Origin of the sequence: Halobacillus yeomjeoni (genome assembly GCF_020171525.1) — a bacterium.
Lineage (GTDB): Bacteria > Bacillota > Bacilli > Bacillales > Halobacillaceae > Halobacillus > Halobacillus yeomjeoni.
In genome coordinates this window covers 57,672-144,080 of sequence record NZ_JAIVAI010000007.1, presented here as the reverse complement: position 1 = coordinate 144,080, position 86,409 = coordinate 57,672, and the positions used below count along the sequence as shown (strand labels likewise).

At 42.0% G+C, this 86,409-nt stretch carries 75 protein-coding genes and 2 riboswitches (1 of these 77 cut by a window edge); of the genes, 24 read left to right on the top strand and 51 right to left on the bottom strand.

Annotated elements, in window-relative coordinates; translation table 11 throughout:
- Positions 1-361: 361 nt before the first annotated feature.
- The 5 genes from ribH to LCL89_RS15290 all read right to left on the bottom strand — a co-directional run bounded on the left by ribH (position 362) and on the right by LCL89_RS15290 (position 4,801).
- The gene (gene ribH, locus LCL89_RS15310; RefSeq protein ID WP_197317148.1) at positions 362-829 is read right to left on the bottom strand and encodes a 6,7-dimethyl-8-ribityllumazine synthase; all 468 of its coding nucleotides are present in this window, start codon (positions 827-829) and stop codon (positions 362-364) included.
- A gap of 18 nt (positions 830-847) precedes the next feature.
- Complete coding sequence (locus LCL89_RS15305) at positions 848-2,041, bottom strand: bifunctional 3,4-dihydroxy-2-butanone-4-phosphate synthase/GTP cyclohydrolase II (protein ID WP_197317147.1); 1,194 nt, start codon at positions 2,039-2,041, stop codon at positions 848-850.
- Positions 2,042-2,058: 17 nt separating this feature from the next.
- Positions 2,059-2,709, bottom strand: coding sequence for a riboflavin synthase (gene ribE, locus LCL89_RS15300; RefSeq protein WP_224810813.1), 651 nt, complete (start codon positions 2,707-2,709; stop codon positions 2,059-2,061).
- Positions 2,710-2,711: 2 nt separating this feature from the next.
- Positions 2,712-3,806, bottom strand: a complete 1,095-nt coding sequence (gene ribD, locus LCL89_RS15295) for a bifunctional diaminohydroxyphosphoribosylaminopyrimidine deaminase/5-amino-6-(5-phosphoribosylamino)uracil reductase RibD (RefSeq protein WP_224810812.1) — start codon at positions 3,804-3,806, stop codon at positions 2,712-2,714.
- Positions 3,807-3,937: 131 nt separating this feature from the next.
- A riboswitch (FMN riboswitch) is annotated at positions 3,938-4,089 on the bottom strand.
- 97 nt (positions 4,090-4,186) lie between these two features.
- Positions 4,187-4,801, bottom strand: a complete 615-nt coding sequence (locus tag LCL89_RS15290; protein ID WP_224810811.1) for a glucosaminidase domain-containing protein — start codon at positions 4,799-4,801, stop codon at positions 4,187-4,189.
- Between the two features lie 352 nt (positions 4,802-5,153).
- On the opposite strand from LCL89_RS15290, the gene LCL89_RS15285 reads away from it, so the two are divergent.
- Complete coding sequence (locus tag LCL89_RS15285) at positions 5,154-6,815, top strand: glycoside hydrolase family 13 protein (protein WP_224810810.1); 1,662 nt, start codon at positions 5,154-5,156, stop codon at positions 6,813-6,815.
- Between the two features lie 181 nt (positions 6,816-6,996).
- Here the strand turns inward: LCL89_RS15285 and LCL89_RS15280 are convergent, their stop codons facing one another.
- On the bottom strand, positions 6,997-7,446 hold the full coding sequence (locus tag LCL89_RS15280; protein ID WP_197317141.1) for an OsmC family protein: 450 nt from the start codon (positions 7,444-7,446) through the stop codon (positions 6,997-6,999).
- 125 nt (positions 7,447-7,571) lie between these two features.
- Here LCL89_RS15280 and LCL89_RS15275 point away from each other — a divergent pair, with 125 nt between their 5' ends.
- Complete coding sequence (locus LCL89_RS15275) at positions 7,572-8,492, top strand: hypothetical protein (protein ID WP_224810809.1); 921 nt, start codon at positions 7,572-7,574, stop codon at positions 8,490-8,492.
- 6 nt (positions 8,493-8,498) lie between these two features.
- On the opposite strand, the gene LCL89_RS15270 is transcribed toward LCL89_RS15275, so the two are convergent.
- The 5 genes from LCL89_RS15270 to pepT all read right to left on the bottom strand — a co-directional run bounded on the left by LCL89_RS15270 (position 8,499) and on the right by pepT (position 12,417).
- The gene (locus LCL89_RS15270) at positions 8,499-8,957 is read right to left on the bottom strand and encodes a GNAT family N-acetyltransferase (RefSeq protein WP_224810808.1); all 459 of its coding nucleotides are present in this window, start codon (positions 8,955-8,957) and stop codon (positions 8,499-8,501) included.
- Positions 8,958-8,961: 4 nt separating this feature from the next.
- The gene (locus LCL89_RS15265; RefSeq protein WP_224810807.1) at positions 8,962-9,576 is read right to left on the bottom strand and encodes a hypothetical protein; all 615 of its coding nucleotides are present in this window, start codon (positions 9,574-9,576) and stop codon (positions 8,962-8,964) included.
- Positions 9,573-9,767: an SE1561 family protein gene (locus LCL89_RS15260; protein ID WP_197317137.1), complete on the bottom strand. Its 195-nt coding sequence runs from the start codon at positions 9,765-9,767 to the stop codon at positions 9,573-9,575. Before LCL89_RS15260 ends, LCL89_RS15265 begins: the two co-directional genes overlap by 4 nt.
- Before the next feature lie 114 nt (positions 9,768-9,881).
- Positions 9,882-10,658: a TerC family protein gene (locus tag LCL89_RS15255; protein ID WP_224810806.1), complete on the bottom strand. Its 777-nt coding sequence runs from the start codon at positions 10,656-10,658 to the stop codon at positions 9,882-9,884.
- 532 nt (positions 10,659-11,190) lie between these two features.
- Positions 11,191-12,417 carry a peptidase T gene (gene pepT, locus LCL89_RS15250; protein WP_224810805.1) on the bottom strand — a complete coding sequence of 409 codons (1,227 nt, stop codon included), beginning with the start codon at positions 12,415-12,417 and terminating at the stop codon, positions 11,191-11,193.
- Between the two features lie 276 nt (positions 12,418-12,693).
- On the opposite strand from pepT, the gene LCL89_RS15245 reads away from it, so the two are divergent.
- A complete protein-coding gene (locus LCL89_RS15245) occupies positions 12,694-13,773 on the top strand; it encodes an AI-2E family transporter (protein ID WP_197317134.1) in 1,080 nt (359 codons plus the stop codon).
- 80 nt (positions 13,774-13,853) lie between these two features.
- Positions 13,854-15,044 carry an MFS transporter gene (locus tag LCL89_RS15240; protein ID WP_197317133.1) on the top strand — a complete coding sequence of 397 codons (1,191 nt, stop codon included), beginning with the start codon at positions 13,854-13,856 and terminating at the stop codon, positions 15,042-15,044.
- 35 nt (positions 15,045-15,079) lie between these two features.
- On the opposite strand, the gene LCL89_RS15235 is transcribed toward LCL89_RS15240, so the two are convergent.
- The 4 genes from LCL89_RS15235 to LCL89_RS15220 all read right to left on the bottom strand — a co-directional run bounded on the left by LCL89_RS15235 (position 15,080) and on the right by LCL89_RS15220 (position 19,123).
- Positions 15,080-16,171, bottom strand: a complete 1,092-nt coding sequence (locus LCL89_RS15235) for a DctP family TRAP transporter solute-binding subunit (RefSeq protein ID WP_412768011.1) — start codon at positions 16,169-16,171, stop codon at positions 15,080-15,082.
- On the bottom strand, positions 16,172-17,437 hold the full coding sequence (locus tag LCL89_RS15230; protein ID WP_197317132.1) for a TRAP transporter large permease: 1,266 nt from the start codon (positions 17,435-17,437) through the stop codon (positions 16,172-16,174).
- 30 nt (positions 17,438-17,467) lie between these two features.
- A complete protein-coding gene (locus LCL89_RS15225) occupies positions 17,468-18,025 on the bottom strand; it encodes a TRAP transporter small permease (protein WP_224810804.1) in 558 nt (185 codons plus the stop codon).
- Between the two features lie 249 nt (positions 18,026-18,274).
- Entirely contained in the window at positions 18,275-19,123 is an 849-nt protein-coding gene (locus tag LCL89_RS15220; RefSeq protein WP_224810803.1) for a GNAT family N-acetyltransferase, read from the bottom strand.
- A 125-nt stretch (positions 19,124-19,248) separates the two neighbouring features.
- Between LCL89_RS15220 and LCL89_RS15215 the strand changes: the two genes are divergently transcribed.
- On the top strand, positions 19,249-19,431 hold the full coding sequence (locus LCL89_RS15215) for an SE1832 family protein (RefSeq protein ID WP_224810802.1): 183 nt from the start codon (positions 19,249-19,251) through the stop codon (positions 19,429-19,431).
- Between the two features lie 35 nt (positions 19,432-19,466).
- Here the strand turns inward: LCL89_RS15215 and LCL89_RS15210 are convergent, their stop codons facing one another.
- Positions 19,467-21,323 carry a cation:proton antiporter gene (locus LCL89_RS15210; protein WP_197317128.1) on the bottom strand — a complete coding sequence of 619 codons (1,857 nt, stop codon included), beginning with the start codon at positions 21,321-21,323 and terminating at the stop codon, positions 19,467-19,469.
- 432 nt (positions 21,324-21,755) lie between these two features.
- Between LCL89_RS15210 and brnQ the strand changes: the two genes are divergently transcribed.
- Positions 21,756-23,081, top strand: coding sequence for a branched-chain amino acid transport system II carrier protein (gene brnQ, locus LCL89_RS15205; RefSeq protein ID WP_224810801.1), 1,326 nt, complete (start codon positions 21,756-21,758; stop codon positions 23,079-23,081).
- A 100-nt stretch (positions 23,082-23,181) separates the two neighbouring features.
- Here brnQ and LCL89_RS15200 read toward each other — a convergent pair whose 3' ends face one another.
- Genes LCL89_RS15200 through LCL89_RS15190 form a run of 3 tightly spaced genes read right to left on the bottom strand, consistent with a single transcriptional unit; the run spans position 23,182 to position 26,472 of the window.
- Positions 23,182-24,033 carry a transglutaminase family protein gene (locus tag LCL89_RS15200; protein WP_197317126.1) on the bottom strand — a complete coding sequence of 284 codons (852 nt, stop codon included), beginning with the start codon at positions 24,031-24,033 and terminating at the stop codon, positions 23,182-23,184.
- A 23-nt stretch (positions 24,034-24,056) separates the two neighbouring features.
- On the bottom strand, positions 24,057-25,019 hold the full coding sequence (locus LCL89_RS15195) for an alpha-E domain-containing protein (RefSeq protein ID WP_197317125.1): 963 nt from the start codon (positions 25,017-25,019) through the stop codon (positions 24,057-24,059).
- Positions 25,012-26,472, bottom strand: coding sequence for a circularly permuted type 2 ATP-grasp protein (locus tag LCL89_RS15190; RefSeq protein ID WP_224810800.1), 1,461 nt, complete (start codon positions 26,470-26,472; stop codon positions 25,012-25,014). Before LCL89_RS15190 ends, LCL89_RS15195 begins: the two co-directional genes overlap by 8 nt.
- A 200-nt stretch (positions 26,473-26,672) precedes the next feature.
- Between LCL89_RS15190 and recQ the strand changes: the two genes are divergently transcribed.
- The 3 genes from recQ (at position 26,673) to kynB (ending at position 31,186) form a co-directional block, all read left to right on the top strand.
- Positions 26,673-28,820, top strand: coding sequence for a DNA helicase RecQ (recQ, locus tag LCL89_RS15185; RefSeq protein ID WP_224810799.1), 2,148 nt, complete (start codon positions 26,673-26,675; stop codon positions 28,818-28,820).
- Positions 28,821-29,269: 449 nt separating this feature from the next.
- On the top strand, positions 29,270-30,550 hold the full coding sequence (kynU, locus tag LCL89_RS15180; protein WP_224810798.1) for a kynureninase: 1,281 nt from the start codon (positions 29,270-29,272) through the stop codon (positions 30,548-30,550).
- 15 nt (positions 30,551-30,565) lie between these two features.
- Positions 30,566-31,186, top strand: a complete 621-nt coding sequence (gene kynB / locus LCL89_RS15175) for an arylformamidase (RefSeq protein ID WP_224810797.1) — start codon at positions 30,566-30,568, stop codon at positions 31,184-31,186.
- Between the two features lie 43 nt (positions 31,187-31,229).
- Here kynB and LCL89_RS15170 read toward each other — a convergent pair whose 3' ends face one another.
- From LCL89_RS15170 to LCL89_RS15160, 3 genes are all read right to left on the bottom strand, one after another.
- Complete coding sequence (locus tag LCL89_RS15170; RefSeq protein WP_224810796.1) at positions 31,230-32,744, bottom strand: BCCT family transporter; 1,515 nt, start codon at positions 32,742-32,744, stop codon at positions 31,230-31,232.
- A 350-nt stretch (positions 32,745-33,094) separates the two neighbouring features.
- On the bottom strand, positions 33,095-33,268 hold the full coding sequence (locus LCL89_RS15165; RefSeq protein ID WP_224810795.1) for a hypothetical protein: 174 nt from the start codon (positions 33,266-33,268) through the stop codon (positions 33,095-33,097).
- Positions 33,269-33,328: 60 nt separating this feature from the next.
- On the bottom strand, positions 33,329-34,807 hold the full coding sequence (locus tag LCL89_RS15160; RefSeq protein ID WP_224810794.1) for a phytoene desaturase family protein: 1,479 nt from the start codon (positions 34,805-34,807) through the stop codon (positions 33,329-33,331).
- 602 nt (positions 34,808-35,409) lie between these two features.
- Between LCL89_RS15160 and LCL89_RS15155 the strand changes: the two genes are divergently transcribed.
- From LCL89_RS15155 to asnB, 3 genes are read left to right on the top strand one after another with little or no spacing between them, the layout of a single operon-like run.
- Entirely contained in the window at positions 35,410-35,952 is a 543-nt protein-coding gene (locus LCL89_RS15155) for a sigma-70 family RNA polymerase sigma factor (protein WP_224810793.1), read from the top strand.
- Positions 35,945-37,075, top strand: coding sequence for a hypothetical protein (locus tag LCL89_RS15150; protein WP_224810792.1), 1,131 nt, complete (start codon positions 35,945-35,947; stop codon positions 37,073-37,075). The genes LCL89_RS15155 and LCL89_RS15150 overlap by 8 nt, the downstream gene beginning before the upstream one ends.
- A 15-nt stretch (positions 37,076-37,090) precedes the next feature.
- Positions 37,091-38,992, top strand: a complete 1,902-nt coding sequence (gene asnB / locus LCL89_RS15145) for an asparagine synthase (glutamine-hydrolyzing) (RefSeq protein ID WP_224810791.1) — start codon at positions 37,091-37,093, stop codon at positions 38,990-38,992.
- A gap of 136 nt (positions 38,993-39,128) precedes the next feature.
- On the opposite strand, the gene LCL89_RS15140 is transcribed toward asnB, so the two are convergent.
- The 4 genes from LCL89_RS15140 to LCL89_RS15130 form a co-directional block, all read right to left on the bottom strand.
- Positions 39,129-40,370, bottom strand: a complete 1,242-nt coding sequence (locus tag LCL89_RS15140) for an aminopeptidase (protein ID WP_404813439.1) — start codon at positions 40,368-40,370, stop codon at positions 39,129-39,131.
- A gap of 170 nt (positions 40,371-40,540) precedes the next feature.
- On the bottom strand, positions 40,541-42,439 hold the full coding sequence (locus tag LCL89_RS15135; protein WP_224810789.1) for an ABC transporter ATP-binding protein: 1,899 nt from the start codon (positions 42,437-42,439) through the stop codon (positions 40,541-40,543).
- Positions 42,440-42,447: 8 nt separating this feature from the next.
- Positions 42,448-42,579 (bottom strand): hypothetical protein, encoded by a 132-nt coding sequence (locus tag LCL89_RS16795; RefSeq protein ID WP_263620741.1) that lies wholly within the window; start codon positions 42,577-42,579, stop codon positions 42,448-42,450.
- A gap of 375 nt (positions 42,580-42,954) precedes the next feature.
- The gene (locus LCL89_RS15130) at positions 42,955-44,355 is read right to left on the bottom strand and encodes an alanine/glycine:cation symporter family protein (RefSeq protein WP_197317702.1); all 1,401 of its coding nucleotides are present in this window, start codon (positions 44,353-44,355) and stop codon (positions 42,955-42,957) included.
- A gap of 326 nt (positions 44,356-44,681) precedes the next feature.
- Between LCL89_RS15130 and LCL89_RS15125 the strand changes: the two genes are divergently transcribed.
- From LCL89_RS15125 to LCL89_RS15115, 3 genes are all read left to right on the top strand, one after another.
- Complete coding sequence (locus LCL89_RS15125; RefSeq protein WP_224810787.1) at positions 44,682-45,833, top strand: Fe(3+) ABC transporter substrate-binding protein; 1,152 nt, start codon at positions 44,682-44,684, stop codon at positions 45,831-45,833.
- A 250-nt stretch (positions 45,834-46,083) separates the two neighbouring features.
- Entirely contained in the window at positions 46,084-47,646 is a 1,563-nt protein-coding gene (locus LCL89_RS15120; protein ID WP_404813438.1) for an ABC transporter permease, read from the top strand.
- Between the two features lies 1 nt (position 47,647).
- Positions 47,648-48,370: an ABC transporter ATP-binding protein gene (locus LCL89_RS15115; protein ID WP_224810786.1), complete on the top strand. Its 723-nt coding sequence runs from the start codon at positions 47,648-47,650 to the stop codon at positions 48,368-48,370.
- 196 nt (positions 48,371-48,566) lie between these two features.
- Here LCL89_RS15115 and LCL89_RS15110 read toward each other — a convergent pair whose 3' ends face one another.
- The 3 genes from LCL89_RS15110 to LCL89_RS15100 all read right to left on the bottom strand — a co-directional run bounded on the left by LCL89_RS15110 (position 48,567) and on the right by LCL89_RS15100 (position 51,173).
- Positions 48,567-49,085, bottom strand: a complete 519-nt coding sequence (locus LCL89_RS15110) for an acyl-CoA thioesterase (protein WP_197317110.1) — start codon at positions 49,083-49,085, stop codon at positions 48,567-48,569.
- Positions 49,086-49,155: 70 nt separating this feature from the next.
- Positions 49,156-50,523, bottom strand: a complete 1,368-nt coding sequence (locus LCL89_RS15105) for a sensor histidine kinase (RefSeq protein ID WP_224810785.1) — start codon at positions 50,521-50,523, stop codon at positions 49,156-49,158.
- Positions 50,484-51,173: a response regulator transcription factor gene (locus LCL89_RS15100; RefSeq protein ID WP_224810784.1), complete on the bottom strand. Its 690-nt coding sequence runs from the start codon at positions 51,171-51,173 to the stop codon at positions 50,484-50,486. The genes LCL89_RS15105 and LCL89_RS15100 overlap by 40 nt, the downstream gene beginning before the upstream one ends.
- A gap of 185 nt (positions 51,174-51,358) precedes the next feature.
- Between LCL89_RS15100 and LCL89_RS15095 the strand changes: the two genes are divergently transcribed.
- Positions 51,359-52,507: a S1C family serine protease gene (locus tag LCL89_RS15095; protein ID WP_224810783.1), complete on the top strand. Its 1,149-nt coding sequence runs from the start codon at positions 51,359-51,361 to the stop codon at positions 52,505-52,507.
- Between the two features lie 80 nt (positions 52,508-52,587).
- Here the strand turns inward: LCL89_RS15095 and cls are convergent, their stop codons facing one another.
- The 7 genes from cls to LCL89_RS15060 form a co-directional block, all read right to left on the bottom strand.
- Positions 52,588-54,030 (bottom strand): cardiolipin synthase, encoded by a 1,443-nt coding sequence (gene cls / locus LCL89_RS15090; protein ID WP_224810782.1) that lies wholly within the window; start codon positions 54,028-54,030, stop codon positions 52,588-52,590.
- A gap of 120 nt (positions 54,031-54,150) precedes the next feature.
- Positions 54,151-54,696, bottom strand: a complete 546-nt coding sequence (locus tag LCL89_RS15085; RefSeq protein WP_197317105.1) for a transcription repressor NadR — start codon at positions 54,694-54,696, stop codon at positions 54,151-54,153.
- Between the two features lie 66 nt (positions 54,697-54,762).
- Positions 54,763-56,226: a glycoside hydrolase family 32 protein gene (locus tag LCL89_RS15080; RefSeq protein ID WP_224810781.1), complete on the bottom strand. Its 1,464-nt coding sequence runs from the start codon at positions 56,224-56,226 to the stop codon at positions 54,763-54,765.
- A 10-nt stretch (positions 56,227-56,236) separates the two neighbouring features.
- Positions 56,237-57,181: an aminoimidazole riboside kinase gene (locus tag LCL89_RS15075; RefSeq protein WP_224810780.1), complete on the bottom strand. Its 945-nt coding sequence runs from the start codon at positions 57,179-57,181 to the stop codon at positions 56,237-56,239.
- 147 nt (positions 57,182-57,328) lie between these two features.
- Positions 57,329-57,823 carry a PTS sugar transporter subunit IIA gene (locus tag LCL89_RS15070; protein WP_224810779.1) on the bottom strand — a complete coding sequence of 165 codons (495 nt, stop codon included), beginning with the start codon at positions 57,821-57,823 and terminating at the stop codon, positions 57,329-57,331.
- A 137-nt stretch (positions 57,824-57,960) separates the two neighbouring features.
- Positions 57,961-59,154, bottom strand: a complete 1,194-nt coding sequence (gene megL, locus LCL89_RS15065; protein WP_224810778.1) for a methionine gamma-lyase — start codon at positions 59,152-59,154, stop codon at positions 57,961-57,963.
- A 124-nt stretch (positions 59,155-59,278) separates the two neighbouring features.
- Entirely contained in the window at positions 59,279-60,535 is a 1,257-nt protein-coding gene (locus LCL89_RS15060) for an EAL and HDOD domain-containing protein (protein ID WP_224810777.1), read from the bottom strand.
- A 138-nt stretch (positions 60,536-60,673) separates the two neighbouring features.
- Here LCL89_RS15060 and LCL89_RS15055 point away from each other — a divergent pair, with 138 nt between their 5' ends.
- A complete protein-coding gene (locus LCL89_RS15055; RefSeq protein ID WP_224810776.1) occupies positions 60,674-62,266 on the top strand; it encodes an FAD-dependent oxidoreductase in 1,593 nt (530 codons plus the stop codon).
- Between the two features lie 430 nt (positions 62,267-62,696).
- Here the strand turns inward: LCL89_RS15055 and LCL89_RS15050 are convergent, their stop codons facing one another.
- A complete protein-coding gene (locus LCL89_RS15050) occupies positions 62,697-63,173 on the bottom strand; it encodes a DUF4367 domain-containing protein (protein ID WP_224810775.1) in 477 nt (158 codons plus the stop codon).
- 336 nt (positions 63,174-63,509) lie between these two features.
- On the opposite strand from LCL89_RS15050, the gene rarD reads away from it, so the two are divergent.
- On the top strand, positions 63,510-64,415 hold the full coding sequence (gene rarD, locus LCL89_RS15045) for an EamA family transporter RarD (RefSeq protein ID WP_224810774.1): 906 nt from the start codon (positions 63,510-63,512) through the stop codon (positions 64,413-64,415).
- Positions 64,416-64,589: 174 nt separating this feature from the next.
- Here the strand turns inward: rarD and LCL89_RS15040 are convergent, their stop codons facing one another.
- The 4 genes from LCL89_RS15040 to LCL89_RS15025 all read right to left on the bottom strand — a co-directional run bounded on the left by LCL89_RS15040 (position 64,590) and on the right by LCL89_RS15025 (position 67,809).
- On the bottom strand, positions 64,590-65,555 hold the full coding sequence (locus LCL89_RS15040; protein ID WP_224810773.1) for an NAD(P)/FAD-dependent oxidoreductase: 966 nt from the start codon (positions 65,553-65,555) through the stop codon (positions 64,590-64,592).
- 54 nt (positions 65,556-65,609) lie between these two features.
- Entirely contained in the window at positions 65,610-66,065 is a 456-nt protein-coding gene (locus tag LCL89_RS15035) for a hypothetical protein (protein WP_224810772.1), read from the bottom strand.
- A gap of 60 nt (positions 66,066-66,125) precedes the next feature.
- Positions 66,126-67,349, bottom strand: coding sequence for an NAD(P)/FAD-dependent oxidoreductase (locus LCL89_RS15030; RefSeq protein ID WP_224810771.1), 1,224 nt, complete (start codon positions 67,347-67,349; stop codon positions 66,126-66,128).
- Positions 67,350-67,611: 262 nt separating this feature from the next.
- A complete protein-coding gene (locus tag LCL89_RS15025) occupies positions 67,612-67,809 on the bottom strand; it encodes a DUF2188 domain-containing protein (RefSeq protein ID WP_197317093.1) in 198 nt (65 codons plus the stop codon).
- A gap of 155 nt (positions 67,810-67,964) precedes the next feature.
- Positions 67,965-68,072, top strand: a riboswitch (SAM riboswitch).
- Between the two features lie 110 nt (positions 68,073-68,182).
- Between LCL89_RS15025 and LCL89_RS15020 the strand changes: the two genes are divergently transcribed.
- Both LCL89_RS15020 and metX read left to right on the top strand, forming a co-directional pair.
- A complete protein-coding gene (locus tag LCL89_RS15020; protein ID WP_224810770.1) occupies positions 68,183-69,877 on the top strand; it encodes an O-acetylhomoserine aminocarboxypropyltransferase/cysteine synthase family protein in 1,695 nt (564 codons plus the stop codon).
- A gap of 20 nt (positions 69,878-69,897) precedes the next feature.
- Positions 69,898-70,953 (top strand): homoserine O-acetyltransferase MetX, encoded by a 1,056-nt coding sequence (metX, locus tag LCL89_RS15015; RefSeq protein ID WP_197317091.1) that lies wholly within the window; start codon positions 69,898-69,900, stop codon positions 70,951-70,953.
- 67 nt (positions 70,954-71,020) lie between these two features.
- Here metX and LCL89_RS15010 read toward each other — a convergent pair whose 3' ends face one another.
- The 6 genes from LCL89_RS15010 to LCL89_RS14985 form a co-directional block, all read right to left on the bottom strand.
- The gene (locus LCL89_RS15010) at positions 71,021-72,379 is read right to left on the bottom strand and encodes a polysaccharide deacetylase family protein (RefSeq protein WP_224810769.1); all 1,359 of its coding nucleotides are present in this window, start codon (positions 72,377-72,379) and stop codon (positions 71,021-71,023) included.
- A gap of 85 nt (positions 72,380-72,464) precedes the next feature.
- Entirely contained in the window at positions 72,465-73,301 is an 837-nt protein-coding gene (gene kynA / locus LCL89_RS15005) for a tryptophan 2,3-dioxygenase (RefSeq protein WP_404813437.1), read from the bottom strand.
- Positions 73,302-73,313: 12 nt separating this feature from the next.
- Positions 73,314-73,958 carry a DUF4166 domain-containing protein gene (locus tag LCL89_RS15000; protein WP_224810767.1) on the bottom strand — a complete coding sequence of 215 codons (645 nt, stop codon included), beginning with the start codon at positions 73,956-73,958 and terminating at the stop codon, positions 73,314-73,316.
- 179 nt (positions 73,959-74,137) lie between these two features.
- Positions 74,138-75,667 (bottom strand): RQC-minor-2 family DNA-binding protein, encoded by a 1,530-nt coding sequence (locus LCL89_RS14995; protein ID WP_224810766.1) that lies wholly within the window; start codon positions 75,665-75,667, stop codon positions 74,138-74,140.
- Positions 75,668-75,749: 82 nt separating this feature from the next.
- On the bottom strand, positions 75,750-76,448 hold the full coding sequence (gene rpiA, locus LCL89_RS14990; protein WP_224810765.1) for a ribose 5-phosphate isomerase A: 699 nt from the start codon (positions 76,446-76,448) through the stop codon (positions 75,750-75,752).
- Positions 76,449-76,850: 402 nt separating this feature from the next.
- Positions 76,851-77,948, bottom strand: a complete 1,098-nt coding sequence (locus LCL89_RS14985; protein ID WP_224810816.1) for a M24 family metallopeptidase — start codon at positions 77,946-77,948, stop codon at positions 76,851-76,853.
- 203 nt (positions 77,949-78,151) lie between these two features.
- On the opposite strand from LCL89_RS14985, the gene LCL89_RS14980 reads away from it, so the two are divergent.
- Positions 78,152-78,550, top strand: a complete 399-nt coding sequence (locus tag LCL89_RS14980) for a hypothetical protein (RefSeq protein WP_224810764.1) — start codon at positions 78,152-78,154, stop codon at positions 78,548-78,550.
- 28 nt (positions 78,551-78,578) lie between these two features.
- Here the strand turns inward: LCL89_RS14980 and LCL89_RS14975 are convergent, their stop codons facing one another.
- The 4 genes from LCL89_RS14975 to LCL89_RS14960 all read right to left on the bottom strand — a co-directional run bounded on the left by LCL89_RS14975 (position 78,579) and on the right by LCL89_RS14960 (position 83,790).
- Positions 78,579-79,622, bottom strand: coding sequence for a PQQ-dependent sugar dehydrogenase (locus LCL89_RS14975; RefSeq protein ID WP_224810763.1), 1,044 nt, complete (start codon positions 79,620-79,622; stop codon positions 78,579-78,581).
- 550 nt (positions 79,623-80,172) lie between these two features.
- Positions 80,173-80,760 carry a biotin transporter BioY gene (locus tag LCL89_RS14970; RefSeq protein WP_224810762.1) on the bottom strand — a complete coding sequence of 196 codons (588 nt, stop codon included), beginning with the start codon at positions 80,758-80,760 and terminating at the stop codon, positions 80,173-80,175.
- A 127-nt stretch (positions 80,761-80,887) separates the two neighbouring features.
- Positions 80,888-81,385, bottom strand: a complete 498-nt coding sequence (locus tag LCL89_RS14965) for a carboxymuconolactone decarboxylase family protein (RefSeq protein ID WP_224810761.1) — start codon at positions 81,383-81,385, stop codon at positions 80,888-80,890.
- A gap of 128 nt (positions 81,386-81,513) precedes the next feature.
- The gene (locus LCL89_RS14960) at positions 81,514-83,790 is read right to left on the bottom strand and encodes an ATP-dependent DNA helicase (RefSeq protein WP_224810760.1); all 2,277 of its coding nucleotides are present in this window, start codon (positions 83,788-83,790) and stop codon (positions 81,514-81,516) included.
- Between the two features lie 175 nt (positions 83,791-83,965).
- Between LCL89_RS14960 and LCL89_RS14955 the strand changes: the two genes are divergently transcribed.
- The 3 genes from LCL89_RS14955 to cysK all read left to right on the top strand — a co-directional run.
- Complete coding sequence (locus tag LCL89_RS14955) at positions 83,966-84,898, top strand: SGNH/GDSL hydrolase family protein (RefSeq protein WP_224810759.1); 933 nt, start codon at positions 83,966-83,968, stop codon at positions 84,896-84,898.
- 18 nt (positions 84,899-84,916) lie between these two features.
- Complete coding sequence (locus LCL89_RS14950; protein ID WP_224810758.1) at positions 84,917-85,546, top strand: YpmS family protein; 630 nt, start codon at positions 84,917-84,919, stop codon at positions 85,544-85,546.
- A gap of 90 nt (positions 85,547-85,636) precedes the next feature.
- On the top strand, positions 85,637-86,409 hold the 5' portion of the coding sequence (gene cysK / locus LCL89_RS14945) for a cysteine synthase A (RefSeq protein WP_224810757.1). Its footprint extends 157 nt past the window's final position; only the first 773 of its 930 coding nucleotides appear in the window; it begins with the start codon at positions 85,637-85,639; its stop codon lies beyond the right edge, outside the window.

Genomic DNA, 86,409 nt, shown 5'->3' with positions numbered 1-86,409 from the left:
AGCGGACTGTTTTCCCTGCCATCCCATGCTGTGAGTAAATAAAGGACCGAACACCTAATCTCAGACGGGGATTATTTAGTAATCGTTTAAGATATCAACAACAGACTTTAACAGAGCCTTTTTAAAAAAAATCCGGTAAACCAGCTACGAAAGAGGAGGGTTTTTCCTACCCTCCAATCCTCTCATTGAAAAATGGATGAAACCGCAACCCTAGAATAGTGGACTTGTAAGAAATCGTTTGAAATATCAACAACAGACTAAAACCCAGCCATTAATAAACCAACATAAAAAGCCGGGAAGGATGATTGAAATCATCCCGCCCGGCTTCTTAGTTAAAAGAAGTTTTATCAATTAATATTTATTAACCCAATTGTTTCATTAAAGAAGCCATTTCGATGGCACCTGTAGCAGCTTCCCAGCCTTTGTTACCCGCCTTCGTACCTGCACGCTCGATCGCCTGTTCAATCGTATCCGTCGTAATTACACCGAAAATGACTGGAATACCACTTTGGTGAGAGGCCTGAGATACCCCTTTAGCGGCTTCACTACATACATAATCGAAATGCGGCGTGGAACCTCGAATGACTGCACCAAGGGTAATTACAGCATCATATTTCCCGCTGTTGGCCATCTTATTGGCTACAAGGGGAATCTCGAAGGCTCCCGGAACGTAAGCTGCTTCTACATCCTCCGTATTGACACCATGCCGTTTCAAAGCATCAACAGCACCTTCGTATAGCTTGCTCGTAATGAAGTCATTGAAACGTCCTACAACGATTCCGACTTTTAAACCTGTACCTACTAAATTTCCTTCATAACTTTTGACCATAAGATCACCTGTCCCTTTCTAGTAATGAAATAAATGTCCCATTTTAGATTGTTTTGTTCTTAGATAGTTTTCATTTTCCTTACGAGATTTCATTTGTATTGGAACTCTCTCTATGACTTCCAAATCATAGCCTTTCAACCCGGAGATTTTCTTCGGGTTATTGGTCAACAATTTGATTTCTGAAATGCCTAGATCCCTCAATATTTGGGCACCGACTCCGTAGTCACGTAAGTCTGGCTTGAAGCCCAGCTTTTCATTAGCTTCTACGGTATCCAGTCCTTCTTCTTGAAGTTTATAAGCTCGGAGTTTATTGACGAGTCCAATTCCTCTTCCTTCCTGTCTCATATAGAGGAGAACGCCGCTTCCATTTTCAGAAATCTGCCTCAAAGCGTTATGCAGCTGAGGACCGCAGTCACAGCGATAGGAACCGAAAACATCCCCCGTCAAACATTCAGAGTGAACACGGACAAGCGTAGGCTCCTCTGGGTTTATTTCCCCTTTGACCAGTGCAATGTGATCTTTATGATCAATATCATTGGAATACGCTACAGCTTTGAAGTCGCCATATTCTGTCGGCATCGTGACTTCCACTTCACGTTTCACGTGGTTTTCATTTTTATGACGATATTGGATGAGATCAGCAATCGTAATCATCGGAATATCAAATTCATCGGCCATCTTGCGTAAGTCTGGAACACGGGCCATCGTTCCATCATCTTTGATGATTTCGCAGATCACTCCAGCCGGTCGTGCTCCAGATAGTCGTGCAAGGTCGACTGCCGCTTCTGTGTGGCCTGCTCTCCGGAGAACGCCTCCTTCTTTGGCAATTAACGGGAAAATGTGGCCGGGCTTTTGAAAATCAGCCGCTGTAGACTCCTTGTTCAGCATTTCCCTTATGGTCAAGGCACGTTCTTCAGCGGATATCCCGGTTGTTGTGTTTTTATGATCGATACTCACTGTAAAGGCTGTTTGGTTAGGGTCCGAGTTGTCATCCACCATCGGATGAAGGGCGAGGTCCGAAGCAAGTTTATCTGTAATAGGAGTGCAGACAAGGCCCCTTCCGTATTTGATCATGAAATTGATCATTTCCGGGCTGGCATGCTCAGCTAACCCAATAAAATCCCCTTCATTTTCACGATCCTCATCATCGCAGACGATGACGACTTTTCCTTCTTTTAAATCTTCTATCGCTTTTTCAATTGAATCAAACATTTCTTCCCCTTCTTTCTTTAGGCAAAACCGTTGTCAGCCAGAAATTGTTTTGTCATGTTCGACTTTGTTTGGTCTTCTTGTCTACCTCCAAGAAAATGAGCGACATACTTTCCGATCATATCGCATTCGATATTCACTTCATCACCAGGTTCTTTCCCTCCAAGGACCGTATGTTCCATCGTGTGAGGGATCAATGAGATTGTCACTCGATTATCCTTCACTCCGTATACAGTCAAAGAAGTTCCGTCCACTGCGATAGAACCTTTATATACGAAATATTGAATCAGTTCATCTGAAAGTGCAATTTCATAATAGACTGCATTCGATTCAGGCGTTTTGGAAACGATTTTTCCAGTTCCATCTATATGTCCAGAAACGAGGTGTCCACCGAACCGCCCTCCTGCAGCCATCGCCCGTTCTAAATTGACTGGTGTTCCTTGCTTCAGTTCATTCAAGTTTGTTGAACGGTACGTCTCAGGCATTACATCAAAGGACACCGACTGATCTGTATATTGAGTAACGGTGAGACATACGCCATTAACAGAAATACTGTCTCCCAAATTTACATCTGTCAAAATTTCTTTGGCTACAATTTTGAGTTCCAACGCTTCCGTTTTCGTTTTGATCGACTCTAAACTTCCGATTTCCTCAATGATTCCTGTAAACAAAATTAATCCTCCCTTTTTATGGAGACAATTTTTATATCTTCTCCGATTTGTTCAGTCGAAGTGATTTGATAAGACTCAACATGCTTCAATCGGCTGATGCCTTTTCCTCCTACGGGTGTTTGTGCATCCTTACCACCAATGAGTTTTGGTGAGATGTACGTTATAGTCTCATTGACTTTTCCCGCACGAACGAATGAATCAGCAATCGTGCCGCCTCCTTCAACAAGTAAAGAAGTGACCTTGCATTCCCCCAGGTGTTGGAGAAGCTCATCAATATCAATTTTATCTTGGTTTTGCTGAATGATTTGTACATGAGGGTAGTCAGCAAATGCTTCTATGTCCTTAGCACGGACATCTTTCCCTACGAAAATCCAAGTCGGGGCTTCTTCATTTTGTATCAGTTGTGCAGAAGGTGGAATGCGCAGGTGTGTATCTAAAACGATGCGAATCGGATGGGACCCTTCCCCCTCTATCCGGCTTGTAAGCTTAGGGTTGTCCATTAGAACCGTATTGATGCCAACAAGAATAGCATCTGAGATATGACGGTAAGTATGTCCATCCTGTCTCGCTTCTTTCCCCGTAATCCATTGACTCTCTCCGGTAGAAGTAGCAATCTTCCCATCAAGACTCATCGCAGACTTCAATCGTACATATGGAGTTTTCTTATTGATGTAATGGAAAAAGGATCGGTTGATTTGATCCGCATCTTTCTTGAGTACGGAAGTCCGCACTTCTATACCCGCTTTTTCCATCATTTCGATTCCTTTGCCGGAGACTTTAGGATTTGGATCATGAGAAGCGACAATGACTCTGCGGATGTTAGCATCAATGATCGCTTGTGCACATGGCGGGGTCTTGCCGAAGTGACTGCAAGGTTCCAATGTCACGTATATTTCCGCACCGTCGGCTTTTTCTCCTGCCATCTTCAAAGCATGTACTTCAGCATGCGCTTCACCAGCCCGGACATGGACACCCACACCAACGACCTGATTTTCTTTGACAACCACCGCCGCAACCGATGGATTCGGACTCGTCTGCCCTACCGTTTCTTTCGCCATTTGGATAGCCATGGACATATACCGTTCATCACGATTCATTCCACCTTCACCTGCCTCTTTAATATAAAAAAGACCCTGAAGAAGACATACTTCTCCAGGGTCTGCTTATACGTAAATTTGAGTACACTTAACCAGAGGTATACGTGTCTCATCATACCTTTTACGTCTCGCTCATCCTTCTCCCATCCAGACTTTCACTGTCGGCTTTGGAATATGCACCAAATCAGGGGGAAACGTATTGCTACTGCCTCCCCGTCGCGGGCTGAGAACCTACTTGTTCATTACCGCCGGCTGGGAATTTCACCCGACCCCGAAGGTATCCGTTTAAAACGGATAGTCTATTCTTTTTGTGTTGATATATATATTGTACATTCTCATGATAGGGGGTCGCAAGCATTAAACTTTGTGGTATAAAAAGATTAAAGCAATTTACTTAATGCTTCCTTGATTTCCTCAATAGTGTTTTTATATTGGGTCAGCTCTTTACGCAGTCTTGCGTTTTCAGTTTCCAGCCGTATGATTTTCTTCCCAAGCCGATCAATCAGTTCTTTAACATCCATGGTATCTGCCATCTTTTCATATAAAGCTACTATTTCTTCTCCGTAAGTCGTACCTGGAACTGCCCAGCGTCCATTCAAGTCTTTCCATTCAGGGGCGACCCCTCTCTGAACCAGATTGAACCTTGGGTCAACAAGCTTTTCCCCGGCAGGTAAAGGTTCTTTACTGGCATAAGCATACAAATGTTGAATGTGTGCAGTTACCCCTTCCCTTTCGTTTTTAAAAGAGGCTCCTTGGGTTCCTCCTATAGCACCCAGACCTGCATAATTGAATTGTCCGGGCTTCACGTCCCCCCCGAAACGGTGAAATGATGTTTCTTTTAACATCTGAGAAAAAGCAGCATCCCCTCTAACCCCATAAATTCTCCCGATTTCTATATACAACCCTGGAAGTATTTCCGGAAAGTTCGGATTAACATTTTTGGCAAACTCCAACATCGTCTTTTGATCGACTTTTGAAGATCCTAATATTTTCATTTCATCACCTTTTCAGAAATATTTTCACCTGGATGCTTCTTCATCCATTCTTCAATATACGCACTCAGCCAAAGCATCATGAAGTCTATTTCTTATGTAATGAGGTAAAATACCATGAGATCTGTATTGTCAAAAGCGGTAATATCGGATAACATGGAATTAATTCAAGAAAACGTTTGCACAAAACGAGAATGTAATTTTAGATTTCAACATACATTATTTCTAATAAAAAGCTATTTTATTGATATTAAACTAAAAAAAACACTTTTCCTTAGTAATGCAATCAATTGCATTAAACAAGTAAATTCCAACAAATTTTCCAGCAACTATAAAGAAAAGAGGGAGAACCTATATGAAAAGAGTATGGTGGAAGGAAGCTGTAGGGTATCAAGTGTATCCTAGAAGTTTTCAAGACTCGAACGGTGATGGAATCGGTGATTTACAAGGTATGATCGATCGACTGGATTACATCAAAGACCTGGGTATAGATTTCATCTGGATCTGCCCTATGTACAAATCTCCTAAGGATGATAATGGATACGACATCTCCGACTACAAGGATATCCTGGAAGAGTTCGGAACGATGGAAGATTTCGACCGTTTACTTGAAGAAGTTCATAAACGAGATATGAAGTTGATCATCGACCTCGTTCTGAACCATACCAGTGATGAACATCCATGGTTTATTGAATCAAGGTCATCGAAAGATAGTCCTAAGCGGGACTGGTACATTTGGAGAGACGGAAAAAATGGAAAAGAACCGAACAACTGGGAAAGCATTTTTGAAGGGTCTGCTTGGCAGTATGATGAAAAAACTGATCAATACTATCTTCACGTTTTCTCTACGAAGCAGCCGGATTTAAATTGGGAGAACGAAGAAGTACGACATGAGTTATATGACACCGTCAATTGGTGGCTGGATAAAGGTGTGGATGGGTTCCGTATTGATGCCATCAGTCACATTAAAAAGCGTCCTGGGTTCCCAGACATGCCTAATCCTAAAAAAGAAGAGTATGTATCTTCTTTTGACATGCATATGAACCAAAAAGGCATCCATAAATTCCTCCAAGAATTCAAGGATCAAACGTATGCGAATTACAACGTGATGACCGTGGGAGAAGCGAATGGAGTCAACTCCGATGAAGCCGACTTATGGGTAGGCGAAAACGGTAAAATGGATATGATTTTCCAATTCGAACATTTGGATTTGTGGGATAAAGATGCAGAGCAGCAATTGGATATCATTGGTCTGAAAGAAGTGCTTACCAGGTGGCAAAAGGCTTTAGAAAGTGATGGATGGAACGCTCTATTCGTCGAAAACCATGATAAAGCACGTGTCGTATCCACATGGGGAGACGATGAAAATTATTGGCGTGAAAGCGCGACTTCAATTGCGACGATGTATTTCTTTATGCAGGGGACACCTTATATTTATCAAGGACAAGAAATAGGAATGACAAACATGGCCTTCCCTTCTATTGAAGACTATGATGATGTGGCAGCGATCAACTTATATAACAAGAAAAAAGCGCAAGGGCTCAAGCATGAGGAAATCATGGAAATCTTATGGGCAACATCAAGAGACAACAGCCGCACTCCTATGCAGTGGTCGAGTGGTCCGCAAGCAGGGTTCACTACCGGAAATCCATGGATTAAAATCAACCCGAACCATAAAGAGATCAACGTAGAGGATCAATTGAAACAGCCGGACTCTATCCTGAATTACTATAAAGATATGATCCGGTTGAAGAAAAAGTATGATCTATTCACATATGGGATTTATGATTTGATGTTGAAAGATGATCCACAAATTTATGCTTACACGAGAACGTTGGACCAACACTATGCTTTGGTCATTTCAAACCTGACAAATGAAGAAGCTGTCTTTACATCTCCACACAAACTTTCCAGTGAGCAGATGATATTAAACAACTATGAAGTGGATCGGCATGAAGACCTTCAATCTATTACACTAAAACCTTTTGAAGCAAGAGTTTATTTGTTGAATAAATAATAATTAAGCCCCAGCCTGTAAAATCTAATACGGTTGTGTTCCCTGGCCCCTTATTTCCATAAAGGGAATGAACGCACCCTTACATCAAGATTTTGCTACAGGAATGAGGCGCAGTTGGTTCATAGATACAACTCCCCAATAAAAGAAGCTGACACTTAGATAAGTGTCAGCTTCTTTATGGTTAAGCGTCGATCTTTGTATCTGCTTCTAATTCCAACTCGACATTACCGCGGATGGCTTTAGAGATCATACAAGTTTTTTCAGCTTTCTCAACAAGTTGGTTCAACTTCTTCAAATCACGTTCTGCTGCCTCAGAAGTTAACACAACTCTCGGTTGATGGATGATTTTTTTATAAGTGAATACTCCATCCGTTACGTCGACGATCCCTTCAGACTCCATATCCATTTCTTTCAACGGCAGCTTCGCTCGTTCAATCATAGCTGCTAAACTGATGATATAGCACGTAGCTGCAGCTCCGAGCAGCATTTCATCCGGATTGGTCCCGATATCAGGTCCATCCATCTCTTTCGGAATGGATATTTTCGTTTTTAATTTATCAGATTCAATATAGCCGACTTCATTTCTTCCCCCCGGCCACTCCGCTTTTAAATGGAAATGATGGAAAGCCATCGTCATCCGCCCCTTTCTTTACGGTTCTTATTTTAAGGGATGTCCAAACATCAGACGAAACATTCTGCTCATAAGAAGGATTCTTAAGCAGCATAACGAATACGTACGTGTGAAGGAGGAGAACAATGAATCTATTATCCAGAGAAGACTATGAGAAAGCCCAAGCCTATATTTTTTCAGAAGGAAGACCTCTTGAGCAAGCACGTTTATTACATATGACCAAAGGTGACCACTCCACAGAGGTGATGAAGGCATTGACCTCATACCAAAATCCCGATGGAGGTTTCGGAAGAGGAATTGAACCAGACTTCCGGCTGCCGAATTCCTCTCCACTCGCTACATCCGTCGCTCTGCAAGTTCTCGTCGAACATGATGACGATGAAGAAGCCCAACATATGATAACAAAGGCTCTCAGATATCTTGAACAAACGTTTGACCAAGAACGACAAGGATGGTTTGCTGTTCCGGAAGAAGTGAACGACTATCCTCACGCCTTTTGGTGGGAGGTACATGAAGACGGAAAGTCTTGGATTGATGCGAATTGGGGCAACCCCTCCGCGGAAATCATCGGGTACCTTTTAAAATATGAAGAAAAGGTTCATGAGTTGGACGTTGAGAAGCTGACCCAGCAATCCCTTCAACACCTGATGTCCTTGAGTGATTTCGCTTCAGAACATGAACTTTATTGTTACCTGAGGTTCTTTGAACTACACCCCGACCGAATGGATGAAGGTATACAAAGAAAATTAAAAGAAGGCGTCCGCCAGACGATGGTGTCTGACCCGGAACAGTGGGGAAATTATGTGCCGACTCCTTTGAAATTTCAACCTTCCCCTGCATCAGTCGATCTAGAAGTACCAAAAGAAGATGTAGTTAAAAACCTTGAGGCAGTCATTCAAAATTTAACCAACCGGCCTTATGTTTCCCCTACTTGGGAATGGAACCAATACGAAGAAAGTTGGAATCAGGCTAAAATAGAGTGGCAGGGAATTCTGACTCTCGAATCTCTGAAGTGGTTGATCAATTATGAACGCATTCAGTCGTGAGGCTTTTCAGCCCACGACTTTTTTCATTTTAACAAACTCATATATACCGCCATTTGTAGGTTGTATGAATTTGTCTTTTTTCTCAAACCCTGCTCGTTCATAAACCACAATCGCACGTTCGTTAAAGGCAGCTACTGATAAAGTGAATTCAGTCGGATTATAATGTTTGTGTGCGTATGAAAGCCCTTCTTCTACAAAAGTCCGACCAAACCCCTTACCACTTAAATCAGGGCGTAGACCAAGTCCAATGTCCACGCCTCCATTTTCATTTGGATGAAAGGTGAAAAAGCCGATCAGTTCACCTTCCTCATACACCCCATGTGTATGCTGACTTCTCTTTTCTGGATTGATGAACCCTTCATAATCCTCTTCATCTGCCGTCATGTCATAAAATGAAAATGGATCGGGGTACTTCCATTCCGCAACCCTTAAAGCATCCTCTTGAGGTAATGGAAAAAAGTCCATTTCATCATTCCCCCTTCTCTCTCGTGGAAATGGCACAATAAATAAGTAAACCAATAACAGGAAGCACACCAAACCAGGCCATGGTACCACCTCTATCCCTTTTCTTCTCATCCCACCGGATGACATATATGCTGAGTAAGGACAACACAAAAAAATCAATGGTCATCACATGTACAAACCTGGATGTGAAAAAGGCTTGCAGATATATCTCCAAGCTTCCCTGCCAAAAGCCTTGAACGATCAAAAATATGCTTATTCCAACGAGACTCAAAAGTAAAAAGTCCTTTTGGATAAATTTCAATATCCCCTTCGGGGTCCTGACCGAACGGACGGCCGAAGTTGATGAGAAAAAGTAAGGCATCAACGCAAATGCACCTAACATGAATGATCCAGCCACAAAAGGCCATGCAGGTACTCTTGCATGATCATGACGCAATAAGAAGATCCCGAAAGCGATTGGATAAATCCCTAACAATGAAAAAACAGTCAAAAGTAATGGCTCAGGGTCATTCATCAGTACCAGCTGACGCAAATACCCCTCATCTCCAGCCGGAGCCCCGAGCCAGGCATAAAGTATGAATATCACCCACGCACAAAAAAATAAGACTTGTCTAATCATTGATTGGCTTCCCAATCTTTTTTGAAGCGCTCCATTTTCATATTCAATTGTTGGATCATTTCCAGTACTCTGTTGAAGTCATCCATATCCACCTGATCGGCATCCATTGAAGACACGACTTGATTGAGCATTTGAATTCTATTTTTTATGTAATGAAACTGATCGGTTGGATCTTTAGCTGCTTTTCCCATAACGAACACCTCCTCTTTTTCAGGTTCTTTCTTTCATAATACCCTCTGGGACAATATCGGAAAACTCATTTACAAAAAAAGCCGCTGGACCTTTCGTCCAGCGACTTGTGCAAGTCATTCTTCTACATCTCTTTTCGGTGACAAGAACCACCCAAGGGCAGCAATTGCTACCAGCACCACATAAAATGTGATTTTCCAAGCTGGGGAATGAGCGAAATGTTCATCTAAGATATGGATATTAGGGTGAGCTAAAGTCGATACGACCAACTTCACACCTACCCATCCGACGATAACGAAAGCTGCAATCTCAAGACCTGGTCTGGACTGTAAAAGTTTGACGAATACATTCGCTGCAAAACGCATGATGATTATTCCGATCATACCTCCCGCAAGGATGACAGCAAACTTACCTCCATCAAGACTTCCGACTTGTGGCAGGCCTGTGTCCGGCAAAGCTACAGCCAAAGCTACTGCGGCCAATATAGAATCGACAGCAAAAGCAAGGTCGGCAAGTTCCACTTTAAGTACCGTAGCCCAGAACCCTTTTCCTCTTTGTGGTTCGGCATCCACCGGTATTTCTTCCGCATCCTCAACTTCTCCGCGGGCCTTCCATTTATCAAATAGATGCTTTCCTGAAATAAATAACAAGTAGGCGGCACCCAAAGCCTGCACCTGCCAAACATCTACAAGGAATGAAATGACGAATAAAGAACCGAACCGTAAAACAAAGGCCCCCATCAATCCATAAAATAAGGCTTTCTTTCTTTGTTCTTCTGGTAAGTGTTTGACCATGATGGCTAAAACCAACGCATTGTCGGCAGCTAAAATTCCCTCTAAACCGACCAATACGATTAATACCCAGCCATATTCCAATAATAATTGAGCGTCCACGACTCTACTCTCCTTTATTAAAAAATGGTCCCTGCCACGGTGGCAAAGACCAAAAAAATAGACCTTTACCGCAGCGGGTAAAGGTCTCGCTAACAACGTCCGTTGCCAATAAAGCCGGGGATCACTCCCGAAATGACGACTTTATTGTCCAGCTACTCCCCTTTAGGAATGCTAATATCTATTCTTATCTTAGCACGCAACTTCAGTTTGTCAACGGAATTTTACCCACATTTTCACAATTATTTGTAGTATGAGGTGGGGAGAACATCGTTATACATCAATAATCGTTTACCCTTGATGTACAAGATTAAACTGAAAGAATGTTCTTCCGTAACCTCTTCAAGGAAAGCAGGATCTTCATTCGGATTTTGTAATTCGTTGTGCTTCCTGCCACGATGACCTTCCCTTCACCCGCCCATTTTTAAGGTAGAAATGGCGGGTAACGCTTTGTTCATCCTGACTCATAGGCTGATCATTTTCAATTCAAGGGGAAAATATGCAATATATAAACCTGTCACGTTTGAGCTTCTTATCAAGCTTTCTCTTCAGTAAGGCGGGCGATTTCTACGATGACCCGCGTCGCTTTTTCCATATTATCCAAGGAGATGTATTCATATTTTCCGTGGAAGTTTTCCCCTCCAGTAAATATGTTCGGTGTAGGCAGACCCATATAGGAGAGCTGTGAACCATCTGTACCACCACGTATCGGTCTTACTATAGGATTAATCTGCAAGTTCCTCATAGCTTCGTATGCGATATCCACGATTTGTTTTACAGGCTTGATTTTATCTCCCATATTGTAATATTGGTCATTTATTTCTAAGGAGACGCGATGCTGTCCGTACTTTTCTTTCATTAATCCTGCAACCTTTTCCATTGTGGCTTTTTTATCAGAAAATTTTTCTTTGTCGTGATCTCTGATTAAATAAACCAGTTTCGCTTCCTCTACATCACCCTGGAATGAATTGAGATGATAAAAGCCCTCATATTCCTCCGTCTGTTCAGGTGACTCCTCTTGAGGCAGCTGAGATTGAAACTCTATGGCCAACTTATTCGCATTGACCATTTTCCCTTTCGCAGTACCCGGATGGACACTGTTGCCATAAAAGCTTACATAAGCCATCGCTGCGTTAAAGCTTTCATACTGCAACTCTCCAAGAGGGCCTCCGTCTACGGTATATGCATAGGACGCATTGAACCGATCCATATCAAACTTGTGTGGACCTCGACCAATTTCTTCATCCGGAGTAAAAGCTACCCTGATTTCACCATGTTTGATTTGTGGATTTTGAATCAAGTGGTGAACAGCCGTCATAATTTCAGTAATACCAGCTTTGTTATCTGCTCCCAGCAACGTAGTTCCATCTGTTGTCACTAAAGTGTGGCCTTCATAATCCTTTAACTCAGGGAAGTCCTTCGGAGATAAAGTGACTTCAGAATTCAACTCAATATCCCCGCCTTCATAATTCTCGATGATTTTAGGGCTCACCCCTTTACCAGTAAAGTCAGTCGCTGTATCGATATGAGCTAAAAAACCGATAGTCGGTACACTCTTATCTGAATTGGAAGGCAAGGTGGCCATTACGTACGCATTTTCATCAATCGTAACATCACTCACGCCGATCTCTTTAAGTTCTTCAACCAGTTTTTGTGCCAATTCCCATTGCCCTTCAGTCGAAGGTGTTGAAGTACTTTCTTCATTGGATTGAGTGTCGATTTTCACATAAGATGTAAAACGTTCTAAAAGCTCTTTTTTCATGTATGGACTCCTCCTAAAGCATGTATATGTATAAAAGATATCCTTTTAAGTTTAAAGGATATCTTTTGATAAGGCTATGTTAGAGGTGCCAGTTCCAACGTAATGAATTTATAACATAGGAGAAAAGAAAGGTTGGATACTAAAATAAGTATCCTTCTTTTCTTCATGTATCTATTGCTTGAAGAGAGCACTTTGGATATGCTTGAATTATTATAGTTTCCACCAGTTGGAAGTGCTGGTGCGATAGTAGATTCTTTACATAAAGGTGTGTCTTCTTTGATCCATAAACGATGGTTCCAAACAATAGTAGCAGCTATACTGGTATCTCTTTTGATCCTTTTGCTGCATGAAATCCAATTTTTCTTTGCACCTATCTGGACTTACATCGGTGCAATTGCCCTTCCTTTAATCGGAGGGGGTATTCTTTTTTATATTTCCAGACCTGTCCTTCAGTTTCTGGAAGGGTATAAAGTGAACCGCATTCTTGCCATCCTTATCGTCTTTCTACTCTATATTGTTGCGGGCTTCATTGTCGTTCAATTCATAGCACCCATTGCTCAGCAGCAATTTACTAGATTGATCAACAATCTGCCACGAATGATTGATATGTTCGGTGAAACCATCACCTATTGGCAGCAAAATCAAGACATCATTCCTAGTCAGTTCGACAGCACCATTCAGAATGTCATCGAGAACCTGCAAAAGTATCTGCAGGATGCCTCTAAGATTATTATCAACGTCATCAGCCAATTGATTGGGTTCGTGTTCGCTCTTGTACTTGTGCCGTTTTTCTTATTCTTCATGCTGAAAGACGGAGACAAACTCGTCCCATTCATCAAGCAGTTCCTCGGAAAACGTACTGGAAACAGCTTTGAAAAATTGGCTCACTCCGTTGATCGTACATTGAATGCGTTCATTTTAGGTCAGATGACTGTAAGTATCGTCGTAGGACTTCTTTTGTTAGTGGGCTACTTGATTATCGGACTTCACTACTCTCTTACATTGGCTTTATTCGCCATGTTCATGAATGTCATCCCATTCGTAGGACCATTCTTGGCTGTCATTCCGGCTATCTTAGTCGCCTTTTTCCAGGATCCTATCCTGGCGGTATGGGTGGCTGTAATCATGGTGATTGCACAGCAAATCGAGGGAAATTTCGTCTCTCCGAACGTTATGGGGAAAGCGTTGAATATTCACCCTCTTACCATCATCACTTTGATTCTTGCCGCTGGAAGTATAGCAGGGTTCATCGGATTGATTTTCGCTATTCCGGCTTATGCCGTCATCAAGACTGTAATCACCCATTTCTATCATGAATGGCTTGATTCAAGAAATACACCTGATCAAACTCAATAATTGAGTATGAATCTTTTACCCGCTATGCTTACGATAGCGGGTTCATTTTTTTGCCAATCCTTAAAATTGGAGGAAAACCTATGCAACAATCTCAAAGGCTTTGGACATGGCCTTTTATATTTTTACTTGCAGCTAACTTATTTACGTTCATGAGCTTTCAGATGCTTTTACCCAATTTGCCCCCTTATATAGAATCAATAGGTGGAAGCAGTCTGCAAGTCGGATTGATCACTACTACGTTTGCATTTGCAGCTATCATCATCCGTCCTTTTATCGGTCACTTACTGATGACCAGACCAAGGAAAATCCTAGTATTGACCGGCGCTGTATCCTTATTGATCATGACTGCCCTTTATCCGGTCACTCAAATCGTTGTCGTCTTATTGATCATCCGGTTCATCCATGGAATCGCGTGGGGATGGTCAACAACTGTAAATGGAACAGCTGCGGTCGACCTTGTACCGCGCCGTCGCGTAGGAGAAGGTATGGGTTATTTTGGATTATCCGTTACCGTAGGGATGATCATGGCACCAAGTTTAGGAATTTACTTATATCAAAATTACTCATTCGACTTGCTGGTTTGGATCGCCACAGCATTAGGCGCGGTAGCCATCGTGTTATTTTCCTTGACCCATTTTGTTACGCCGGAGAGCGTGTATAAAAATCAGGAGTCTCCTCCTAAATTCTCTTTTTTCGGGTCTTTGATTGAACAAAAGAGCCGTTACCCTGCTTTGGTGACTTTCTTAAACACATTCGGCTATGGGTCAGTGGTGACATATCTCGTTATTTTCGGAAACGAACAGGGACTTACAGGGACTTTTCTCTTTTACTTTTTTAATGCTGTCATGGCAACCATTTCTCGTCCTATTACTGGAAGGTATTTCGATAAGCATGGCCCTTGGGTATTAATCATGTTTTGTTCCGTTCTTTCATTCATTGCCATGTGGATGTTGTCATTAGCTGATTCCAATGCAGACCTCATCATCGCCGGAGCTATGTTCGGAATAGGGTTTGGATCGATGATGCCTGCCCTACAGGCATGGGTCATCTCGAAGACGACGACAGAACGGAGCGGAATCGCAAATGGAATGTATTATTCTTCGATTGACCTAGGTATAGGTTCGAGTGCCCTTGTTCTTGGTTTCATCTATAACTTCGTTTCAACGACTGCCACCTTGTTCCAATTTTCCAGTCTATTATTTATTGCAGTCTTATTCCTCACTTATCTAGATTACAGAAAACAACAGGAGCCCTGGACTTCCCCATCATAAAAAAAGCCCCGTATTTCAAGATACGGGGCTTTCCTTTATTCTGTTGCGGACTTGATTTCTTCTTGTAACTTATCCAAAATTTCTCCATCTACTGTAGAAACTTCATTACGGTAGAAATCACGCACAGGCAGAGCTTTTTCTTGGAACATCTTCCTTTGTTCTTCCGTCAACTCCACAATTTCTGTTGGATTTTCTTCATCATTCTTGATTTTTTCCAACCACTCTTCATTTTGTTTCTTCTGTTCTTCAAACACCCATTCCTGCATTTCTTTTACAGTCTCGTCCACCATCGATTTCATCTCTTCATCCAAACTGTTGTACCAGTCAGTATTCACCGTGGTCATCGCTACATAGTTGTTGTGGTTGGAAATAGTCATATGATCTTGGACTTCATAAAAGGACGCATCTCCGATGAAGAAAATCGGGTTTTCCTGTCCTTCTACTGTACCACGGTCTAAAGCCGTGTATAGTTCAGACCAGCTCATTGGAGTAGGATCAGCATTGTAAGCTTTGTAGGACTCTAAAATCAAAGGGGATGTTTGTGTACGCATTTTGAAATTATTAAAGTCTGCAGGCTCCGTAATCTCTTTGCTTGACGTCCACTGCATAGCTCCTTCTGTCCAATACGCCAAAGGTGAAATACTGTGTTCTTCATATTTCTTACGAAGGTCAGTATTCAACGCTTCACTGGTATTCAAAATTTCCTGTGTTTTTTCAGCACTATCAGGGAACAGGAAATGTAGTGCGAATATCTGCCCTTCTTTCACCATATTTCCAGTGAAACCAGGAGACATGATTGCTAATTCAACAGCACCATTCTGCAACTGTTCTACTTGGTCCGTTTCACTTCCTAAGCCGCCGAATTCATAGACATCAATGTTGACTGCTCCATCTGATTTTTCGTTCATACGTTTTGCAAATTCTTCTGCATACTCATATTGAACCTGCCCGTCTACTTCTTCCGTAACGAATTTCCAGTTGTATGTCTGTCCTTCTCCCCCGGTACTGTCTCCTCCATTGCCTCCACACGCGGATAAGATGAGGGATAACAGTACCACTACAGCTGCATTAATGAATAATTTTGTCTTGTTAATTTGAATGACCTCCCATGTATTTTTATCTTTCACTTACAGTAAAATGAGTGAAAGTTCTTCAAAGAAAATCAATAAGATTGAGATGGCCACCATCATTAAAATATACGGCGGCGTTCCTTTGATCACTTCTAAATAAGGTTTATTGAATACAGCACTTGCCGTGAATATATCCACCCCAAACGGTGGTGTGGCAGATCCTAATGCTGCCTGGAACGTAATGACAACCCCTAAGTGGACTGGATCGATGCCGGCATTCATGGCTGCTGGATAGAAAATCGGAGTCAATACCAGAATAACGACGATTGGATCGACAAACATACAGCCTATGAAGAAGAATACCGTAACCATCAACAATACAAAGATTGCGCTTGGGTTTGGACCCAGAACGGCTTCAGTAATCATTTGTGGAATTCTAGCGAATGAAATGACCCACGTAAACGCTTGTCCACCTGCAACAAGCACAAATACTGCCGATGTGACTAACCCCGTCGAGCGCGCGATTTTTGGAAGTTCTTTTATATGTATGGACCGGTAGATGACCACTTCCAAAACAAACGCATACAGGACGGACATTCCCGCCGCTTCCGTAGGACTGAACAGCCCAGTATATATACCTCCAATAATGATCACAGGGAAGCCCAGCGGCAATAATGCCTTTCTGGTCATCCGCCATCTGTCACTCCACGAAGCCTTGCTTGCTAATGGAATGTCTTTGATAATGGCATAGATCACACTATATACTGCAAAACTTAAGAAAACGATGATACCAGGGATGATACCTGCAATAAATAAATCTCCTACCGAAGTTCCGGAGACCAATCCATAGATGATCATACCAATACTCGGTGGAACAAGCAGGGCTACATCACTCGAATTGATAATCAAAGCCATTGCGGTGGGATCTTTATAACCGATCTTCAACAGACGCTCTCTCATCGGTTTACCGATGGCTACCACTGTAGCCTGGGTGGATCCAGAGATTGCACCGAACAGCGTACAGGCTGCTGCGGTAGTCACCGCATATCCCCCTCTTATGTGACCGATGAATGAACCGATAAAATCAAGAAGTCGATTTGAAGTTTTCCCAGTTGTCATAATGTCCGCGGCAAAAATGAACAATGGAACAGCAAGAAGGACATAAGGTTCAATTCCTGTTGAAAACTGCTGCATCAATATCATAGGGTCCAAATTCGGAAAATATAAGAATAACACAATTAATGGAGCCGCCATGAGCGGAATCATCATTGGAAAATTCAATAATAGAAGGACCACCATAATTGTTAATAAAGTAGCTACCATATTGATATCCTCTCTTTATCGTTTAGTCGTTTACAAATGTGTTCCTTCTTGGATTTCTTTCTGATTTGAATCATTATAATCTTTCGCATCTGTACCTAAATACACTTCATCCTTATGCTTGATGTTCATCCACATGTTCCGTAAGAATTGAATACCTCCCAGCAAAAATCCAATAGGAATGAAGATATACAAAATATACGCCGGCATTTGAAGTGCAGATGTCACTCGTCCGGATTCATAAACCCCCTGGACATATATGGATGAAAAATAAGTCAGCGTGAATAAAACGACTGCTGTAATGAACGGAATGAAAATTGACAGCACCTTTCTGACTTTGAAAGGAGCTAAGTCATAGAAAGCGGACATACTGATGTGCCGCCCTTTTCTTGCTGCGTAACTGATTCCCATGAACGTAGCTACAACAATCGCTATTTGACTGACTTCATCAGCAAATGGCGGAGAATAACTGAACATCGCCCGGCTTAATGCTTTGCCGACCACCATAAGTGCAATAATGATGACTGCATAACTTAAAATGAATTCTTCCACTTTCAAAATGATTTTGTCGATCCCTTTTAGAAGATTCAACGATTTAGCCTCCTATAATCTCTTGAGACATCTCATAAAAGCTCATGTAGTTAAAATCATACTGGACGTATGAATCATGCACAAATCTATAAATACAGAAAATTTCATCAATAGATCTTATATTTTCTCATTATCTGGACTTACTCAGACACAACGTATAAATCATCCACATTACTGGTTTTAATTGGGGATTACTCCAAAATACTTACTTTTTGTAATTATTTGTTATCAAATATCCTTACCTTCTTATTAATTTTGAATGAATTTGTAAACGATTGAACTCCCAATCCATTCATATCCTATTTTTCGGTAGATGGAATTCGATGTCGGGTTTTCCATATCCGTATATAAAGCGCAGAAACTTTTCCCTTCGTCTAATAATTTCTTCGTCAAAGCCCATACCGATTGAGTAGCATAACCTTTCTTTTTATATTGATCAGGTGTGAAGACACCGTTGATTGTAGCACCATTAGGCGTCTCTCTCGCCCGGCATACCATAGAAACATAGACACCTGCTCTTTTCCAAAAATGAACCCTTTTTGCTTCTACCATTTGAGCCGCCAGTTCTTGTGCTCTATCTTCATCTATGAGTTCATTCGTCTGTTTTCCAAATTCAATCAGCCATTGTTTAACCAGTGGTTTATCGGCTTGCCCAGCCTCCACTAAACTCCCCTCCTGCTGCTTCAATGGAGAGAGGTGACGCAAAAGGTAAATCCCTTGTTTCATATGTAGTTCAGGGCGACAGCTGCTCACATCTTGCCACTCCTGTACAAACACATCCACCGCTTGTTCTTCTCCTAATACACCAGGAACTTCAATATCATGTTTTTTCAAGTAGGTGGTTAATAAACGAATATGTTGTGGATTCATGGATTTTATAAAAGGTAAGATCCAATAATGTGGAGGGGTTCTCAGGGCCAAAAAGACGGTAGTGTTTCCATCAGCGATACGTATCCGCTTAAGATGAAGTTTGGAAGGATCCTGTTTCATTTGATTTAAAATTCCAATTGGAAGGTTATTTGCTGCTTCATTTTGAAGTAATAATGACTCAACCTCTTCTAGAAAACAGTCAAGTGGTTCGTTTCTTATAATTTTCATAATTTATACCCCTCTTCTAGGTCAATGAAACTATTTGCATGATAAAATAGTCATTCAAAGTCGAAAATTAAAACTATTTTAACATCTTGACATGTCCTCTACAATGAAAGAAAGGAGTGATGCAAATGACTAAAAAAGAAATCGAAGATCAGATTGCTTCTTTGAAATCTGATTATATCCGCATCCAAGGAGATATGGATAAATTAGAAGCTAATGGTGTAAACGTTCAAAACGCTGAAGCGCAGCTTGAAAAAATCGAAGTAGAAATGAAAGAATTGAGAAAAGAATTGGCTGAAGTGAAGTCCTAATAATAAAGCCTCCCGCTTATTGCGGGAGGCTTTATTCATGATTTATTCTTTTGTTCATTCCGTTGTTCTTCCAATCTCTCCTGTATCCGCTCAAACTCCTTACTCGGCGGTGTTAAGGAAACGACAACGTCGCCATCCTCAGCTTTATTTTCTGAGTCCTGACTGTAGAATTCGATTTTACCTGATGCTTTTTTAATGAACAAAAGCATAGCGACTTCATCTATGTTGTCCAAATATTTTTGGTACGTATATTGAGCGGTGATGTTCGTTTTCCTAAAGACATATCCATTTTCAACCATCGTGTTCAGCTCTTCCCACGAAGCACCGTCTTTGAAAAGGACACGCCCACCTATAGTATGAACAAGGTCTTCAAGGTCATCGCCTTCTTTATTCCTTAAACTCAGTTGGAATAAATTATTTCTTCCGAATTCCGGAACAAAGGTCGTACAGACGAGTGCATTATAAGAATCAAGTTCAGTAGCGGCAATCAAATACTCGTACGGTGTCATATCCAGGTAATACTCCGTTTGTTCAGACAAAATTTCCCCGTGATATGATTTGATTCCCATCGACCTTGCACGAGATAAACGCTCCCATGAAGAATCTGCTATTAAGACCGGAACCTTCAAATCTTCAAACGTTTTAGCCAGACCTGTAGAAAATGCACTTCCTCCTGATATTAAAACCCCGGGTGGTCCTTCAGTAGAAAGGTTTAGTTTCTTAGAAAGCCAGCCAATCGAAAACCCATGCGCAACTACGGTCGTGAATACCAAGGCAAAGGTGATGGAAATAAGGATGGAGGCATCCTCAAATCCTGATTCTAAAAGAATGCTTGAGAAGTAACTGGCTACCGTCAAGGCTACAATACCCCTTGGAGCAATCCAGCCGACCAACAGCTTCTCAGACTTCGATAAATCGGTCCCTAATGTGGATACGAATATCGATAAAGGACGGACCACAAACAACATGAGAAGCACAAAACCTATAGTTCTTACGTTGAATATTTCAAGCAGAGTCTCCTGAGTAAGAGAAGCTGTCAACATTACGAAAATAGTGGAAATCAACAGCAAGGAAATATTTTCTTTAAAATGCCTCATATCAGCAATAGATGAAATGTGCATATTTGCGAGTGTCATCCCCATGGCGGTAACAGAAAGCAGGCCTGTTTCATGCGTCACTTCATCTGCAATTGTAAAGCAGGCAATGACTACTGTGAAAACGACTGGAGACTTCAAAAATTCAGGGACATACCCTGTTTCAAACATCCAGCCGACGCCTTTACCACAAATCAAACCGAGTAGTACGGCGAAAATGGACGCTAAGAAGAAAGTAAACAGGGCTGACGGGTTTACGTTGGTTCCTAATAAAAACTCAATGATTTCAAATGCGAAGACGGCAAGTAACGCACCTATGGGGTCTACGATAATTCCTTCCCACTTTAAAATTTTAGCTGGACGAGGCTTCAGTTTCGCCTGCCTTAATAATGGAAGGATGACTGTCGGCCCTGTGACGATGAATAAACCACCAATGACAAAGGCTACCGCCCAGGATAGTCCTGCTACATAGTGTGCAGCCAAAGATCCGAGAATCCAGCTTAAAAACGCACCGAACGTAACAATTCTGAAAACCGGCCGACCAAGGCCTCGGACTTCCTTAAAATCGAGGTTCAAGCTTCCTTCGAATAATATGACGGCGACAGCTAAAGAGATAATAGGCTTGTATAAATCCCCAAAATCCTCTTCAGGATTCATCATCCCAAAGACCGGACCTGCAAGCAGACCGACAATGGACATGACTACGATAGCAGGCAGCCGGAAACGCCAGGCGACCCATTGGGAGCCTACTCCCAAAATACCAATCACCATAAATTGGAGCAGTAGTGAATCAATCATGAATGACATCCCTCGTCTCCATAAGTAGTTTTATTCTGACAATTAGATATAGCCATATTCTATATCCAGCTATACATTCTGTAAACAATTTAGGTTGTGGATAGGGACCCATGCCATAAAGCCCGTTTCATGTGACTCTGCCCCGCACATTCATACATTACCGGAAGCTGAAAGACAAAGCTATCTCTTCAACCAATAAGAATGAGAAACAGTTCTTTTTGTAAGCGTTTTTTCAATTGGAAATCATAACCTTTATAATTTTCTAAAAAATTTGTTGACATACGAATTCCCCATTGATAATATTGCTTGGGCGTAAAGATTCATCATTTTTTGTCGAACACCAGGTTTATCCCAGAACAGCTTCTGCTACGTGTTGGATAGCAGAGGTTTTTTTACGTAAAATATACTGACACCTATGAGGAGGCACATTGAATGAGAGCACGTGATACTTTATTTATCGGTTTTACCCTATTCGCACTATTCTTCGGTGCTGGAAATTTAATTTATCCCGTTTCATTAGGAATGGAATCAGGCCATTCTTACTTTGCTGCTATTGCAGGGTTTGTACTAACAGGAGTGGGGCTTCCCATCATAACGATTGCTGCCATATCCCTTGTCCAAAACGGAGCGATCCAGCTTGCTGGACGGGTTCACCCTATGTTCGGATTATTATTCACATCCATGGTCTATTTAGTAATCGGTCCATTTTTTGCTATACCCAGAGCAGCCAATGTAGCGTTTGAAACTGGTGTAGTTCCTTTTGTAAATGGATCTTCATTAACATTATTTATTTTTACTGTTGTTTTCTTTATTCTTGTCTATTGGGTAAGTCTAAATCCATCCAAAATGGTCGATCGAATCGGTCAAATGTTAACACCGGCTTTATTCCTTGCCATTCTTGGCTTGGTCATAGGGAGTTTCTTCTTCCTTGATGGCCCTGTTCAATCTGCTGGTGAAAAATATCAAGCACAACCATTCTTTACAGGTTTTCTGGAAGGATACTTGACGATGGATGCCATCGCATCTTTAGCATTCGGAATCATTGTCATAACTTCATTCCGTGATCGCGGGGTCACAAACCCGAAAGTATTGATGACCCGTACCATCAAAGCCGGTTTGATTACAGCTGTCGCTTTGACCAGCGTCTACGTGGCGATCGGATGGATTGGTGTGAAAATGGCCAGTGAGGGTACTTATGATAATGGAAGTGCTATCCTATCTGGTGCTGCACAAATTATGTTCGGACAACCTGGAACCATTCTGCTCGGTGTCATCGTATCTCTTGCATGTTTTACGACTTGTGTCGGTCTGACAGTCGCTTGTGGTCAATTCTTTTCCAAAAGAATTCCAAACATGTCCTATAATGCAGTCATCATTATCGTGACATTAATCAGCTTTGGAATTTCCAATATCGGATTGAATCAGATCATTTCTTATTCTGTACCCGTTTTAGTGTTTGTTTACCCAATTACAATTGTATTGGTAGCCTTGACTTTCATAGGAAGACTTTTCAACCACTCCACATACGTCTATCGCGGGGCGGTTTTATTCACATCCGTCATCGCTCTTTATGACGGGCTGGTCGCATTTGGAGTAGATGTTTCTTCCATTCAGCCATTGATCAGTCAGCTTCCACTTTTTGAATTGAACTTAAGCTGGGTAGTGCCTGCTGTAATCGGAGGCCTTATCGGAGGCGGCATACAGCTGATAAAACAGCCTAAAGAACAATCCGTCTCTAAAGAAAGCTATCAAAACTAAAAAATAAAGAACCACCCATCTTGTTACAGAGGGGTGGTTCTTATTTGTTTAATTAAAATATACGGTATTTAAGGAATACAAGGAGAACGAAAAAGATCAGTTATGAGCTGAGCAATGTGACGCTCACCTTCACATCCAGCTTCTGTCCACCTCCACGATAAACCCCCTGCAAAGGACTAACATCGGCATAATCTCTTCCTGTTCCGATTCTAATGTGGTGTTCCAATACCTCCACATTGTTTGTGGGATCTAAACCGACCCATCCGATTCCAGGGACCATGACCTCTACCCAGGCGTGCGTAGCTGCATCACCGATTAAAGCAGAGTCCTCCCCCACATATAGATAGCCACTTACATAACGAGCTGGAATTCCATTCGCTCTTAATACGCTGATCATGATGTGAGCAAAATCCTGACAAACTCCCGCTTTCATTGGCCAGGACTCATATGCTTTTGTATTTACGTTCGTAGTTAAAGTGTCATAAATAAGGGATCGGTTTATATATTCCATCAAATCAAGTGAAAATTGAATGGGATCTGATGGATTTCCGACCTCTCGAGTGATTTCTGCCACCTGCTCCTTGTACATGAATGTATAGGGTGTTTCATTCAAATAAGCAAGATAGTGATTTCTGAACAAATCCGAATGAAAGATTGTCCGCATTTCATCAGAACTGTGGATCATGCGTATTAATGGAGTCTTTTGAATACTCACTGTTGATGAAGTTTCCACAGTCAAATGTTCATGTTTCTCAGGAATGAAAAATGTCTGTACATGGTTCCCCCAAAGATCCACATGCTCTTTTATGACAGAGTTGGGATAGATTTCAGTACGATAAGCCAATAATCTTTGACATTCATCCGTCCTTGGTTTCAAACGAATATGATTCATACTTTGATCTACAAAGTTTTCATAATAAAACGTATTCGTATGTTCGATTTGATACTTCACGTGTATTCCTCCCGATGACTCTCTTACCTCACATGTACTGGTTCAATTAAATAATACGTTTCGGAGAACATACGACTAACCGTCTGGCATCGATCTTGGAAATGGTCCAGGAATTTCATCAATTCTTCCATGTCCATTTGCTCAATCGATGTTTGCTCTATTTCTTCTTTTACCAGCTCTAACATCTGGAACAAATCTTCCGAGTAGTGAGAGACTTTTCCTGATTCTAAGTTTTGAATGGCATCGGACACATGATCGATACAATAGCGTATCGATCGTGGGAATGTACTTTCCTTGATCATGAAATTCAAGACATGTTTGGATTCCATACTAGGCGGATGCTCTTTAATGTATCCATCATAACCATTCAAGAAATGAAGTGCTTTCAGCCAGTAGTAGTAATTACTGGTTTTATGAGGCGCTTCTCTTCTGTTTTTTTCACAAACGACATTCAGGACCCGGGCAGTTTTTTCAGCTCTCTCCAGCCATTTTCCTACTTTGATGAATGTGTAAGGAATACCGCGGCTCATCGTCGATTCAATGACTCCCTGCGCTGTCATCGAAGTTTTGATCACTTCTTTCAAGTATTCCTGCGTATGTTGTCTAGTGTTCGGCAATTCCTGCCAATCTTTTTGAGATAGGTGGAAATGGTTCAATACTTCCCACAAATCATCGGGAATAATGTCTCTTGTAGCCTTTGCATTTTCCCTAGCATACAACATGCAGTTCATAGAGGAATTGATATTCAAAGGGCTCATCATTAGATATTGAATGATCGCTTCACGATCGATGCGATTGTATAATTGATCATAATCTGCTTTAGATGCACATATCTCGAGGATTTCTCCCCAATCACGGTCAGCAATACCTTCGTCTGAAACTTCTACCATGTGAATCAAATGGCCGCTGAGTACCCTTGAATTATTTTCTGCACGCTCAATGTTCCGGGACATCCAATACAATGAATCAGCTAAACGACTAAGCATTGGATTGACCTCCTTCCGTTAAAATCCACGTATCTTTTCCACCGCCACCTTGAGATGAGTTCACAACAAGGGATCCTTCTTTCAACGCAACTCTGGAAAGCCCCCCTGGAAGAACGTTCGTATAACGCCCATTCATGACAAATACACGTAAGTCGACGTGACATGGATAAAACCGTCCGTCCTGGTAGGCTGGTGCCCTGGATAATTTGATGGTAGGCTGGGCGATATATTGACTTGGTTTTTCAATGATTTTCCTTCTGAACTCTACACGCTCTTCCTCGGTGGATTGGGGGCCGATCAACATATCATATCCGCCCGATGCACCAACGTTTTTCACCACCAATTCATCCAAGTGGTCCAGAACATAATCCAGTTTTTCAGGATCGCTCAGGAAATAAGTCTCAACATTCGGAAGGATAGGCTCTTCATCTAAGTAAAATCGAATCATTTCAGGAACATAGACATACATCGCCTTGTCATCCGCTACTCCGTTTCCAATCCCGTTTAAAATGGAGACATTTCCTTTTTTATAGGCACTTAATAATCCAGCAACACCTAATGCTGAATCCGGACGGAATGCCTCTGGATCAAGGAAATCATCATCAATTCGACGATAGATGATATCCACACGTTTCAAACCTCTAATTGTCTTCATATAGACGACATCGTCTTTGACGATCAAGTCCCTTCCTTCAACCAACTCTATTCCCATTTGTTGCGCTAAAAATACATGGTCATAATAAGCGGAGTTGTACATTCCAGGGGTCAGCAGGACTGCTGTAGGTTTTTTGTCAGGGTCTGCATTCAATGGAACATGACTTGTAACGGCATTGTGAAGTTCTGATAATTGATGTTCGAGGGACTCTATGGAATGCTGATAGAATAATTCTGGATAGACCTGCCTCATCACATAGCGGTTTTGGAAGACATAGGACATCCCGGAAGGGTTCCGCAAGTTATCTTCAAGCACCCTGTAATCTCCGTGTTCGTCACGGATCAAATCCACCCCGGCAAGGAAGATGTGGTTGTTCAAAGGAATCTTCACCCCACCCACCTGTTTGTGGTAATAATATGGATTATTCTCGATGAGGTCTCTAGGGATGATGCCGGCCTCTACGATCTCTTGATCATGGTAAATATCTTCTAAGAATAGATTCAAAGCCTCCATACGCTGCTTTATACCTTTTTCAACTTTATTCCACTGCTCTTCAGGGATGATAATCGGTACAAAATCGAATGGCATCGTCCGCTCTGTACCACCTGTATGGTTATAAACAGTAAACGTGATTCCCTGGCGAAGGAAATTCAATTGAGCCGTTTCATGTTTTTCTTTTAATTCTTGCTCTGAAAATTCCTCTACCAGTTGATAAAACCATTGGTAATGATTTTTCGGTTGTCCATTACTTTGAATCATTTCGTCGAAGAATGTCCCAGTCTGGTAATTGATCAACACACTAAATCCCCTCCACATCTAAAATTAAAGATTCATACACACAGTGTACCGCAGAAACCGATAAATTGTAAGAATATTGCAACATAATTCACCTTATTTCATTATTAAATCCCCCAACTCCATCATTCGATTCGGCTTATGACCATGATAAGATAAAAGGAGAAATAGAGTTATAGAAAAAATGAGCATTTAGAAAAAGGATGATAAAGTTGATTCAAAAAGCTGAACAACTCCTGCAACAATATTACGGATTTTCTTCATTCCGCCCGGGACAAGAACAAGCGATTCGCCAAGTATTAGAATCCGAAAATACATTAGCGGTCATGCCCACAGGCGGTGGAAAATCTCTCTGCTACCAAATTCCGGGGCTCGCTTTACCCGGGACAGCCATTATTATTTCTCCATTGATTTCCCTGATGAAGGACCAAGTGGATGCCTTGAATTCTTATGGAATTGCAGCCACGTATATAAACAGTTCCCTTTCAATCCAAGAACAAAGACAACGGATATCAGATATGGAAAAAGGATCGTATCAATTTATCTATGTAGCACCTGAACGTTTCGACTCCAGCCACTTCATGAGTGTCGTGAAAAGGATCGACCTCTCATTGATTGCATTTGACGAAGCCCACTGTATATCCCAGTGGGGTCATGATTTCAGACCCAGTTACCGTTCTATTGTTCCGACATTGAAACAGATTCCTGATCTGCCGGTACTGATGGCTCTGACAGCCACTGCAACTCAAGAAGTCATCAAAGATATCCAAGCGTTGATCGACGTTCCCGATCATTCGGTGGTCAACACGGGCTTCGCGAGGGAGAACCTTTCCTTCAGAGTCATCAAAGGACGTGACAAACGGGACTTCGTGCAGGAATATTTAAAATCCCGTCCCGATGAAGCAGGGATTATTTATACAGCCACTCGGAAAGACGCCGATCAATTGCAGCAGTTTTTATCCAAAAAAGGGTATTCTACAGGAAAATATCATGCAGGGATGACAGAAGATCAACGGAAGCAAGTCCAAATGGATTTTGTGCAGGACGAACTCACGACGATCATAGCTACCAACGCGTTCGGAATGGGTATAGATAAATCAAATGTTCGATTTGTGATCCACTATTCCATGCCGATGAATATTGAGTCTTATTATCAGGAAGCGGGGCGTGCAGGACGCGATGGTGAGCCTGGAGACTGTATTCTTCTTTTTTCCAGTCAGGATATCCATCTGCAGCGGTTCTTGATCGATCAATCCCCTGCTGAAGATAAAAAGAAAGAGGAGTATGCAAAGCTTCAATCCATGGTGAACTACTGCCATACCCATACATGTCTGCAACAGTATATTCTAGAATATTTCAATAACCCCTTCCCCACTGAGCCTTGTGGAAAATGTTCCAATTGCACCTATGAAGGGATCGAGCAGGACATGACACGCGAAGCACAAATGGTTCTTTCATGTGTAAAACGAATGGACGAGAGGTTCGGTGCGGGGCTGACAGCCAAAGTGTTAAGAGGTTCTTCCGATCAGAAAGTGAAACAATTCCAATTCCAAAAGCTCCCTACTTACGGAATCATGACTAATTACACAGAAAAGGAGTTGACCCGCTTCATTCACTTTCTTACAGCTGAAGGATACCTTGCTCCAGGACAAGGGAGATACCCCACTCTCCGATTGACTGAAGAGGCACTTGACGTGTTGAAAGGAGAAAAGCCTGTCATCATGCTGGTGGAGTCAACCACCACCGAACAAGAGGAAAAATATAATCATGAATATTTCAATCAACTGAGAATCGTCCGTAAATCAATCGCTGATGAAGCTGGTCTTCCGCCTTACGTTATTTTTTCCGATGCCACTCTTAAAGATCTTTCGATTTACCTTCCACAAGACAAGGATGAGATGCTTTCCATCAAAGGGATAGGTGAACAAAAGTTCAATCAATATGGTGATCAATTCCTGGAATTGACAAGAGAATGGGCTGAAAATGCGGAGAGCAGGCCGGTTCCTTCAACTAAATCAAGGTCCGGAATTGCAAGAAAAGATCCAGCAGATGATCGTCCGAGTCATATCATCTCTTATGAATTGTGGAAAAACGAAGAAATGACGGTCAACGAAATAGCTAAGGAGCGAGGTTTAAGTCCTCAAACGATTGAAAACCACCTTTTCCGCTCGGCAGCTGAAGAAGATACCTTTGATTGGTCCCGCTTTTTCAATGACAGTCAGGAACAACAAGTATTAAGCCTCTATGAACAGTTGGAAGAGAAAAAGTTGAAACCGTTAAAAGAAGCTCTACCCGATGAATTCAGTTACTCTATGATTAAAGCTGTTCTTCATAAAAATGAATGTATGTAAAAGGCTGTAGAAACTTCCACTGTCGTAATAGTAAAAATTCCATCAGCCCCCTAAAAGAACGCGCTTCCCAGATGGACAGCGTGTTCTTTTTAAGACTTGGCTCTGTTAAAGTCTATTGTTGAAATTTAAACGATATCTTACTAGTTCACATTCCTGAATTGTGATTTCGGTCCGTTCTTTACCAGGAGTATGGGATGGCAGACTCTTGTGGGATAAAGGTCCATCGTGAGACCCCGGAAGGCGCAGCCTGATTAGGCTCACGGTACCCCACGAAAAGCGAGTCATTCAAAAGGCCGCCTCATAAAAAACCCAGGACGGAAAGCTCACCTGTAATATAACAACACCAAGCAATAACAAAGCCAAGACTATAAAAAACACTTTTGAAAGAAATTATGGAATTTTTGCCAGGCCCACCGCAGCTTCTTTATAATAAATTCAGGAGGGATTGCATGACGAAATCAAAAATAACGAGAGATACTGTTCGGAAGCTTGACCAAGCAGACCATTTAAATAAATTCCGCAATGAATTTTACCTGAAAGAAGAACATTATTACATGGATGGAAATTCGCTTGGTTTGCTTTCGAAAAGAGCTGAACACACACTTCTTACTGCTCTTCAGGACTGGAAAAATCATGGAATCGAAGGTTGGACCGAAGGAGAACAACCATGGTTTTACATGTCTGAAAAACTTGGTGAAATGACGGCACCACTAATCGGTGCAAAGCCCCACGAAGTCATCAATACGGGATCGATCACGACCAACCTGCACCAATTATTAGCTACATTTTTCAAACCGGACAATCAACGTACGAAAATTTTGGCAGATGAACTCAACTTCCCCTCTGATATTTATGCAATAAAAAGCCAGCTTGAACTCCACGGCCTGGATCCTGCCGATCATTTGCTTCAAGTAGACAGTGAAGATGGCTATACACTATCGGAAGAAGATATCATAGCTGAGATGTCTGAAGATATTGCCTTGCTTTTACTCCCCTCTGTTTTATACCGCAGTGGACAACTGTTAGACATTGAGAAGATTACAAAAGCCGCCCATGAAAAAGGGATCACTGTCGGGTTTGATCTGGCCCACTCCATCGGAGCGCTTCCACACCAACTGAACGAGTGGGGAGTTGATTTCGCTGTATGGTGCACGTATAAATATTTGAATAGTGGACCCGGAGGCGTTGGTGGATTATTTGTACACGAAAAACATACAGGTAGAAAACCAGGCCTTGCAGGTTGGTTCAGCTCAAACAAAGAGAAACAATTTGACATGGGGCATACATTGATACCTGCTGAAAACGCAGGCGCCTATCAGATTGGAACTCCTCATATCATGAGTTCTGCACCTCTTCTCGGGTCTCTTGAATTATTCCATGAAGCGGGAATTGAATCCGTTCGTGAAAAATCACTGCAATTGACTCGTTTGATGATGAATTTAATCCACCAGGAGCTTTATGATTGTGGGTTAAAAATCGCCAATCCATTAGAAGACCAGCACCGTGGTGGCCATGTAAGCCTGATTCACCCTGAAGCGGCTAGTATTTGTAAAGCTTTAAAAGACGAGAACGTCATTCCTGACTTCCGCTCCCCCAATGTCATTCGATTGGCTCCTATAGCTCTTTACACAAGTTTTGAGGATGTTTATGAAGTCATGTTCATACTCAAAGATATTATTATGAATGAAAAACACAAACAATATAAAAATGAACGAGGAATTATTGCTTAAGGAGGAGGATGCTTCATGAAGTTGATTGATATTTCGATGACGCTTGATGACCAAACCCCACCGTGGCCGGGGGATCAAGCATTCAAGTACAACCTGACTTTCTCCATGGAAGAAACAGGATCTGTGAATGTCGGCCAACTGAAAGCCAGCAACCATATCGGGACACACATCGATGCCCCTTTTCACTATGACTCGGATGGGTTTAGGGTGGCAGATTTACCAGTCGAGAGGTTTCTTGGTGATGCTTTAGTGATCAATATGGAAAATAAGAAAAACATAACCAAAGACGACCTCCACCCCTTTGAATATCATGGGGTCAAGAAAGTTTTATTCAGGACAAACAGTTGGAAAGACCGCTCTGAATTCCCAAAGGATTATACGGTTATCGGAGCTGATGTGGGGCCTTACCTTCGTGCCAAGGGAATCGATTTGATTGGTGTCGATACGCCTTCTGTCGATCCTGAAACCAGCAAAGAATTGAATGCCCATCACTCCCTTTACGAAAATGACATTTTGATTTTGGAAGGTCTGCAATTGGAGCACGTGGCTCCAGGTGTCTATGAATTAATGGCTTTCCCACTTAAAATGAAAGAAGCAGATGGGAGCCCTGTCCGAGCAGTACTAAGACAAAAATAAAAAAGGTTGGCGCAAGGGTATGCGCCAACCTTTTTATATTTTTCTACTTCTGTTCTTTATACATCTTCTTCGCCACTTTAGGAGCAAGCCAAATCATTGGTAAAAGCAATAACGAAACAGGTACGGCTGTTACCACAATGAAGTTCTGAAGCTGTGTAATACCACTATCTCCTGTAATCAGCAGAATGACTGCAACTGTACCCATCAATACTGCCCAGAAGATACGAAGCCAGCTTTTCGGATTTCCTTCCCCTGTAACTGCCATGGCGATCGTGTAAGACATGGAGTCACTTGTCGTAACGACGAAAAGTATCGTCAACAACAAGAATAAAGGAGAAATGACACTGGCTAATGGGAATTGTTCAGTAATAGCGAACATAGCCGCAGAGTTACCTGCTGAATTCAAGGCTTCAGATACGGAGCCAGGATTATTCAGCTCGAAGAAAATACCGGATCCGCCTAGTACGGTAAACCAGAACGTTGAGATGACTGGTGCAAAAATGGAAACGGCGACAATGATTTCTCTAATCGTACGTCCTCTGGAAATACGACTGACTAAGATTGCCATCATTGGACCATACCCAATGAACCAGCCCCAGAAGAAGACCGTCCAGAAAGAAAGCCAAGTCGTGTCTCCCCTGAAAGTACTCATCGGAATAAACTGATCAATATAAAAACCGAAACCAGATAGGAAATGATTGAAGATGAAACCACCAGGACCGAAAATGACGATAAACACCATCAGTCCTATTGCTAAACGGACGTTAAAGCTACTCAAATATTGAATCCCTTTGTAAAGGCCTGTTACAGCTGAGATCGTTGATATGAGAACAACGGCAAATATAATGCTGAACTGCGTGCTGAATTGGTTAGGGATTCCAAATATCTCCTGCAGACCGTAACTCGCCTGCAGTCCTAAGAAACCGATTGGACCAATAGTTCCAGCTGCGACAGCGATGACTGAAAAAGCGTCAATGACTGTACCGATCCAACTGTGACGGATTTTTTCACCAAAGATCGGATACAACAACGTACGAGGTTTCATCGGCATGCCTTTATGGTAATGTCCATACATCATCACAACGGCACTGATCGTACCAAGGATTGCCCACGCGAGGAATCCCCAGTGCATAAAGCTTTGCGCTAATGCTGGATCGATGGCCGCTTTTGTTCCAGCCTCAATACCGGATTGATGCGGTGGAACCGTCAAGAAGTGGTACATCGGCTCAGCAGCTGCCCAGAAAACTCCACCACCAGCTAATAATGTAGCCATAATGATGGATAACCATTTATACAGGCTGATTTCGGGCTGATCGATACCTCCCAATTTTATCTTTCCATACTTGGAAAATCCAAGCCCTATTCCTACGAAGAATGTTGCAAGCATCAACACCTGCCAGAAGGCACCAAAATATTTGGCTGACCATCCAAACCCTTTATTTACGATTGTTTCTACTAAGTTGATATCTATAAGTGCTAGAAAAACGAATAGTACTAAAAGACCACCGCTTATTCCAAAGACGGGCCAATCTACGCGCCCTATTTTTTTATTGTTCATAGTTCTCTCCTCTTTGATTTGATAATTCGTGCTTCGTTCAGCACATTTTCTGACCCTAACACTTCTTTAGACCTAGTGTAAAGTATTAATTGTTGTTAACGATTTCATTTTATTAGTCACTCTGAAGAATCAATCTGACGAAGTCATGAGAACATTTCATTTGTCTTGTTAGTATAAGAATCCCTTATGTTTAAGAGATTTATTCATCTTCCCGCCAAAGTGCAGTGGATATGACCCTATATCCTTTTTCAACGTCCTTCAGTTTATTTACACATATGAAAATAGAATTACTCTACCACCTATCTCAAACAAAAATGCCGCACCCCAAAAGAGTACGACACTTGAATGTATCATTCGGCTTCGTCATATTCGATATCATCATCTTTATGTCTTTCCTGACAGTCTTTACAAAGCTTCAACTCTTCCTCTTTCTTTGTGGTCAATAATTTTCCACAATTTCCACATTTCCCGAATTCGTTTGGATTGGCTTGGAAGCCGGGAAGTTCGTTTTCTGGACCTGGCATATATATCTCTCCTTTTCACGTTCTTTCTTTATATCCTTTCCCTTGTATAAGAAAAATCAATCATCGGGTTATGTCCTTTGCCACCATCAGACCTGAAAGAGTAACACCCAGCGTTCCTGCCCCGGGAAAAACGGTATCTCCGCACTGATAAACTCCGTCAATACCCGTGCGGATTGAATAGCTGCTCAACCAGCTGAACCGCCCTGTAGGTGCATATCCTCCCACTTTACCTCTTTTTCTCCGCAGCCACTTTTCAAATGTGACAGGTGTACCCGGCAAGACCAAATCGAGGCTTTTTTCAAAACCGGGGAAGTAGTGATCGACAGTCTGTATCAGTCGGTTTTTCATCTTTTCTTTTTTCTTTTCATAATCTGCTGCCGCCCACCAGGGTTCCACTCCTGTATGGGTCGACAAGGTCAATGACCTTTTCCCCTCAGGCGCCATACTCTTGTCCTCCGGGTCAGAAAGTGAGAGGAGAAACTGTCCCCCATCATGCAGATCATCCGGATGATTCGGATCGATAAATTGATGATATAGTGCGTCTGTATTACGGAACAACTGGTCATCTACTCCCGCATGTATGATGAAAGCCCCCCAACTTTCCTTGTTTTTTTCTTTTTCTTTTTTTATCAAGGTCTGTTTACCTAAATTTTCAGATAACGTATCATGTAAATTATGGATGGAATTGTTTAATATGACTTTTTTTGCTGTGAAAATCGTGTTTCTTTTGGAGTGTAGATGAAAATATTGTCCTGATTTTTCTACATTTATTACCGGGTGACGAAGCAAAACTTCATTTCCGCATGATTCAATATACTCGGCTAACTGATGAGCAATTGTGGCCAAACCACCATGTACGGCATAAGCACCTTTGTGAAAGGTCTGCAGTGCTGCATAACCCAGAAACGCTGGACAGTTTTCTACACTTGTCTGAACACTGTCCATCAATTCCCCGTTTAAGAATGTACGGAACAGCCGGTCGCTTCCTAAACGAAAACTCTTAAGGCGGTCTTCAACAGTTTGAGTCATGTATGGAATAAGCTTCAATGAATTTTTGTCCACCAGCTTAACCATTTCCAACCAATCTTTAAAATTATGAGGCGGGAAAACAGGTAATCTTTCTACTAACTTATCGACTAATGCTCCAACTTTGAATACTTCATCATAAAACGACTTTATTTGACTTGCATGCTGGGGGAAATGGCAGTCGATTTCTTTATACCATTGTGCACGATTTTGATAATAGTGGATGGTACGATCAGGCAGATGGATATCCATGATCGGATTTAGTAATTTCATATCAGGCCTTTTAATACCGAGGGATGCATAGAGGCGATCAAATACACCTCCTTCTTCAAACCCCATACCTACTGTGGCACCTGATTGGAATCGATATCCTTGTCGTTCGAACTTTCCCGCACTGCCTCCCAGTTCATTAGATGCTTCAAACAAAATGACTTTCAAACCTTTTCGAGAGAGTTCTGCCGCAGAGGCAAGCCCTCCAAAACCAGCACCGACGACCGCTACATCATAAACCATTGTCCATTCACTCCTATCCTGTTATTTATATCCCCTGTTTTTTATTTTTTAGGCTCTGTTAAAGTCTGTTGTTGATATTTTAAACGATTACTAAGTAGCCCCCGTCTGGGATGAGGAGTCCGGTCCATTATTTACTCAGAGCATGGGATGGCAGGGAAAACAGTCCGCTTTCCGCGGGGAACGCTGAGCCTCCTCGAACTTCGTTCTCCGGGGTCTCACCTTGTTCCTTTTTCCCGCAGGAGTCTACCTGTTTTCCCTGCCATCCCCTTCGTAGTTGGTGTAACGGACTTCGGTTATAGTCTTTCCGACCTTTCTACTTTGAAGAGGCAGCCTTGGGAATGGCGAGACTCCTGTGGGATGAAGGTACATCGTGAGACCCCGGAAGGCATCAGCCTGAGGAGGCTCACGGTACCCCACGGAAAGCGAGTCATTCCCAAGGCCGCCTCAAACAAATTCCAGGACAGAAAGAGCTGATATGAGCTCACATGTGAAATAACAACACCAAGCAATAACAGAGCCATTTTTTAAAAGAAAAAATACACACCTGAGTCTTTTCCAAAAAAATTATCGTCGAATAAATGTGAGAAGGGAGAGAAGCATCTGTGACTGAACATCTGTCGAATAAAGAATCATTCACAAGAGATCAGGCAATTGAACACATCATGTTCCATTACGGAGAAATGATGAAACGTACCATTTACACGTATGTAAAGAACTTCCATACGACAGATGACATCTTCCAGGAAGTATTAATTTTGATTTACAGGAAGTGGGATCAATACGATGGCCGCGCTCATTTGAAAACCTGGGCGACCCGCATTGCAATCAACCGAAGTAAAGACTATTTAAGGTCTCCCCTTCACCGGATCAAATTAATGAAAGATCAGTGGCTCGATCAAAAAGATGATCGTCATACTGAAGGAGAAATTATTAAAAAGGAAAAGTGGGATGAGATTGCCGAAGCGATTTTGGATTTACCCATCAAGTACCGTGAAGTGATGATATTGACTGTACAACAAGGTCTCTCACAAAAAGAAATTGCAGAAGTCACAGACGCCCCCTTATCTACAATCAAGACAAGAATGCAAAGAGCCAGAAAGATGTTAAAAAAACGAGTCAATGAGGGGGAATGGACCCTTGGATAGCAAAAAGCTGAAGGATGCTATCAATCAGAAAATCAGTGATAAGCCCCTGTATACGGAAGAGGATCGCCGACGTTTTTACAGCAAAACGAAGAAAAATAAACTTTGGTCTATAAAGGTACCTGCCCTGCCTCATATCTTGACTGTGCTGCTCATTCTATTGTTAGTTGGAGGGTCCACGGTATTTCTAAATGGAAATCCCTCCCCTTTCCAATCTGCAAACGACCCTGTTTCTGATGAAAATGGAGTGGAAGAAAACCCTTCTGAACAAGGGGGAGTAAACATTACGGAGAAGGTAAAAGAAATTAAAGGGGCTTTCTCTTATCAATTGAATGTTGAAGAGGCAGAAACGACATTCAACAGTAATTCTTCTCTTACTTACAAGAAGAAGAATCCAGTCACCGGAGCTGAAACTCTGACAAGTGAATTTATGTACTACGATGGTGAAAGTTTCGTTCATAAAGAGGATATGACTCTTACAGGAAAAGATTATAAAGAAGGAAAACCTGCTCTTTCTTTTGAGATTACCTGGGGTGATGACAAGCAAGCCGATTCTGCTATTCTTGTCTATTACTCGGAATCCGAAGGCAGAGTAGTCGAAGAAAAATTCACATCCGATGGATTTATATATAATGCAGACGGAGAAAAGATTCAAATTAAAAACCACTTACAAATGCAGGAATTAGTTTTAGAAGCAATCAGCGAATCAATAGGAAAAAACTCAAAACCTATTATAGAAAAGGACTTGAGTTTAGTGAAAGAATTGACGATCGACGGTTCAGAATTCCATGGGATATATGACATAAAAGGAAAGGCTGAACATTTCTCCATGATGGAAAATCTTGAGCATTTGACTTTGAAGCAGGCTGTCATCCCTCCTGAATTACTTAAGGAAATCCCTAATTTACGTAAGGTCACATTCATCGGACCTTCCATCATGGACTTGAGCTCTGTGGCGGAGGGACTGCAAAAAGTCACTCATATTAATATTAAAAACAGCTCATTCAGAGGAAGTGCAGAAGATTTAATGAGCCTTCAGAACTTAAAAGTGGTTGTATTAGATAAATCAAATGTCCCAGATTGGAAACGTCTTGAAGAAGAAGGTATAGAAGTAAGAGAAAAATAATAAGGAGGCAATAACATGTGTGGCATCGTAGGTTATGTGAATGAAAATCAAGTACTAGAGGAGTCTGTAATCCAAGCGATGATGGAAAGAATCCATCATCGCGGACCGGATGATGGTGATTACTATACTGACGGAACAGCTTCACTAGGGTTTCGCAGACTGAGTATCATCGATATGTCTTCTTCTGCTAATCAACCGATGATGAACGAAGACGGGCGTTTTATTTTGACCTTCAATGGAGAAATTTACAATTTTCATAGTCTAAAAGATGACCTCATTTCGAAGGGGCACCAATTTGAAAGTCATACAGACAGTGAAGTTATCCTTCATGGTTATGAGGAATATGGAGTGGAGATCCTTCAGAAGCTTCGCGGAATGTTCGCATTTGCTATTTGGGACAAACAGGAAAAAGAAATGATTTTAGCTAGAGACCCATTCGGAATTAAACCGCTGTACTATACCGAATCAACAAAAGATGGATCGTTCGTTTACGGGTCTGAGATCAAGTCTTTCTTTCCCTACCCTTTATTTATCAAACGTTTCAATGAGGATGCATTAGAACCCTACTTAACCTTCCAATACTCTGCATTGGACCAGACTTTTTTCAAAGGTGTACATAAACTGAAGCCTGGTCATTACATGATTTATAAAAAGGGACAGATAGAAACGCATGAATATTGGAATCCAGAGTTCACTGAGACTCAAGATAAGCTGAGTGATGCGATTGACTCCATCAACGAAGTGATGAAGGATTCCGTTCAATACCATAAAATAAGTGACGTGAAAGTAGGTTCATTTTTATCTGGAGGCATTGACTCCAGTTATATCACGACCTTGCTTAAACCAGAAAATACTTTTTCAGTAGGTTTCAAAGAGTATGAAGGCATATTCAATGAAACAAACTTAGCTGAAGACCTATCTCAACAGCTCGGCATTCAAAATCATAAGAAATTGATAACAGGTGACGAATTCTTTAATAAAATACCCGAAATACAATATCATATGGATGAACCCCATGCGAACTTATCATCGGTCCCCCTCTACTTCCTGGCAGAATTAGCAAAAAAACATGTCACCGTCGTTCTTTCAGGAGAAGGTGCTGATGAATTGTTCGGCGGCTATGAGTGGTATCGGATAAGCGAAAAGCAAAAAATATATGAAACGATTCCTTTCCCTGTCCGGAGAGTGATCTCGAAGGTTGGACAGCGCCTTCCTCAAAATAAAATCACCAATTTTCTAGTCAAGGGCGGCCAGAAAATTGAAGAAAAGTTTGTAGGGCAGGCAAAAGTTTTCACTACTGAAGATGCTCAGAATGTATTGAAGAAACCTTATCGAAACCAACATACCCCACAACAGATTCTTGCTCCTACTTATAAGCGGGTAGGAAAATCAAATGACAGTACAAAAATGCAGTATGCAGATATCAAGCACTGGCTTCCTGGTGACATTCTTCAAAAAGCTGATAAAATGAGTTCTGCTCACTCATTGGAACTTCGTGTTCCCTTTCTTGATAAAGAAGTCATGAAGGTCGCAGGGACACTTGCCCCTTCTTTAAGAGCCAATAACAAAGATACGAAATTCGCTTTAAGACAAGCAGCCAAAACGGTTCTGCCAGATGAATGGGCTAATCGCCCGAAAGTAGGTTTTCCTGTCCCCATCCGAGATTGGTTGCGTCAGGATAAGTACTATAATCATGTGAAACAAGTCTTTGAATCTGACCATGCAGCTCAGTTTTTCCAAACTCAAGAATTACTGCGGTATTTGAATGAACACTATGAAAATAAGGGCAATCATCACCGTTATATATGGACGGTCTTTGTGTTTTTGACTTGGTATGAAATCTATTTCATCCATGACGGGGAATTTCCTCATTCTACTGGATCGTTCACTGGAGATAGAGAGCTTGTATATTCCTGATCAAACGGTTGGTTTACTTTATTTCTCTTTGGAGATAGGATAACAACCGGAGTGAGGGTTCATGACAACGCTGTACTATAGAAGAGAATAATAAAAGGCTGCTAAGTATTCCTTAGCAGCCTTTTTGAGTTCTTGCTTATTCAAATGAGATAGCCCAGCTTCCTTTTCTCATCACTGGTTCTTCCGTTCCATCTTCCAACACACCATCAATATCGATCTCAGCAGACCCCATCATGAAATCAACATGTGATAGGCTGTCATTAACTCCATGTTTATCGAGTTCTTCTTCATTCATGTCTGATCCGCCGGTCATATTATTCGGGTAAGCCTTTCCTAGAGCGAGGTGGCAGGATGCATTCTCATCATATAGAGTGTTATAAAAAATCAATCCAGATTGTGAAATTGGAGACTCATGAGGCACGAGAGCCAATTCACCTAAACGTTTTGAGCCTTCATCCGTCTCCAGTAAGTGTTGAAGGGTTTCTTCTCCTTCCTCGGCAGTAAAATCTACGACTTTACCTTCCTTGAAAGTAAGAGTGAAGTTATCAATGACATTGCCACCATAATTCAATGGCTTTGTACTTGATACTTTTCCGTTGACTCCATATTTATGTGGAGCCGTGAAAACTTCCTCTGTAGGCATGTTCGGGTTGAATTGTACGCCTCCCTCAACTGTTTTGGATGGACCCCCTTTCCATATATGCCCTTTCGGCAATTCAACTTCTAAATCCGTACCTGGAGCTTTATAGACCAGTTTGTGGTATTGTTTTTCGTTTAGGAATTCACGTGCTTTTATAAGGGTTTGGTTGTGCTCTTCCCAAGCAGCATTAGGATCCTCTCTGTCTACGCGTACAATACTGAATATTTGTTCCCAAAGTTTTTCAACAGCTGTATCTTCGCTTTCTCCAGGGAATATCTTTTGAGCCCATGCAGGAATTGGGATACTTACGATTGACCATTGAATTCGATCATTCATTGTGTATCCGCGGAATGTAGACATCGCCTGCGCTCTTGCTTTGTTGGCTGCTGCAACTTTACCCGCATCGATCCCCTTCAGCAGGTCCGGGTCGGTCGAGCGCACAGAAAGAATTGCCGCTCCCTCTTCTGCAAAATATGTGTATTGTTGTTTCTGCCATTCAGGTACTTCTGAGAGCGTTTCTTGATCTGCGTATTCATATTTCAAGCGGGTAAGAACATCATCTCCCCAGTTGATATGTACATCTTTTGCCCCCATCTTATAAGCTTTTTCAGCGATGAGACGTGTGAACTCTGCACCTTCAATCGTAGAGTTGATCATCAATTTTTGACCTTCTTGAAGATTCACTCCCGTTTTCAAGGCTAAGTCGGCATATTTTTCTAATTGCTTGCGTTCAGGCATTTTCATGAATGTTCCTCCTATTCAATCTAATCTCCGTCATTTATTATTCCATATTTGTCATGAATATACAAAAGGAAGCCCATCCAAAGGAAATGGGCTTCTAACTCTTCAAGTAAAAATGAAGGTACTATTTGAGATAATATTGTAGAGCTGTTCAACAATCAAATGAATCAGCCATTCTCCATTTCTTCAACAATCAATGACAGTTCTTCCCAGCGCTCCATTTTAGACTCTAACTCTTGTTCGAGCTCTTCTTGTTTTTGGTAGAGTTCCTGTACTTTATCGAAGTCACTGGAAGCTTCAGAGATCTCTTCACTTACGGATTCAAGCTTCATTTCTAGATCTTGGATATCATCCTCGATCGTCTCCCACTCTTGTTTTTCATGATAGGATAGCTTCCGCTTGCGGTTCGACCTTCTCGTCTCCTCTTGATTGGAGATCGTTTTCCGCTGTTCGGTTTCGGTCTTCTGCTCAAGCTTCCTTTCCTCCAAGTACTCTGTATAATTTCCATGGAATCTTCGTAGTTTCGTATTCCCTTCAAATGCAAGAAGCTTATCAACGACACGATCCAGGAAGTACCGGTCGTGGGAAACCGTTATGACTACGCCAGGAAACTGTTCTAAATAATCTTCCAAAATACTTAACGTTTCCGTGTCCAAATCGTTGGTCGGCTCATCTAAAAACAATACGTTCGGTTCACTCATCAGAACCCTCAACAAATAAAGACGTCGACGTTCTCCTCCAGACAACCGCTTAATATAAGTCCACTGCTGAGACCTTGGGAATAAAAAGCGTTCCAGCATCTGTTCTGCAGTAATTTCATCCCCGTCGGCAGTCGAAATAACTTCAGCTTCTTCTTTGATGTACTCTATAACTTTAAGGGAATCATCAATTTCCTCATGATTTTGTGTGTAATATCCGATTTTAACTGTCGAACCGACCTTAACATGGCCTTGATCCGGCTTAATTCTTTGAGCCATGATATTCAAGAGTGTCGTTTTACCAGAACCATTCGCTCCGATGATCCCTAACCTTTCACCAGGAACCACTAAGTAATCCAAATCTTGAATGAGGGGGTCTCCTCCAAATCCGTGAGTAATCCCTTCCAATTCTAAAACTTGTTTCCCCAGTCTTGTCGACCCTATTGCCATATCGACATTTTCTTTTTTCGTATCAAACGTTTCATCCTTCATCGCTTCCACCCGCTGTTTTCGGGCTTTTTGCTTCGTGGTCCTCGCTTTTACTCCGGCTTTCAACCAAGCCAATTCTTTACGAAGAGTGTTCTGGTGTTTTTGTTCTGCCTGGCGTTCCTGTTCTTCTCTCTCCGCTTTCTTTTCTAAAAACGTTTCATAGTTTCCTTCATAGATATATAAGTTTCCTTTGTCCAACTCATAAATTAAATTCGTCACCCGATTCAGGAAGTAACGATCGTGAGTGACTACGATCAACGAACCTTTATAAGAAGACAAATATTCTTCGAGCCATTCAATCGTTTCATTATCCAAATGGTTGGTAGGTTCATCCAGTAATAGTAAGTCGGCGGGCTGAATAAGCGCCTTGGCTATCGCGACCCGCTTTTTCTGTCCTCCAGATAGATCTTCCACCTTCTTCTCATAAGATGCTACACCCAACTTAGAAAGGATGGTTTTCGCCTGCGTATTCGCTTCCCATGCATCTTTCTCATCCATTTTTTGCTGAAGGTCGAGCATTTTCTGTTGCGTGGATGGATCTTCTGGATTTTGGGCCAGCTCGATCAAAACCTGCTCATAACTCCTCATCACTTTCATGACTTCGGAATCACCATAGTAAATCTGTTCTAAAACCGTTTTTCTTTCATCCAAGTCTGGTTCTTGAGGGAGATATTCAACGGTGAAATCTTTCGCGTGATCTTTCTGACCTGCATCTCCACTTTCGATATCAGCCAATATCTTCAATAATGTGGACTTTCCTGTACCGTTGACTCCTATCAACCCGATTCTCTGCTGGTTGGTTATCGTAAAAGAAATATCTTTGAATAAATCCTTATCCCCAAAACTCTTACTCAGATTTTCCACTGATAATATACTCATAAATCCGCTCATCCTTTAATCAGAATCTTATCCAATAATAGCATAATAGCGCGGTACACGTCTTTTCTTAAAATGACCAGCTTTCTTAAGACGGGGTCCAATATTTTGAAACCCAGGGTCGCAGGAGGTTTCCTTTTCATTACATAGAGAAGAGGGTCTTGGAAATCACTCGCTTTCCGGGGGCATGTAGTGAGCTTCCTCAAGGCGAAGCCTTTGCGGGAACTCACCAATCATGTACACCCCACAGGAGTCTCCTGATTTCCCAAACCTCCTAATTGTTTGTAAGAAGAACGGAAACACGCGGATAGTAGAATAGGCAAAACCCACAGAGCGGACTAACACCTACCCTATTCTCTAGAAGTAATGTCTTTGGCTTAAGTGTTAAATATTAGTTGGAGGTTAATTTGTTAATCAAATAAAGGCATGTTCATAAATCAACACAAAATATCAAGATGATTACGAGGACAAAAAAACGACCCTCCTCACCTACAGAGAAGGATCGTTTAATAGATTGCTTATTGGTTTGCACGTTTTTCGCTTTCGTAAGCGATGTCCTGATCTCGTCTCCAATATTCCATTCCATCGACACCAGGCAGATGGTCTTGGTAGAAGATCGGATCTTTTCCTTGTTTCCGTTGTTCACGGTAATCCTTCAGTGCTGCATAAGCGACAGATGAAAGTCTGAGAATGGCATACAAGTTAATCAACGCCATAATTCCCATCGTCAGGTCAGCAAGTGACCAAACCAATTCAAATTTAGCAACTGCACCGAAAAGTACCATCCCAAGAACAGCAAGACGGTAGATGAAGATGTTCGTTGAACTACTCTTGATGAACTCAATGTTCGTTTCTCCATAATAATAGTTACCTATAATAGAACTGAAAGCGAACAGGAGAATGGCAATGGCAATGAAAATAGCTGCCCATGTTCCCAGTTGGTTTTCGAATGCAGCCTGTGTAAGCTGAATTCCATCAAGTTCAGTTCCCGCGTAATCACCAGCAAATAGAATGATAATTGCTGTAGCACTACAAATAAGCAGCGTATCAGTGAATACACCTAACGTTTGAATCAAACCTTGTTTGACAGGGTGTGTAACTTCTGAAGTTGCAGCAGCGTTCGGGGCACTACCCATACCTGCTTCGTTGGAGAAAAGTCCTCGTTTAATTCCGATGAGAATCATGCCTCCGAATGTTCCCCCTGCTATCTCTCTAAATCCGAAAGCACCTTGGAAGATTTGGCCGACCATGACCGGGATCTGTCCAAAGTTATTGAATAGTACGTATCCAGCGAGGATAAGGTAGAACACAGCCATGACAGGAATAACGTATTGTGTCACTTGTGCGATCCTTTTCAAACCACCAAATATAATAAGTGCGACGACAAGAGTAAGGATGATGCCCATCATCCATTTTTCTACATTGAATGAGTTTTCAAATGCCAGTCGAATCGTGTTGGATTGCACAGAGCTGAAAACGAGACCGTACGTAAACGTGATCGTAATCGCAAACAAGATTCCAAGTTTACGGTTCTTCAACCCTTTTTCCATGTAGTAGGCCGGTCCTCCACGATACTGATTTTTATCTGGTACTTTGTAAACTTGAGCCAGTGTACTTTCAATAAATGCTGAAGCGCCTCCTAGTAATGCGACGATCCACATCCAAAATACGGCTCCAGGTCCTCCGACGGTAATAGCCGCAGCGACTCCAGCAAGGTTTCCTGTCCCTACACGGGATGCCGTACTGATCGTGAACGCCTGGAAAGCGGACGTTCCTTTTTTCCCTTCTGCTGAAATCGATCGTTTGTCGAACAATACACGAACCATTTCAGGAATGTAACGGAATTGAACGAACCCGAGTTTGATGGTGAACCATAAACCGAGTCCTAATAGAGAAGCTACAAGAATATATCCCCACATATACGTATTGAGAACATCAAGAACTGCTTTCAATTTCCTACACCTCCAAAAATATTAAATATTCAAATAATTACCAATTTATTGCTCGTTTTCCCTGTATTCATGGCGTTCAAACGGAATTGAATAGATTATTGATAATATTCTCCGAAGATACAATACCAGAGGTGTGTCAGCGCTTCAACTAGAAATATCCTCCTACCCTGAAAACAATGTGCTATTTTTTTATATTAATCCTTGACTTGAGAATCATTTTCAGTAGAATGGTAATTGGAATTGAAAATCATTTTCAATAAAAAATAAAAAATACATAGAAGGTGGGAAATGTAATGAGAAACAAATGGTTTTTAATCAGCATCATCCTTATTCTTTCTGTATTCGCATTAGCTGCTTGCGGAAATAATGAAGGAGATCAAGCTGCTGAAGATAAAGAAGAACCAAAGACAGAAGAAAAGCAGGAAACTGAAGATAAAGCTTCAGAAAAAGAAGCATCCAATGAGAATGCTGAATATAAAGCGGAAGAGCTTGGTGGAGAAGTGAACCTATACACAGGTCGTCACTACGAAACAGACCAAGAGCTATATGACCAGTTCACTGAAGAAACAGGAATCGAAGTCAATGTCATCAAAGGCGATGACGATGAATTGATCGCTCGTTTGGACCGTGAAGGCAAAGCTTCTAAAGCAGACCTATTGATTACAGCGGATGCGGGTCGTCTGCACCGTGCGAAATCTCAAGATCTACTACAGTCTGTAGATAGTGATGTTCTGAATGCAAACATCCCTGAAAATCTACGTGATGAAGAGCAACAATGGTTCGGTTTGACTAAACGTGCTCGTGTCATCGCTTATCACAAAGAGCGCGTGAATCCTGAAGATATCCAGACTTACATGGACTTGACTAAAGATGAGTTCCAGGACAAAGTATTGATCCGTTCTTCATCCAACATCTACAACCAATCTCTTGTTGCTTCTATGATCGCTCTTGATGGCGAAGAAAAAGCTAAAGAATGGGCTGAAGGTATCGTGGACAACATGGCTCGCGATCCAAAAGGTGGAGACACTGACCAAGCTAAAGCCGTTGCAGCCGGCGAAGGTGATGTAGCCGTTATGAACACGTACTACCTTGGAAAGCTGATGAACTCTGAAGATCCTGAAGAAGTTAAAGTCGGCGAGCAGCTTGGTGTCATCTTCCCTAACCAGGATTCCACTGGTGCACACGTAAACATCAGCGGTATCGGAATGACAGCCAGCAGCAAGAACACAGAACAAGCTCAAAAATTCATTGAATTCCTTACTACAGAACAAGCTCAAAAGCAATTCGCTGAAGCGAACTATGAGTACCCTGTAAACCCGGATGTTGCACCATCTGAACTGCTTCAAAGCTGGGGAGAATTCAAGGCTCAGGATATCAACTTGAGTGTGCTTGGTGAAAACAACGACAAAGCAATTAAAGTCATGAACGAAGTTGGCTGGCAATAAGCCATAACATCGGTGCCGCACCCTATTCTATTGGTGCGGCACTTGGTGTATATACAAAACAACTGAGAACTGTTATCATTTTAGTGTGTGGTTAATTTTGAATAAAGGGAATCCGACGGTTTCTTTTATTGAAGATTGAGCTTAACTAGTTGCACTAAAGGACGTGTCATTTTTGAAGCTGTTACGCAAACTACCAGGATACTTGAACATCTGGTCCGTGCTCAGTCTGATCATTGTCATACTGATCCTCATGCCTAACTTGACCATACTTGTTAATTTCTTTACACAGAAAGCTGAAAATTGGGGTCATATTCAGGAATTCATTCTTCCTGATTTAATTAAAAACACCAGCTTACTCATTGTTTTCACTGGATTTTTAACAGTAATGATTGGTACGAGTCTTGCATGGCTTGTGTCTGCTTACGATTTCCCGATGAAAGCATTTTTTAAATGGGCTTTGATATTACCACTGGCGATACCGCCTTACATTGCGGGTTACACCTACAATGGAATCATGAATTACACCGGTGTTATCCAGACAACGCTTAGAAATCGCTGGGATGTGACTGTAGACCAAAAATACTTTGATATCCTGACGCTCCCTGGTGCCGTGTTTATATTTACGATTTTTCTTTTTCCTTATGTGTATACCATCACGAGAGCATTCTTATCCAATCAATCAGCATCATTGGTTGAAAATGCCCGCCTGCTTGGCAGGAATCCCTGGGAAGTATTTTTTAAAATCGTACTTCCGATTTCCAGAGGAGCTATCGTCGGGGGTGTGAGCCTTGTTCTTTTAGAAGTGCTCAATGACTACGGAGTGGTCCAATTCTTCGGTGTTCCTACATTCAGTACTGCGATTTTTCAGACGTGGTTTGGAATGAATGACTTGAATTCTGCGATTAAACTTTCTGCCACTTTGATGTTCATCGTATTTTCTATTCTTATTTTGGAAAAGATTCTGCGTGGCCGAAAGAAATACAGCAATACAACAGCTAAAGCCCGGCCTCTGACACCCATCCGCTTACAAGGGATACAAGCCTGGGTCGCATTCAGTTACTGCTTGGTCATCTTTTTGCTAGGATTCATGATTCCTTTCGTCCAGTTAGTAGATTGGATGTTCCTGACGTTCCATAAGATTGCTTCGCCGGAATTCAAGTCACTGATTTGGAATTCCTTACTCGTTTCTTTTGTCGGAGCAGCCATGATTGTCGTCTTTGCCGTCATCATCGCCAATTTTTCACGCATGCACCAAAGCATTCTATCGAAATCGGCGGCCCGTGTTACAATTCTGGGATATTCCATACCCGGGGCGGTCATTGCTGTCGGAATCAGCACTGTATTCATACAGATTGACAACTATTTATTCAGCTTTTATGAAACGATTGGTATGGAACCGACATTATTTTTAAGCACCAGTTTGTTCATGTTGATTTCCGCCTATGTCATCCGCTTTTTGGCCATCGGTTACAACTCGATTGAATCCGGGTTCGATAAAATTGGGAATAAATACACGGAAGCTTCCCGTATGCTAGGGATGAACCTGACAAAAACATTCTTTAAAGTCGATTTACGAATGATCAAAGGCCCGTTAATCAGTGGGTTTATACTGGCTTTTATTGAAATTCTTAAAGAATTGCCACTCACCTTGATATTGCGGCCGTTCAATTTTGATACTTTGTCCACGAAAGCTTTCCAGTATGCGGGTGACGAACAGATCCATGAAGCTTCACTCGCTTCAATCATCATTGTGATAATCTGTGGGATTGCCATTTATATCTTCCATCAAGTGTTAGAAAAGGAGCCGAAATGATATGTTCATTCAAATCAAAGACCTTTGCTTTTGTTATGGAAATACAAAAAATAATACAATCCAAAACTTCAACCTGGAAATCGAACAAGGAGAAATCATCTCTATCTTAGGAGAAAGCGGCAGTGGAAAAAGTACCGTTCTTCGTCTGTTATGCGGATTGGAAACTCCAAGGCAGGGATCGATTACAATTAATGGTGAAGTCATGACAGATCACCGGCGTTTCGTATTACCTGAAAAACGAGGGATCGGAATGGTTTTTCAAGATTATGCCCTCTTCCCTCACATGACTGTAGCTGAAAATATTCAGTTTGGTTTGAAAGGCTACAGCCGTAGAGCCAAAAAGCAGAGAGTCCAGGAAGTGCTGGAACTGATCAATATGACTTCCTATGCGAAAAGGTATCCGCATGAGTTGAGTGGTGGTCAGCAGCAGCGTATCGCTTTAGCCAGAGCCCTTGCACCCAAACCATCTTTATTGCTCTTGGATGAGCCGTTCAGTAACTTGGATGCAGACTTGCAAATCAAGATCCGCAGCGAGTTGAAGGATATCATCAAGAAAACGGGTATCACATCCATTTTCGTAACGCATGATCGTGAAGATTCAAAAGCAATTGCCGATCGCATCATTACGATGCGCGATGGTGCTGCTTATGATTGGGAATCTATCTGTACGATTCGCGAAGAACAGCAGAAGCGTCCAGACTTGGAACTTGTTGATATGAAATAAAAGAAACTGCCCTTGATGAAGGGCAGTTTCTTTTATAGGCTCTGGTAAGAGTGTTTCAATCCTTGTCTATATCAATGTGATACTTTTTATGGTTGAATACCTCCCCCTTTTCTCTCTTCCGTAAAAGAATGACATATCGTAACTTTCAGCCAAATGAAAAGTCCCTCTACATCCAAGCAGAGGGGCTTTGTTGTATTCAATTGTTTGACCATGGTAAACCTGTTCCGAATTTTTCAGCGAGTTCTTTTGATTCTTTCCTTCTCGCTTTCCGATGTTCATGACGTTTTTGAGCACCGTTATGAAGCCACTTCTCTTCTTCTGATTCCGGATACACTGGTGGTACCGGGGTCGGTTCGTTGTTTTCATCAACCGCTACCATGGAGAGGAAAGCTGTTGTGCAGACTTTGCGTTCCCCCGTCAAAAGATTTTCTGTAATGGCTTTTACGAAGATTTCCATTGATGTGTTGTGCGTATAGGTCACAAAAGCTTCCAGGCAGATCGCATCCCCTTCATGCACTGGCTGCAGAAAGTCGACAGAATCTGTGGAGGCCGTCACGACAGGCTTTCGACAGTGCCGGACAGCGGCAATTGCTGCGACATCGTCGATATATGCCATTAATTTACCACCAAATAACGTTCCATGACTATTCGTATCCGGCGGCAGTACATGTGAATTTTTCACCGTTAGTGAATCCATACATGGCTTAGCATCCATATGTTGATCAACCCCTCTTTCTTATTTATGGAATCGTTTCCTGAACCTAGTATACCATGGATGATTCCATTCAATCCTTACGCGGTAATCGGATTTCGAAGACGGCTCCTTTCCCTTCTTTCAGGTTTGAAGCTTGAATCTTTCCTCCACTACGCTCTATGATTGCTCTGGAAATGGCCAGACCCAGACCGGTTTCCCCTTCTTTCCCTTTTATAAACCGCTGAAACAATTGAGGTAAAAGATCTTCAGAGATCCCTTCCCCATCATCCGTAACTTTGATTATTATTTCTTCACTTCCAACGTCTGTATGGATACTTACTTCACTCTCTGCATGGCGGATTGCATTGCTTATGATGTTGATCAAAGCTTGCAGAACCCGCTCTGGATCGACTATGGAATAAAAGGAGAAATCGAAGTTAGTTTTTAAATCGACCTGCCTCTCTTTAGCTAATGGAATCATCCGGTCTTTCGATTGTTGAAGCAGATTGATCAAATCTGTACGTTCTGGATGGTATACATCCTCACTACTATCCAATTTAGCAAGCAGGATCATTTCGTTAACAATTTTCTTTAACCGCTCTGTTTCACTTACAATTACGTTCAGTCCTTTTTCAGCGGACGGTCCTTCAAACACTCCATCTCGAATTCCTTCTGCGTACCCTTGAATAGACATTAAAGGAGTTTTCAATTCATGGGACGCATTTTGGAAAAACTGCTTTTGAGAATGAATATAACGGGACAACTCTGCGGCCATCTCCCTTACACTCTGCTCCACCTCTTTGATCTCACCAGATGCTTGGACCGGTTGGACGGAGTGGAATTGTCGCCTCTCGATCTTCTGCACTTCTTGTTTCAACCTGGACAGAGGAGTAACCAATCGTCGTGTCAGGAAATAGCTGATGATGATCGCTACGACCAAACCTAAAAAGAATATGAGAAGCATACGGAGAGCAAATTCAGTTTGTACCGACTGGAGATCATTCAAGGGTGTAGCCATAACCATTATTTGATCGCCATTCGAATTGATTGGAAAGTCATAGACGACATACTTTCCGCTTTGTCCTTCCCATACTTCTTCTTCGATCCATTTTTCTTCATAGTTTTCCATCCAGGAAAAGGACGTTTCCCTCGAAAGAGTACGGAACACGATCTGATCATTGCTTTTATTGAATAACAAGATGGGATAATTGCGATCCTGGAGCAGCTGGGCGAGTTGTGTCTCCCTTTTTTCCCCCGGGTCATTGATAAGGTTGACCAGTAACTCAGACCTGGCTTTCAACTGACGCTGCTCATCTTGAATCAACATATCCATAAGGAGAGAATAAATGAAAAAGGCAGTGAACGACATCAAGACCACAATGAGTGCAGTAAAAGCTGTATTCAGTTGATAAAGCAGCTTCATGACTCCTCGTCCTTCAGCCTGTATCCATGTCCCCATACAGTTTCTATCGGTAAGTTTTTCATTTTCTTCCGCAGCCTTTTCACTAAATCATCCACGGCCCGATCGCTCCCAAAGTAGTCATCTCCCCATACTTGAACCAATAATTCCTCCCTTGAAAAAGCACGATTGGTTTGTTGGGCAAGGATTTTCAGCATTTCAAATTCTTTCGCAGTGGTGTCTACTTCTATTCCTTCAAAATATGCCCGTCTCTGGGTGGCATTCAGTGTAAGATCCCCTGCTGTTATCCTTTCTTCATTTCCTTGCTTATCAAATGTATTCATAGCCGTCCACTTCTTCAAGTGTCGTTTCACTCGAGCCACAAGCTCACGTGGACTGAATGGTTTCGTCAAGTAATCGTCCCCGCCTAATTCTAAACCGAGGATTTTATCCACTTCTTCATCTTTAGCAGATATGATGATGATGGGAACTTCCGATCTTTGGCGGACTCTCTTACAAAATTCATAGCCGTCCATTCCAGGAAGCATAATGTCCAATACCCACAAATCCATGGACTCTGAATTGAACACGTCCCATGCTTTCTCTGCAGAATCAACGGCATGGATTTCATAACCTTCTTTTTTCAAATAACCTTCGACTATCTCACGTATGTTCGAATCATCTTCAACGATCCCGATTTTATAGTCCATAGATCAAACCTCCTACTAAAGAGCTTTTACCCATTTTCTCATATTTTCAGTCTTTCCTTGTGTTTTACACACTTTTTCCACATTTTGTCCAAAGTCATTCCATAGGTCAATCGTAGAATACAACATGTAGACAAAAGAAGTCACGGATTTCATACATTCATAATGAACCAAGGGGGCACTTATCCATGATCAATGAAAATGAGAAAAAAAACACTCGCAATTATAAACGTTCCGGCCTGGCCTTCGGCGTTCTGGGGGCCATTGTTGCTGTTTTTGTCGTCACAACTCTTTTTCAGTGGAAAGGTATTTCCATCAGTATCAACACCGATGAACCGACCGCTCAAGCTGATGAGTTGAATTTCGGTCAAAAACAAGAAGCTGTTACACAAGCTGTAGAGGAGACTTCGAAAGCGGTAGTCGGAATTACAAACATTCAGGAAAGTCGTCAAGGCACTCAAAAAGCCGGCAATGGATCAGGGGTCATCTATAAAGAAGATGGAAATGACGCATTTGTCGTTACTAACCATCATGTCATTGAAGGTGCTTCAGAACTTGAAGTCATCCTCAGTGATGGAAAGAAAGTGAATGCTGAATTGAAAGGCAGCGACCCTTTCACAGATCTTGCCGTTTTACAAATAGATAGCGAACATGTCGAAAAGGTTGCAAATTTTGCCGATGCCAATGACGTAGAGGTCGGCCAAACAGCCATTACGATCGGTAACCCATTAGGCATGGAATTCGCCGGCTCAGTTACAAAAGGGATTGTCAGTGGTTTGAACAGAAACATTCCAGTAGATTTGAACGGGGACAAAAAGCCGGACTGGCAGACAGAAGTCCTTCAAACGGATGCTGCGATCAACCCTGGAAACAGCGGCGGCGCTTTGATCAATCTTCAAGGGGAAGTCATCGGAATCAACTCTATGAAGATTGCAAAAGCAGAAGTGGAAGGTATCGGATTTTCCATCCCGATGAACGTCGTCAAACCCGTAATCAAAGATTTGGAATCAAGCGGGAAAGTTGAACGTCCGTACATGGGTGTCTCCCTGCAGGATGTGAGCCAGGTACCTGGATCAGTTCTACAAAGAGAATTGAACTTACCAGCTGATATCTCCCACGGAGTCCTTGTCCAAGGCGTTGAGCAGGAATCACCAGCTCATCAAGCCGGTTTAGAAAAGTATGATGTCATCACAGCCATTGAAGGGAATAAAGTCGATTCACTGATGAATTTACGTCAATTCCTTTATAATAAAGCCAATATCGGCGATAATATCGAAATTACAGTATATCGGAATGGCGAACCTGTAAAAACAGAATTGGAGCTATCTGCTCAATAGTTTCTACGAAAAAAGGGTGACACGAAACGATCGTGTCACCTTCTTTTATTGTTATGCTTATTTTTCAACCAGACGGAAGACTATAAAATTGGAGATAATAACCTTGATATAGATTCTTTGAATCGAATCCAAGTCGTACGGGATTGATAAAGTTTGTAAGTCAATTCCGTAGATTCTACTAAATCTTCATGGAACCGGTCAGCCAGTTCCTTAGCGGTATCAGGATGATAAAGGAAAGCATTGACTTCGAAATTCAGCTTGAAGCTTCTTACATCGATATTCGCTGTTCCTACAGATGCGATTTTCTCATCGACTACGATCGTTTTTGCATGTAAAAACCCTTTTTGATACACATAGATTTTCGCTCCTGCTGCAAGCAAGTCACCTACATTTGAAAATGTCGCCCAATAAACAAATGGGTGATCGGGTTTATTCGGAATCATCAATCTTACATCTACGCCTGAGAGCGCCGCGATTCTCAATGCATCAAGCAGACTGTCATCCGGTATGAAGTATGGGGTCTGGATATAGACAGACTCTTTTGCTGACATGATCATTTTGATATAACCATTTTTTATTTGTTCCCACTCTGAATCCGGTCCACTGGAGACAATCTGCATCCCCACATCACCTTTGGACTCTGCTTGATAATACCTTTCTTCATAAGAGATATCCCTGCGCGATGCATGGTTCCAGTCGAGAATGAAACGGGTTTGCATATGGTGCACAGCTCCCCCTCTCACTCGTAAATGAGTATCTCTCCAATAACCGAACCTCCGGCTGAACCCTAAGTACTCATCCCCTATGTTAAATCCGCCGATATAGCCGATCTTTCCGTCAATAATCGCGAGCTTACGGTGGTTGCGGTAATTGATTTTCAGATTGACTTTAGGAATGAGCGAAGGGAAAAAGGACTCGACTTCGCCCCCAGCTTCCTTGATTTTACGGATATATGCCTTACTTAATAACCGGGAACCCATATCATCATATAAGATTTTCACATCCACGTTTTCTTTCGCTTTTCTAATCAAAACTTCAGCCAAGCGTTCTCCAAGGTTATCATCTCGGAAAATGTAATATAGCAGATGGACATGGTCAGTCGCTTTTTCAATATCTTCAATAAGAGCGTGGAACTTTTTTTGTCCATCTGTGTAGACTTCCACCTCATTGTCCTGTGAAAGAAGAGCATCATTGTTCTTCAAATGCATGTATATCAGGTCTTCGTAAGGAATGATGTCTTTATGCCTGACCTCAAGCGTACGGTTCTCTATTGACTTCAATTGTTCCTGAACCAATGTGAGAAGTCCAAGCCGGCTCTTTTTGTCCCATGTGAAGATCTCTTTCTTACTCAACCTTCTTCCGAAAATCAAGTATAGTAAGAATCCTGCAATAGGGATGAACAACAGAACCATTAGCCAAGCCCAAGTGGCACTTGCATCCCTACGCTCTAAAAAGATGATGGCTAACGCCAACAGAACGTTCAAGCCTAGAATGATACTCAAAATGTAGGGAATGATGTTCACTGAAGTCCACCTTCCTTTTTATAACAAATTACTATCACTTAACTATATCACACATCAAATGATGAATTACATAAAAAAAGATATGCCTCCATTCGGAAAGCATACCTTTTTGTTTTCTTTTTATGAAGTTTTCATCAAGATACCAGATTCCAGGAGAGCTTCTTCTGCTTCTTTTAAAGCTGCCTCACTGTCTGCTGCAATGGTATGTGTATGAATACCGTCTGTCAGCTCTAGCAGGAATGATGCACTGGTCGATCTCATCTGTTCCATGAATTTTTTAACATCACGGCGATTTGCAATTCGCAGTTGAGCCGTCAAGTCACCATAAATAGGGTGTTCAACGACTACGTCTTGAACGACCACTCCGTGGTCGACTAATATGTGCAGTTCTTCTTCGGTCTCGTCTGACCCGTGTTGACAAACGATCGTCTTTTTAAAAGCCAAGTCCTCTTTGGCATCGGTCATGTACATATAACCTTGGCTTGTTGCTACGATAGGCTCATTCCTTGCTTTCAGTAGAGAGACATCTCCTACGATGACTTGTCGAGTTACATTCATCTCTTCTGCCAACGAACTGCCTGTGACAGGCACTCCTCGTTGTTTAAGTAATGTGAGAATATATTCTCTCCGCTCATGTGCTTTCATTTTCTTAGAAGATTCACTCATAGCTATGACCCCTTCATACGATATACATTAATTTTATAGTACCACAAATCGACAATTTATCGTAGATTATTCGTCATTCCATTTGTATCCGCCCAGCTTCCATTGTTCAACGGAAAACGTACTTGTTCCTAAAGAAGTAAATAGAATCCGTTCTTCCTCCGGCTGCGGATAGATGCGGGACGAAAAGACTTCCTCTCCACCGTTCACGAAAATCTCTAACGTCGAGTGATCAATGAACAAATGAAGCTGCTTCAAACCTTGTTGCAATGGAACACGGCGGAATTCTGTTTTTGTTTTGTCTTCTAAATGCGGCCTTGATAAAGTAAGGACCTCATCTTTATAACTGATTGAGGCATATTGGAACAATTCGATTGCAAATTGATCATCCAACCGGTCAAATTCAATGTTCAGTTCCACAGGCCGGCCTTCGATTCCTCGGACCGCTTTTTGATCATTTTCAATGGTGATGGAGGAATGCATGAGTACAGGCCCCCGCATTTCCTTCATTTCTTCTAAGGGACTTTGAATGATCTGAGAACCATTCCATGTCAACTCTCTCGGCATTGTAAGGCAATGAATCCATTGATGCTCAATCGTAGGGTGGGATTGTTCATATTGATCCGGAACTCCCATCCATCCGACAAGAATCCTTCTTCCTTTTTCATCTAATGTCGTTTGCGGAGCATAGAATTCAAAGCCCCGATCTAATTCACGGAAGTCTCCATGCTTAAATTCTCCTTGATCATAATTCAACTTCCCTGCAAAATAGCCGCTTTGATACGTATTGGCAAAATCCATTCCGTCCGATTCTAAACCTTGTGGAGAAACCAAAAGAATATCCTGGTCTTCTAATCTGAACACATCCGGGCACTCCCACATGTATCCGAAGCTCCCCAATTCATTTTCTCCACTTCCTGTGATATCCCCTAAATGCTTCCAATCGTACAAGTTATCCGAACGCAGGAGGGCCGCTTTTCCTTGTAAATCCTCACTTTGCGCACCAATGACCATATACCAGTGCTCTCCCTGTTTCCACACTTTCGGATCCCTGAAGTGGGCCGTGTAGCCTTCCGGGAGTTCTACGACAACACCTTTTTTCTCAAAGTTCACACCATCTTCTGATACAGCCATACACTGATAGGTTTCACGGTTCCCGTTTTCATCTTTTACATTTCCTGTATAAAACAAATACAGAAGGTCATTGTGAACAATCGCGCTTCCAGAGTAGACCCCATTTTTGTCGAACCAGTCTGAAGGCGTCAATGCGGGTTTCTCATGATTCCAGTTCATCAAATCTTTAGAAGTATAGTGCCCCCAGAATTTTGCTCCATGTCCGGTATCGAAAGGCATCCATTGATAAAACAAATGATACGTTCCGTTCCACTGCACCAACCCATTCGGGTCATTGAGCAGACCAACAGGCGGCATATGGTGGAAAGAAAGGCGGTATGGATCGGATTCTACTCTTTCTTTATGCTTTTTTATTTCTTCAGCTGCTGATTCTCGTAATTCCTGGTCTCGTTCAGACACATTTCCACCCCTATTTCAAATACTCTTCTACTTCAGATCTTGTCGGTAAGGCTGTCATAGCTCCTTTGGTCGACGCCGCAAGAGCTCCTGATACACTAGCGAAACGGGTGATTTCTTCGTAATCATCTAAATTCAGTTGTTCAACCGTTTGATCACGTTCACTCAGTTGATACAGTATACCAGACACGAAGGCATCTCCTGCACCTGTCGTATCGACCGCTTCTACTTTCATGGATGGAATGAAGCGATGCCCTTCCTTGGTGAATACATGGCTGCCCTCTGCTCCCATCGTTACGTAGAGGACAGGAATTTGGTAATGTTCCAGTTTCCCGACCCCTTTATGAACATCTGTTTCGCCAGTCAGAAACTCTAATTCTTCTTCAGATATTTTTACAAGGTCGGCTTCCCCAATCATTGATAATATGGTGTTTTTAGCTTCTTCTTCAGATCTCCATAAACCAAGGCGTAAGTTTGGATCATAAGAAACGAGCACACCGTTGTTCTTCGCTTCTTTCACTGCCCGTTTCGTAGCAGACCTTGCAGGTTCGTCGATCATGGATATCGAACCGAAGTGAAAGACATTATGAGAGCCAAACAACGAAGGATCAACTTCAGATTCTTCCAAGTAGCGGTCAGCACTTGGATCGATGTAAAAGTCAAAGCTTCGCTCTCCTTGTTCATCCAAGGTTACAAACACCACCCCGGTCCTTGTATCCTTCGTCATATACATGTAATCTGTGTGGACACCATAATCATTCAAGGTTTTCCGCAGGAATTTCCCCAGCACATCTTCTCCTACTTTACCTAAAAAAGTCGACTTTGCCCCCAGTCTGGCTAAGCCTACCGAAACGTTGGCGGGCGCACCACCTGGACTTTTTTGATACTTGATATTCTCGTTATCTAAAGGGATAAAATCGATCAGAGCTTCCCCAAGACTGATAACTCCTTTGTTCATTTTTATCCATCCTTTCCGTATGTAAAAGTCAAACTTTTAATGCTGAAGCCTGACAAATCTTCTACCATTATACCGTCAACCCATGGTATGTTTCCAATAAGATCATTAAAAAACCTAAAGCAGAAAGTCTGCTTTAGGTTTTCGTCATTATTTCGTTTGAAGGGTAGCTACGCTTGTTTCCCCTGCAACAGCGCTATCTGAATAAGAAGGAGTGAAGCTTTCAATGACATCGTCATAATTTGTGATGACCACAGGTGTAATGGTGCTTTTAGCTTTTTCTTTAACAAGCTCCGTATCAAAGGTGATCAAGTGATCGCCAGGATTTACTTTATCTCCGGTTTTTACATGGCCTTCAAAGCCTTCTCCTTCCATGGAGACTGTTTCTAAACCGATGTGAACCAGAACTTCCACTCCTGATTTCGTTTTAATACCTACCGCATGGTTTGTAGGGAAGATTTGAACAATCTCACCGGCAATTGGACTTACTACTTTGCCATCTGTCTGTTCAATTGCAATCCCGTCTCCCATCATTTTTTGGCTGAATACAGGATCATCAACCTCATCAATAGGTACAACTTTTCCGTTTAACGGCGCTACCAGTTGCTCTTCTACGCTTTTTTTACCAAAAATCTTCTTAAGCATACGAACACCTTCCTTTTATAATAATTGGTTTGAATGTGTCCACCTACATTACCTTTTTATTTCCCTGAGCAGTTATATATAAACACAAACCCACATTTCAGACAAAGAAAAGAAGCTGGGTCAGCACCCAGCTTCTATCAATCTTTCACAAAAACATTCAATGCCTGGTTAATATCTTGCCAAATATCATGTACAGATTCAAGTCCGATGGATAAGCGAATCAAGTTATCCTCGATCCCCATCTGTTTGCGCTTTTCCTCTGGAACAACAGCATGGGTCATCGTCGCTGGATGCTGAATAAGTGTTTCCGCATCTCCAAGACTGACAGCTATTTTAATCATATTCATCTGATCCATTAAGTATTGGGCGTCTTTTTTCGTTCCGTCTATCGTGAACGAAAGGACACCTCCCCCGGTTTTCATCTGTGTTAGGGCAAGTGAATGCTGAGGATGGTGGTCCATTCCAGGGTAGTGCACATGTGTAACGGAAGGGTGATGATGGAGTTTTTCTGCGATAACTGCAGCATTATCACTGTGACGATCCATCCGGACGTGAAGCGTTTTCAACCCCCGTAACAGCAGCCACGCATCAAATGGTGAAAGGACACCACCTACGTCTTTTTGTGCATGCCGGGCTACTTCATCCATGAATTCACGTCTGCCCACAACAAGTCCTGCAATGACATCCCCATGCCCACCGATATACTTGGTGGCACTATGGACTACGACATCACACCCCAATTCCAATGGTCTTTGGAGATAAGGAGAACAAAAAGTGTTGTCCACGACTACAGGAATGCCGAACTCAAGGGCTACCCTGGCAACCATAGTCAAATCAATCAGCCGCATAGTAGGATTGATCGGCGTTTCAACAAAAATACAAGTTGTCCGATCTGTGATACAGTCCCGCAGCTCTTCTTCATTATCCATAAAGCTGAAATCATGGTCTATATGATACTTGTCCTTAAGCATTTTAAGCAAACCGTACGTACACCCATATAGACCATTTGAGCAAAGAATATGGTCATTGGTTTTGGTCAGCGAAATAAGAACTGCTGAAATGGCAGCCATACCAGAGGAGAAAGCTAGTCCTCTTTCCCCTCCTTCTAGATCACAGATCCTATCTTCCAACATTTTCACAGTAGGGTTTCCAAGCCTTGAATAGATATATCCTTCCGTTTCCCCGGCAAACCTTCGCTCCCCTTCGAGAGCATTATCAAATGAAAAAGTCGACGTTTGAAAAATCGGTGCTGCCAGACTGCCATATGATTCTATCTTATTTTCTCCTCCATGAATCATGGCTGTCTCGATCTGTTTATCTTTTTTGCTCATTTCCATTTTCCCCTCCCTGAAATTGCGAACGTATATCTAAACGACAGAAAGCGCTTTCATTTTATTTTAACAAAAAAGAAAGGGCCAAAACCCCTTCTTTTTACCTAAAATAACAAATATTCACTTATTTATTAGTAACATGAGAGAAATGTTCAGAATACAAGCTTTCCGTCCATTCGATCGCATCTTCATATATTTTAAGAAGCTGCTGCGTTTGGACACCGTGTCCTTGAATATTCTTCTCAAGCTGATTGAAATCTGCAATTTCCAGAGCGATGACAATATCCAGGACTTTACGGTATCCGTTTTCTTTCCCATTAAGCGCTTCTTTGATTCTATCATCTAAAGGAAGGGACTCAATGACTTCGCTTGTTTTCTTTTGAGTAATGACATCAATCAAAGACAAGAACCCTGTCAAAAAGTAATCATCCGCATTGCCGATCGGGTTGATGGTATCTGCAATTCGTTCACACATCCTCGCTCTGATCAGACTTGATTTCAAGACAAGCTGTGAGCTCGATGAAAGGTGGGCAGACTGTTGAACAGATAAGACATAGAGCCATTTCTTCAATGATTCGATTCCCAGCAGCATCACAGCCTGTTTAATCGATTTGATAGGCACTGTCCTTCGATACATGGATGAATTGATCAATCTCAGAAGTTTGTATGTAAGCGAAAGATCCTTCTCTAAGATATCCGATATTTTGTTGATGTTTACTTTATCTTCAGAGTTCGTCACTTCTCGGATAATTTGAAAATACGAAGATTCCAGCATCGGAATATCCATTCCTGAGACGATGACAGGTTTGCTGTAGTAGAAGCCTTGGAAAAGCTCGAACCCTTCGTTGACACAGCGTTTATGCTCTTCTCTCGTTTCCACTTTTTCTGCCAGTAAGGTGATGTTGAAGTCTTTTGCTATCTGAATAATTTCTTTCCTGCTCTTTTCAGAAACCGTACGAATATCGACTTTGATAATATCCACATATAAAAGCAATTCAACTACGGACGTCTGTGAAACATCTTCCACATCATCCAGCGCAATCAAAAACCCTTTCTTTTTCAACTCGCGGCATACGCGTATGAGTTCCATACTGTGAGAAACGTCCTCAAGAATTTCAACAACCAATTGTTGAGGGTTGAACTGTTCTGGAACCATATCCAATAATAGGTCTTCGGTAAAATTGATGAAACATGGTTTGTTTTGTGATAAACGCTCCAATCCTATGGTCAGAAAGCTGTTCATCAACACTTCCGAGGTTGCACGGTTTTCATCATCTACAGGGGTGAAGCGATTATCCTGGCTGTTGCGATACAAGATTTCATAAGCATAAACCTCTTCATTGGCTTCCAAAATAGGCTGCCTTGCAACAAAGACTTCCATTTGATTCCCGCCCTTATAATTTATTCCATTAAATTCATTATACTATATCCTGCTTAAGAGGTGTTATCAGTCGTTGAAATACATGAAAAAAAGAAACATGGTTACACTGAAGAAAAAGAGTTTTCTAGGAGGCCGAACATGGAAAATCATCAAGAATGGTCCCGCCCCGAGCCTATGTGGCGAGAAGATACATCCATCCCTTCATATGAATCATTAAACGAAGATACATCTGCTGAAATCGTTGTCGTCGGTGGAGGAATTACCGGTATTACGACAGCTTTTCTATTGGCGAAAGCAGGAAAACAAGTCACTTTACTGGAGGCAGACCAGTTGTTGAACGGTACAACCGGTCACACAACTGCGAAAGTAACGGCTCAACACGGGTTGATTTATCATGAGCTGGTTAAGCATTTCGGTGTTGAAAATGCTTCTCTTTATTATCAAGCCCAAATGGGAGCCATGACCTCTATGAAAGAATGGGTCGACCAATATCAAATCGATTGCGATTGGAAAAACGCAGAGGCCTGTATATTCTCAACTACGAAACAGGGTGCTGAAAAAATACGAGATGAATATGAAGCCTATCAAACGCTGAACATTCCCGGCCGATTATTAGACTCGCTTCCATTCGACGTCGAGGCTTCTGAAGCTTTATGTATGGACGAACAGGCGAGTTTCCACCCTTTAAAATATTTATCGGCCCTCGTAGACCAATTTATAAAATTAGGCGGTCAAATATATGAACATACAACGGCTACGAACGTCAGAGAAGAAGATCGCATTATTGTAGAGACAGGAAACGAATGTGAAATCAGTTGTGAAAAAGTGGTTTCTTGTTCACACTTCCCTTTTTATGATGGAAAAGGATTTTATTTCAGTCGCATGTATGTAGAACGATCCTATCTCATGGCCATTGAACCAGAACGGGAAATTCCTGATGGGATGTATCTTTCTATCGATGAACCTAAACGAACGATCCGTACAGCTGATTTCGATGGTAAGCGTGTTCTTCTTGTCGGCGGCGAAAACCACAAGACAGGAGAAGGTGTAGATACTTCCTTTCATTACAGGGCCATTGAAGAGTTTGCAGCTCAACACTTCGGTATCAAAAACAAGCTCTACCAATGGTCTGCTCAAGACTTGACGACTTTGGACAAGGTTCCTTATATCGGTCCGATCACCCGTAAAAACAAGCGTGTTTTCATCGCGACAGGTTTCAGAAAATGGGGTATGACAAACGGTACTCTGGCAGCTCAACTATTAAGTCAATACATTACAGGAGAAGAATCTCTTTTCCATGAACTGTTCAAACCGAGCCGCTTCAAAGCAGACCCAAGTATGAAACAGTTCTTATCTCAAAACTTCAATGTTGCTGTCCATCTGGTGGAAGGAAAGCTTGAGCTCGTTGCCGACCGACCAGAAAGGTTAAAGAAAGGACAAGGGAGAGTCGTTCAATGGAGAGGTGAGCGCGCAGGAGCATACAGGGATGAAAATGATGAGATTTTCCTGCTGGACACGACCTGTACCCACATGGGTTGCGAAGTTGAGTGGAACAGCGCTGAACATACGTGGGATTGTCCGTGTCATGGCTCCCGTTTTTCTTATGACGGAAGTGTCGTCGAGGGACCTGCTGATCAACCTTTACCTCGGATTGTATTAGAAGATACCAGCCCTATTCACCCAATCACCGGAGATCAGCCGGAAGAAGACCAACCTGATCATCAGTTTTAAATAATGGCTCAGTTAAAGTGTGTTGTTGATATTTTAAGCGATTACTAAATAGTTTCGGTCTAGGATTAGGTGTTCGTTTCTTTATTTACTCAGAGCATGGGATGGCAGGGAAAACAGTCCGTTCGTAGTTGGTGTAGCGGACTTCGGTAATGGCTTTCCGCCCCTCCTACTTTGAAGAGGCGGCTTTGGGAATGGCGAGACTCCTGTGGGATAAAGGTACATCGTGAGCCCCCGGAAGGCGCAGCCTGAGGAGACTCACGGTACCCCACGGAAAGCGAGTCATTCCCAAAGCCGCCTCACACAAATTCCAGGACCGAAAGAGCTGATATAAGCTCATATGTAAAATAACAACACGAAGCAATCATAGAGCCTAAATAATAAACAAAAAAATCCGGTTCTGTATGGATAAGAACCGGATTTTTACATTCAACTATTCAAATGATGCCGCTGTTTCAATCATTTCCTGTTGTATCACAGACTCATCCGTTTCGTTGCTAAAGTATTTCAACCGATAATCCACACCATTTTCTGTCCATGCTAAAGTGGCACTTCCTTCTTCCTTAAGAAGAATGGACCCTTGATGATCACCGATTTCCACTTCTTTATATTCGTCTTCCAATGTAGAGGATACCTCTTTACCTTTTACGGTATGTAAAGACAATGTTCGGTCAGCACCGTAGAAATCGAAAGTGAAACTTTCCATTTGCTGAATTTCTTCAGGGGGAGGAGAAAATTGAACATCCTCCACTTCAAATGGCAGCTTTGTCGGAAGTTCAGGCTGGAATTCGTAATCAGACATTTGAGCTTTCAAGTCACTTTGGTCAAACCTTACCAAGTTGCTGTTATTATCACTGCATCCTGCAATTATGAACAAGAGGGTTATGAGTGAGAATAATAATTTTTTCATTGTAAGACTCCTTTGATGTAACGATGATTTACAAAGTATAATCTTTGTATATTTCGCTACTATTCCATACGGATGGATAATTAATCCGTTTCAGAAATACAGAAATTTTTTTATTTCGTTTCGAGGCTATTACTGAGAGGATGGCGGCTTTAGAAAACGGCTCCTTTTCCGTGGGTAACCCACCTTCGATTTCTATCCTTCCCCATTACATGTCTTTACTTGATAAGTAAAATCATCAGCAGCCTCTATCCCAGCCTGCACTAAAACATTTTTGTTTATTTCAATGGAAAAGGAGTCTAAAATATGACTTAACGCTATAGAAAAGAGGACATCATCATGATGACAGATCAGAAGCTGGGCATCATATATACAGCTCTCGCATACATACTGTGGGGGATTCTGCCCATCTATTGGAAAATGATTCAACACATTCCCGCCTTTGAAATTCTGGCACATCGTATCGTATGGTCATTTTTGTTCATGGGGATCATCATACTGATCACCCGTAAAGGAAAAGCATTCATTCAAGAATATCGTTATATCATCCAAGAAAAGAAACGAGTCATAGGAATCACCCTGGCTTCGATCACCATAAGTATCAACTGGGTCACCTACATATGGGCTGTGAATACCAACCACGTAGTTGAAGCAAGCCTTGGGTATTATATCAACCCACTTGTCAGTATCTTACTAGGCATGCTCGTATTGAAAGAGACTTTCTCAAGAGCCCAATGGATCGCATTTGCCCTCGCAGGAGCAGGTGTGTTCTATATGACTCTTCATTTCGGTTCAATTCCCTGGATTGCGCTACTACTGGCATTCAGCTTCGGCTCTTATGGACTGCTGAAGAAATTGGTTCCTTTGAATGCCATGTACGGGTTGACTATCGAAACATTTATTGTAAGCCCCGTGGCTCTCCTGTACCTGCTCAACCAACAAAACGGACAGTGGGAACAAGTGGAATGGATTTCGATTACGACGCTTTTCGTGCTGGGAGCAGGGATGGTCACAGCTATTCCTCTTCTCCTTTTTTCTGCAGGAGCAAAAAGGATTCCGTTATCCATGGTAGGCTTCTTACAATACTTCGCTCCTACCATCATGCTGGTCATCGGAGTTTTCATGTACAATGAACCCTTTACAAGCGTCCACGCCATATCTTTCACACTTATCTGGGCTGGGTTGGTCGTCTACTCCGTCACACGGATGAAACGAATGAGACATTATCAGGCAAAAGCAAGCTAATTGTTTTTTCAGGTGTCTTTCCTTGGGGTGGATAACTAAGCTGCCACTGCCAGCGGAAAGAAGCACCGCCCTTTAGTTACTATGAAATAGAGAAGGACGAAATCACTTGTGATTTCGTCCTTCTCTGCTTTCTTTTTTCACTAATGCATAAATCGTCGGAAGTACCTTAACGCATTACCAATTCATATAAGCTGCTGCATCTTTCCCGGACAAAAATGCACTCTCAAACCTTGTCCGCCCGGCTTTGTCTGTCGGCCTTAAAAATGCATCACCAGCAGCAACTAGTGTTCCTTCACCCGTCAAGTCCATATAGGATTGCTCGATTGTTTTAGATGCTTCGGCATAACGCCAGCGCTTCAACTGTTCTGATTCTAAGTCATCCCAATCAAAAAACTTCTCGGTGTTCTCTTTGATCAATGTCATGACATAATCCTCTCCATAGTGGCGTCTGGACCAGTCCCCTTCCATATATACGCTTACAATCGGAGATTTTGAGATTCCCTTTTTTTGATGATCGACGAGCCGTTCCACTCCTATCGGCAACCCTTGATCCACGTGACCGTTTTCAGGTAGACGAGTACTTGATTTAAATTGGAATATGCCGACATACGTAGGATTGAAATAAACATTTTTCAACTGTTTCAGCGCAGCTGGCTGTACTTCTACATTGCTGTTTTTCAGCAGCTCTACAATTTGAGGAACAGGCATCGTCAATAAAACTTTATCAGACTTCCACTCATTCCCCGCATCGTCATACAAATAATAGACATCATTCAACTGCACGATTTTGGATACTTTCGTATGTAGGGAAACAGGGGTTTTTTCAGCCAGCTGTTTAGCCAATTGATTCATACCATCCACCGCAGTATAGCGAGGATATTTCTCACCGAACCATCGTTTGACCCAGCCTTGATCCAACCATCCTTTCACTTCATCTTCGAGCTCATCTGTTCTTACTGTGAAGAATTGGGCACCATGATCGGCTTTTCCTTCAGCCACTCGGCGAGTCGCCAGGCGCCCGCCTACACTCTTTCCTTTATCCACAAGGATGAAGTTTTCTCTTCCTTGTTTGATCAACCGCCTTGCTGCTGAAATTCCTGATAACCCTGCACCGACAATCGTCAGTTCATAATGCTCCATTTTCATACCTCCACCTATTTATAGAAATCATACGTGATGTACTGATTAAACTCCTTAAGCATCTTCTGTATCCTGGATTTCATTTAATATAGGATAAACGGCTTCTACCCCTTCTTCTGCTACTAAACAAGCGACACCGAGAGGAGTTTCCCAAAATGAATCAGGGATATAAGGATTCTTCACCCCTGCTGCTTGGAACAAAGAGCGGTAAATCCGTGCCAAGTGTTGTTGAGTATCGGCAGGTTCAGGTGTACGTTCACCTCTAGCCAGCAAAAATACATGTCTCATTGATTGGAACAGATTATCACCGGGCATAAACGTATATTCCTTAAAAAGTTTCAACTGCTTTTCTGCTTCATCTTTCAATCCACTCGAAACAGCCAAATCATCCAGGTGCGCATACATGTGCCGGTACACTTGTTGGAAGACCCTTCTTTTTTCTTCCTGCATGACACGATCGGTGTAGATTTCCTGCAATTTAGCATATGCGCTTTCTTTAGACCACGTCATTCTTACTCACCTCACTTCACTCACTATAGAAATTCGATACATCTAGAATGCTTTCCTTCTTTACTCATCAGAATTAAAACCGAAAGATCGTGCTTCCATCTCTACAGACTGATATAACAATGGAATTTCTTCACTTTCTTTTTTCAATAGTCCACCTATTGAAGGCACGATTTTATTCCATACCATCGGGTTTGCAGCAATCGATTGAAATAACGCCACTTCGTTTCTCTTAAAAGCTTTGAGAGAGTTGATGTAATCCAGTGTAAGCTGAAACCCGGGAAAGAGCTGTTCGTCCCGTTGTTTTTGAAAAGCAACCATGACTTCCTCCCAGCTTTCCCCTTCATCATTACGTTGAATTGCCTCAGCGAGTAGGAATGCTTGCAAGAACGCATCATTGATTCCAAGTCCAGTACTCGGATCTTTGCTGTGTCCTGCATCCCCAACCAATACCCATCCATCTCCATAGGCTTTCCTGAAAAAGTTGGGCATCCCTGGAGTACCGATGATTTTCCCTTGCAATTGCGCACCTTGAAGCCGCTCATCCATTCCATACAACGTCCGATACATTTTCTCAAACTCATAAGTCGGATTTTTCATAATAGGCTTGAATTCTTCTGGATGTACTTCCATCCCTAAACAGTCCCGTCCTTCTTCCATCGGGAATACAAAGCCGATACGGCCTTCATGAAGAAATATCTCTGTTGCAGGTTTCTTCAAAGGTTGAACACCTTCGTAATACCCATAAACGACAGGACGCAGCGGCTGCACTTTTTCATATTCTTCCGCCCCTGTCCAGTGAGCGACATTAGAGTTTTTTCCGTCTGCTCCTACTACAAGGTCACTTTTAATCGTTTCTCGGAATCCTCTTCTGTCCTCTGTGACGACCCCACCTACTTTTCCTTCAGTGCGTATAAGGTCACGCACCGAGATCCCCTCTTTTACAGTAACAGTCGGAAATGACGAAGCACGCTTCAATAAGACATGATCCAGGTCGTCTCTTTTTGGAATGACGGTGTACGATGGTCTGGGGCCTTCTACGAAGCTGTCACCAATGTACGTCCTCATCCGGGTCACTTTTCTTAACCCCAACGCTTCTATTTCCTCCAACACACCGAGTCTTCTTAAATATTCAACATGGGACATGAAATGCGTCGATAACGTATCACTTGGGAAAGTAGCCTTATCAATCAATAATACTTTCTTACCAAGATCCCCCAATAATATAGCTAAGCTGGATCCTGCTACTCTTGCTCCTACGATAATGACATCAAATCGTTCATTCATTTCCATCATCTCTCTTTTCTTTGTCTTCTACCATTATCGTAACTATTCTCATGAAAAAACTCTACGCCTCCACTCTTTAATCGGCCGATTTCTTTAAGAAAATCCATATTATGTAAATGTTTAAAGTAGATTCAATTGTTTCGTTACTTTTGATAAAAGGTTGGTGACTTTAGAGATCGAGTCGCTTTCAGTGGGCATGTGGTAAGCTTCCACAGGAACGAGCACAATCTAAAAAAGCTCCCATGGATTGGGAGCTTCCTGGTTAATATTTTCTTTCTTCTTCAACTTCGTGGTTTTGGTTCATAATGGAAAGCCTGCTCGGCTTGTTATCTTGAGCAATCTCTTCCGCTTTCGCAATCGCTTGATCACGTTCATCATACAGGTCTGTCGGAGCTACATCTTCTATTTTCACATACCAGCCTGTTACATCTTTGTTTGGTACTACACTATATTCCTTCATGCTTTCATCCACTCCTTTTTTATCAAGACTTGGTAGTCGATTCCCAAACTTGTAAACAAATAAACTTCTATAAATTTTTAAAAATAGTTTGACATTTCCATTTCTCCATCATATAATTTTGAATCAAGTCATTTATAAACTGAATATTCGAACATCTCTTATTGAGAGTGGCAGAGGGACTAGGCCCTATGACGCCCGGCAACCTTCAAGTTTTCTTGAAAAGGTGCTAAATCCTACAGGTCGTTGGATCTGGAAGATAAGAGGAGGACCTTAAATTACGCCCTCTTCTTAAATGAGAAGAGGGCTTTCTTATTTCCTTCGAAAAAATCCTTCATCTGTGGAACTCCTAGATTAAAACTAAGGAGGAATACAAATGACATCAAATTTCCACGTATTCGGAGACGAAACACAACTGCTTCACGGAGGACAGCAACCTGATCCAGCCACTGGATCAAGAGCTGTACCGATATACCAAACCACTTCATTTGTGTTTGATGATACGGAACATGCACAGAACCTCTTCTCATTAGCGGAGCCAGGAAACATTTATACGAGAATCGGAAATCCTACGGTCGACGTTTTGGAACAACGCATCGCTTTGTTAGAAGATGGGGTCGCAGCCGTAGCCACTTCCTCAGGGATGTCCGCGATCACTTTAGCGATTCTGAACATTGCTGGAGCTGGGGACGACATCGTTACGTCGACGAATTTATACGGTGGCACCTACAACTTATTCGTTCACACCTTACCCAAGTATGGAATCAATGTACATTTTGTAGATGGAACGGACCCGGAAAATTATAAAAAAGCAATCACTCCGAACACTAAAGCCATTTTTGCTGAAACCATCGGAAATCCAAGCTTGAATGTTTTGGACTTTGAAGCCGTGGCTGAAGTCGCTCATGATCACCATATCCCACTGATCGTCGATAATACCTTCGCAACTCCGTACATTTGCAAGCCTATTGCATGGGGAGCAGATATTGTCGTCCATTCAGCTACAAAGTGGATCGGGGGGCATGGGACAGCTATAGGGGGACTCGTAGTTGATAGTGGACGGTTCGACTGGAACCATGAAAAATTCCCTGGATTTACAGAGCCGGATGAAAGTTACCATGGAATTCGATTCGCTACTGACGTCGGACCTGCTGGATATGCAATCAAGCTGAGAGTTCAGCTGCTGAGAGACATAGGAGCATGCTTGAGCCCTCAAAATGCATTCTTATTTTTACAGGGGTTAGAAACTCTACACCTGAGAATCAAACACCATTCCGATCAGGCGAAAAAGATCGCTGAGCACTTAGAAAATCATGATGGAGTGGAATGGGTCAACTACCCTGGCCTTGAGAACCACCCCACCCATAAACTTGCAAAAAAATACTTCCATTATGGACACGGATCGATCATCGTATTCGGAATCAAAGGCGGCAGAGAAGCAGGAAGAAAACTTATCGATCACACGACGCTATGGTCCCATGTAGCTAACGTAGGAGATGCAAAATCACTGATTATACACCCAGCCTCTACGACCCACCAGCAGTTAAATGATGAAAACTTGAAGAAATCAGGGGTCACCGAAGAGTTGGTACGACTATCTGTCGGATTAGAATCTGTGGATGATTTACTCGGAGATTTGAATTCGGCTATTGAACATGCCAACGGAACCACCGCTTCCTTTACGCAAAAAAAACACCCGTCTGAATCCCTCTTGAAGTCGTCCATCGATCGTTCGGAAGGAGACTTCAGGCATAGGACGATCGGCGTTACAGAAGACATTTACCAAACAGAGGAAACAAACAAATTGAAAAGGCTGGGGTATACAGTCATTTTAATAGATTCGGATGTCCCGACCTCTCTTCAAACGGATGAAAAAATCGATATTCTTTATTCATCCAAATTGAATAAGAATTTACTGGAAGTCTATAAAAAATCGAAGCCGGCTGTCCTATGGAGTCAAGATTCATATGATGATACGGATGAAAACATCATCTCCGGTCTCAACTTATATTCATCGATTGTAGCTGTACGATCCGGTAAAGAGTATACCGAACAACCGCTGCCTGTCTAAGCATGAAAGGAGGTGTAAGGATGGCACTTATTCAACCTTCCCATTCACTTTATACACGTGCTGCCGTCGATATCGGAGAGATGGAACTAGAATCAGGAGCACGGTTGGAACATGTGGAGATGAGTTTTGAAAGAGTAGGTCCTGCCAGCGCTCCAGTCATTCTCATCTGCCACGCACTGACGGGAAATCAAATGGCAGCAGGTACGGAACAGTCACCAGGATGGTGGTCAGGAATGATCGGTAAAGGGCTTCCGATAGATACCGACCATTATCAAGTCATAACTTTCAATGTACTGGGTGGATGTCACGGCTCCACAGGACCAGCTTCCTTACACCCCACTACGAAGAAGAAGTATCGGTGTGATTTCCCTGCCATTACGATCCGGGATATGGTTCATGCTCAATATAAAGCTTTGAATCAGTTAGGTGTCCATTCTCTCCATGCTGTCATCGGAGGGTCATTGGGTGGGATGCAAGCCTTGGAGTGGGGGCTGCTCCACCCTGACTTCATGAAACAAATTCATGTTTTAGCCGCTACTCCTTATTTGAGTGATTATGGGATCGCCTTTAACCACATAGGGGCACAATCCATTAAGAACGATCCGCTGTTCGATAATGGAAACTACCTATCCAACGAATCGTTGAAAGGATTTGAAATTGCCCGTATGGCGGGGATGGTGACATACAGAAGCTCAAAGCTCTTCGATCAAAGATTTGAACGAAGAAAAAAAACATCTCAAGGATTTGATATCCAATCTTACCTTGACTACCAGGGCAATAAAATTAAAACCCGCTTTGACGCGAACAGTTACTTATATCTACTTGAAGCGATGAATCATCACGATATCGGCCGTGGACGAAACGGTTGGAAGGAAGCCGCTCGTAACTACAAAGCGGAAGTTTACACCACAAGCTTTGAAAATGATTTGGTATATACAAAACCATTGATAGAATCTTTCAGTTCCTCTGTACCAAAAGGCTTCCATAAGCACGTCGAGACAGATTATGGTCATGACGGGTTCTTAGTAGAATTTGATAAATGGGGAAATTGGATCCAAAGAAATTTAACCAACTGATTACGAGGTTTCAAGATGAAACAGAGGCACAACTAAAAACCGCAGCCTATGCATAGGCTGCGGTTTTTTACTTTTCTTCCAATTGGCTCAGAGTGACGAACTCATACCCCTCATAGCTTAAAGACGCTAGAATCAAATCTAAAACTTCCGGTGTAGAGCCTTCTAAGTCATGAAGTAACACGATATCGCCGTCGTTTATTTCGGATATGAAAGTGTCAGCAATCTGCCTTGGATTTTCTTTTCTCCAAGTTTCCACACTCACATCCCAAGGCACGATTTCCATAGTACCATAATAAGGAGCGGAGAGGTTTTCACCGAATGGCAGTCGAACCCGTGTTGTCTCTTCACCTGTCACATGTTGAATAATTTCTTTCGTCGCTTGTATCTGCCTTACGACTTCATCTCTTGACAGTCTCGTTAAACGAGGGTGGTTCCACGTGTGATTGCCTATTTCATGTCCTTCAGTTACAACTTCCTGAGCTGTTTCAGGATAATAGCTTACACGTTTCCCTAACATGAAGAATGTGCCTTTGGCATCGTACCGTTCTAATACCTTCAGGATTTCAAGGGTCTTTTGAGGGTGCGGACCGTCATCAAAAGTTAGAGCTATTTTCTTGTTCTCTCCATGAGGGCGCTTCACATCTTCCCCATTGATATTTATACTTTTTAAACCTTCGATTGAAGGAGCGGCTTCATGCAGAGCCTCGTTTTCAACGACAGTAATCTCTGGGTGTAAGAATTCATTTATATTGTCCATCTTTAAAGAAATTTCTTCTGGTTGAACTCCATCTCTGAAAAATATGGTGACTCCCCCACTGTTGATGGCGACGTTTTGATAGTTGCTTGGTAATGGGGCTGTCGCTTTTTCTAGAAATGAGTTCTGCTTTATTTCTTTACCGAACTCTTCTTCCAGTTTTTCATGCGTCAAGTCAGCAAGGGCTTGAAGATAATCTACTTCCTGATTGAACAAGTCTTCCGTTTCTAAGCGTTGTCCATTCTCTTTTTTGAAGTTCATGATGGTTCGGCTTTTGGAAATATCCGGATAGCCCACATCCATAGTCTCATCAAAATGAATGACAAAATATTGTTCACTTTCATGTAATACTTCAAAATCAACATGCAATTCGTGAGAAGAATGGCTTTTCATCACTTGCATAGCTTGATAACTCTCTTGTTTAAACTTCGATTTTATTTGATTCACATAGTCAATGATGGTTTGATTGATTTGAGTATTCGGCGTTTCTGGATAATGTATTGTAATGTGATATTCTTCGAATTCCAAGATCTCTGACTTCATATCCAGGTCGTACTCGGAGTACTCCTTCACTTCTTGTGAAACAGTAGTCCCATTGGCTGATGCCATAAAGGAACATGCCGCAAGAAGGACAAGGCTTATGATACTGATATACATGATGGGTTGTCTCATAAAAGATCCTCTTCTATAAAATTTTTGCAACCATCATTGTAACATAAGTGTAACAATTATTTAATCCTTACGTTACATTCGTTTCTCACAAATGCGTGCGAACGTCCCACAGTTCGGGGAAGAAACGATGGTCCAGGACTTTCTTCAAATAACCCACTCCAGAAGAACCCCCGGTCCCTTTTTTGTGACCGATTATTCTTTCTACAGTTTTCATATGGCGGAACCGCCATTGCTGAATCCGGTCTTCTATATCCACTAATTTTTCAGCCAACTGATATAGATCCCAATACTTGTCGACATTTTTATAAACCTGCGTCCAGGCTTCTTCAACGGAAGAGTCAGGCTGATAAGGCTCTGTATACGAACGATTCAAATGATCAGGATGGATATCAAAACCAGAGTCAGATAACTTTTCAATGGCGACATCGTATATGCTTGGTGAATGATACGCGCTCTTCAGTTTATTATGTAACTCTTGATCATTTTCATATATCTTCAATACATGTGGAGTCTTATACCCAAGAGCAAACTCAATCATCCGGTATTGATAGGATTGAAACCCTGAAGCTTGTCCTAAATCATCTCGAAACTCTATATATTCCGCTGGTGTCAACGTTGATAAAACATCCCATGCATGAATGATCTGAACCTGAATCTGGGAAACCCGGGCAAGCATTTTAAATGCTTCCTCCAAGTCCCCTTTACGGATGGAATCTATAGACGCCCATAATTCATGCAGCATCTGTTTCATCCACAGCTCACTCACCTGATGGATGATAATGAACAACATTTCATCGTGGTGAGTGGATAACCGCTGTTGAGCAGAAAGTAAGTCATCAAGCTTTAAGTAATCCCCATATGTCATTCGGTCTTTAAAGTCCATGTGAACATTTTCATATTCTTTTGAATCGCGATAGCTCATCATAACTCTCCTTTACTCTAAGATTCCTCGTTCCGGGATGTTGTTGAATGTCATAGGAAGGAATTCAGTGTGCACCAGTCCTTCATACATCATCATCGTTCCGAGGATAGGATGTTCAACATGCACATGTACCCTGAACGCTTCTTCTTCCTCGTCGTAATGCTCATAGACCGAGGACTTCAATCCTGGAATATGACATTTACCTTTGAAATTCATTTGTTTTGATTCCATATAAAGTCCGCCTTCAGGTGTAACGTGAAGGTCGATATCCATGTGAAAAGAACCAGACTTCCCTAATTCATCTACGATTTTATGTTTATTTTGGTCATACCTCATCGCGGCATCAAAGCCCCGGATGGAATAAGGAAAGAAAAACCTTCGAACCCAACTGACGACCTCTTCTCCTTCTTCCGTTTGATAAGCATAATTTTCGAGTGTAAAAGGAACGTCTTTTCCCCGCTCCCCAAATACGAAATGATCCATTGCACCTAAATGCAGGAAGGGCCTTAGAAGAGGGTTTGTTCCTCTTATTTCCGTCATTCTCCCTTGTCCCAGCACCATTATATTCTGCTCACTTGTGAGCCCATATTTCTTTTGCATTTCTGGATGAAGACGATAAAATTCTTGTCCTAATGCTTGCTGGTAAATGGATTCCATGGCAAAGACCTCCTTAGAAATCGTCCGTAATATACAAATCAGTCATTATTCACGATACTGTGAATACCATTATTTTTGGGGGCAATTTCTTCTTGTTTTAAGTAAATTATAGCATATTCAAACGCTTTCATGAGGATGTAAAAAGACCTGCCTAAGCAGGTCTTCTCTCCGGAAATAAATCACATGACTTCATCAGCAAACTCACTGATGGAATATCCTTTTTGTTGTTTCATGATCCAACCCTGTTTCTCCAATTGATTGAATAACTTCTGGATATATTTTTCAGGCCAGTCTGAAAGCAGCCCGAACCAACGGGTTTCATGCAGCTTTAAAGTTCTTAATTTATTTGTAGCTTTTCCGGCTAGAATTTGAACGAGAGTGTGTACCGGGTAATCAGAGCCATAATAGTACACCAAGTCCAATACTTGCTGAACATCAACGTAGGTCATTGCTCGACCCTTTATAGTAATGATCACATCACTATCTTCATAACGGACTTCATCAAGCTTGGAGTTCAACTCCTCCAGTACATGACTTGTCATTGGATATACATTCTCAGGCACATGCTGCAGCCAGTGTGGCAATTTTTTAAATACCTGTATATCATCCATGCGGATGGAAGACAGCCAAATCAATTCTGAGGTTGATTGACGAGCCGGGATATGAGTTTCACGAAGCTTGTCATACATATCCAGTAGTGGGTATTCCCCGAATCTTCCATCTGCCTGCTGGTAACGGGAAATCAACTGAGCGACCTGTAAGCTCTCATCTAACGTTTTCCTTGCAGGGGCAAGTTGTTTCTTTAACCCTCTCAATTGTCCAAGTTGTTCTAATAACTTTTCATTCTGCTGAGCAATAGAGTTGAATTGTTGTTCTATGGTGATAAGCCGTTTTCGGGAACGTTCCACATCAAATTCTTCCACAAAGCTTACACAGTCTTCCTCTACGTGGTAAAACATACAGAAATCACATTCTTCGCACTGACAATGGATCGTCCGGTGATAAGAATCGAAATGCAGACTCTTTTCATGCCCACAGCTTTTCACATGCCCCGGTCTCAGCCATTTCTCCGGCAGGGAACGGAATGGGCGCATCACAATATCAACTCGATGCCTCCAGTAAGCTACATCCTCCGGGTATTTCAAAACGGACAATAAAGAGGACTGATTCATCGTTTCTACTGCATCTATAACCGGTGTCTTTTTATGATAAAGCTGTACTAATGGATGACGTTGAAATGCATCATATATCTTAGACAGCCAGTAACCTCTTGTATGTTTGCTGATTTCAGCTAAAAACAAATAGTCTTCCAAAACATCTCCGACATGCTTATGAAGCTGTTCAGCACTTAATTGTGTAAAATCGACCTCATACTGGATCGAATCTTTTAAAGGTAGTCCATGTTCTTCCGATAGTGTATTCCATAAGAAAAACTCTGGGCGCAACAAGTAAGGATGAACGGTCTCTTCTTTTTGAAAAGCTACGGGCAAAACAGCGGGCCCTTGGATATTCAGGTAACTCCGAATAACGGAGACATCCATGTTTTTCAAAGTGATCTGACCCATAATTGTGTCATTCAACCGAGATAGCAACCCTCGTTCAAACTTGTGTCCAATCGATCTGATTTGTTTATTTTTCTTTCCGATCGGTGCAAGTACAATAAAAGGGTAGCGTTCATCCTGATACGTAATTCCTTCTGGTAGTCCCATAATGATTCTCCTTTGAATGAAGGATATACTACTATTATAGAAAAAGTATTAAAGAGTACCAATAAATATAATTAAAATGGGCTTAAACCTTTAAAATTTCCACGGAATAACTAATAAATAAGCCTGTTTCTATGACACCGGGGATGAAACTCAACTCCTTTTCCATCTCATTGGAAATCTTTTCGAACCGCACGTCCAAAATCAAGTTTCCTGATTCAGTGATGACAGGACCGTCTTTTGACTTTGCCATTCTTAACTCTACTTCTTGAATAGGGAATTGAGCTAAACGTGTCTCCACCAAGTGAATAGCCCGGGGATCCACTTCCAAAGGTACGGGGAATTTTTCACCTAAACGATCGACGAATTTACTTTCGTCTACTAATATATACGTCTTAGGTGCGCTTGCCATCACGAGTTTTTCGGCAAACAAAGCCCCTCCTCTCCCCTTGATCAAACGATTGTTTGAATCCACTTCATCCGCACCATCAAAGCCCCAATCCGGCTTAGCTGCTGACAATGTCGTCGTTTTCAACCCTAACATGGAACAGTTTAATAACGCTTCTTGTGATGTAGGGACAGCCAAGACCTCCAAGCCTTCCTGTTTAACTCTTTTGGCAATTGCTCTCAAAGCTAAGAAAGCCGTAGAACCGGATCCTACTCCGATGACTTCACCATCTTTTATTTTTCCACTGATTTTCTTAGCTAATTTATTCTTTTCTTCAAGGTTTGATATTTCTCCTGCCCAGCTCTCTGCCGAAGCCAATGAATTTTTCCATTTCATGAATATACCCCCTCCTCTTTGGTATTCCCGAAAAACACAAAAACAAGCACGGATAAAGAATATTCACTTAAAGGTTCCACCTGGAGGACGTACGCTTGAATTTAAGGTCATGATTTAGTACTTCTTCACATAACTTTTATATAAGGACCACAAATAAAAGATTTACGTGGGGAGGATGGTTATGAAAAGGGTGTACTTAAAATTGGCTGTCTTTTACCTTATTCTCGTCCTCGCACTAATTTTGGTGGGGATGAATCAATAATAACCGCTATTTGTTTTGTTCTGCAGAAAAAACCTTACCCGGCAATGTAGTGTAGGACTTACCCCAGAAAACAACCCTCTTACAGCACTCATATTTTTATCTAAAAAAAGAGCCACCTTTTATAGGTGGCTCTTCAACATTTATTCAATGATGCGTAAGTCTTTCGGTGTCTTTGTCAACGTTTCATATCCATCTTCAGTAACTAACACGTCGTCCTCTAAACGGACACCTCCGATTTCCGGATCATATATCCCCGGCTCGATTGTATAAGTCATACCTACTTTTAATACATCATCATTCAAGTGGCTCATTGAAGGGAATTCGTGTACGTTGATTCCAAGTCCATGACCGATGCGGTGCGGGAACAATTCTCCATAACCTGCATTTGAAATGATATCTCTGGCTGTTTGATCAAGATCTCCGATTCTTGTTCCAGGTTTACTGATGGCAAGAGATGCATCAAGGGCACGTTTCACCGTATCGTATATTTCCTTTTGCTTATCAGACGCATATTTAAAAGCAAATGTTCGTGTGATGTCGGAAGTATACCCTTTCCAAACTACACCCATGTCAAACAGGACGAAATCTCCCGCTTTCAACTTACGGTACCCAGGGTTTCCATGGGGCTGACCTGATTTTTCACCGAACAACACCATAGTTGAAAAGGACATTTGTGAGACACCCTTTTTCTTGAGTTCATACTCGATCTTTGCCAGCACTTCCATTTCGGTAACGCCCTCTTCTAAGGCTTCCGTCCCTACTTTAACACCGTAGTCTGCTAAATCAGCCGCTTCCCGCATAATTGAAATTTCATTTTCATCTTTTACGACCCGCATTTCATTCAGCTTACTTTCAACATCTACTACATCAACGTCAGTGAATAATTCTATAAAAGATTCACTTCTGCCATACGAAAGGACTTGCTTTTCAATTCCTACAGTTTCCACGCCGGAAATGCAGTTCTGTTTCATTTGTTCCCCTATCATCATCCATGGATTTTCATGGTCTTTATATCCGATAATTTCCTGAGTCCAACCTGCATTTTTTAATTGCCCTGTTTCCATTGATGGAAGAACAGCGATGGGGGCATCATCCGGAAATACAAGCAACCCTAACAAGCGCTCGTGGGGGTCCGTGTGAAAGCCTGTCAAGTAAAAGAAGTTTTCAGTGGAATTGATGAAAGCAGCATCTATTTTGTTTTGTTTTAAGTACTTTGAAAAGTTATCCAGTCTATGAATATTCACGAAAACACTCCTCGAAAATTGAATTACTTCTATCATCATATATCATCCTCAACGGCAATCCAAATGACACAAAGATTCGAATTATATAACTCTTCATTGATGAACGTTTTACGACAAATCCTCCGTATTCATACCAAAGCTGCGCTGACTTCGTTATAATGTCTTCAGAATCTATCGAACATCAGGAGGGCGTTGAATTGGATCGTACACGATTTTTTGTAAGAGTAGCTGCCGTTTATGCTTTAATCGGAGCTTTTATGGGATCTCACATGGCTGGTGGCGGTGGACTGGAGTTAAGCGCAATCCATGCGCACATACTAGTTGTCGGGTGGCTGTCAATGTTTGCTTTTGCTGTTTACTACAAACTTTTCAATATACCTAAGAACTCAAAGTTATCAGTCATCCATGTATGGAGTTCTTTTATCGGGGTCTTCGGGCTGACTGTAGGAATGTGGCTTTATTACACTCGGCCGATTGAAGGCATGCAGACGTTCTACACCATTTTTTTCATCGTCGGAGGTACTATCCTCCTTATCGCATTTGTTGTATTTGCAATCATGGCGTTTGTTCATGGAAAATTCATTTCAGAAGAGTGAATAAGAGCGGGCACAATAGTGCCGCTCTTTATTTTTGATTGAATTTAACCAGCACATCATCTGAACTTTCCGGTGCTCCTCTCCCATCGGTATTATTGGTAATAAAATAGAGAATGTCATTTACGACCTCTACATCCCTCACCCTTCCGAAATTATCCGTAACTATCTCTATGTTTTTATTATTCAATGAAATTGATTTTACAGATTCCCCCCTCAGGGCCGCTACATATAACTTGCCGTTGTGAACGGATATACCAGAAGGAGCCCACGTCGTTTTACCAGTATGATAATAGGGGGTATTCAATTCCGGACCTTTTTCATTTCCTTTGATCAATGGCCATCCGTAATTTTCACCTTTACGAATTACATTGATTTCATCATGTGCATCAGGTCCATGCTCCGATGCGTAAAGCGTTCCATCTTCTGCCCAAGCCAGACCTTGTGGGTTTCTATGTCCATAACTATAAATGTAGGAACCTTGCATTGGGTTATCCTCTGGAGGACTTCCATCTAAATTCACTCTTAAAACTTTACCAGCCAAGCTGCTTTTGTCCTGAGCAAGCTCCTCATCCAAAGCATCTCCTGTTGTGATATAAAGACTCTGATCAGGTCCCAATTCAATTCTCCCACCATTATGGAACCTTGCACCGGGTATATTTTCAATTAGAATTTCTTTCTCCACCCAAGTTTCTTCCTGTTTTTCAACGAGGACCACACGGTTTTTAATCTGCTCACCGTCTGCATACGTATGGTAGATGACCGCTTGATGGTTAGATTTGAAATCTGGATGCAGTTTCATCCCCAACAGCCCACCTTCTCCTTGTTGAAGGACAGGCTTAGAGGTATCCACGTTCATTCTTAGTTTGTTTTCACCGTCCCAGGAGACGATGCTCCCTTCCCGTTCCGTGATATAAAAAGTGGACTCACTATACTCAATATCCCAAGGCGACTGAAGTTCTTCGACAACTTTTTGAAATGATGCCTCTTTATTTTCATTTTCTTCGAGAGAATCTGAACAAGCGACTAATACGAAAAATAAAAGTACACCTATCACTGCTAAACTTTTTTTCATCTATCTGCCCCCTTTCATACTTTTATACCCTTTTTATGTAATAAAAAGGCTCTGCTATTGCTTGGTGTTGTTATTTCACATGTGAGCTCATATCAGCTCTTTCTGGCCTGGGATTTGTGTGAGGCGGCCTTGGGAATGACTCCCTTTCCGTGGGGTACCGTGAGCCTCCTCAGGCTATGCCTTCCGGGGTCTCACGATGCACCTTTATCCCACAGGAGTGTCGCCATTCCCAAGGCCACCTCTTCAAAGTAGGAGGGTCGGAAAGGCCATTACCGAAGTCCGGCACACCAACTACGGACGGGATGGCAGGGAAAACAGGTAGACTCCTGCGGGAAAAAGGAACAAGGTGAGACCCCGGAGAACGAAGTTCGAAGAGGCTCAAGCGTCCCCCGCGGAAAGCGGACTGTTTTCCCTGACATCCCATGCTTTGAGCATATAACGGACCGGACAACCAATCCCAGACAGGGACTATTTAGTAATCGTTTGAAATATCAACAACAGACTTTAACAGAGCCAATAAAAAAGGACCTGTTATACAGATCCTTGTTCGTCATGCCGCTTTTCTTAATTGAGTTCGATACAAGACTGACTTTTCCAATCGATATGCAAACATACCTGCCAGGACAGCCAGAGCAGTATCTTTGATCAAGAATGGAAGCATGAGTGACCATGATACGCCATAACCCATTCCTTCTCCACCAACCCAAAAGTTCATAGCAGCGTAAAACCAGTTCACACCTAAGCCATAGTTGATTACAATCCCTACTAAAGCCGCAGCAATATATGTAGGAAGCTTACGATTCGACTCAGCAATTTTACCTGCAATGAAAGCTAATAAAATAAAGGACAGGATAAAGCCGAACGTAGGGGACACAACGGCGGACAAACCACCTTGGAATTTGGCGAAAATCGGTGCCCCGACCAGACCTAACCCTGTATATACCAGCATGGAAAAGAACCCTAAACGGCTCCCCAAGATCAAGCCTGCCAAGATAGCGAAAAAGGTTTGCAGGGTAAGTGGGACGCCTGCTATCGCTAAAAATGGAACTATGGATGCGATATTTGCACCTACCGCCATTAATGCTACAAATAGTGACCCAAGTGTAATATCATAGGCGGACAACCGTGATTGGCTCATGTGACATTCCTCCAGTCGATTCTTACTAATTATAAAGATACTGAAAACCAACCACATATGTCAACGTGAAATAATGTTAGGTTAACAAAAAACACCTTGATCTATTTTTAATCAAGGTGTTTAACTTTTATAAGCCCAATCCCATCGATAATTGATTTGTATAGCTTGTATAAGCGATCGTTTGATTCAATTGAACAATGGCCTTCTCATCATATCCGAAGTCTTTCAGACGTTGAACATCCCCTTTTGTAACTTTGACCGGTTTAGCGATTAACTTATCGGCGTAATTCAGGACGGCTTTCCATTCTTCCTCCATGTCAGACTCCTCATAGTTTTCCAGCCATTGCAGGGTGTCTTCCCGGCCAATCAAATTCTCCAAAAGCTCTTTATGGCTTTTCGTGCAATACTCACACCCATTTTTCATCGAAACGAACGTAATGACCGTTTCACGCAGCTCCTCGCTTAGTGATGTTCCTTTTATCGCTTCCTGTAACGGCAGGAAGGCGTCATACAATTCAGGATCATTCGCTAACAACCGATTGAATAATGGTGCCGGGTCCGGGCTTTGATTTTTCGTCTGCATTTCTTTCATCGCGGATTGTTTCATCGGTTTGATCCAAGGCATAGTAAAATTCCTCCTATACTTATAATCTATACACACAATATGATAGCGTACAAAGTTCGTTTTGAAGTATCAACTTCCGAGTAAACGAGTGGTGGGTTCGACACAGTTCCCCTTCATTTCCCAGGAAATTATTTTATAATTCGATATTCTCCCCAATCTTTCGGAAGCAGACTCAAATATTTCCTTGATAAGAAACGGTCATCAATCAATTGGATTGTCCCCCGGTCTTCTTCAGAGCGTATCAATCGACCTCCAGCTTGAAGTACTTTATTCATCCCTGGATATACATAGGAGTAGTCGTATCCATTTTTACCCTTTTGAGTAAAGTAATCTTTTATCAATTCTTTTTCGAAGCTGCGCGGAGCTAATCCAATCCCTACGACAGCAACTCCGTTCAATCGATCACCTCTCAAGTCCACCCCCTCAGAAAAAACGCCACCCAACACAGCAAAACCCGCTAATTTTCCTCCCGGCTGAAACAATTGAAGAAATTCTTCCCTTCTTAACTCATCCATCCCTTGTTCTTGTACGACAACTTCTATGTCCGTATATCTTTTAAAATGGTAGTAGACGAGCTCCATGTAGTGGTAGGAAGGGAAAAAGAACAAATGATTCCCGGGGTTACTCATCCATTGTTCATAAAGTAACTGCGCTAAACGGGATGCCGTTTCTTCTCTCGCTTTATACCGAGTCGATAAAGGAGCGATTTTCAAGTCGATCTGGTCTGTGTCATAAGGCGAAGGCAGCTGCAGGATATAGTCTTCCTTTTCACCTCCCAGCATGTCCTTGTAGTATCCAAAAGGTGATAAAGTAGCTGAAAAGAAAATGCTGGAACGAAAAGCCTTTGTCGTTTCACTCAATACATGAGATGGATCCAGGCAGAATAATTTTACGGAAAAGCCTCCGCTTCCATGAATACCAAGAATCTTGTAATGTTTATCCACATACTGATAGATTTTCAAGAAGTTCTGGGCACTGAAATACACATCCAGCATTTCTTCAGAACGCTCATCCTCCACTTCTCCTTGAAGATAGCTTTCTGCATGACTCAGGAAACGTTCCAGATTCTCTTCAAGTTCTCCCGGGAGTTCTTCAATAATAAATTCCCCGCCTTTATTCCCGCCTAACCTGGAAAGATCGTTATAAACGGCATCTGCTGACTTTACAACCTTTTCTTTCGACTCTTTCAAAGCATCGATCATATCAGAAAACTGTTTTTGACAGAGTTCAGCGGAGTACATATCACGGGCGCGCTCGACTAAATTATGAGATTCATCAACTAAAAGGGCTGTTTTTTTCTTCTGCTCTGGAAGAAGCCTCTTCAAAGAAACTCTAGGGTCAAAGATGTAGTTATAATCTCCGACAATCACATCCACCACATTCGTCAAATCCAAAGAGTATTCGAACGGGCAGACCCTGTGCTTACGCGCATAGCTCTCAATCACTTCGCGGGTCATTCTTCTTTCATTGATGAGGATATCCACAACTGCTCCATTGATACGATCGAAATATCCGTCCGCATACTCACAATAGTCCGGCTGACAAATGGTTTCTTCCTTGAAACAAATTTTATCTTTCGCAGTCAAAGTTACGGAACGCAGAGCTAATCCGTTGTCATCCATACGTAATAAGGCTTCCTCAGCCGTGGCTCTTGTGACTGTTTTAGCAGTTAAATAATAAATTCTGTCTACATCTGAAGTAGTCATTGCTTTAATAGCCGGGAATAGTGTAGAAATGGTTTTGCCGATTCCTGTAGGAGCTTGTGCGAAGAGGTCACGTTTTTCTTCAATTGTTCTAAAAACACTTCCGGCTAACTTTCGTTGACCATCACGGAATGATGGAAACGGAAAGGAGAGGTCAGGAATAGTTTTTTCTTTTTCTTCTCTGATATGTAAAAGTATACGAGCATACGATAGATATTCTTGTAGTGTTTCTTCTATAAAAGCTTCCAAATCATCCATTGAAAAAGTTTTTTTCAGCTTCTTTTTTTCTTTCGTGCGTTTTTGCACATAGGTCAACTGCACTTGAATCGTCGATAAAGATTCCTGAGCGGCATACATAAAGGCATAACCTTTCGCCTGCGCCCAATAAACGTCATCACTTTCCTCTGTAAGTTCCTCTAACTCTCGTGAAGTAGACTTGATTTCGTCGATGACAGGCCCTTGTTCAGACTGTAAAATTCCATCACAGCGGCCCTGAAGATGTATGGTCAGATCTTCCTTATCAAAAAACGTCTCTAAGTGCACTTCTCTTTGATCGTTCTCTTCATAACTTTTCTGTACTTCCTGATGTATAGCGGTTCCCTCTGTAAGCGTAGTTGAAGATCTGAACCGATCATCAATGCTGCCAGATCTGTAAACATAGGATACTAATTCACGAACGGATATTGAAAACTGCCTATTCACTTTCGACCCTCCTTTCAAAATGATCACTCTTACCCTCAAGTTAACCCAGTTGTCATCGTATGTCTATTGTAGCTATCTCACTCCCATACTAGAGATGACGTTTTTAATTTTCTATTAGGTGAAATAATCATATAATATTGACAGAAGTAAGGAAAGAAAACCAGAGGTGATCTATATGAAATTTTGGAAATGGAGCGCAACGTTTGCTCTCGCCTTTACGATTGCCTTTTTCATCATAGCGGCTTTTGTATATGAGCCATCATCCTTTCCTTTGGAACAGGATAATTCTCCTGCAGTCACAGAGGAAGTCGAGGAAGACCAGACATCATCAAATGAACCCAACTCTTCGGATGATGAAAATGGCGGCCTCGGTGCTAATGAAAAAGAAGGAAGTTTGAGCGAAGGATTACGTGAAGCTTTTACAGCCGTAATCGATAGTGCACGTGACCTTTTCATAAAGGAAGATTTGAAAATAGTGGCGATAGGAGATTCTCTGACCCAAGGCGTGGGTGACGGCACGGATAACGGTGGTTATGTAGGGATCTTAGAAGAAAATTTCAATAACAATCAAAGGTCTGGAGAAATAGAGATCATCAATTATGGAAAAAGAGGAAACCGGACCGATCAATTACTGCAGCGAATGGAATCAGAAGAGATCCGCACCTCCCTGAGAGAGGCTGACATCATTTTAATCACCATCGGTGCCAACGATGTTATGAAAGTCGTAAAAAGTAACTTTACCAGCCTGAAATACTCCGATTTCGTCAGTGCACAACAAGGGTATCAAGATCGTCTAAACACTATCATCGAAAAAATGAGTGGACTTAACTCTGAGGCCCCCATCTACTTGATTGGATTGTATAATCCGTTCGATCATTATTTTAATAACATCCCTGAATTGGGACAAATTATCAGTGACTACAATCGAATCAGCAAAGAAGTCATCGATCGTCATGACCAAGTACACTTCATTCCTATCAAAGACTTGTTCAAAGGTTCAGAAGATGAGTTGCTATGGGAGGAAGATTATTTCCATCCAAACGAAAATGGTTATAAACAGATGGCAGAACGCGTGTTAAACTATATTAGAAATGATATTGAACAATAATACGGGTGGAATGTGAATATGAAACACCTTTCCAAAAATAAATGGAAAACTTCATTTTGGATTCTTGCTATCATGAATGTCGGAATCGTTATAGGAATATTAGCACTAATCTTTTTACCGAGCTCCTATACATTGGTGAACGTGGATAAACAAAAGCATACATCAGAGGCTGAGTTCACCATTTTTTCCACAAAGCAGAACTTGGAGCAGCTTGCGAATGACTACTTGGGAGAGCTTTCGACTCAAACCGTGTTCGATTACTCGATATCTCTTGATAAAAATGTGACTCTCACAGGTAACATTAAAGCATTTGATCAAACGATCCCTATCAAAGTTGAACTGAACCCTGTAGTACAGAAAAATGGCGATTTAATTTTAGAACAAGAGCGAATCTCCTTAGGTCAGCTTCCTTTACCGAACAAAAAGGTTCTCGAATTCGTCAAAGATAATTACAAGCTCCCAGAGTGGGTCGTCGTCAACCCGAAGGATGAAAACATCTATGTTGCTGTAACGCAAATGGAAACAGCAAGCAACTTCGATGTCCGAGTCCATCGCTTCAATTTAAACTCCAATCAGCTGGCGTTCAAAATTTCGGTACCGAGAGATTCTTTCCAATTTGCACAAAAGATGGTCCAGAAAAACTTCTGATTCGTTTGATGCATGAGCGCTATCCGTGAACGGCTGTCGGAGCTATGATAAAATGTACAATAATAACATGTTGAAGAAGGATGTGACATCATGCGTGTCGTAGATAATATTGCCGATTTGATTGGCGATACACCACTTGTGAAACTGAATCGCGTAGCTCCAGAAGGCGGAGCTGACATCTATATGAAACTTGAGAAATATAACCCGAGCGGCAGTGTCAAAGACCGTGCTGCCTTCAATATGATCGTACAGGCTGAAGAAGATGGTTTACTGAAAGAAGGTTCTACAATCATTGAGCCAACCAGTGGTAACACAGGGATCGGAATTGCTATGAACGCAGCCGCAAGAGGGTACAGAGCGATCTTGGTGATGCCCGATACGATGACCCAGGAACGAATCAACTTACTAAAAGCCTATGGCGCGGAAATTGTATTGACACCCGGAGACGAAAAGATGCCGGGAGCGATTGAAAAAGCGAAAGAACTAGTCAATGAAATTGAGAACAGCTTCATGCCTATGCAATTTGAAAACAGCGCCAACCCTGATTCCCACCGTTTCACGACAGCGACAGAAATCATTGAAGCTATGGAGGAATTAGGTAAGCCTTTATCCGCTTTCGTTTCGACTGCAGGTACAGGCGGAACGGTTACTGGTACCGGTGAAGAATTGAAAAAACACTTCGAAGACATGACGATTCACGTAGCTGAGCCTGCAGGCTCCCCTGTCCTTTCAGGAGGAAAGCCTGGAAAGCATAAGCTGGTGGGCACAAGCCCAGGGTTTATCCCGGACATTCTTAATCAAGAAGTTTATGATGAAATTTTTCAAGTGACCGATGAGGATGCTTATGATATTACGAGAAGGCT

Excerpts from the sequence above, each read along its gene's own strand:
- LCL89_RS15275 (WP_224810809.1), top strand. The coding sequence starts at position 7,572 with ATGAATCTATTATCCAGAGAAGACTATGAGAAAGCCCAAGCCTATATT.
- LCL89_RS15285 (WP_224810810.1), top strand. The coding sequence starts at position 5,154 with ATGAAAAGAGTATGGTGGAAGGAAGCTGTAGGGTATCAAGTGTATCCT.
- LCL89_RS15020 (WP_224810770.1), top strand. The coding sequence starts at position 68,183 with ATGACATCAAATTTCCACGTATTCGGAGACGAAACACAACTGCTTCAC.
- metX (WP_197317091.1), top strand. The coding sequence starts at position 69,898 with ATGGCACTTATTCAACCTTCCCATTCACTTTATACACGTGCTGCCGTC.
- LCL89_RS15075 (WP_224810780.1), bottom strand. The coding sequence starts at position 57,181 with ATGAACAAAGGAGTTATCAGTCTTGGGGAAGCTCTGATCGATTTTATC.
- ribH (WP_197317148.1), bottom strand. The coding sequence starts at position 829 with ATGGTCAAAAGTTATGAAGGAAATTTAGTAGGTACAGGTTTAAAAGTC.
- LCL89_RS15265 (WP_224810807.1), bottom strand. The coding sequence starts at position 9,576 with ATGATTAGACAAGTCTTATTTTTTTGTGCGTGGGTGATATTCATACTT.
- LCL89_RS15030 (WP_224810771.1), bottom strand. The coding sequence starts at position 67,349 with ATGAATGAACGATTTGATGTCATTATCGTAGGAGCAAGAGTAGCAGGA.
- LCL89_RS15290 (WP_224810811.1), bottom strand. The coding sequence starts at position 4,801 with ATGAAAATATTAGGATCTTCAAAAGTCGATCAAAAGACGATGTTGGAG.
- LCL89_RS15050 (WP_224810775.1), bottom strand. The coding sequence starts at position 63,173 with ATGAAAAAATTATTATTCTCACTCATAACCCTCTTGTTCATAATTGCA.
- LCL89_RS15060 (WP_224810777.1), bottom strand. The coding sequence starts at position 60,535 with ATGGAAGTCTTTGTTGCAAGGCAGCCTATTTTGGAAGCCAATGAAGAG.
- LCL89_RS15115 (WP_224810786.1), top strand. The coding sequence starts at position 47,648 with ATGTTCATTCAAATCAAAGACCTTTGCTTTTGTTATGGAAATACAAAA.
- LCL89_RS15035 (WP_224810772.1), bottom strand. The coding sequence starts at position 66,065 with ATGACGTGGTCTAAAGAAAGCGCATATGCTAAATTGCAGGAAATCTAC.
- LCL89_RS16795 (WP_263620741.1), bottom strand. The coding sequence starts at position 42,579 with ATGAAAAGGAAACCTCCTGCGACCCTGGGTTTCAAAATATTGGACCCC.
- LCL89_RS15210 (WP_197317128.1), bottom strand. The coding sequence starts at position 21,323 with ATGATTGATTCACTACTGCTCCAATTTATGGTGATTGGTATTTTGGGA.
- LCL89_RS15085 (WP_197317105.1), bottom strand. The coding sequence starts at position 54,696 with ATGAGTGAATCTTCTAAGAAAATGAAAGCACATGAGCGGAGAGAATAT.
- LCL89_RS15000 (WP_224810767.1), bottom strand. The coding sequence starts at position 73,958 with ATGGAATCCATTTACCAGCAAGCATTAGGACAAGAATTTTATCGTCTT.
- ribD (WP_224810812.1), bottom strand. The coding sequence starts at position 3,806 with ATGAATCGTGATGAACGGTATATGTCCATGGCTATCCAAATGGCGAAA.
- LCL89_RS15160 (WP_224810794.1), bottom strand. The coding sequence starts at position 34,807 with ATGGTTTATGATGTAGCGGTCGTCGGTGCTGGTTTTGGAGGGCTTGCC.
- LCL89_RS15040 (WP_224810773.1), bottom strand. The coding sequence starts at position 65,555 with ATGGAGCATTATGAACTGACGATTGTCGGTGCAGGGTTATCAGGAATT.
- LCL89_RS14975 (WP_224810763.1), bottom strand. The coding sequence starts at position 79,622 with ATGAAAAAAAGTTTAGCAGTGATAGGTGTACTTTTATTTTTCGTATTA.
- LCL89_RS15220 (WP_224810803.1), bottom strand. The coding sequence starts at position 19,123 with ATGAAAATTATAAGAAACGAACCACTTGACTGTTTTCTAGAAGAGGTT.
- pepT (WP_224810805.1), bottom strand. The coding sequence starts at position 12,417 with ATGAAAAAAGAGCTTTTAGAACGTTTTACATCTTATGTGAAAATCGAC.
- LCL89_RS14970 (WP_224810762.1), bottom strand. The coding sequence starts at position 80,760 with ATGAGCCAATCACGGTTGTCCGCCTATGATATTACACTTGGGTCACTA.
- brnQ (WP_224810801.1), top strand. The coding sequence starts at position 21,756 with ATGAGAGCACGTGATACTTTATTTATCGGTTTTACCCTATTCGCACTA.
- kynB (WP_224810797.1), top strand. The coding sequence starts at position 30,566 with ATGAAGTTGATTGATATTTCGATGACGCTTGATGACCAAACCCCACCG.
- LCL89_RS15165 (WP_224810795.1), bottom strand. The coding sequence starts at position 33,268 with ATGCCAGGTCCAGAAAACGAACTTCCCGGCTTCCAAGCCAATCCAAAC.
- kynA (WP_404813437.1), bottom strand. The coding sequence starts at position 73,301 with ATGAGCTATCGCGATTCAAAAGAATATGAAAATGTTCACATGGACTTT.
- LCL89_RS15260 (WP_197317137.1), bottom strand. The coding sequence starts at position 9,767 with ATGGGAAAAGCAGCTAAAGATCCAACCGATCAGTTTCATTACATAAAA.
- LCL89_RS15105 (WP_224810785.1), bottom strand. The coding sequence starts at position 50,523 with ATGGGGACATGGATACAGGCTGAAGGACGAGGAGTCATGAAGCTGCTT.
- LCL89_RS15010 (WP_224810769.1), bottom strand. The coding sequence starts at position 72,379 with ATGAGACAACCCATCATGTATATCAGTATCATAAGCCTTGTCCTTCTT.
- LCL89_RS15130 (WP_197317702.1), bottom strand. The coding sequence starts at position 44,355 with ATGTGGGGATATATTCTTGTAGCTTCTCTATTAGGACTCGGTTTATGG.
- LCL89_RS14950 (WP_224810758.1), top strand. The coding sequence starts at position 84,917 with ATGAAACACCTTTCCAAAAATAAATGGAAAACTTCATTTTGGATTCTT.
- LCL89_RS15270 (WP_224810808.1), bottom strand. The coding sequence starts at position 8,957 with ATGGACTTTTTTCCATTACCTCAAGAGGATGCTTTAAGGGTTGCGGAA.
- asnB (WP_224810791.1), top strand. The coding sequence starts at position 37,091 with ATGTGTGGCATCGTAGGTTATGTGAATGAAAATCAAGTACTAGAGGAG.
- LCL89_RS15055 (WP_224810776.1), top strand. The coding sequence starts at position 60,674 with ATGGAAAATCATCAAGAATGGTCCCGCCCCGAGCCTATGTGGCGAGAA.
- megL (WP_224810778.1), bottom strand. The coding sequence starts at position 59,154 with ATGAGCAAAAAAGATAAACAGATCGAGACAGCCATGATTCATGGAGGA.
- LCL89_RS14995 (WP_224810766.1), bottom strand. The coding sequence starts at position 75,667 with ATGGGACTACCAGAAGGAATTACGTATCAGGATGAACGCTACCCTTTT.
- LCL89_RS15025 (WP_197317093.1), bottom strand. The coding sequence starts at position 67,809 with ATGAAGGAATATAGTGTAGTACCAAACAAAGATGTAACAGGCTGGTAT.
- LCL89_RS15100 (WP_224810784.1), bottom strand. The coding sequence starts at position 51,173 with ATGGACTATAAAATCGGGATCGTTGAAGATGATTCGAACATACGTGAG.
- LCL89_RS15240 (WP_197317133.1), top strand. The coding sequence starts at position 13,854 with ATGCAACAATCTCAAAGGCTTTGGACATGGCCTTTTATATTTTTACTT.
- LCL89_RS15120 (WP_404813438.1), top strand. The coding sequence starts at position 46,084 with ATGCCTAACTTGACCATACTTGTTAATTTCTTTACACAGAAAGCTGAA.
- LCL89_RS15305 (WP_197317147.1), bottom strand. The coding sequence starts at position 2,041 with ATGTTTGATTCAATTGAAAAAGCGATAGAAGATTTAAAAGAAGGAAAA.
- LCL89_RS14955 (WP_224810759.1), top strand. The coding sequence starts at position 83,966 with ATGAAATTTTGGAAATGGAGCGCAACGTTTGCTCTCGCCTTTACGATT.
- rarD (WP_224810774.1), top strand. The coding sequence starts at position 63,510 with ATGATGACAGATCAGAAGCTGGGCATCATATATACAGCTCTCGCATAC.
- rpiA (WP_224810765.1), bottom strand. The coding sequence starts at position 76,448 with ATGAAATGGAAAAATTCATTGGCTTCGGCAGAGAGCTGGGCAGGAGAA.
- kynU (WP_224810798.1), top strand. The coding sequence starts at position 29,270 with ATGACGAAATCAAAAATAACGAGAGATACTGTTCGGAAGCTTGACCAA.
- LCL89_RS15280 (WP_197317141.1), bottom strand. The coding sequence starts at position 7,446 with ATGGCTTTCCATCATTTCCATTTAAAAGCGGAGTGGCCGGGGGGAAGA.
- LCL89_RS15070 (WP_224810779.1), bottom strand. The coding sequence starts at position 57,823 with ATGCTTAAGAAGATTTTTGGTAAAAAAAGCGTAGAAGAGCAACTGGTA.
- LCL89_RS15135 (WP_224810789.1), bottom strand. The coding sequence starts at position 42,439 with ATGAGTATATTATCAGTGGAAAATCTGAGTAAGAGTTTTGGGGATAAG.
- LCL89_RS15095 (WP_224810783.1), top strand. The coding sequence starts at position 51,359 with ATGATCAATGAAAATGAGAAAAAAAACACTCGCAATTATAAACGTTCC.
- LCL89_RS15170 (WP_224810796.1), bottom strand. The coding sequence starts at position 32,744 with ATGAACAATAAAAAAATAGGGCGCGTAGATTGGCCCGTCTTTGGAATA.
- LCL89_RS15195 (WP_197317125.1), bottom strand. The coding sequence starts at position 25,019 with ATGCTTAGTCGTTTAGCTGATTCATTGTATTGGATGTCCCGGAACATT.
- LCL89_RS15215 (WP_224810802.1), top strand. The coding sequence starts at position 19,249 with ATGACTAAAAAAGAAATCGAAGATCAGATTGCTTCTTTGAAATCTGAT.
- LCL89_RS15230 (WP_197317132.1), bottom strand. The coding sequence starts at position 17,437 with ATGGTAGCTACTTTATTAACAATTATGGTGGTCCTTCTATTATTGAAT.
- LCL89_RS15125 (WP_224810787.1), top strand. The coding sequence starts at position 44,682 with ATGAGAAACAAATGGTTTTTAATCAGCATCATCCTTATTCTTTCTGTA.
- LCL89_RS14965 (WP_224810761.1), bottom strand. The coding sequence starts at position 81,385 with ATGCCTTGGATCAAACCGATGAAACAATCCGCGATGAAAGAAATGCAG.
- LCL89_RS15140 (WP_404813439.1), bottom strand. The coding sequence starts at position 40,370 with ATGCCTGAACGCAAGCAATTAGAAAAATATGCCGACTTAGCCTTGAAA.
- LCL89_RS15110 (WP_197317110.1), bottom strand. The coding sequence starts at position 49,085 with ATGGATGCTAAGCCATGTATGGATTCACTAACGGTGAAAAATTCACAT.
- recQ (WP_224810799.1), top strand. The coding sequence starts at position 26,673 with ATGATAAAGTTGATTCAAAAAGCTGAACAACTCCTGCAACAATATTAC.